At 53.6% G+C, this 115,343-nt stretch carries 107 protein-coding genes, 2 tRNA genes and 1 riboswitch (2 of these 110 cut by a window edge); of the genes, 88 read left to right on the top strand and 21 right to left on the bottom strand.

All coding sequences use genetic code 11. The features are described from left to right. Window positions 1-339, top strand: partial view of a beta-L-arabinofuranosidase domain-containing protein gene (locus ESZ91_RS03115; protein ID WP_129224045.1) — the end only. 1,131 nt of this gene lie to the left of the window's left edge; only the last 339 of its 1,470 coding nucleotides appear in the window; the start codon falls outside the window, past its left edge; its stop codon occupies window positions 337-339. Between the two features lie 93 nt (window positions 340-432). Here ESZ91_RS03115 and ESZ91_RS03110 read toward each other — a convergent pair whose 3' ends face one another. After that, window positions 433-1,488: a hypothetical protein gene (locus ESZ91_RS03110; protein WP_129224043.1), complete on the bottom strand. Its 1,056-nt coding sequence runs from the start codon at window positions 1,486-1,488 to the stop codon at window positions 433-435. Window positions 1,489-1,659: 171 nt separating this feature from the next. On the opposite strand from ESZ91_RS03110, the gene ESZ91_RS03105 reads away from it, so the two are divergent. From ESZ91_RS03105 to ESZ91_RS03095, 3 genes are all read left to right on the top strand, one after another. After that, window positions 1,660-4,854, top strand: a complete 3,195-nt coding sequence (locus ESZ91_RS03105) for a PD-(D/E)XK nuclease family protein (RefSeq protein WP_129224041.1) — start codon at window positions 1,660-1,662, stop codon at window positions 4,852-4,854. Beyond that, window positions 4,851-8,225, top strand: coding sequence for a UvrD-helicase domain-containing protein (locus ESZ91_RS03100; RefSeq protein ID WP_161971025.1), 3,375 nt, complete (start codon window positions 4,851-4,853; stop codon window positions 8,223-8,225). Before ESZ91_RS03105 ends, ESZ91_RS03100 begins: the two co-directional genes overlap by 4 nt. A gap of 90 nt (window positions 8,226-8,315) precedes the next feature. Beyond that, a complete protein-coding gene (locus ESZ91_RS03095; RefSeq protein WP_129224037.1) occupies window positions 8,316-9,017 on the top strand; it encodes a hypothetical protein in 702 nt (233 codons plus the stop codon). 39 nt (window positions 9,018-9,056) lie between these two features. Here ESZ91_RS03095 and ESZ91_RS03090 read toward each other — a convergent pair whose 3' ends face one another. Further along, window positions 9,057-9,737: a hypothetical protein gene (locus ESZ91_RS03090; protein ID WP_129224035.1), complete on the bottom strand. Its 681-nt coding sequence runs from the start codon at window positions 9,735-9,737 to the stop codon at window positions 9,057-9,059. Between the two features lie 150 nt (window positions 9,738-9,887). Between ESZ91_RS03090 and ESZ91_RS03085 the strand changes: the two genes are divergently transcribed. Next, the gene (locus tag ESZ91_RS03085; protein ID WP_161971024.1) at window positions 9,888-10,382 is read left to right on the top strand and encodes a GNAT family N-acetyltransferase; all 495 of its coding nucleotides are present in this window, start codon (window positions 9,888-9,890) and stop codon (window positions 10,380-10,382) included. Between the two features lie 39 nt (window positions 10,383-10,421). Here ESZ91_RS03085 and ESZ91_RS03080 read toward each other — a convergent pair whose 3' ends face one another. After that, entirely contained in the window at window positions 10,422-11,765 is a 1,344-nt protein-coding gene (locus ESZ91_RS03080; RefSeq protein ID WP_129224031.1) for a glycosyltransferase family 2 protein, read from the bottom strand. Window positions 11,766-11,888: 123 nt separating this feature from the next. Next, window positions 11,889-12,095 (bottom strand): helix-turn-helix domain-containing protein, encoded by a 207-nt coding sequence (locus ESZ91_RS03075; RefSeq protein WP_129224029.1) that lies wholly within the window; start codon window positions 12,093-12,095, stop codon window positions 11,889-11,891. Between the two features lie 443 nt (window positions 12,096-12,538). Here ESZ91_RS03075 and ESZ91_RS03070 point away from each other — a divergent pair, with 443 nt between their 5' ends. The 7 genes from ESZ91_RS03070 to ESZ91_RS03040 are packed head-to-tail and all read left to right on the top strand — an operon-like array spanning window position 12,539 to window position 25,734. Then, entirely contained in the window at window positions 12,539-14,644 is a 2,106-nt protein-coding gene (locus ESZ91_RS03070) for a glycoside hydrolase family protein (protein WP_129224026.1), read from the top strand. Window positions 14,645-14,660: 16 nt separating this feature from the next. Beyond that, the gene (locus ESZ91_RS03065) at window positions 14,661-16,388 is read left to right on the top strand and encodes an ABC transporter substrate-binding protein (protein WP_129224023.1); all 1,728 of its coding nucleotides are present in this window, start codon (window positions 14,661-14,663) and stop codon (window positions 16,386-16,388) included. A gap of 9 nt (window positions 16,389-16,397) precedes the next feature. Then, window positions 16,398-18,554: a hypothetical protein gene (locus ESZ91_RS03060; protein WP_129224021.1), complete on the top strand. Its 2,157-nt coding sequence runs from the start codon at window positions 16,398-16,400 to the stop codon at window positions 18,552-18,554. A gap of 22 nt (window positions 18,555-18,576) precedes the next feature. Then, window positions 18,577-21,852 carry a X2-like carbohydrate binding domain-containing protein gene (locus ESZ91_RS03055; RefSeq protein WP_129224019.1) on the top strand — a complete coding sequence of 1,092 codons (3,276 nt, stop codon included), beginning with the start codon at window positions 18,577-18,579 and terminating at the stop codon, window positions 21,850-21,852. Between the two features lie 8 nt (window positions 21,853-21,860). Then, the gene (locus ESZ91_RS03050) at window positions 21,861-23,816 is read left to right on the top strand and encodes an ABC transporter permease subunit (protein ID WP_129224017.1); all 1,956 of its coding nucleotides are present in this window, start codon (window positions 21,861-21,863) and stop codon (window positions 23,814-23,816) included. Window positions 23,817-23,830: 14 nt separating this feature from the next. Then, complete coding sequence (locus ESZ91_RS03045; protein WP_129224015.1) at window positions 23,831-24,706, top strand: carbohydrate ABC transporter permease; 876 nt, start codon at window positions 23,831-23,833, stop codon at window positions 24,704-24,706. Window positions 24,707-24,726: 20 nt separating this feature from the next. Then, window positions 24,727-25,734: a LacI family DNA-binding transcriptional regulator gene (locus tag ESZ91_RS03040; protein ID WP_161971023.1), complete on the top strand. Its 1,008-nt coding sequence runs from the start codon at window positions 24,727-24,729 to the stop codon at window positions 25,732-25,734. A gap of 74 nt (window positions 25,735-25,808) precedes the next feature. On the opposite strand, the gene ESZ91_RS03035 is transcribed toward ESZ91_RS03040, so the two are convergent. Next, window positions 25,809-25,883, bottom strand: a tRNA-Gln gene (locus tag ESZ91_RS03035). Between the two features lie 175 nt (window positions 25,884-26,058). Here ESZ91_RS03035 and ESZ91_RS03030 point away from each other — a divergent pair. The 6 genes from ESZ91_RS03030 to ESZ91_RS03005 all read left to right on the top strand — a co-directional run bounded on the left by ESZ91_RS03030 (window position 26,059) and on the right by ESZ91_RS03005 (window position 30,623). After that, complete coding sequence (locus ESZ91_RS03030; protein ID WP_129224011.1) at window positions 26,059-27,423, top strand: MFS transporter; 1,365 nt, start codon at window positions 26,059-26,061, stop codon at window positions 27,421-27,423. Between the two features lies 1 nt (window position 27,424). Continuing rightward, on the top strand, window positions 27,425-28,021 hold the full coding sequence (locus ESZ91_RS03025) for an epoxyqueuosine reductase QueH (protein WP_129224009.1): 597 nt from the start codon (window positions 27,425-27,427) through the stop codon (window positions 28,019-28,021). A 100-nt stretch (window positions 28,022-28,121) separates the two neighbouring features. Continuing rightward, window positions 28,122-28,562 (top strand): RrF2 family transcriptional regulator, encoded by a 441-nt coding sequence (locus tag ESZ91_RS03020; RefSeq protein ID WP_129224007.1) that lies wholly within the window; start codon window positions 28,122-28,124, stop codon window positions 28,560-28,562. Window positions 28,563-28,566: 4 nt separating this feature from the next. Next, complete coding sequence (locus ESZ91_RS03015) at window positions 28,567-29,760, top strand: cysteine desulfurase family protein (protein WP_129224004.1); 1,194 nt, start codon at window positions 28,567-28,569, stop codon at window positions 29,758-29,760. A 4-nt stretch (window positions 29,761-29,764) separates the two neighbouring features. Beyond that, window positions 29,765-30,145, top strand: coding sequence for a Fe-S cluster assembly scaffold protein NifU (nifU, locus tag ESZ91_RS03010; protein ID WP_129224002.1), 381 nt, complete (start codon window positions 29,765-29,767; stop codon window positions 30,143-30,145). Then, window positions 30,138-30,623, top strand: a complete 486-nt coding sequence (locus tag ESZ91_RS03005; RefSeq protein ID WP_161971022.1) for a pyridoxamine 5'-phosphate oxidase family protein — start codon at window positions 30,138-30,140, stop codon at window positions 30,621-30,623. The genes nifU and ESZ91_RS03005 overlap by 8 nt, the downstream gene beginning before the upstream one ends. Window positions 30,624-30,650: 27 nt before the next feature. Here ESZ91_RS03005 and ESZ91_RS03000 read toward each other — a convergent pair whose 3' ends face one another. From ESZ91_RS03000 to metG, 6 genes are all read right to left on the bottom strand, one after another. Continuing rightward, window positions 30,651-31,877: a cation:proton antiporter gene (locus ESZ91_RS03000; RefSeq protein WP_129226231.1), complete on the bottom strand. Its 1,227-nt coding sequence runs from the start codon at window positions 31,875-31,877 to the stop codon at window positions 30,651-30,653. Window positions 31,878-31,882: 5 nt separating this feature from the next. Continuing rightward, the gene (locus ESZ91_RS02995; RefSeq protein ID WP_129223998.1) at window positions 31,883-32,497 is read right to left on the bottom strand and encodes a TetR/AcrR family transcriptional regulator; all 615 of its coding nucleotides are present in this window, start codon (window positions 32,495-32,497) and stop codon (window positions 31,883-31,885) included. 109 nt (window positions 32,498-32,606) lie between these two features. After that, window positions 32,607-33,449, bottom strand: a complete 843-nt coding sequence (gene rsmA, locus ESZ91_RS02990) for a 16S rRNA (adenine(1518)-N(6)/adenine(1519)-N(6))-dimethyltransferase RsmA (protein ID WP_161971021.1) — start codon at window positions 33,447-33,449, stop codon at window positions 32,607-32,609. A 213-nt stretch (window positions 33,450-33,662) separates the two neighbouring features. Further along, window positions 33,663-34,259 carry a TatD family nuclease-associated radical SAM protein gene (locus tag ESZ91_RS02985; protein ID WP_129223994.1) on the bottom strand — a complete coding sequence of 199 codons (597 nt, stop codon included), beginning with the start codon at window positions 34,257-34,259 and terminating at the stop codon, window positions 33,663-33,665. Window positions 34,260-34,262: 3 nt separating this feature from the next. Then, window positions 34,263-35,042 (bottom strand): TatD family hydrolase, encoded by a 780-nt coding sequence (locus tag ESZ91_RS02980; protein WP_129223992.1) that lies wholly within the window; start codon window positions 35,040-35,042, stop codon window positions 34,263-34,265. A gap of 9 nt (window positions 35,043-35,051) precedes the next feature. Then, entirely contained in the window at window positions 35,052-37,010 is a 1,959-nt protein-coding gene (gene metG, locus ESZ91_RS02975; RefSeq protein WP_129223990.1) for a methionine--tRNA ligase, read from the bottom strand. Window positions 37,011-37,131: 121 nt separating this feature from the next. Here metG and ESZ91_RS02970 point away from each other — a divergent pair, with 121 nt between their 5' ends. After that, window positions 37,132-37,689: a nucleoside recognition domain-containing protein gene (locus ESZ91_RS02970; RefSeq protein WP_129223988.1), complete on the top strand. Its 558-nt coding sequence runs from the start codon at window positions 37,132-37,134 to the stop codon at window positions 37,687-37,689. Then, entirely contained in the window at window positions 37,686-38,198 is a 513-nt protein-coding gene (locus ESZ91_RS02965) for a nucleoside recognition domain-containing protein (RefSeq protein ID WP_129223986.1), read from the top strand. The genes ESZ91_RS02970 and ESZ91_RS02965 overlap by 4 nt, the downstream gene beginning before the upstream one ends. Window positions 38,199-38,593: 395 nt before the next feature. Here the strand turns inward: ESZ91_RS02965 and ESZ91_RS02960 are convergent, their stop codons facing one another. From ESZ91_RS02960 to metF, 3 genes are read right to left on the bottom strand one after another with little or no spacing between them, the layout of a single operon-like run. Then, the gene (locus ESZ91_RS02960; RefSeq protein WP_129223984.1) at window positions 38,594-40,942 is read right to left on the bottom strand and encodes a homocysteine S-methyltransferase family protein; all 2,349 of its coding nucleotides are present in this window, start codon (window positions 40,940-40,942) and stop codon (window positions 38,594-38,596) included. A 3-nt stretch (window positions 40,943-40,945) separates the two neighbouring features. Beyond that, entirely contained in the window at window positions 40,946-41,587 is a 642-nt protein-coding gene (locus ESZ91_RS02955; RefSeq protein WP_129223982.1) for a hypothetical protein, read from the bottom strand. 4 nt (window positions 41,588-41,591) lie between these two features. Next, window positions 41,592-42,467, bottom strand: coding sequence for a methylenetetrahydrofolate reductase [NAD(P)H] (metF, locus tag ESZ91_RS02950; protein WP_129223980.1), 876 nt, complete (start codon window positions 42,465-42,467; stop codon window positions 41,592-41,594). A 146-nt stretch (window positions 42,468-42,613) separates the two neighbouring features. Here metF and ESZ91_RS02945 point away from each other — a divergent pair, with 146 nt between their 5' ends. The 6 genes from ESZ91_RS02945 (at window position 42,614) to glmS (ending at window position 49,755) form a co-directional block, all read left to right on the top strand. Further along, window positions 42,614-43,414 carry a M23 family metallopeptidase gene (locus ESZ91_RS02945; RefSeq protein WP_129223978.1) on the top strand — a complete coding sequence of 267 codons (801 nt, stop codon included), beginning with the start codon at window positions 42,614-42,616 and terminating at the stop codon, window positions 43,412-43,414. Next, window positions 43,402-44,265, top strand: coding sequence for a site-2 protease family protein (locus tag ESZ91_RS02940; protein ID WP_129223976.1), 864 nt, complete (start codon window positions 43,402-43,404; stop codon window positions 44,263-44,265). The genes ESZ91_RS02945 and ESZ91_RS02940 overlap by 13 nt, the downstream gene beginning before the upstream one ends. A gap of 169 nt (window positions 44,266-44,434) precedes the next feature. Then, window positions 44,435-45,901 carry an Rne/Rng family ribonuclease gene (locus tag ESZ91_RS02935; RefSeq protein ID WP_161971020.1) on the top strand — a complete coding sequence of 489 codons (1,467 nt, stop codon included), beginning with the start codon at window positions 44,435-44,437 and terminating at the stop codon, window positions 45,899-45,901. 125 nt (window positions 45,902-46,026) lie between these two features. Further along, window positions 46,027-46,671 (top strand): DapH/DapD/GlmU-related protein, encoded by a 645-nt coding sequence (locus ESZ91_RS02930; RefSeq protein ID WP_161971019.1) that lies wholly within the window; start codon window positions 46,027-46,029, stop codon window positions 46,669-46,671. After that, on the top strand, window positions 46,668-47,972 hold the full coding sequence (locus ESZ91_RS02925; protein ID WP_129223970.1) for a phosphohexomutase domain-containing protein: 1,305 nt from the start codon (window positions 46,668-46,670) through the stop codon (window positions 47,970-47,972). The genes ESZ91_RS02930 and ESZ91_RS02925 overlap by 4 nt, the downstream gene beginning before the upstream one ends. A 4-nt stretch (window positions 47,973-47,976) precedes the next feature. Continuing rightward, on the top strand, window positions 47,977-49,755 hold the full coding sequence (gene glmS, locus ESZ91_RS02920; RefSeq protein ID WP_129223968.1) for a glutamine--fructose-6-phosphate transaminase (isomerizing): 1,779 nt from the start codon (window positions 47,977-47,979) through the stop codon (window positions 49,753-49,755). Between the two features lie 37 nt (window positions 49,756-49,792). Here the strand turns inward: glmS and ESZ91_RS02915 are convergent, their stop codons facing one another. Continuing rightward, the gene (locus ESZ91_RS02915) at window positions 49,793-50,233 is read right to left on the bottom strand and encodes a hypothetical protein (protein WP_129223966.1); all 441 of its coding nucleotides are present in this window, start codon (window positions 50,231-50,233) and stop codon (window positions 49,793-49,795) included. Between the two features lie 201 nt (window positions 50,234-50,434). Here ESZ91_RS02915 and rplU point away from each other — a divergent pair, with 201 nt between their 5' ends. Together rplU and rpmA are read left to right on the top strand one after the other, a co-directional pair. Beyond that, on the top strand, window positions 50,435-50,740 hold the full coding sequence (rplU, locus tag ESZ91_RS02910; RefSeq protein WP_129223964.1) for a 50S ribosomal protein L21: 306 nt from the start codon (window positions 50,435-50,437) through the stop codon (window positions 50,738-50,740). Between the two features lie 23 nt (window positions 50,741-50,763). Further along, a complete protein-coding gene (gene rpmA, locus ESZ91_RS02905) occupies window positions 50,764-51,039 on the top strand; it encodes a 50S ribosomal protein L27 (protein WP_129223962.1) in 276 nt (91 codons plus the stop codon). 39 nt (window positions 51,040-51,078) lie between these two features. On the opposite strand, the gene ESZ91_RS02900 is transcribed toward rpmA, so the two are convergent. Together ESZ91_RS02900 and ESZ91_RS02895 are read right to left on the bottom strand one after the other, a co-directional pair. Then, entirely contained in the window at window positions 51,079-51,642 is a 564-nt protein-coding gene (locus ESZ91_RS02900; RefSeq protein ID WP_129223959.1) for a hypothetical protein, read from the bottom strand. A gap of 105 nt (window positions 51,643-51,747) precedes the next feature. Further along, window positions 51,748-52,128: a hypothetical protein gene (locus tag ESZ91_RS02895; protein ID WP_129223957.1), complete on the bottom strand. Its 381-nt coding sequence runs from the start codon at window positions 52,126-52,128 to the stop codon at window positions 51,748-51,750. A gap of 99 nt (window positions 52,129-52,227) precedes the next feature. On the opposite strand from ESZ91_RS02895, the gene ESZ91_RS02890 reads away from it, so the two are divergent. From ESZ91_RS02890 to ESZ91_RS02865, 6 genes are all read left to right on the top strand, one after another. Continuing rightward, complete coding sequence (locus ESZ91_RS02890; RefSeq protein ID WP_129223955.1) at window positions 52,228-52,440, top strand: helix-turn-helix domain-containing protein; 213 nt, start codon at window positions 52,228-52,230, stop codon at window positions 52,438-52,440. Window positions 52,441-52,539: 99 nt separating this feature from the next. Beyond that, a complete protein-coding gene (locus tag ESZ91_RS02885; protein ID WP_129223953.1) occupies window positions 52,540-53,373 on the top strand; it encodes a DNA glycosylase in 834 nt (277 codons plus the stop codon). Between the two features lie 2 nt (window positions 53,374-53,375). Beyond that, entirely contained in the window at window positions 53,376-53,582 is a 207-nt protein-coding gene (locus tag ESZ91_RS02880; RefSeq protein WP_129223951.1) for a 4Fe-4S dicluster domain-containing protein, read from the top strand. A gap of 32 nt (window positions 53,583-53,614) precedes the next feature. Then, entirely contained in the window at window positions 53,615-54,688 is a 1,074-nt protein-coding gene (locus ESZ91_RS02875; protein WP_129223949.1) for a 3-methyl-2-oxobutanoate dehydrogenase subunit VorB, read from the top strand. Continuing rightward, on the top strand, window positions 54,685-55,431 hold the full coding sequence (locus ESZ91_RS02870; protein WP_129223947.1) for a thiamine pyrophosphate-dependent enzyme: 747 nt from the start codon (window positions 54,685-54,687) through the stop codon (window positions 55,429-55,431). Before ESZ91_RS02875 ends, ESZ91_RS02870 begins: the two co-directional genes overlap by 4 nt. Beyond that, the gene (locus ESZ91_RS02865) at window positions 55,428-55,973 is read left to right on the top strand and encodes a 2-oxoacid:acceptor oxidoreductase family protein (protein WP_129223945.1); all 546 of its coding nucleotides are present in this window, start codon (window positions 55,428-55,430) and stop codon (window positions 55,971-55,973) included. Before ESZ91_RS02870 ends, ESZ91_RS02865 begins: the two co-directional genes overlap by 4 nt. Window positions 55,974-56,045: 72 nt before the next feature. Here ESZ91_RS02865 and ESZ91_RS02860 read toward each other — a convergent pair whose 3' ends face one another. After that, entirely contained in the window at window positions 56,046-56,930 is an 885-nt protein-coding gene (locus ESZ91_RS02860; RefSeq protein WP_129223943.1) for an alpha/beta hydrolase, read from the bottom strand. A gap of 265 nt (window positions 56,931-57,195) precedes the next feature. On the opposite strand from ESZ91_RS02860, the gene ESZ91_RS02855 reads away from it, so the two are divergent. From ESZ91_RS02855 to ESZ91_RS02835, 5 genes are all read left to right on the top strand, one after another. Beyond that, entirely contained in the window at window positions 57,196-57,828 is a 633-nt protein-coding gene (locus ESZ91_RS02855) for a corrinoid protein (RefSeq protein ID WP_129223941.1), read from the top strand. Window positions 57,829-57,890: 62 nt separating this feature from the next. Continuing rightward, window positions 57,891-59,369 carry an ASKHA domain-containing protein gene (locus ESZ91_RS02850; protein WP_129223939.1) on the top strand — a complete coding sequence of 493 codons (1,479 nt, stop codon included), beginning with the start codon at window positions 57,891-57,893 and terminating at the stop codon, window positions 59,367-59,369. Continuing rightward, on the top strand, window positions 59,353-59,886 hold the full coding sequence (locus tag ESZ91_RS02845; protein ID WP_129223937.1) for a DUF2284 domain-containing protein: 534 nt from the start codon (window positions 59,353-59,355) through the stop codon (window positions 59,884-59,886). The genes ESZ91_RS02850 and ESZ91_RS02845 overlap by 17 nt, the downstream gene beginning before the upstream one ends. Then, entirely contained in the window at window positions 59,883-61,145 is a 1,263-nt protein-coding gene (locus ESZ91_RS02840; RefSeq protein WP_129223935.1) for a PocR ligand-binding domain-containing protein, read from the top strand. The genes ESZ91_RS02845 and ESZ91_RS02840 overlap by 4 nt, the downstream gene beginning before the upstream one ends. A 94-nt stretch (window positions 61,146-61,239) precedes the next feature. Continuing rightward, a complete protein-coding gene (locus ESZ91_RS02835) occupies window positions 61,240-62,154 on the top strand; it encodes a carbohydrate kinase family protein (RefSeq protein WP_129223933.1) in 915 nt (304 codons plus the stop codon). Between the two features lie 212 nt (window positions 62,155-62,366). On the opposite strand, the gene ESZ91_RS02830 is transcribed toward ESZ91_RS02835, so the two are convergent. Together ESZ91_RS02830 and ESZ91_RS02825 are read right to left on the bottom strand one after the other, a co-directional pair. Further along, window positions 62,367-63,314: a DUF1848 domain-containing protein gene (locus tag ESZ91_RS02830; RefSeq protein WP_129223931.1), complete on the bottom strand. Its 948-nt coding sequence runs from the start codon at window positions 63,312-63,314 to the stop codon at window positions 62,367-62,369. A gap of 18 nt (window positions 63,315-63,332) precedes the next feature. After that, window positions 63,333-64,385, bottom strand: a complete 1,053-nt coding sequence (locus ESZ91_RS02825) for a GntR family transcriptional regulator (protein WP_161971018.1) — start codon at window positions 64,383-64,385, stop codon at window positions 63,333-63,335. 210 nt (window positions 64,386-64,595) lie between these two features. On the opposite strand from ESZ91_RS02825, the gene ESZ91_RS02820 reads away from it, so the two are divergent. From ESZ91_RS02820 to ESZ91_RS02635, 38 genes are all read left to right on the top strand, one after another. After that, window positions 64,596-66,320, top strand: a complete 1,725-nt coding sequence (locus ESZ91_RS02820; protein ID WP_129223927.1) for a type 2 periplasmic-binding domain-containing protein — start codon at window positions 64,596-64,598, stop codon at window positions 66,318-66,320. Between the two features lie 5 nt (window positions 66,321-66,325). Next, window positions 66,326-69,160, top strand: coding sequence for a discoidin domain-containing protein (locus ESZ91_RS02815; RefSeq protein ID WP_129223925.1), 2,835 nt, complete (start codon window positions 66,326-66,328; stop codon window positions 69,158-69,160). A gap of 4 nt (window positions 69,161-69,164) precedes the next feature. Continuing rightward, entirely contained in the window at window positions 69,165-72,449 is a 3,285-nt protein-coding gene (locus tag ESZ91_RS02810; protein ID WP_129223923.1) for a hypothetical protein, read from the top strand. Window positions 72,450-72,500: 51 nt separating this feature from the next. Next, window positions 72,501-74,090, top strand: coding sequence for a hypothetical protein (locus tag ESZ91_RS02805; protein ID WP_129223921.1), 1,590 nt, complete (start codon window positions 72,501-72,503; stop codon window positions 74,088-74,090). After that, complete coding sequence (locus ESZ91_RS02800) at window positions 74,087-75,031, top strand: ABC transporter permease (protein WP_201270840.1); 945 nt, start codon at window positions 74,087-74,089, stop codon at window positions 75,029-75,031. Before ESZ91_RS02805 ends, ESZ91_RS02800 begins: the two co-directional genes overlap by 4 nt. 12 nt (window positions 75,032-75,043) lie before the next feature. Then, window positions 75,044-75,907, top strand: a complete 864-nt coding sequence (locus ESZ91_RS02795; RefSeq protein WP_129223917.1) for a carbohydrate ABC transporter permease — start codon at window positions 75,044-75,046, stop codon at window positions 75,905-75,907. A 4-nt stretch (window positions 75,908-75,911) separates the two neighbouring features. After that, window positions 75,912-77,645 carry an alpha-L-rhamnosidase-related protein gene (locus tag ESZ91_RS02790; protein WP_129223915.1) on the top strand — a complete coding sequence of 578 codons (1,734 nt, stop codon included), beginning with the start codon at window positions 75,912-75,914 and terminating at the stop codon, window positions 77,643-77,645. 60 nt (window positions 77,646-77,705) lie between these two features. Further along, window positions 77,706-78,788 (top strand): uroporphyrinogen decarboxylase/cobalamine-independent methonine synthase family protein, encoded by a 1,083-nt coding sequence (locus ESZ91_RS02785; protein ID WP_129223913.1) that lies wholly within the window; start codon window positions 77,706-77,708, stop codon window positions 78,786-78,788. A 115-nt stretch (window positions 78,789-78,903) separates the two neighbouring features. Next, window positions 78,904-79,096, top strand: a riboswitch (cobalamin riboswitch). Between the two features lie 149 nt (window positions 79,097-79,245). Continuing rightward, window positions 79,246-80,460 (top strand): ABC transporter substrate-binding protein, encoded by a 1,215-nt coding sequence (locus tag ESZ91_RS02780; RefSeq protein WP_129223910.1) that lies wholly within the window; start codon window positions 79,246-79,248, stop codon window positions 80,458-80,460. 3 nt (window positions 80,461-80,463) lie between these two features. After that, window positions 80,464-81,492 (top strand): FecCD family ABC transporter permease, encoded by a 1,029-nt coding sequence (locus tag ESZ91_RS02775; RefSeq protein ID WP_129223908.1) that lies wholly within the window; start codon window positions 80,464-80,466, stop codon window positions 81,490-81,492. Then, the gene (locus tag ESZ91_RS02770) at window positions 81,489-82,631 is read left to right on the top strand and encodes an ABC transporter ATP-binding protein (protein WP_129223906.1); all 1,143 of its coding nucleotides are present in this window, start codon (window positions 81,489-81,491) and stop codon (window positions 82,629-82,631) included. The genes ESZ91_RS02775 and ESZ91_RS02770 overlap by 4 nt, the downstream gene beginning before the upstream one ends. Further along, window positions 82,621-83,961 carry a cobyrinate a,c-diamide synthase gene (locus ESZ91_RS02765; RefSeq protein WP_129223904.1) on the top strand — a complete coding sequence of 447 codons (1,341 nt, stop codon included), beginning with the start codon at window positions 82,621-82,623 and terminating at the stop codon, window positions 83,959-83,961. Before ESZ91_RS02770 ends, ESZ91_RS02765 begins: the two co-directional genes overlap by 11 nt. Beyond that, the gene (locus ESZ91_RS02760; protein ID WP_129223902.1) at window positions 83,949-84,566 is read left to right on the top strand and encodes a precorrin-8X methylmutase; all 618 of its coding nucleotides are present in this window, start codon (window positions 83,949-83,951) and stop codon (window positions 84,564-84,566) included. Before ESZ91_RS02765 ends, ESZ91_RS02760 begins: the two co-directional genes overlap by 13 nt. Before the next feature lies 1 nt (window position 84,567). After that, a complete protein-coding gene (gene cobK / locus ESZ91_RS02755) occupies window positions 84,568-85,335 on the top strand; it encodes a precorrin-6A reductase (protein ID WP_161971017.1) in 768 nt (255 codons plus the stop codon). Then, on the top strand, window positions 85,325-86,353 hold the full coding sequence (cobT, locus tag ESZ91_RS02750; protein WP_129223898.1) for a nicotinate-nucleotide--dimethylbenzimidazole phosphoribosyltransferase: 1,029 nt from the start codon (window positions 85,325-85,327) through the stop codon (window positions 86,351-86,353). Before cobK ends, cobT begins: the two co-directional genes overlap by 11 nt. After that, window positions 86,350-86,862 (top strand): bifunctional adenosylcobinamide kinase/adenosylcobinamide-phosphate guanylyltransferase, encoded by a 513-nt coding sequence (locus ESZ91_RS02745; protein WP_129223896.1) that lies wholly within the window; start codon window positions 86,350-86,352, stop codon window positions 86,860-86,862. Before cobT ends, ESZ91_RS02745 begins: the two co-directional genes overlap by 4 nt. Next, window positions 86,859-87,623 (top strand): adenosylcobinamide-GDP ribazoletransferase, encoded by a 765-nt coding sequence (locus ESZ91_RS02740; protein ID WP_129223894.1) that lies wholly within the window; start codon window positions 86,859-86,861, stop codon window positions 87,621-87,623. Before ESZ91_RS02745 ends, ESZ91_RS02740 begins: the two co-directional genes overlap by 4 nt. Continuing rightward, window positions 87,617-87,982, top strand: coding sequence for a bifunctional adenosylcobinamide kinase/adenosylcobinamide-phosphate guanylyltransferase (locus ESZ91_RS02735; RefSeq protein ID WP_129223892.1), 366 nt, complete (start codon window positions 87,617-87,619; stop codon window positions 87,980-87,982). The genes ESZ91_RS02740 and ESZ91_RS02735 overlap by 7 nt, the downstream gene beginning before the upstream one ends. Next, window positions 87,979-88,548 carry a histidine phosphatase family protein gene (locus ESZ91_RS02730; protein ID WP_129223890.1) on the top strand — a complete coding sequence of 190 codons (570 nt, stop codon included), beginning with the start codon at window positions 87,979-87,981 and terminating at the stop codon, window positions 88,546-88,548. The genes ESZ91_RS02735 and ESZ91_RS02730 overlap by 4 nt, the downstream gene beginning before the upstream one ends. Beyond that, window positions 88,539-89,525 carry an adenosylcobinamide-phosphate synthase CbiB gene (gene cbiB, locus ESZ91_RS02725; protein WP_129223888.1) on the top strand — a complete coding sequence of 329 codons (987 nt, stop codon included), beginning with the start codon at window positions 88,539-88,541 and terminating at the stop codon, window positions 89,523-89,525. Before ESZ91_RS02730 ends, cbiB begins: the two co-directional genes overlap by 10 nt. Window positions 89,526-89,535: 10 nt before the next feature. After that, on the top strand, window positions 89,536-90,552 hold the full coding sequence (locus tag ESZ91_RS02720) for a pyridoxal phosphate-dependent aminotransferase (RefSeq protein WP_129223886.1): 1,017 nt from the start codon (window positions 89,536-89,538) through the stop codon (window positions 90,550-90,552). Continuing rightward, window positions 90,552-91,991: a cobyric acid synthase gene (locus tag ESZ91_RS02715; RefSeq protein ID WP_129223883.1), complete on the top strand. Its 1,440-nt coding sequence runs from the start codon at window positions 90,552-90,554 to the stop codon at window positions 91,989-91,991. Before ESZ91_RS02720 ends, ESZ91_RS02715 begins: the two co-directional genes overlap by 1 nt. Continuing rightward, a complete protein-coding gene (locus ESZ91_RS02710) occupies window positions 91,981-92,529 on the top strand; it encodes a cob(I)yrinic acid a,c-diamide adenosyltransferase (protein WP_129223881.1) in 549 nt (182 codons plus the stop codon). Before ESZ91_RS02715 ends, ESZ91_RS02710 begins: the two co-directional genes overlap by 11 nt. A 284-nt stretch (window positions 92,530-92,813) precedes the next feature. After that, window positions 92,814-93,053: a hypothetical protein gene (locus tag ESZ91_RS02705; protein WP_129223879.1), complete on the top strand. Its 240-nt coding sequence runs from the start codon at window positions 92,814-92,816 to the stop codon at window positions 93,051-93,053. A 4-nt stretch (window positions 93,054-93,057) separates the two neighbouring features. Beyond that, on the top strand, window positions 93,058-93,852 hold the full coding sequence (locus tag ESZ91_RS02700) for a hypothetical protein (RefSeq protein ID WP_129223877.1): 795 nt from the start codon (window positions 93,058-93,060) through the stop codon (window positions 93,850-93,852). Window positions 93,853-93,871: 19 nt separating this feature from the next. Then, entirely contained in the window at window positions 93,872-95,773 is a 1,902-nt protein-coding gene (locus tag ESZ91_RS02695) for a type II secretion system protein (protein ID WP_161971016.1), read from the top strand. A 95-nt stretch (window positions 95,774-95,868) separates the two neighbouring features. Continuing rightward, window positions 95,869-96,501, top strand: a complete 633-nt coding sequence (locus ESZ91_RS02690) for a type II secretion system protein (protein WP_129223872.1) — start codon at window positions 95,869-95,871, stop codon at window positions 96,499-96,501. Window positions 96,502-96,651: 150 nt separating this feature from the next. Beyond that, window positions 96,652-97,188, top strand: coding sequence for a PulJ/GspJ family protein (locus tag ESZ91_RS02685; protein WP_129223870.1), 537 nt, complete (start codon window positions 96,652-96,654; stop codon window positions 97,186-97,188). A 9-nt stretch (window positions 97,189-97,197) separates the two neighbouring features. Next, on the top strand, window positions 97,198-98,604 hold the full coding sequence (locus tag ESZ91_RS02680; protein ID WP_129223868.1) for a hypothetical protein: 1,407 nt from the start codon (window positions 97,198-97,200) through the stop codon (window positions 98,602-98,604). Further along, a complete protein-coding gene (locus ESZ91_RS02675) occupies window positions 98,604-99,173 on the top strand; it encodes a prepilin-type N-terminal cleavage/methylation domain-containing protein (protein WP_129223866.1) in 570 nt (189 codons plus the stop codon). The genes ESZ91_RS02680 and ESZ91_RS02675 overlap by 1 nt, the downstream gene beginning before the upstream one ends. Before the next feature lies 1 nt (window position 99,174). After that, the gene (locus ESZ91_RS02670) at window positions 99,175-99,537 is read left to right on the top strand and encodes a hypothetical protein (protein WP_129223864.1); all 363 of its coding nucleotides are present in this window, start codon (window positions 99,175-99,177) and stop codon (window positions 99,535-99,537) included. Window position 99,538: 1 nt separating this feature from the next. Continuing rightward, the gene (locus ESZ91_RS02665) at window positions 99,539-100,342 is read left to right on the top strand and encodes a prepilin peptidase (protein WP_129223862.1); all 804 of its coding nucleotides are present in this window, start codon (window positions 99,539-99,541) and stop codon (window positions 100,340-100,342) included. A gap of 13 nt (window positions 100,343-100,355) precedes the next feature. Beyond that, window positions 100,356-101,567, top strand: coding sequence for a type II secretion system F family protein (locus tag ESZ91_RS02660; protein ID WP_129223860.1), 1,212 nt, complete (start codon window positions 100,356-100,358; stop codon window positions 101,565-101,567). A 3-nt stretch (window positions 101,568-101,570) separates the two neighbouring features. Then, the gene (locus tag ESZ91_RS02655; RefSeq protein WP_129223858.1) at window positions 101,571-103,262 is read left to right on the top strand and encodes a GspE/PulE family protein; all 1,692 of its coding nucleotides are present in this window, start codon (window positions 101,571-101,573) and stop codon (window positions 103,260-103,262) included. A gap of 45 nt (window positions 103,263-103,307) precedes the next feature. Next, the gene (locus tag ESZ91_RS02650; protein WP_161971015.1) at window positions 103,308-104,942 is read left to right on the top strand and encodes an McrB family protein; all 1,635 of its coding nucleotides are present in this window, start codon (window positions 103,308-103,310) and stop codon (window positions 104,940-104,942) included. After that, entirely contained in the window at window positions 104,942-106,273 is a 1,332-nt protein-coding gene (locus ESZ91_RS02645; RefSeq protein ID WP_129223854.1) for a DUF2357 domain-containing protein, read from the top strand. Before ESZ91_RS02650 ends, ESZ91_RS02645 begins: the two co-directional genes overlap by 1 nt. Before the next feature lie 499 nt (window positions 106,274-106,772). Then, on the top strand, window positions 106,773-107,447 hold the full coding sequence (locus tag ESZ91_RS02640) for a helix-turn-helix domain-containing protein (protein WP_129223852.1): 675 nt from the start codon (window positions 106,773-106,775) through the stop codon (window positions 107,445-107,447). 58 nt (window positions 107,448-107,505) lie between these two features. Next, window positions 107,506-108,342, top strand: a complete 837-nt coding sequence (locus ESZ91_RS02635) for a hypothetical protein (RefSeq protein ID WP_129223850.1) — start codon at window positions 107,506-107,508, stop codon at window positions 108,340-108,342. 50 nt (window positions 108,343-108,392) lie between these two features. On the opposite strand, the gene ESZ91_RS02630 is transcribed toward ESZ91_RS02635, so the two are convergent. Next, a tRNA-Arg gene (locus ESZ91_RS02630) sits at window positions 108,393-108,469 on the bottom strand. A gap of 483 nt (window positions 108,470-108,952) precedes the next feature. Here ESZ91_RS02630 and ESZ91_RS02625 point away from each other — a divergent pair. From ESZ91_RS02625 to rplB, 11 genes are all read left to right on the top strand, one after another. Continuing rightward, the gene (locus ESZ91_RS02625) at window positions 108,953-109,153 is read left to right on the top strand and encodes a DUF1858 domain-containing protein (protein WP_129223848.1); all 201 of its coding nucleotides are present in this window, start codon (window positions 108,953-108,955) and stop codon (window positions 109,151-109,153) included. Between the two features lie 47 nt (window positions 109,154-109,200). Beyond that, window positions 109,201-109,893, top strand: a complete 693-nt coding sequence (locus ESZ91_RS02620) for a hypothetical protein (RefSeq protein WP_129223846.1) — start codon at window positions 109,201-109,203, stop codon at window positions 109,891-109,893. A gap of 4 nt (window positions 109,894-109,897) precedes the next feature. Further along, entirely contained in the window at window positions 109,898-110,620 is a 723-nt protein-coding gene (locus ESZ91_RS02615) for an NAD-dependent protein deacylase (protein ID WP_129223844.1), read from the top strand. A 146-nt stretch (window positions 110,621-110,766) separates the two neighbouring features. Further along, window positions 110,767-111,309 (top strand): hypothetical protein, encoded by a 543-nt coding sequence (locus ESZ91_RS02610; protein ID WP_129223842.1) that lies wholly within the window; start codon window positions 110,767-110,769, stop codon window positions 111,307-111,309. After that, on the top strand, window positions 111,306-111,980 hold the full coding sequence (locus ESZ91_RS02605) for a hypothetical protein (RefSeq protein ID WP_129223839.1): 675 nt from the start codon (window positions 111,306-111,308) through the stop codon (window positions 111,978-111,980). Before ESZ91_RS02610 ends, ESZ91_RS02605 begins: the two co-directional genes overlap by 4 nt. A gap of 16 nt (window positions 111,981-111,996) precedes the next feature. Then, window positions 111,997-112,440: an HAD domain-containing protein gene (locus ESZ91_RS02600; RefSeq protein ID WP_129223837.1), complete on the top strand. Its 444-nt coding sequence runs from the start codon at window positions 111,997-111,999 to the stop codon at window positions 112,438-112,440. Between the two features lie 443 nt (window positions 112,441-112,883). Further along, the gene (gene rpsJ / locus ESZ91_RS02595; RefSeq protein ID WP_129223835.1) at window positions 112,884-113,183 is read left to right on the top strand and encodes a 30S ribosomal protein S10; all 300 of its coding nucleotides are present in this window, start codon (window positions 112,884-112,886) and stop codon (window positions 113,181-113,183) included. Between the two features lie 93 nt (window positions 113,184-113,276). Continuing rightward, window positions 113,277-113,909 carry a 50S ribosomal protein L3 gene (rplC, locus tag ESZ91_RS02590; protein ID WP_129223833.1) on the top strand — a complete coding sequence of 211 codons (633 nt, stop codon included), beginning with the start codon at window positions 113,277-113,279 and terminating at the stop codon, window positions 113,907-113,909. Between the two features lie 14 nt (window positions 113,910-113,923). Continuing rightward, window positions 113,924-114,550, top strand: coding sequence for a 50S ribosomal protein L4 (rplD, locus tag ESZ91_RS02585; RefSeq protein ID WP_129223831.1), 627 nt, complete (start codon window positions 113,924-113,926; stop codon window positions 114,548-114,550). Beyond that, complete coding sequence (rplW, locus tag ESZ91_RS02580) at window positions 114,550-114,840, top strand: 50S ribosomal protein L23 (protein WP_201270839.1); 291 nt, start codon at window positions 114,550-114,552, stop codon at window positions 114,838-114,840. Before rplD ends, rplW begins: the two co-directional genes overlap by 1 nt. Window positions 114,841-114,865: 25 nt before the next feature. After that, window positions 114,866-115,343: the 5' portion of a 50S ribosomal protein L2 gene (gene rplB / locus ESZ91_RS02575; protein WP_129223827.1), read on the top strand. 350 nt of this gene lie beyond the right edge of the window; only the first 478 of its 828 coding nucleotides appear in the window; the start codon lies at window positions 114,866-114,868; its stop codon lies off the right edge, out of view.

Raw genomic sequence — 115,343 nt, 5'->3', positions numbered from 1 at the left:
TTAAGCGTTACGGAGCATAATGAAGGTCGAATCCTCGACATCAAGCCTCACCATAGAATTTCTCACCTTTGTATTTATGTACCTTCGCATTGTAAGGTTCGTTGTTCGGCGGGAGAATTGAAGAACGGGATGCTCGAATTTGAAAACATTGAGGAAGAAGTACATATCGAAGAACGATTTACGGCTTTTTCCGAACGGCGTCAAAACCGAACGGTGCATATGCTGGGAGACTACCTTTTGTTAAAGCGCGACCGCTCGGATCAAAATTGCGCATTTGTCGCCGATACCTTTACCGTTCCTGACCAAGCTTCCGTAGAGGCGTTAAAACAGTACATTTAAGGTGGATGAATATCACTTATTCTATTTTAATAACGGGTCGAAAACTTTAAAAACCCCCGCCGCAAAACTGCGGCGGGGGTTAAATTTCGTTTTTTATGCGGGGCGGACGGTGGAAACGTTTTTCAAAGAATACACCATTTTTCCCAGCCCGAAAGAGTAGGGTTCTTCGATCTGCAACGGCAGGTTGCGGTAAGTGTTGGAAAGTCCTTCCGCCTTGGTCGCAAGATAAAGTTTGACGGAACTGCCCGATGAATTGCCCTCGCTCAGGCCCATGCTCACTTCTGCGGAAGAAATATCTTCGTTCACTTCCTTGCCGTCCATCGTAAACGCATATTTGCGGGAGGAAACGGAAGAGCAGGAGAATTGCAGTTTCGCCGTCTTATTGGCGTTGGGGACGATGGTGTTCACCGTAAAGGAAGAGTTTTGCGCGAAAGCCATGCCGCGCGCTGCAAAATATAACTGCGCGTTGTCGAAGAAAGAGTAACTATTCTGTAACTTGGAAAAACTCTGATTTTCGACGTCGTTGGCTTTTTCGATGCGCACGTTGTTCTTCCATTCGTCGGGAATGGAAACGTCTAGTTCTCCGCTGCGGTCTTTCTTGCTGTATTTCGCAGCGGAACAGTTATCGTTGTAGTCGATGACGACGTCGTATTTGGCAATACGGACGTCTACCGCGTTCAGGCTGCCCTGTCCCGGCGCGTACACGAGATATTTCGTTTCGCTGTGTACGGGCTGCAGGTTATAGCCTTCGCCGATGCGGTGGAAATAGACGGTGGAAACGACCGAAAGATCGGAAAAAGCGAATACGTCTTTTCCGCTCTTCTGTGCGAATGTGCCTGAAAGGCTGAGGTCGGTTTCCATCTTATACAAATTATTGACCGTTTTTCCGTCCTCGGTGAGATAACTTTCGCCCGCGGAAATTTTCATGACGTACGTGCCCTTGAAATCTTTCATATCGTACACGGTCGTGGTCGCCTCGTCGCCGTTATAGGCAACGTCATAGGTGAGTTCCTCGTAAAAAGCGGGGTCGTATTCGATATCGCGCGTGTGCCAGTTGGCCGTCAATGTCGTGGAGACCATGCCTGTGCAGGCGGATACAACGAGGACCGCCGCAATCAGAATGGAAAGTACCGTCAATTTCTTTTTCATAAAAAAGTGCTCCATAAAGCGTATTGTTGGATTGAACAGATAACAGTATACCATAATTTGTCGCGTTTGTAAAAACAAAATCATGAAATTTCCTTAAAATTCAAAAGAATTTATGGTATAATGGAATAAACATCGCCGCGAGAGAGCGGCCTTTTACGCACGAGGAAGACTATGATCGTCAGAATGATACTCGCGCCCAACGTCCGCGAACTTTTAAACGCCCTTACGGGTGCCGTTTGCGAGGACGGGCGCAACAATCTCATATTTGCGGAGGACAGGCTCACGCTGGAAGCCGAACGCGCCGCGATCGCCCGCACGGGCGGCTCTTTCGCGACCTCCGTCACTACGTTCGCGCGCTTTCTGAAAGGGGAGTACTCGGGGCGGGTGCTCACCAAACAAGGCTCCGTCATCACGGTGGGCGCCATCGCAGCGCGCTGCCGCGACAGACTCCGCTGTTTCAAAAAGAATCCCGCAGGCTGCGCCGAGCGGCTGTACGAGACCATCGCGCAGTTGCGCGCGGCGCTCGTCACGCCCGAAATGCTGGAAGAGGCGATCCCCGAAGCGGACGAGATCTTGGCGGAAAAACTCAAAGATATCGCCCTTGTCTACCGCGAATACCTGGATTTTCTGTCGGGCGGCTATCTCGACGAGAGCGGCGTTCTGGCGCTCTTGCCGTCGGCGATGGAAAAGAGCGAAAAGGTGCGCGGCGCGAACGTGTTTTTCGTCGGTTTTTCCTCCTTTACCAAACAGGCGGCGGCGGGCATCCGCGCGGCGATCGGGAGCGCGGACGCGGTCACGGGTATTTTTATCGGCGGAAACGAACAGATCTACACCAACGAAGCGGCGCTCGCCTTTGAAAAATATTGCGCCGAATGCGGCGCGAAAGTGGAAAAGATCGTGCTTGCGGGCGAAAGTTGCCCTGCGGCGGAAAAACTGCGCGAGTCTTTTTTCGATCCCGAATGTTATAAAAAACCGCGCCTTGCCTGTGACGCCGTGACCGTGTACGAGGCTGCGAACGAGGAGGACGAACTCTCCTTCGTCGCCTCGATGATCAAGAAGGAAGTATACGGCCGCTCCCTCCGTTACCGCGATATTTCCTTGCTGCTTCCCGACGTCGCCGCCTACGCGGTCAAACTGGAAAAGACGTTTTCCGAGTACAAGATCCCGTACTTTGCCGACGTGAAAAAGAGCGTTCTGTTCCATCCGCTCTGCCGTTTCGCGCTCGATTATTGCAAACTCATCTACGACGGTTTTTCCGCAGACGACGCGGAAAGTTTCGTGGGCAACGTGTTTTTCGAAAAGAACGCGTCCCTGCGCGACAAATATAAAAATTATCTTCTGCAATTCGCAAATTACAGGGGCGGTCTGCGCCGTCCCTTAAAGGAAGGCGCCTTATCGAAAGAGGATTTCGCCGCGCTTTCCCCGCTGTACGAGCGCGCTTCGCGCATGCTTTCCTTTACGGCGGCGCGCGCGGAGGGACAGGCGTACTGCGCTGCGATTCGTTCTCTTCTCGCCCTTGCGGACGCGGAAAAGGTGCAGGAAGAAATATCGAAACAACTCGCAGAGGCGGGGTATGCGGAGGATTCGGCATATTTTTCCAAGGGGGCGGAGAGCCTTAACCGCGTTCTCGACGAGGCGGAGATGCTTACGCGCGGCGTGCGGCTTTCCGCCGAAGAGTTTTCTTCCCTCTTGTCCGAAAGCCTGAAAAGTTTGGAAATTTCCCTCATTCCGCAGTTTACAGACGCGGTATTCGTCGGCTCGCTCTCCGAAAGCAAGAAGAGCGCGGGGAAAGTGCTGTTTGCCGCCGCGCTCACCTCGGACGTGCCCGCGTCGGGCGCGGATACCGCCCTCATTTCCGATCGGGATATCGACCGCCTGCGCACGCTGAAAGTGGAGATCCAGCCCAAGATACGCGAAGTGAACGCACGCGCGCGGGAGAGCGCCGCGCTCGCTCTGTGTTCGTTTACCGAGCGGCTGTATCTTACGTATCCTTTATCGCAGGGCGGAAAGGAATGCAAAAAGAGCGAAATTTTCGATACGGTTTTCGCGGCGCTCGCAAGAAAGGGCGGCGCGCCCGTCGCTACGTTTACGCGCGGCAGATTCGAGCGTTGGGAACGGGAAAACGGCGCCGCCTACGCGCGCTATCTCTCGTTTGCCGCCATCGAGCGGGTACCCGCGCTCAAAGAACTTTTGCTGCGCGCCGATCAATACAGGCGGGGCGCGGCGGAGTTCTCCGCGCACAACGGACTGTATTTCGCGCTGAAAAACAAAGGCGAGGACGTCGATTCTCTTTTGAACGCGCAGACGAAAGGGGATTTTATCCCCAACGCCGCGGAAGTTATGTTCCGCGGGCGGCACGAGATCTCGCCCACGCTCATCGAGGGCTATTTTTCCTGTCCTTACAAGAATTTTTCCGAGCGCGGACTGCGCCTCATGCCGCGCATTGAGGGCGCGGTGCGGCCACTGGATACGGGCGATTTCATGCACGCCGTCTTGCAGCGGACGGCGGAGTCTTTCCGCACGTTCGACAGCGAACAGGCGTGCGTTGCGTTCGCCCGCGGGCAGGCGGAAAAATTGCTTTCCGAAGCGCCGTTTTGCTATCTGAAAGACACCAACGCGGGCAAATTCACCGCGGGTGCGCTGGAAAACGAGGCGGGCGTCGTGGCTGCCGAATTATATCGGCAGATCGCCTGTTCCGCGTTTACCGTCTGGGGCGCGGAAAAGAAGTTCGGCGGCCGCGATGCGGATTTTGCGGGCATCACGCTCTTGTCCGGCGAACGCGATCTGCGCCTTTCGGGAAAGATCGACCGTATCGACCGTGGCGGCGACTATGTGCGCGTCGTCGATTATAAGACGGGTTCGCTCATCGAGGCGGACGCGGACAGTTATTATACGGGACGCAGATTGCAGTTGCAACTGTACATGAGCGCGGTGAGCGCCTACGCCAAGCCTGCAGGCGCGTACTATTTCCCCGCGCGCATCTCCTTCGCGCGGCAGGGGGAGGACTATCCCTTCCGCATGCAGGGATTTTCGCTCGCCGACGAAGAGGCTGTGAAAATGAGCGACGTCGCCCTGGAAAAGGGCGGCAAGAGCCGTTTCGTCAACGCCGCGCTCGGAAGAAACAGCGACAAGCAGATGAACGGCGACGATTTTGAGGCGTTTATCGACTATTCCCGCCTAGCGGCGCTCGGCTGCGCGCGGGAGATCGAAAAGGGCTGCATCGCGCCCTCGCCCTACGGCGGGGTGTGCGAATACTGCCCCTACGGCGGTGTATGCGGCGCGGACGCGAAAAAGGCGCGCAAAGAGAGCGCCGTCAAGTGCGCCGAGATCGCGAAGATCGTAAAGAAGAGGAGGGGCGAGTTATGAGCGCAAAAATACTGACGGCCGAACAGCGCGCCGCCGTGGAGGCAGAGGGCGAAACGCTCGTTTCGGCGTCCGCGGGCAGCGGAAAAACTTTCGTGATGATCGAGAAGATCATCTCTCTCATTCTGGAAGGAAAGGCGCAGATCTCGGGCGTGCTCGCCGTCACTTTTACCAACCTTGCCGCCGCCGAAATGAAGGAAAAACTGAAACGCGCGATCGTCGGGCGCATCAACGAGGAGACGGACGAGGGCGTGAAATCGCGCCTCAAATACGAGTTGAGCGAGATCGGCGCGTCGGATATCTGCACGCTGCATTCGTTCTGCGCAAACCTGATCCGCCGTTACTTTTACGTCACCGACGAAAACGGCGATTTTCAGATCGCCGACGACGCGGACGCTTCGGAAATGAAAAACCGCGCGGCGGAGATCGCGACGGACGCGCTTTTGGAACAAAAGAGCGAAAAATTCCAACTGTTATTGCGGCTGTACGCGGGCAGCAAGGGTTTAAAGCGGCTCACGGAATTATTTTTGCCCCTCTACGAAAAGATGCGCGTGCACGCCGATTACCGCGCGCGGCTGGAAAATATGCCCGCGCGCTTTACCGAAGAAACGTTTCATTCGATCGCGGATACCCTCTTTTCGGGGTTGAAAGTCCGTTTAACGCAGTTGCGCGCGCGCGTGCAGTCGCTGGCGGAGGAAACCGAATATTTCGTTTCAGGCAGCGAAATGAGTCCCAAATATCTCTCGTTTCTGGCGGAAATTCAGGCGCTGTGCCTGCAATTGGAAAGAGCGGAAGATCTGTACGCCGCGGCGGCTCTGGCAAAGGAAAGCAAACTTTCCTCCAAGCCCCCCAACGGGCCGCTCAAAAAGGCGGAAAACGCGCCCGCGCTCAGACTCGACGCGCACATCGACGGCGCGAAAAATGCATTCAAAGAGATCCTGATCGAATTGAAGGGGTACGAAAACGAAGGGGAAGACCTCGCGCGATACTTTCGCTCGGGGGAGATCGCGGCGGCGCTGTGCGAACTTCTGCTCGCCTTCGACGACGCGTACGCCGCCGTTAAAAAGCGCGCGGGCAAACTGGACTTTTCCGATCTCGAACACCGCACGCTCGCGCTCTTGTCGCACGAGATGGTGGAAAAAGAGTTGAAATCGCGCTATACGCACGTTTTCGTGGACGAATATCAGGACGTGAATCCCTGTCAGGAAAGCATCTTACGCACCTTGCAGGGGGAAAATATGTTCATGGTCGGCGACGTCAAGCAGTCGATCTACGGGTTCCGCGGTTGCAGCGCCCGCTTTTTCGGGGAAAAGTTCGAACGTCTGTCCGCGTGCGGAAAGGCGCTCGTTTTAAACGGTAATTTCCGCAGCGCGCCGCGCGTTCTGGACGCGGTCAATCTGATCTTTTCCGAAGTCATGACCAAGCGCACGGGCGCCGTCGATTACAAGAATACCTCGGTCATGACCGCGAGCGACCGTTTCCCGAAAAATTCGGGCGAAGTGTGGCTGGATTTCATTCCCGAAGAGGAAGAAAAAGCGCCCGAAGAGCGCGACGTGTATTCGGTCATCGGCCATCTGAACGGCGGCGAGGAAAAGACCGACGCCGAGGGCGCGTATATCGCGAGCGTCATCGCCGCGGAACTGCACAAAAAACACTTCGACGCGGACTCGGGCGAATTCGTGCAGAATGATTATAAAGACATCGTCGTGCTTTCGCGCAGCAAGACGGGGCGCGCGGCGAAGATCATCGCGGAACTCGTCCGCCGCGGCATTCCCGTGGCGAGCGCCGCCGAATACAACATCTGCGAGTACCCCGAGATCAAGCGCCTGATCGAGATTCTGCGCTATCTCGACTGCGCAGAACAGGATATTCCGCTCGCCGCCGCGCTCAAAAGCGCGCTCGGAAAACTGACGGACGAAGAACTTGCGGATATCCGACTGGCGGCGGGGTCGCAAAAAAGTTTCGTCGAAGCCTGCCGCGAATACGCCGAAGCCGCGCAGAATCGGACGGGCGAAAAACTGCGCGCGTTTTATGCGCAGACGCAAAGACTGCGCCTGCTCGCCAACGTGCGGAGCGCGGCGGAACTTCTGGCGGGTATCCTGTCCGAGTCGGGCGAGGAGATCGAACAGTTGCGCGCGGAAAACGGGGAAGAGCGCGTCAAGCGTATCGACCGCTTTTTATCCGAATGCGGCGCGCTGAGCGTGTCCGACGTCTTGCGCCGCCTGAAAAATAACCGTTATCAGGTCGGCTTTTCCGAGGCGGGCGGCGAAAACGCCGTGCGGGTGATGACCATGCACGCCTCCAAGGGGCTCGAATTTCCCGTCGTCATCGTGGCGGGCATGGACAATCGATTCGACGACAGGGATTTCAAGGAAAAAATTCTGACCGACGAAGAGTGGGGCTTTGCACCCCTTTCTTACAACGAACAGAATTTCACCGCCTACGACACGATTTTGCGCGCCCTCTTCCGCGAGCGTATGACCGCGCGGCGCGCGGAGGACGAAATGCGCCTTCTCTACGTGGCGGCGACGCGCGCGCAGTATTGTATGCACTTCATTTTCCGCGAGGAGGGAGAATTCGACTTTGCCCGCGTCGGGCGCGCGTCGAAATTTTCCGACTTCATTCCCTTCGAAAAATTCCGCGACCGCTTTTTGCAGTTGGAATCTGCGGATTTCGTGGCAACGGGGGAGCGGCCGCTCCTTATCTCTTCCACCGACGAGGCAGCCGAACGCGAGATCGCCTTGCGCTACCGCGCGCCTTATCCGTACGCAAGCAGCCTCGAAATTCCCGTCAAGAGTTCCGCAAGCGCCATTTTAAAGCGGCAGGGCGAGCGCTTTTACGCGGAAAAAGAACTATTCCCCGAGGATACGGGCGGCTCGAAGACGGACAAGGAAACGGGCATCGCCTATCACGCCTTTTTAGAACGGGCGAACTTTTTCGCGCCGCCCGAACGGGAGGCGGAACGCATATTCGCCCTCTTTGAAAAGACGCGCCCCGAACTTGCGGCAAAACTGAACAGACAGAAGATGGCGCGCATTCTCGCCTTTCCCCTGTTCGGAAATCTGCGCGGCTTTACCCTGTACCGAGAGCAGGAATTTTTGCTGTCCCTGCCCGCAAACGCGCTCTTTGCAACGGACAGCGAGGACGAAGTGCTCGTACAGGGCGCCATCGACCTTCTTGCCGTCAGGGGGGACGAGGCGCTGATCATCGACTACAAATATTCTACGCACTCCGACGAAAGGCTGGTGCGCGACTACGCCCGCCAGTTGGAAATTTACGCCGCGGCGGTCGGAAAAATTGCGAAAATCGAAAAAATTTCGGCGCATATCGTCAATCTCGATCGTCTTTCGTGCGTTCACGTGCCGCTGCATTGAAAAAGAGACAAGATTCGGCAAATTATTTTGAATTATTTTTAAAAATTTTGGCTATAATTCATCCGTTAGCAAAAAACGGAGTTGAATGTTATGTCTACCGATATTTTAGAGAGGATCGCAGAAATAGCCGCCGAAGCGGGCAAAGGATTTCAGGACGCGTGGGCGCTTTTGCTGCTCGTATCTCCCCTGGCGCTGTTCGCGGGCTACGTGATCGTTTATTTTTCCAACGCCGAAGCGCGCGGCCGCGGCAAGGCGGCGTTTGTCGCCTTTTCCGACGTGTGCGTTTTCACCTTTGCCGCGCTCGCAGTCTGCGCTTACGCGCCCGAAGAAGCCGAACGCGCTATTTTATACGTGGGCGTCGCTTTGGCCGCAAAAGCGGCGTATCTGGTGCTGTACGGCGCGCTGTCGCTGTTTCCCAAAAAGAAGAGCGGACCAAAGCCCGCCGCAAAACCGCGCGTCGCCGAATACGTGGACATGAGCGAACAGTTCCCGCCCGCAGTCGGCGCGCAAAGGGGCTCGGAACTGAAAAAGGTGCGCTGTTTCACCGAACCCGAATACGCGGGCGACGAATACGATTCCTACGCCTCCGACGTGCGGCTCGATCACATCTTTTCCGTCGTCGAACGGCTCAAATGCGTATCTTTGGGCGCGGGGGACAGGCTGGAAGTGCAGAAGTACGAGGATCTTCTGACCGTCTATAAGAGCAAAAACGCCCTCTCCTCCGAAGAGGCGCAGACGCTCAACGACATTTTGGCGTCGCTTTTGAAAATGATGGCGAAATACGATTTATAAAGAAAAGCGGTGCGCAAGAAGATCTTGCGCACCGCTTTTTCAGTCTGCGTTGAGAACGGTCACGGTCAGTTCGAAAAGTTTGTTGTGAAAGATCGCGCTCTTTAAAACTTCGGGCGTGATCACGCTGCCTTTGCGGATGATGACGTTGCCGCGCACGTCGGAAATGTCGCGCGGCACCCGCTTGCCCGTCAGAAGATTGCTGCCCGCCTGCGCGCTCGCCGCAACTTCCTTTTCGCAAGTTTCTTCGCTTTTTCCGACTGTTTCGGGCGTTTCGGATAGGGGAGCCGAAAGCTTTTTCGCGGCGGTCTTTTTGGGCGCATCGCCCAGTATCAGACACTCGCCGACCCCGTGTATCTTTTCGGGCGGGCACGTTTCGCCCGAGGAGAGGAGCACCGATCTCACAATCTTTCCCTCGCACACAAAGTCCTGCACGATCCCCAGTAAGTCGCCCTGTTCGGAAAGAACGCGCATGCCTACGGGCGCGGGAACGGTTTCTTTGGGCGGTTTTCCGCCCAGTCCTCGGATCATCACGCCGCCGTCGCCCGATGCGCGGATCGAGGCCGCAGGCAGTATAAACTCTTCCTCGTCCTCGTCTGCACAGACGAGCGCGCGCACCGCATCCAGTTTTTTGGACAGCCGCGCGCCGATCACATACCCCGCAACTTCCCCGCTGATCAATACGACGGGTTTTCCGATGGTTTCGCTCAAATAAGTTTCCATAAGCCACCTCACTTTTACTTCCTCCATTAACTTATTGTGAGAGCGCGGCGGATAGAAGCGCGAAAAAGCAGAATTTTTGTCGAAGAATACGCCATTTGCGCGTTTGACTTTTTTTTTGCGTTGGTTTATACTGAATTTATGGATACAAAGTTGATTTTAAGAGAAGTGCTTCCCGCAGATTACGCGCGGCTCGCAACGCTCGCCTCGCGCCTGTGGCACGCCGCCTACGATGATATCCCCGAGATCGGCAGCGCGCAGGTCGGATACATGCTGGAAAAATTTCAGAGCGTTCCCGCGCTTACAGAACAGGTATCCGCGCACGGCTATACCTATTATTTTGTGGAATGCGGCGGCAAGATCGCGGGGTATACGGGCGTGAAAGAGGAAGAGGACGCGCTGTTTCTCTCCAAATTGTATCTCGATCCCGCATTCATCGGCAAGGGGATCGGGCAGAAAACGCTGGCTTGCGTGAGAATGATCGCGGAAAATCTGCGCCTTGCACGCATTTATCTCACCGTGAACAAGCACAACAAGAGAGCGATCGCCGCATACGAGCGGTTCGGGTTCGCGCGCACCGAAGAGGCCGCTTCCGATATCGGCGGCGGGTTTGTGATGGACGATTATATTTATACTTACGATCTTTGAAAAAAAGAACGCCCCGCGTCTTGACGCGGGGCGTTTGTATCATTCTTCTTTTTGTTCATCGGCTGTTTCCGACGGGGCGATCTCTGCGGCAGGTTCCGACAAAATTTCTTCCGTCGGCGCCGCGTCCGCGGAAACCACGTTGCGCTTGATCTTTTTCCACTTGGGGCGCGAGAACACGCCGAGGCAGATGGAGATCGCGTAGATGATCATGAACACGGGCGAAAGCAGGATCGCGGGCCACAATTTTTTAAAGGGAACGTCCAGTTTTTTGCGGTCGAGCCCCGCCGCCAGCAAGGATTGCAGCGTAAACGGCAGATAGAACGCGAACAGCAGAATGTAGCCGATCAGTTTTCCGATCTCGATGAGAAAGGCGGTATCCGCCACCACCGCGGCGAAGATTATTTTATAGCCGTAATAAAGGGGGAACCACGTGCACGCCACCACGGCGATGGGGATAAACAGGAGCGTTAAAAACATATCCAGGTATCCGAAACGGAAAGTGGTGAAGAATTTCCCCAGACAGCGGAAGCCGTGGGAAAAGAACAGTTTGAACAGTCCGTTGCCCATGCGCTTGTTGCGGTTCACGGTGTCTTTCAAAGAGGAGGGCTGGTCTTCGTACACCATCGCTTCGGGCACGTAATAGGTGCGCTCGCCTTCGAGCATGGCTTGCAGCGTAAATTCCGCATCGTCGCTCACGCCCATACATTTCCAGCCGTCGTGCCGCTTGATGATCTCCGCGCTTACCATCATGCCCGCGCCCGTCAGCATCTGGTCGGTATGCAGTCCCGAACGCACGTGACAGGCGATGCGGCTGTCGCGGATATAGTAAAGCCCCGAAACGCCCGTCCACATATTCTGTCCGAGGTTTTTGCTGTTTTCATAGCAACGGGCGATCTTCACGCCCGAATCGAGCGCGTCGTTCATGCGCGCGATATAGTCCTCGTTCATGGTATTGTCCGCGTCAAAGTGGATAAACGCGTCGTAATTGTCGTATTCGGCGATGATCTTGCGGAAGCCGTGCTGCAAAGCGTAACTCACGCGCTTATGCTTGGGATCGTCGTCGTTGTGTTCGAAAACGATGGCGCCCGCTTCCCGCGCGCGCTGCGCCGTGTTGTCCGTGCAGTTGTGCGCGACCACGAACACGTCGAACAGTTCCCGCGGATAATTCTGTTTAAAGAGCGTCCGTATGGTATCGCCGATGACTTCCTCTTCGTTTCGGGCGGGGATGATGATGCCGAAACGGTGCTGTTTTTCCGCTTTGGGGTATTTTCTGGGTTTGATCCAGAAAAACAGCACGTATATGATTTGAACAGCAAAGGCGATTCCGCACAATACCAAAAATACGTTATTGATAATGTCGATCACCGTGTTGAAAATGTGCATGTATCTTTTTTCTCCTTGTTTTCTTGCCTTTGTATGGACTTCCGAACAATTATACTATATAAATCATGTAAAGTCAATCGCGGAAACCTAAAAAGCGGCGCTTTTCAAGCGCCGCTTTGTGTATTATATTTCCAAATCTTCCGTCAGTTCGTCCAATCCCACGCCGAGCGCCTTGCTCAGGCGCAATAGATTATAAAGACCCGGCTCCACTTTGTTGCGTTCCCATTCGCTGATGCGCTGTTGCGTCGTGCCTAATTTTTCAGCCAACTCCTGTTGGCTGAACCCGTTTACTTCCCGAAATCTTTTTAAGTTATCACCAAAAGTATTCATGCCAGTATTTTTATATCATTCTCCGTAAAAAGACAAGTGTTACACTTTTTTTAGTGTCGTATTCGGAAAAATTTTCGCCCGAATTACCGTTGATTATTCATCGTATAATACACTTAATATAGTGAATAACTGCCGCTGATCTTCGAGGAATACTATAAAACGAAATAACGTGAATAGGACTAAGAAAAAACCGACCTCTTTTTATAGTCGCCGATCTGCACGTTAGATTTCGCCGCGGAATTTTTTTTTGAAAATTTTTAAAAAACATATTGACAAATGCTTTAATTTATGATTTAATAAAACAGGAAAGTTTCTCGAGAAACCTTTTGAAACGACAAAAGTTATTCGAGAAACTTAATAATTTCAAAAAGGGATATCCCTTTTTTTACTTTGGTCAAAGACCAAAGTAAAAAAATGGACTTCACGGAATGAAAGGAGTGGACATGAAGAGATTCTTGAGTTGTTTTGTGTTATCCGTAACGCTTCTGCTGTTTGCCGGCTGCGGCGGTACGGGCGACGACGGTGGAAACGGCAACAAACCGGAACCGCCGCAACCCGGGCAGACAGAAGTGACGCTTCGCTTTAACGCGGATTCGGGTTGGGTCATCCACAAACCTACGCCGACGAATATCAACGGCGTTTACCGTTACGGGCCCTGCCTTTTGTTAGATGAAAACGGCGGGATCGGCATGTATACGGCGTCCCCTGGCAATTCCTATGCGGAATGGGATTGGGGGCGTTACAGATACTCTGCGGACGGCGGTAAGACCTGGGGCGACGAGGTGGTCGCGGTCAAGCCGACACCCGGGCAAATGGATTCCGTCAGCACGTGCGATCCCGGGGTTTTCAAAATGGGCGACTATTATTATGCCGGATATACTTCCACGTACGAGGCGGGCGGCGTAAGCAACGCGATCTTTATCGCGCGCAGTAAAACGCCGCAAGGACCGTTTATCGAAAAGTGGACGGGAAACGGCTGGAGCGTTTACGAATCGCGTCCCGCGATGGTCTATGACGGCGATCCTACGAAATTCGGGATCGGCGAGCCGAGTTTTGTCGTCAAGGACAATCAGATCTATATGTACTATAACTGGTGGGACGCCGAAGCGGACGGAACGACGATCTCGCAGACCCGCGTGGCCCTTGCCGAAGCAAACAACGAAAACTGGCCCGCGACTTTGCAGGAGCACGGCGTAGCCTTCGATAAGGTCTATTCGGACGAGGACAGTTCGGATATAAAATATGTGGAAGAGCACGATATGTTCATTGCCGTCAACACGGCGAAACGCTTTTCCAAAGACAGTTTTATCGCGTTTTACGAATCAAAGGACGGCCTGACCTTTGAGCACAGCACGGTCATTAAAAAGAACATTGCGCAGTATTGCCATAACATGGGCATTTCGGGCGACGAGCAGGGGCATATCAAAGCGGGCGATCCCATTTATATCGCATACGGCTATGCGACCGGGCCGAACGTCTGGGCAAACTGGTATACGCGCATGCACAAGGTGACGATGACCGCCGTCAAACCCGGCACGGAGGACGCGCAGGACGGATTTTCCAACAGTCTGAAGCCCGATTCGGAAAAGAAGACGCACGGCGGCAGCGCGATCGAAACTATTCATTCCCGCGAACCCGCGCTGTATCTGAACCTGACGGACACTACGCAGAAGATCAGCCTTTTCTCGATCAATAACGATTACCGCGAAGAGGAGATCACGGGCAGTGATAAACTCGAATACACGGTACAGAACGAGGATATCCTCACCGTTACGGCGGGCGGAGTCATTCAGCCGAAAAAGGCGGGCATAACGTATGTCAAAGCCGTGTATGGCGGAAACGAGAGTGCGTACGCGCTGATTCGCATTACCGTATGCGACAATCCTTTCACACGTGCGATCGCCTCTGCGGGGGCTTCGAACCTTTCCGCGATCAACAACGGCGGGACCTTTGCGACGGCGAGCATTGCGGCGGGAAATTCCGACCGATGGTTCGGCGTGGAAGGAAAGAGCGCAAAAATCACGGGCGCGGCGATCTTCCCCAAATACCAGGGGCAGGGTTTCCCGTCGGTATTCGATCTGCAGTACCGCGCGAACGGCGAATGGAAGGACGTTCCCGGCATGACGGGGCTGCGCTTCGTTGTGAATAAAGCGTCTTCGGTAACGCCCGTCGTGCTTCGGTTCAGCGAACCCGTGACAGGCGACGCTTTGCGCATCGTGGATAAAAGCAACGCGGATATGGCGTTTGAGTTGGGCGAGTTTTTACCTTTGACGGGCGATATGGCAAAGACGGAACTTTCCACGCTGAAGAGCGAGTATGTGCTCGATCTGTCGGAGAAACCGCGCGCGCAGATCATGCTCGAAGCGGTCTGGAACATCGGTTTTTGTCAGGAATATTACGGCCCGCAGTTCGTGCGCTATTCGGATTACGATACCTCTGTCATTGCAATCGACGGCAACGGAATGGCGACGGCAAAAAAAGCAGGGGAAACGACGGTCACTTTGGAGTTTTTCGGTCAGAAGATCACCTGCAAAGTGACGGTGCAATAAATAAGGAGATATTTCTATGAAGACTGTTTTGAAAAAAATCGTGTTGATGGTCTTATCATTGATGCTTTTATTCGGCATGGCTGCCTGCGGCGGCGGTTCCGGGAACGGCGACGATAACAATCCGGGCGGAAACACTTCCGCGGAGAAGAGCGGCACGGTCACGGTATCCATTCCCGCCAACGCATCCACGCAATATGCCTGGGAAGCGATGGAATATGCGTACGAAAGTTTGCCCGGCAACGAAAAAGTGGACGTAAAGATCGAAACGAATACCTCTTCCGAGGATTATACGACCAAACTTTTACAGTCGCTGACGGCAGGGGCGCAGAACGTTTCGGCGGATATCGTCGTTGCCAACGAGGCAGGGCAATATCTGAAGACCTGTTTTGCAGACTATATGCCGTATCTCGCCAAAAAAAATCCGTATGCGAATAATCAGATCTGGCGCGATACGCTGGAACAGGCGGCGTACGCCACCTACGGCGCCGACGACGAACTGTATATGCTCTCATTCGATACCACGCAGGTATTCATCGTGTACAGCAAATATGCGTTCGCCAAAGCCGGGATCACGGAAGTTCCGCAGACCTGGAACGAACTGATCGCGGCGTGCGACAAACTTTCCAAGACGGAATCCCCCTCCAAGGGTGAAACATACGTGCCGATGTCTTTCGGCGGCAGTAAATCCTCGATGGGTATGCCGCTGAGTTGGCTGATCCGCATTTATTCCGATCAATATTTCCGCGATTTTGCCGAAATCGCTCATTCCGCAGACGGCGATTATACCTACGATCCCGACGTCGACGCGGATTGGGAATTGAGTTATGCGCTTGAAGACTACGAGGGCACGGACGTCGAAAAGAAACAGGGAGCGATCAACAACGACAATCCATTTGCATACACTTCCAACCCGCTGCGCGCGCTGAACGCGTATTACGAAGGGACCGAATACAATCCCAAGGGCGCGCGCTGGCAGGATATGATCAATAATCTGAATCTGCTTTTGGGAAATCCCGATTATCTGAACGACGATCTGTCGCAGAACTACGCGACGGCGCTGACCAATATGTATACCAACCGCGCGGGAATGTGCGTGGTCGCCTCCGACTTTCTCCTCGCTTATGCCAACCAGATGGGATACACGATGGATCAGGTGCTGGAAGTCTTAGGCATCTTTTACGCGCCCGCGATGACCGCGTTCGACAAGAACGATCCCGAAGCGGCGCCCGCGGCCGATTATACGCGTTCGCTCGGCGGTCCCAACGGATTTTTCGGCGTCGTGAATAAAAACAAGGCGCAGACGGATCTTGCGATGGATTTCATGATGTTCGTATTTTCCAAACAGGGACAGGAAGTCCGCCTGAACAATATCGCGGAAAACAACGGTTCCATCAACGGGCCTCTGCTCGTGAAGGACGTGGAGATCCCCGAGTCGCTGATGGGCCCCCTGAACGCCCTGCACGAAGCGGCGGGCGGCATGTATTATTACGGCGAAAGCGATTATAACCCGTATTTCCTCGTATCCTCGGGATTGAAAGCATACAACGGCATGTACGAGCCGCATGCGGACGACGATATCAAGGAACTGTACTGGAATTTCTTTATCAAAAAAGAGATCAAGACCGCGCAGGACCTCGGCGCGCAGATCTATGAGAAAATGGACGCGTACAAGAAACAATATTTCGAACTTCTGGATTACCGCGACGACTGTCTGTCAACGCCTTCGAAAAATCCTTCCAAGTAAGAGGGCGCTATGATAAAAAGATTGTCAAGATTGATCTTTTGCGCTCTTCTCGTTTGCGCGCTGTCGTTTTCGGCGATCGGGTGCGGGAATACGGGTTCGGGGGACGATAATCCCCCGGATCCTCCCGTCGAAAAACTGACCGACCACGTGTCGCTCAAAATCCTGCCCGATACCGATAAACTGGTGCACAGCCCGAATCCGCGCGTGGTGGAAAATTCCTACCGCTACGGGCCGAGCATGATCCTCGACGAAGAAGGCACGCTGCATATGTGGACTTCTTCTCCGGGCCGCTTTAAGACGCAGTGGGACTGGATCCGTTACCGCAGCAGTGACAACGGCGGCACGTCCTGGTCGGATGAAACGATCGCCCTGACGCCCACGCCCGGCACCGACGACGCGTGGAGCGTGTGCGATCCTGGCGCGGTGAAGATCGGCGAATATTACTATATCGGCTATACGTCGTGTTATAACGTTTACGGGCGGGATAACAACGTGTTCGTTGCCCGTTCGAAAAACGTTTACGGTCCTTTCAACGAAAAGTGGAACGGTCAGGGCTGGAGCACATCTGAGGCGCAACCCGTCGTCTATTTCGACGAGGCCGCGACCGATACCCCCAAATCGGACGCATTCGGCGCGGGTGAACCCACTTTTGTAGTGAAAGACGGCGTGATCTACATGTACTACACCTGGGATAACAATGCCGCGGGGGAGGAAGGGGATAACAGCGTTCGCGTGGCTACGGCTCCTGCGGACGACGAAAACTGGCCCGCCAAACTCGAATACCGCGGCGTCGCCTTTGAACGGGGCGACGGAGAGGCGGAGGACAGCGGCGACGTCGCTTATTTAGAGGCTTACGACCGTTTCATCTTCGTCAACGTGTCGAGGCGGTACATGGATAACTGCCGCATTGCGGTGCGCCAGTCCGCCGACGGTATCACGTGGGACGAAGAGGTCTCTTATACCAGCACGAATTTTACCAAATACGCGCATAACGGCGGCCTTTCCAAACGTAGCGACGGACATATCCGCAAAGGCGATCCCGTCTACTTCGCTTACGCCCATGCCGAAAATTCAAACGCCACCGTGGTAAACTGGGCTACGAGAATCTGCAAAGTCACGTTCAAAGTGAGCGAAAAAGTGGAAACCGACCGCGGTATCACCCGACTGCAGAAAGTGCCTTCGCAAGCTACCACTACGGGCAGCGCGCCCCAGTCGGTATTCGTTTCCGATCCGTACGTGCGTATCCGTATGGGGAAACCCGCGCATCAACTGCGCATCAAACTTCTGGATAACAATATGGAAACGCGCGTTCTGAGCGCGTCGGAGATCGCAAATATCGAGTTTTACGGCTACGATACGTCGATCGTCGATATTTCGGAAAGCGGGCTCGTCACAGCCAAAAAAACGGGCATGACGCACGTTTACATGAAATACGGCGGCGACGACAGGCTGAGCGATAATTTCATCGTGTACGTGGGCGAGGGCGCTTTTACCGAGGCGATCGGCTCGAACGCCGCGGGGCTTGATGCCTTGACCGACAGCGACGTGGATACCGTGTACAACACGCAGGCGAACGGCGAAAAGTGGATGGGGTTGCAGACGGCGGACGGGAAGAACGCGCCGCTCAAAGGCGTTCATCTGTATTCGCAGATCGAGGCGGGCTTTTATCCCGCAACGTTCAAGGTGCAGGTGCGCTCCGCGGGCGGCGAATGGACGGATACGGAGAAATGGTCTTATCATTTTCTGTCCGAGCCTTCCACGTCCACGGCGATCGTGCCCGTGACCATCGTGTTCGACGAAACGATTTCGGCGAACGGCGTACGCATCGTGGGCGCGGGAGCGACCGAAACGACGGCGATCGGACTTTCGGGCATGGAGGCGTTTGCCGACGAAGACGAGATTTCCGTAACTTCCGTACGGGCGATGAGATCCGAAATTCGTCTGCATATCGGCGATACTTCCCAGTTGAAGTTATATGTGCGCTATCGTTTTCAGTTTCAATACGAGATCTATTTCCGCGAGCAGGGCGTGACCTACGGAAATTACGATACTTCTGTGATTTCTGTCGGCGAAAACGGACTTGTTACGGCAAAAGCGAAGGGCGAAACGACGATCACGGCGGATTGGAACGGTACGCAGATACCCGTCCGCGTGATCGTGGATTGAACATTATAATAAGGAGGATTTTATGACTAAAACAAAAAAACTGTGCGCTTTGGTCGTTGCGGCGTTGTTGCTGATCGTGAGCGCAGTGTGCCTGATCGGTTTTACCGCTGTGCGCGGCGAAGCGGTCTGGACGGCAAAGAACGGAACGACTACGATCAGCGGGAATACCATCTCTTCGGGCGAGGGGAACGTATTTGTCGCGGAGTATCAGAACACCCTCGATTTGGCGAACGGCTTCGATCTTCAGTTCAAAGTCAACAAATTCAGCGGTACAACGGGCGAAAACTGGATCAAGGGAGATGAAAACAGCATAGGCTTTGCTCTCAGCGCGCAGCCCGGCAGCGAAACGGCGCAAAAGGCGTACGTGTTCATTTTCAGCAAGAAAGCGGACGGCAATTTTGCCCTGTTCACTTATTACGTAAACAATTTCAAGATCGCGGCAGACGGAACGTTGAGTTACACGACGAACAGTCTGTATTACGATAACACCACGGCGAACTCCGATTTCGATGCTGCCTCCGCATGGACGGACGGCGCGACGCTCTCTTTGAGCGGCGCGGAACTGGACGGCATGCCCATGTTCTGGCTCAACGGCTCCATGGTCAACCCGTTCGGCGGCACGATTTTCGATAAAAATCCCGCTTCGGCCGCGGAGTATGTCAAAGCGCTCGAGGAATGCTACGAGGGATTTGCGATGGATACCTCCGCCATGCACTTATACGCTTTCAGCCGTACCAATCAGCAGGCGGAATTCGAGATTGGCATCGAGTCGATGGCGGAAGAGTACGATGCCGTCAAGGGCGGCTGGTTCGCCACGGATAAGGCTGCGTCGGAAGTGATCGAAAACGGCGTGCATTATTCCGAGATCAAGGGAACGAACGGCATGTCGAGAACGAGATTTATCTACGGCCGCAGTTTCGATCTGACGAAAGAAAACATCGAATTTACGATGTCTATTCCCGAAGGCTTTAAACCCGATAAAAATACGTTTATCAGCGTGCGCGGTTTCGGCATGAATCAATTGACCACTGTAAAATCGGTGGCGAACCGCAATTACGAAGGCTTTTATTTCTCCGGCGGCGCCACGCTCGGACTGTTCGATAACGGAACCCGCGAGCACGCGCAGGCGCAGGGTATCAACGCGCAGCCGGCTCCTACGGCATATGCAAACAAGGATACGGTGGAGAACGGCTGGCTGACCCGTAAGATTTATTTCGGAGATAACGGAAACGGCGGCTATTGCTATAAGGTCAACGGCTCGACCATCGTCAATTATACGGCGGCCGACCTCGCGCCCGTTCTCGGGGATCTTACCCGCGTACAGATCACCGTGATGGCGGACGAAGCGTCTGCGACATATAAAATAAAGGGCGAATACAAACTCAGCAATTTCGCGCAGATGCCTACGACAGACAGTGCGGAGGAAGTTTACGTGAAAGATTCGGGAAATGACGTTACCTTTACCGTCCGCTATCCCGCAAACGTAGAATTCGCCAAAATCGAGGACGCCTCGGGGCGCGCGCTCGCTTCCGCCGATTACACCCTGTCGGAAGGGACGCTGACCCTGAAATCCACGCTTTTGGAAACCTTGAACAACGGTGTGCAAACCTTCAAGATCACGACGAACGTGGGCACGACGCTCGTTCTGCGCGTGAACGTACGCTCGGCGGTCAGTCTGACTCCGCAGACCGCGCTGAAAGCAAAAATCGGACAGTTCGAAGATATTACCGTCAAGGTGGAGTTGGTCGGCGAAGACGCCGTGCGCAGCATACATCTGAACGGCGAAACGCTGACAGACGTTCTGGAAGGCGATATCGTCACCCTTTCCGCCGAAATGCTCAATCGGCTGCACGCGGGCGAGTATGAACTGACCGTCGTCACCGAAAACGGGTCGGCGAGCGTCATCATAACGGTAGAAGCGATCGCGCAGCAGGCTCCCGTTCTCGGCGAAGGGCAGGAAGACGAAATAAGCGTGGATCTGAACGCGGCGGAAGATATCGTCGTGAAGGTCGATCTTAAAGACGGCGCCGATCGTTACGTGCTTTTGAACGGGCGCGAACTTTCGGAAAGCGAAGCGGTATTTGCGGTCGACGACAGCGGCAAGGGTACGGTAACGATCCCCGGATCCGTCGTAAAAACGATGGCGGTCGGAGAGGGCACCGATCATTTGACGGGCGGCAGTTTCGTCAATATTATCGAGATCGCCACGGACGGCGGCACCGCCGTCGTGTACGTGACGGCAGAACTTTCCTTAGGTGATTGGACTGTTTCCAAGGCGCTGGAGCAGGCTCCCGTGCTGAACGAAGACGGCAGCGTTTCCATGAAAGGGTATACGCTCCTCACGAAACAGGAAAACGTCGATCTGTCCGAGGGCTTTACGGTTTCCGTAAAATTCGGCGATATTTTCGACTACTCCGCGCTTACGCCTTCGGATTTCGTTGAATTCGTAATCTATGTCAAACAGGCGGGCGTGCGCATCGAAACGCATATCCGCGCGTACAATACGGGCGACCTCGTTTCCACGGGCAGCCTGGTAACGGTAGAACTGTTCCAGCAGGTGTTCATGCCCGACGGCGGTCAGCCTGTTGCGAACGATACCCCGAAGGGAAGCGTAAAACTGGATAAAGAGCAGGTTTGGTCGATCAAACTTCTGGACGATACAGTATTGACCATGTTCAATCATAAAGAGAGCCGCGAAAACGGACTTATGCTCAGCGACGTCGGCAATTTGACCCGCTTTGACAACGCGACGATCGAGATCGCTTTCGATACCCGTGCGAGCGAAGAACACGTTTCCGATACGACCGGTTCGCTGATCGCTTTCGGCGCCTTTAACGAAGAGAGAAAGGATATCCCCGCATGGGCGAAAGAGTATTTCCTCGACGCGCTGGATGCCCCCGTTCTGAAAGTCGAAGGAAATAAAGTGGTTTGGAACGCCGTGGAAGGCGCAAAGCAGTACATCGTGTACGTGGACGGCGAAGCGGCGGAGATCGTGAGCGCTACGGAATTCGACTTTACCGATTATTTCTCCGACGGGGAAACGCACAGCATTCAGGTGAAAGCGGAGGGCAACGGCACCACGTTCGGTGACAGCGAACTTTCCGCAGCAGTGGAACTCAAACTCTCCGGAAACGGAGGCAATCCCGGCGGCGATGAACCCGGAAATGAAGAAAAACCCGGCGAAGATGAGAAGAAGGGCTGCGGCTCGAGCATTGCCGTAAGTTCGGCAATTTCCGGAGGCATAGTATTGTTAGCCGCGGTTGCTATTACTTTGACATTGCGTAAAAAAGAGGATTAAACGAAAGAATGAAAATTCGGACCAAACGGTTCGGCATAGTAACGGCGGTATCGGTTGCCGTCGTTATTATGCTGATTATGACAATTGTATCCGCCGTCAACTTGAACGACCGTTCGGCCATGACGTTGACAGCGCACGGCTTCACGCCGACGGTGATCGAAACGACGGCGGATAAACAGATCGTCGGTACCCGCGACGGCCGCGTCATCTGTAAAACCTACGAAGATGAAACGCTGTGGGAATACCGCCTGGAATCGGAGGGCGCCCTGCGCGACATCGTGGCGGACGGCGGCGAATTATTGTGTGTGACGGCGGAAACGAAAGAGTTTTTTGTCTTGGACGAAGAGGGTGCTTTTCTCGGAAAAGTCGGCCTTTCCTACGAGCCTGTCGCCATTGCCGCCGATGCGGAACACGCCGTGATCTATACCAAACTGAAGACGAAAAACCAAATGGTCGTATTTTCGCGCAGCGGGAACTCGACCGATTTAGGCAGCGCAAAAAAGAGCGCGAACGATCTGCCGGAATTTTCCAATATAGAAATGACGGATTCGGGCATGGTTTTCGCGCTCGGCGTCGACGCGACGCCTTATCGTTTCGATACCGAAAACGTGTCCGCTTCCCCCGAAGAGATCTTTACCGTTACGAACGAAGAATTGATCTATATGATCGCCTCGGGCGAAAATTATCTCGCCGTTACCAAGGACGGAAAATTCGTGGAATACGACGGAGCGGGAAAGGTTTTATCCCGTGTCGGCGGCGGAGAGCGGTTCGTTTCCGTATCGTCGGACGGCGGACGGATCGTCGCGCTGTCCAACCGCAACGATATTTCCTATTTCGACGGAAACCGCGTTTACAAGGTCGATACGGGCATTCAAGTCTCCAAGATCATGGTCGCGGAACAGGGCGTGTTTCTGATCGACAAATCGGACAATATTTCCGCCTACGATTTCAGCCGTATCGTCGCCAACCATACCTTTAAAATTTTGCTTCCCGTATTCGGCGCGCTTTCGGCGGCGGGTGTCGTGGCGGAACTGATCGCGGTGCTGCTCGCGTTTCCCGCGACCCGCTATAAGACCGAGAATTTTTTCCGCCGTTTGGGCAAAGCGCTGTGGACGTACAAAAAGACCTATCTCTATTTGTGTATCCCCTTCGGTTTGCTGGCGATATTCGGGTTCTTTCCCGTCGTATGGGGCTTTATCCTGGCTTTTACCAAATACGTGCCGGGCGTAAAGACCGAATTCGTGTTTTTCGAAAATTTTCTGTCCGTGTTCCGCAACGCCGCGTTTTTCGCGAGCGCGGGCAATATGCTCGTATTTTTGGTGACGGACCTGATAAAGGCGCTGATCCCTTGCTTTATCCTGGCGGAATTCATGTTTATCCTGCGCATGCAAAAACTCGGTTACGTTGCGCGGGTGCTCACCGTTCTGCCCGGGATTTTGCCCGGCGTGGCGCTCATTTACATATGGACGAGCGGCATTTACGGTTCCAACGGACTGATCAATATGTTTTTGCAGAGCCTGGGCTTTTCTCAGTTTGATTTTAACTGGCTGGGAAACGAGGAAACTGCGCGGAACGCGTTGATTTTTTACGGATTCCCGTTTTTAGGTTCCTATATTCTGCTGTTCAGCGCCTTGCGGGGTATCCCCGATTCACTGATCGAAGCGGCGAAACTGGACGGCTGCAATAAAGTGCGGCGTATGTTCGTGATAGACGTACCGCTTTTGACGCCGCAACTCAAATATATTTTCGTAACGACCTTTATCGCCTCGATCCAGGATTTCGGGCGCAGTTATTTGACCACCGGCGGTGAATACGGAACGATGATCCCCGCGTTGGAAATTTATTATCAGATCAACAAATATTTCGATTACGGCGTCGCCGCGGCTATGAGTTTATTGCTGTTCGTGCTCATATTTATCGTCACGCTTGCCAATATGCGTATCAAGACGGAATCGATCTATTGACGGGGGCGAAAAATATGACTTTAGCGCAATCTTTTAAAAAGGCTTGTAAAAGAAAGGGTTCGGATAGTATAATAGTGCAGAGCCTGATCGTGCTGTATATATTCCTGATGGTCATCATGGCGCTTTTGCCGCTGTTTATGACTTTCGTGTTTTCTTTGAAGACCACGCAGGAATTCCATGGCGATGAATTCTGGACTTTTCCCAAAACGCCCATGTTTTCCAACTACAGTTCGGCGTTTTTTCAGGCGCTGCCGAACATGCTCAACTCTATCGTGATATCCCTGATCATCACGTTTGCCGCGGTGGTGCTCGCAGTTGCGACCTCGTATGTGTTTGCCCGCATAAAATTTCCCGGAACCAACGTATTGTTTGCTCTTTTGATGTCGCTGATGATGGTTCCCATGGTGCTCACAATGACGCCGACCTATCTTACCATCATCAATCTGGGGCTGAAAAATAACTGGCTGGGGCTCATTTTGCCCGCGGTATCGGGGCACCAGGTTGGCACGATCTTACTGTTCCGCACATTTTTGGAGCAGCAGCCGCAGGAACTGTTCGAGAGCGGCCGCATCGACGGCGCAAGCGAATTCCGTATGTGTTTTCAGATCGCTTTTCCGTTAGCGCTGCCCATCATCGGGTTGCATTCCATCAATATTTTCAGTGCGAGTTATAACGATTATATCTGGGGGTTGCTGCTTATAGAAACACAGGAAATCAGTCCGCTGATGCCCGTTTTGAAACAGTTGGTGGGGCGCGCGGTGGAAGCGTCGGGGCAACTCGGCGTGGAGTATGCGCTCTATCTGATGGCAGGCGCGCCTCTGGTCATAACCACGATGGTCGGCTTGAAATATTCGATCGGCGGCGATATGTCCGCGGGGATCAAAATGTAATGAAAACAGGAGGATACGCTATGGGCGGAAGAATGTGTACGAGAAAGGACGTTGCGGAACACGCCGGCGTTTCGGTCACGACCGTATCCAATGTACTCAATCATTCCAAGGAAGCCCGTCCTGAAATCGTCGAACGGGTCAAAAAGGCTGCAAAGGAACTCAATTACCATCCCAATCTCATCGCCAAGGGCCTGAAAATGAATAACAGTATGCAGGTCGGCGTCATCATCAGCGAAATCAACAACCCGTATTTTATCGACGTTTTACAGGGGATCGAAGAAGAAGCCGCGGTGCACGGCTACAATGTGAGCATCTTTTTCATCAAAGGGGATATCTGGCATAAATATAAGGACTTGATGGGGCGTCGCTTTGCGGGCGTGATCAATCTTTCCAATATTCCCTACACGCAGGAATTGCAGACGGCTTTAATGAAACAAGGCGCGCATCTGGTCTGTTTCGATCCGCTCGTCAGTTCTCAGGTCAATTTCGACGCGCGTCCCGCGCTGAAAGAATTGATGCTAAAAGCAAAAGAATACGGTCACCGCAAACTCTCCTATGCCGTGGGTTTTCCCGAAGAGGTGGCCCGGCAGGATGAGCGCGTCAATACATATATGTGCGCGTATGAAGAATTGGGATTCGAAAAGCATCCGTATCAGTTGATCTACGGGGATTTTCCCAAGACGTCCTCGGAGCAGAACGGCGTGAATACGGCGCGTTTTGCGTTGGCGCATCATTGTGAGGCGTCCGCCTATTTTGCCATAAACGATATGTGTGCGCTGGGTATGATGAGCGAATTTTCACGGGCCGGTCTGCACGTTCCCGACGATATTTCGGTGATCGGCTGTGACGGGATCGCAATTTCCGAACTCGTCTACCCGCAGATCGCGACCATCGACGTGCCCCGCAACGAGATCGGCCGCCGAATGATGCTCGAAATACGGAATGCGGTCGCGGGAGGGGAATCTACTTCCGTCACCATGTCGTGCCGCGCGCTGTTCCGCGAATCGTTGGGCAAGGCGAAATCATAACAAATAAACCCCGATGAAAATTTCATCGGGGTTTTAAGTATGTATTAAAAAAACACGGCCGAAACCGTGTTTTTTGGCTGGGGTAGCTGGATTTGAACCAACGAATGATGGAGTCAGAGTCCATTGCCTTACCGCTTGGCTATACCCCAATATAATAGGAGCGCGTCCTTATTACCGAAATATTTTATCAAATATCGTGGGCGAAATCAAGCGTTTTTATGTGGTTTCGGAAAAAAATTTTAATTGCGTATTTATTTGTAAAATCCATTGAAAAGCGCGCCTTTTACTGGTATAATGAAATCAATACTAAGAAAAGGGGAGTTTATGAAACTCAATTACAAATCGACCGTTCTCGTCGGCTTTGCGTTCTTTTCCATCACCCTGTTCTGGCAGGTGTACGACAGCATGATCCCGAAAGTGCTCGAAAACATTTTCAATTTCAACAACACCGAACGCGGCCTCGTCATGGCGGCGGATAACGTCGTGGCGCTCTTTATGCTGCCGCTCTTCGGGCATCTGTCCGATAAGACCAAGACGCGCTGGGGCAGGCGCACGCCGTATATCGTCTGCGGCACCGTCCTTTCCGCGGCTACCATCGTGGCGGTGGGCGTCTGCGCGGATTTTGCCATGCTCGTTCCGTTTATCGTCTGCCTCGGATTCAATCTCGTATTTATGAGCACCTACCGCTCGCCCGCCGTGTCGCTGATGCCCGACATCACCGTCAAACCCTTGCGCAGCAAAGCGAACGCCATCATCAATCTGATGGGCGCGGTCGGCGGGATCATCGCGCTCGGGCTGATGAGCGTTCTCGTCAAGGAAAGCGTTTCTTCGTACATATATTCGTTTATCGCCGCCGCCGTCATCATGATGCTCGCGCTCGTTTTGTTTATCGTGTTCGTGCGTGAAAAGAAACTCGTTGAGCGCCGCGAAGAAGACGAGATCAAACTGGGACTGGAGGACGACAACCGCGGAGAAATGAATACGGTCGGCCGCAAACTCACCAAAGCCGAGAGAAAGAGCATGATTTTTCTTCTCCTTTCGGTGGTGTTCTGGTTTATGGGATATAACGCCGTCACTTCCTCCTTTTCGGTGTATGCCGAAGTGGTCTGGAAGATCGAGGGCGGCGGTTTTTCCATTCCCATGATGGTGGCGAGCGCCGCGGCGATCATTGCCTACGTGCCCGTCGGGATCCTCGCCAATAAGATCGGCCGCAAAAAGACCATTTACGTGGGGCTCGGCTTTATGCTGATCGCCTTTCTGGGCGCGACGGGATTCGGCACCACGTTTTTCGGTTTCCATATGGATTTTTCGGGCGGCAATTATTTCGCCAACGGCGATTTTTATATTTTGTGTTTCTTCTTCGCTCTCTGCGGCATCGGTTGGGCGACGATCAGCGTCAATTCCTATCCCATGGCGGTGGAAATGAGCCGCGCGGGCAACGTGGGCAAATACACGGGGTATTATTATACCGCGTCCATGATTGCGCAGTCCTTCACGCCCTTTATTTCGGGACTTTTGATGGATTTCGGCGGCGGGATATTCAACGACAAGGCCGAGGGAATGATGCTCCTGTTTCCGTATGCGCTCGTATTCATCGTGCTTGCGGGCGTGACAATGTTCTTCGTCCGCCACGGCGACGTGCGTCCCGAACTCGTCAGCAAACTCGAAGCGTTCGATTTCGAGGATTGACATGAACAAAATCGACTATAACAAAATGATGAAAGAGGAGATGTCGCGCGCGGGAACGGGCGCGCGGCTCTTGCTGCACAGTTGTTGCGGCCCGTGCTCGACGCGCTGTCTGGAAACGCTCAAAGACGTTTTCAAGGTCAGCGTGCTCTTTTATAATCCGAATATCACCGATGCGGCCGAATACGAAAAGCGCAAAAGCGAGCAGGAACGGCTTTTGCGCGAAACGGGTTGGGCGGACATTCTGACCGCGGAGTACGAACCCGCCGACTTTTTCGCCGCGGCGTGCGGGTTGGAAAAGGAGCGAGAGGGCGGCGCGCGCTGCCGCGCGTGTTACGCCTTGCGCCTCGGCTACACCGCAAGGCGCGCAAAAGAAGAAAAATTCGATTATTTCTGCACCACGCTCTCGGTATCGCCCCACAAAAACGCCGAATGGATCAACGAACTGGGCGACGAATACGCCGCGCGTTGCGGCGTGCCCTTTCTGCATTCGGATTTTAAAAAAGAAAACGGCTATCTGCGTTCGGTAGAACTTGCCGAAACGTATTCTCTGTACCGCCAGAATTATTGCGGCTGCGTCTTTTCCGATTGGCGAAAATAATTTTATTTCAGCCGTATTTTTTCATTGACATTGCGCATATTTATGGTATATAATAATTGCAACCAAAACGGTTGCAATTTATTTTTTTAGGGAAAAACCGATGAAATTGTCTTCAAAATCGCAATACGGGCTGAAAGCCTGTTATATATTAGCGCTGAATTACGAAAAACGCAGTTTCAGCGCGAGCGCTCTGGAAAAGGAGATCGGCGTATCGGGCAAATATCTCGAACGCATTCTCCGCATGCTTTCGGGCGCGCGGATCGTGGCTGCGGAGCGCGGCGTGAGCGGAGGATACCGTCTCGCGCGGAATCCCGCAAAGATCACCGTGGGCGATATCGTGCGCGTTCTGGAGGACGATCTCGACATCGTGGACTGTATCAACGCGTCGTGCGACAAATGCGCCTCGGGTTCGGTCTGGAAACGGCTGTACGAGGGCATCAACGGCGTGCTCGATTCCATCACGCTCGGTTCGCTCGTCGAAGATTTCGAGGGCGGAGGCGTTTGTAAATGCGCGCATATGAAAAAAGAAAAGGAAGACTGAACATATGAAACGTATCTACTTAGATCACGCGGCGACGACGGGACTGGACGCCGCGGTCCTTTCGAAAATGGCGCCGTATTTTTCGGACATATTCGGCAACGCGAATTCCCAGCATTCCTTCGGCCGCGAGGCGGTCAGAGGCGTGGACGAGGCGCGGGACACCATCGCTTCGCTCATCGGCGCGAAACCCAACGAAATATATTTCACTTCGGGCGGTACCGAGGCTGACAACTGGGCGATCCGCGGGGCGGCGCACGCAAACCGCGCGCGCGGGAATCATCTGATCGTCAGCGCCGTCGAGCACCCCGCCATGCTTACCACCGCCAGAGAACTGGAAAAGGAAGGATTCGAGGTGACGCTCGCTCCCGTGGACGAATTCGGTACGGTGGACGTAGCGAAACTGGAAGAAAGTATACGCCCCGAAACGGTTTTTATCGGCGTGATGGCGGCAAACAACGAGATCGGTACGTTGCAGCCGCTCGCAGAGATCTCCGAGATCGCGCAAAAACATAAAATCCTGTTTTTTACCGACGCGGTGCAGGCGGCGGGGGCGATCCCGCTCGACGTGAACGCGCCGCGCGTCGACATGATGAGCATTTCGGGGCACAAATTTTACGGCCCCAAGGGCGTCGGCGCGCTGTATATCCGTTCGGGCGTGAAAACGGGCAAGATACTGACGGGCGGGCATCAGGAGCGCGGCATGCGCGGCGGCACGACCAACGTGCCCGGCGTCGTCGGCATGGCGGAGGCGCTGCGCCTCGCCGTCGCAAAACTGGATGAAAACGCCGCGTATATCTCTTCTTTGCGCGATCGCTTTATCGCCCGCGTCCAGAAGGAAATACCTTTCGTCAAACTCAACGGGCATCCGAAAAACAGGCTGCCTTCCAACGCCAATTTTTCTTTCCGCTATGTGGAAGGGGAATCGCTTCTGTTCAGCCTCGATCTGGCGGGCATTGCGGTTTCGAGCGGTTCGGCGTGCTCCTCGGGTTCGTTGGAGCCCTCGCACGTGTTGCTCGCAACGGGAATGAGCGAGGGGCTGGCGCACGGCTCTCTCCGCTTTTCCTTCGGCAGGGAGAATACCGCGGAAGACGTGGATTACACGGTGGACAAACTTAAAGAGATCGTGGTGAAACTCAGAAATCTTTCGCCGCTGTTTCCCAAAGATATGAAAAACGAAGTGTTCGAAAAAGGAGAATAACATTATGCAATATACGGATAAAGTCATGAACGCCTTTCAAAACCCCAAAAACGTGGGCGAGATCGAAAACGCCGACGGCAAGGGCATGATCGGCAGCGAGGCGTGCGGCGACATCATGGAGGTTTCCATCAAAGTGGAAAACGGCGTCATTACCGACGCGAAATTCCGCACGTTCGGCTGCGCGGCGGCGATCGCAACCTCATCGACCGCGACGGAAATGATCAAGGGCATGACGGTGGAAGAGGCGCTTTCCGTCACCAACAAAAAAGTCATTGAAACGCTGGGCGGGCTGCCGCCGCAAAAGATACACTGCTCGGTGCTGGCGGAACAGGCGATCAAGGCGGCGATCGAAGATTACCGTTCCAAACAGTCTGTCCGTGCGTAGGGCGGAACGGGCGATCGCGGGCGCGGACGACGTGTTCGAAACGCTCCTCCGCTGCGACGCGCTGAGCCTTGCCCTTTGCGGCGAAGACGCGCCTTACGTCGTGCCCGTAAATTTCGGCGCCGAACGAAAAGACGGGAAAATCGTCTTGTACCTGCACTGCGCCGACGGCGGAAAAAAACTGGAACTTCTGAAAAAAGATCCGCGCGCAAGTATTTGCGCCTTTCGGCAATTCGGCGTGTACGGGGCGGATTCGCCGTGCAGTTATACCGCCGATTACGAGAGCGTCTGCGGCAGCGGCAGGGCGGAGATCGTGACGGACGAGCCCTCGCGTCTGCACGCGCTGCGCGTGCTTTTGTCGCACTACACCGACCGCGTTTTCGAAAACGAAAGTTTCGAACCGCGCGCGCTCGCGCATACGGTCATCATACGCATCGTTCTCGATGCGGTTTCGGGAAAACGGCGCATTGTCCGGAAATGAGAAAGACGCGGAAATATCCGCGTCTTTTTACGTTGTCTTTTTATTGAGTTCGCCCGCCCATTGAAAGGCTTTTTTTGCGACGATCACGGCGATGATCTCGTTGATGATGGCGGCCGCCGCGATGGTGCCCTGAATGAGCGCCGCGCACTCGGGCGCGGGGACCGCGAGCATGGAGGCGGCGATGCCCGTAAACACGAGCGAAACGCCCGAATGCGGCAAGAGCGTCAGTCCCAGGAAATTGCGCACGGTCTTGGGCGAGCGCGTCATGGCGGCGCCCGCAAACGCGCCGAGGTATTTCCCCGCCGCGCGCGCGAGGATATATACGGCGGTAAACACGCCCGCGCCGAGGATCAGACGGAAATCCAGCGGCATGCCCAGATTCAGAATGACCGCGATCATGGAAAATGCCAGAACGGGCGAAAATCCCGCGGTGATCTCGTGCAGTTTTTCTTCGGAAACCATATTGGAGAACACGGCGGAAAACGCCATGCCGATGAGCATATAATTGAGCATGGGGGCGGGCATCAGAAGATAGTCGGCGGCGAACCCCGCGCCCGCCGAAAGGAGCAGGGTACTTATGAGCACGAGCATCAGTCCCGCGCGTTTTTTGGCGGATTTGAATAAAAGCCCCGCCAAAAGGCCGAAAAGCACGCCGATGACGAGCGGGAGTACGACGGAGAGCACGACCGCGTACACGGGCACCGCCGCCGCGGACAGGCGGGAGGACACGACGGAAACGACGGTGAAGAACACGACGACGCCGATCATGTCGTCGAGCGCCGCCATGGGAAGGAGCGTATCCGTAACGGGGCCTGCGGTCTTGAATTCGCGCACGATGGAAATTGCGGGCGCGGGCGCCGTGGCGAGGGCGATCCCGCCGAAAATAAAGCCGAGATACAGGGGCACGTCCGTAAAGAAAAAGATGATATCGAATACCAGCGTCACCAGCAAAAACGTGCCGATCGACTGGGTAAAGGTGGTAATGACCGTCTGCTTTCCCGTCTTTTTTATTTTTTTCCACACAAGTTCTGTGCCGATCAGAAGCCCTACGGCGCATTCGAGAATATGTATCGCGCTCTCGTACCATACGGCGTCCAGTATGGGTGCGTCGACCAGTTTCAGCGCGAACGGCCCCAGCGCCATGCCCGCGATCAGCCAGCCGAGAATGGCGGGCAGTTTTATAAGCGTGACCAGTTTTCCCACGCCGAAAGCGATAACGATGGCGGCGAGAACGCGCAGAACGGATAAAAATATTTCCATTATTGCTCCTTTTCGATCACGCCGTAAAAGAGGATTTCCAGCCACTTTTCCAAAAGTTCTTCGTGCTTTCCCGCAACATTTTCAGGCTCTTCCTCTTTTTGCCGCATGGAAAGATGAAACATCTCCTCGAAAGAAACGAGATACCCCAAAGCATCCTCGCCCGTAACGCCTTTCCGAAGGCGTGCGTTTTGGAGGAGTCTGCCGAAATATTGCACGGTAAAATCGTCCAGAGAGCGCTTTGCTTCTTTCACTTTGTCATAAAGCGCTTTGGGCGGGTTGAGCAGCGTCTGGAAAAACAGCGCCCGTTCGGGCGCGTTCTCGTCGAAAAACGCCCTGCGCGCGCCGGTAAACGCGCGTAATCCCGCTTTCAGGCCCTTATCTTCGGGAAGCGCCGCGCGCAGGCACGCTTCCATTTTCCCGAAACAGCGCCTAAGACACGCGCAGAACAGCGCCTCTTTGCTGCCGAAATAATGGTAGATCAGCCCTTTGCTGATCTTATTTTCCGCGCACATGTCGTTGACGCTGCCGCCGTCGTACCCCTTTTTCCCGAATTCCGCGATCGCCGCCGAAAGAATTTTTTCGCGGCTCAATTCGTTCTTTTCTTTTTGCTGCATTTCTTCGCTCCTTTAAAAGTTGACTACGCGGTCGATTATATCAAAAACAGACCGAACGGTCAACTTTTTGAATATGAAAAAACCGCGGAAAATTTCCGCGGCCGAAAATTTATTTTTTCTGTACGCCGTAATCCGATAGGGCGTCGGCTAAATTGGCAAGTCTTACGGGCGAGAGCGTTTCGCCGCGCGCCATCTCGGGCACGTCCGCGCGCCGCAGGATTTCTTTCGCCTTTTCGCGGGAAAGGGAAAAATAGGAGATCAGATTGTTTTCCAGCGTCTTGCGCCGCGAAAGAAAGGCGCAGCGCACCGCGTCGCGGTACATTTTCCGATCCTTTACGGGAATGCGGTTTTCGCGAAACGTGAGTTTTACGACGGCGCTGTCCACGTTGGGCACGGGATAAAACATTTTCCGCGGCACGTATTTGACGATCTCGGCGTCCGCGCGCAGGGCGATCGCCGCCGTGATCGCGCCGTAATCGGGAGTATCCTCGCGCGCGCAAAAGCGCCGCGCCACGTCGTCCTGCACCATGACGACCAGTTTTTGCACTTTTTCCGCCTCCTCGACAAAGCGCATCACGAGGGGGGAGGTGATGTAGTAGGGCAGATTCGCCACCACCGAATAGGGACCCGTTTCCTTTTCGAAAGACTTTAGGTCCGCGCGCATGAAATCCGCAAAGCGGATCTCTGTATTGTCGCGATCCGCAAGCGTTTCCGCGAGCACGGGCTTTAACTTTTCGTCGATCTCGAACCCGATGACTTTTCCGGCTGCCGCGGCGAGCGCGCGCGTCAGGGTGCCCGCGCCGCAGCCTATTTCCACGACCGTATCCGTTTTGCCGATGCCTGCGAGGGCGACGATGTTTTCCAAAAGATTCGTGTCGGAAATGAAATTCTGTCCGAACTGCTTTTTAAAGGAAAAACCGTGTTTGCGTAGGATTGTTGCGAGATTTTCCAAGGATTCCCTCCCGATTTTGCGCATAGCGGGGCGGTTCGCGCCGCATACTGGTACTGTAAACTCCATAAATCCGAAACGAGCGGTAAGACTTTTTGTCCGAGACGCTATGAATTTTCGGAAAATAAGAGTTTTGCCGAACGGGGACGTATCTCCCCGCACCAATGATAAAGAAAAGCCGAAAAGACATTTTTCGGCTTTTCGTCATATGTTTTTTTAACTGTCCGTGATCATTTCCCGCACGCGGAGAGGAACGCCGCAGGATTCGGCGATCATTCGGCACTTGGCGATCTTTTCTTCGCCGATGCAGTCCACGACGGAAAACCATACGTCGATGCCGTTCTTTTTGCACCCGCGCGCAAAGTCCTGCAAGGCGCCGAACGCGGCTTTCCCGAAAGCGGGTTTGCACAGCGTTTCGTACGAATCCTCGTCCGCTTCGTTGAGGCTCACGTTGATCTTATCCACTTTCCCAGCAAGTTGCGCGGTAATATCGCATTTATGAATGAGATTTCCCTGTCCGTTGGTGTTCAGTCGCGTCACGCCGCCGCGGCCCTTGACGTAATCCGCCACGCGCAGAAGTTCGGCAAGGCGTATGGTCGGTTCCCCGAAACCGCAAAAGACGATCTCGCGGTATTTTTTCACGTCGGGGATCTGCGCTATGACCTCTTCGGCGGTCGGCTCTTTATCCAGCCAGAGTTTGTATCCGTAATAACTCGCCTTTTCGTTCCGCACGCAAAACGCGCAGTCGTTGGTGCATTTGTTGGTCAGATTGACGTACAGATTGCCGTCCAGTTCGTAAGTGTAGGTGTTCATGTTTCAGCCTCGGTTCATTTTATAAAAGAGCGCGTGCGCGTTCCGTTTGATGTCCGCCGCGGTCTTTTCTACGCTTTCGCCGCGCAGTTCCGCCAGTTTTTTCGTCACGAGCGCAACGTTCGCGGGCGTGTTCAGCGTGCCGCGGTAAGGTTCGGGCGCGAGATAGGGGCAGTCTGTTTCCGCCAAGATCCTGTCGGAAGGCACGATTTTCGCCGTTTCCGCCAGTTTCTTCGCGTTTTTGAAGGTGACGGGCCCCGCAAAGGAAATATACAGCCCCAGTTTCAACAGTTCTTTCGCCGTTTCCGCGCTGCCCGAAAAGCAGTGCATGACCGCGCCGTATAAAAGTTTGCCGCGGTTTTGTTTCAAGAGGGAAAGGGTGTCTTCCGCCGCGTCGCGGCTGTGAATGACAAAGGGCAGCCCGTGCGCGTGCGCGATCTCCATCTGCCGCACGAACGCGGCCTTTTGCGCCGCCTCGTCCGTGCCGTCGTAATGGTAATCCAGCCCGATCTCGCCCACGGCGACCGCCTTTTCGTCCGAAAGTAGCGCCTCGACGCCGTCATAGTCGCTCTCCGCCGCTTTCGCGGTATCCGAGGGATGAATGCCCGCGGCGAAATATACGCCCTCGTATCGAGTCGCAACAGCCTTTGCGAGGCGCGACGACGCGAGATCCCAGCCTACTGCGATCACTTCGTCCACGCCCGCGTCGCGGATGTTTTCCATCAGCGCGCGCTCGTCGCCGTATTTGTTTTCGTAATTGAGATGGGCGTGCGTGTCGATATACATAGTTTTTCCTTAAAAAATGCCGCTGCCGTCCTCGATATCCTTTTCGGGAGCGAGAAGCCGCAGTTCTCCCCGCTCGTTTTCGGCGCAGAGGATCATGCCCTCGCTGACGATGCCGCGCAGTTTTGCGGGCTTCAAGTTGGTGATCATCACCACTTTCTTGCCTATCATCTCTTCGGGGGTATAGAATTTCGCGATGCCGCTCACCACCGTGCGCGTTTCCGCGCCGATCTTTACGGTAGATTTTAACAGTTTGTCGGATTTTTCCACCTTTTCGCAGGCGATCACCTCCGCGATCTGCATTTTTACTTTGGCGAAATCGTCGATGGAAATTTCCGCGGGGTATGCGGGTTCGTTCTTTTTCTTTTGTTCGGGCGCGCTCTTTTGCTCGGTTTCGGGGTGCATCGCCGCGTATTTCGCCTCCACGTCCTTATAATCCCGGCGCATGAACAGTTTTTCCGCGTCCGCGATCACTTTCGTGCCGTCGGGCAAAAGCCCGAACGTATCGAGCCTGTCGAAATTGCGCAGGGAACAGCCGAATATTTTGGCGATCTTTTCCGCGGTTTCAGGCAAGAAGGGCGAGAGCAGCGAGGCGGCGATGACGATACATTCGGAAAGATTATATAAAACGGTGGCAAGGCGCGCCTGTTTGCTCTCGTCCTTTGCCAAAACCCAAGGAGCCGTTTCGTCGATGTATTTGTTGCAGCGGCGCAGGAGAGAAAAGATTTCGTCCAGCGCGTCGGAAACCTTGAATTCGTCCATTTTCGCGGCGACTTTTTTGTAGAGGGAAACCGCCGCGCTTTTCAGTTGCTCGTCCAAAGGCTCGCTTTCGCCCGCGTCGTGCAATACGCCGCCGAAATATTTGCCGCTCATTGCCGCCGTGCGGCTGACGAGATTGCCCAGATTGTTGGCGAGGTCGGAATTCACGCGCTCGTTGACGAGTTCCCAGGTGATATTGCCGTCGTTGTCGTAGGGCATATCATTGAGTACGAAATAGCGCACCGCGTCCACGCCGAACACCTTTACGAGTTCGTCGGCGTAAATGACGTTGCCGCGGGATTTGCTCATCTTCAATCCGTCCATCAAAAGCCACGGGTGCCCGAAAACGTGTTTGGGAAGGGGAAGATCGAGCGCCATCAGAAAGATGGGCCAGTAGATGGTGTGAAAGCGGATGATATCCTTGCCGATGATATGCGCGTCGGCGGGCCAGTATTTTTCGAACAGTTCGCCGCTGTTGCCGTCGGCGTCGTAACCGAGTCCCGTGATATAGTTGGTCAGCGCGTCCAGCCAAACGTACACGACGTGGCGGCTGTCGAAGGAAACGGGAATGCCCCAGCGGAAAGTGGAGCGCGAAACGCACAGATCCTGCAAGCCGGGCTTTAAAAAGTTGTTCATCATTTCGTTCTTGCGCGAAGCGGGCTGAATGAAATCGGGGTGGCTCTCGATATATTCGATGAGTTTGGGCGCGTACTTGCTCATTTTGAAGAAATACGCCTCTTCCTTGGCGGGCTTGACTTCGCGCCCGCAGTCGGGGCACTTGCCGTCTACGAGTTGCGAGGGCGTCCAGAAGGATTCGCAGGGCGTGCAGTACAGCCCTTCGTATTCGCTCTTATAAATATCGCCCTGATCGTACAGTTTTTTAAAGATCTTCTGCACCTGCGTTTCATGGTCGACGTCTGTGGTGCGGATAAAGCGGTCGTAGGAAACGTTCATCAGGTCCCAGATCTCGCGGATCTGCCCCGCCACTTTGTCCACGAATTGTTTGGGCGTGACGTTCTGCTCTTTCGCCTTGTCCTCGATCTTCTGTCCGTGCTCGTCCGTGCCCGTCTGAAAGCGCACGTCGTATCCCTCTTTGCGTTTGAAGCGCGCGAGGCAGTCGGTCAGCACGATCTCGTACGTGTTGCCGATGTGCGGCTTGGAGGAGGTGTACGCGATCGCGGTCGTAATATAATAAGGTTTTTTCTCGCTCATAACTGACTCCGTTTTGATTATTCTCCTGTATTATATCGCATTTACGCCGCAAAGTAAAATTTTTTTCGGGCATATCCTCCCGCTTTTGCGCATAAAATTCAATGAGCGGGGTGGTTTTTCCTTGAATATTTTATTTTTAGCGATGTTTATACTTTCTGCCGTCGCCGTGGCGGTCAGATCTCCCGACGCCTTTCTTCCGGCTCTTTTGGAAGGGGCGGGGAACGCGGTCACGCTGTCGGTCGCGCTCGTTTCGGTGTACGCTGTATGGCTCGGCTTTTTGAAGGTGTGCGAGCATTGCGGGATTTTGAACGGCTTTTCCAAATTGGTCAAGCCCGCCATGTCCCGATTGTTCCGCGTGAGCGATGAAACGGCGCTGGGGCTGATCACCGTCAACGTGACGGCAAACATGCTGGGCATGGGCGGCGCTGCCACGCCCGCGGGCGTTTCCGCCATGGAACGGCTGGACGGCATCGGCAGCCCCGCATACTGCAAGTCCATGCTCTTTGTCGTGAATACCGCGAGCATTCAACTTCTGCCCACGACGGTCATCGCCCTGCGCGCGCAGTACAATTCCGCCGCGCCCTATGATATTTTGCTGCCCGTGCTCGTTTCGGGCGCCGCGGCGCTGATCCTCGGGATCCTCGCGGTCAAACTCGTGTACGGGAGAAACAAGACATGAATCTGTTCGTCTATCTGATCCCCGCGCTCTTCGTCGTGGTGTTCATCGTCGCGGCGATCCGCAAAGTGAAGGTGTACGACAGTTTCGCCGAGGGCGTAAAGGGGGCGATCCCGCTCGTCGTGTCGCTGTTTCCGTTCGTCGCCGCAGTATTGATCCTCAGTCAGTTGTTTGAGGCGAGCGGGCTTTCCGACGGACTGCAAAGTCTGCTCGCGCCCGTCTTTCGGCTGGTCGGCGTGCCGGAGGAAATCGGAAAACTCGCGCTGGTCAAGCCGTTTTCGGGCAGCGGCGCCACCGCGCTCCTTTCGGAAATTTTTCAAAAATACGGCGCGGACAGTTATATCGCCCGCTGTGCCTGCGTCGCGTACGGTTCGAGCGAAACGGTCTTTTACGTGGCGGCGGTATACTTTGCTTCGGTCAGGGAAAAAAAACTCGCCGTCCCCATCGCCATCGCCCTATGCGCCAACTTCATCGCGCTCGTGTTCGGCTGTTTCCTATGCCGTTTTTTTTAGCCGGCAGAAAATGTTAATTTGCATAAATATTTCTGTTTCTTATCATTTTTGATAACCGAAAAAACAATTAATAATGTTAAATATAGACAAAAAAGCCATAATATAGAAATATTTGTCGAAAAAATGATTAATTCAAACAAAAAATGTTAATAAAATAAAGAACCGAAAAATTTTAAAAAAAGTTTTTTTTTGCTGGACTTTTTGGGTAAAATCGATTAAAATATACGTGTAATCAAACGAAAGACGGAATGCCTTCCGTGTGGTTACCTTCTATAGCTCATCATTTTCCCCCTTATCATATAATGGGTCGGGCACAGTTTCTGCAAAGAAACTGTGCCCGATTCATTTTATCGCAGAATAAAAGGACCGCGAAGAATTATCCTTCGCGGTCCTTTTCATTTTCCGAACACCTCTTCGGCGATCTTTACGCTCGCGTTGGCGTCCTTGGCGTAAAAGTCGGCGCCGATCTTTTTCGCGTACTCTTCGCTGAGCACCGCGCCGCCGACCATCACCTTACAGCGCGGGCACGCCGCGCGGAGCAGTCGGATCGTTTCTTCCATATTGGGCACGGTCGTCGTCATCAGCGCGGAAAGTCCGCAAAGGCGCACGTTTTGCTTGCGGCAGGTTTCCGCGACCAGTTCGCAGGGCACGTTTTTACCCAGATCGAGAATGGCGTAGCCGTAATTTTCCAAAACCGTCTTGACGATGTTTTTGCCGATGTCGTGCACGTCGCCCTGTACGGTGGCGAGCACGATGGTTCCCCGATTTGCGCTTTCGCCCCCTTTGAAGTGCAGTTTCACCTCTTCGAAACATCCCTTTGCGCTCTCCGCCGCGGCGATGAGTTGGGGCAGGAACAATTTCCCGCTCTCGAACAGATCTCCCACTTTATTGAGCGCGGGGATCAGAAATTCGTTGATGACGGCAAGCGGTTCGCGTTCCTTTAAAAGTTCCGCCGTTGCCGCGCGGGCGCGGGGCAGGCCCTTTTCGATACAGTAAAATATATCCCGCTCCGCCTTGCCGTCCGAAAGGGGCGCGCTCTTTTGCGCGGGTTCGGGAGCGGCTGCGAACATTTGCGTAAAGGCGGCGCAGTTGGTATCCCGTCCCGTCAGCACGTTGAACGCCGCGACCGCCTGCCTGTTTTCGGCGACGTTCGGGTTTAAAATGGGCAGATCCAGCCCCGCGTACAGGGCGGCGAGAAGGAACGCGTGGTTGACGACGGGGCGGGCGGGGAGCCCGAAGGAAATGTTGCTCACCCCCAGCACCGTCTTTACGTTATGGCGGCGCTTGATCTCGGCGATCGCCGCCAGCGTTTCTTTCGCCTGCGCCTGTTCGGCGCTCACGGTCAGGGTAAGACAGTCGATGTACACGTCCTCTTCGGGGATGCCGTATTCTTTGGCGCGCGCGATGATCTTTTCCGCGATGGCGACGCGCTCCGCGCACGTTTTCGGGATCCCTTTTTCGTCTATGGTCAGCCCCACGACGGCGGCGCCGTAGCGCGCGACGTGGGGGAGGATCGCGTCCATCACCTTATCCTCGCCGTTGACGGAGTTTACGATCGCCTTGCCGCAATAATAACGGAGCGCCTTTTCTATGGCGTCCGCCTTGCCGCAATCGATCTGGAGGGGAAGGTCGGTCACCGTCTGCAAATGCCTGACGATTTTGACGAGCGTCTTTGTTTCGTCGATCTCGGGCAGCCCCGCGTTCACGTCCAGAATTTCCGCGCCCGCCTCCGCCTGTTCGAGCGCCTGGCGGGAAATGAAATCCGTGTCGCCCGTAAGTAGCGCCGCTTTCATCGCCTTTTTGCCCGTGGGATTGATGCGCTCTCCGATCACCTTCACGCCGTCGACGACGACGCGCTTTCTCGCCGAACACACCGCGGATACGCGTCTGAACGGCGTCGGCTGCGGTTTGGCAGCGTCCGCGATCTCTCGCAGTTTACGGATATATTCGGGCGTGGTGCCGCAGCAGCCGCCCACGATGCGCACGCCCTTTTCGATAAACCCTTCACACGCGCGCGCAAATTCGTCCGCGCTCACGTTGTAATTTCCCGCCGCGTCGGGAAGTCCCGCGTTTGCCTGCATGATAACGGGCTTGTCGGTAAACTCCAGAATCTTTTCCGCGACGGGCAGAAGTTGTGCGGGACCGAGCGAGCAGTTCACGCCGATCGCGTCCGCGAGCGGCGAGGCGGTCAGCGCGTAGCAAACCGCGTCGCAGCCCATAAAGGTGCGCAGGTTCTGTTCGAAGGTCATCGAGGCGATCACGGGGAGATCGCTGTGCTCCCTCGCCGCCAGAAGGGCGGCTTTCAGTTCGTAAAGATCGGTCATGGTTTCGAGGAGGATCAAATCAGCGCCCTCTTTTCCCGCCTCGACGGCGTGCGCGAAAATATCGTACGCCTCGTCGAAGGTCATGGGACCCGCAGGCTCCATGAGTTTTCCCACGGGGCCTAAATCGAGCGCGACGAACTTGTCCTTCGCAGCCTCGCGCGCCAGTTTCACGCCCGCGCGGATGAGTTTTCCGGAAAGTTCATAACTTCCCGCTTTGTAGGCGTTCGCGCCGAAGGTATCCGCCGAGATCACGTCCGCGCCCGCGGCGGCGTATTGGCGGTGGATCTTTAAAACGAGATCGGGCCTTTCGATATTGACGAGTTCGGGAAGGGTGCCGACGCTCGTTTCTCTTTGCAGCATGGTGCCGAAAGCGCCGTCGAACACGACGATATTCTCTTGTAAAAAATCTTTAAATCGCATGGATCATTCCTTTCTGTAAGCGCAGCCGCCGTGCTTGCAGTTTCCGCACTTATTGCCGCACCCGTGTTTTTTTTCGGGCGCGCTTTGCTTTGTCACGCCGATGAGCGCCGTCACCGATTTCTGCGGGGACAAGAGAAAACTTTCGTCCGAGCACAGGCCGATCTTGGTGTCGGCGGAAAGAAGCCGCAGGATCTTCGGCTGGGCGGAAAGGGGAAAATCCCCGTATCCGCAGGAAAAGCGTTCGGTCAGGGCGAATGTTTCGCCCGCTTGCAGATCCTCGCAGATCTCGTCCGCATAACTTTCTACGGCGCAGGTCGCGGCGCTGTCTAAAAGCAGGGCGTCGTTCGCCTTTCCCGCCGCGAACAGGCGCGAGATTTCCCGCTCCGCGTCCGCGCCTACGGTCGCGGCGAACAGATACAGTTCCGTACAGCCCGCAAGATGCGCGGCGACGTCTTGTCCCTCCAAAGCGAAATCTCCCGCGATGCGCATATCGGGGCCGATTGCGAATTTTTTCACCACGCAGCGCGGCCGCGCGAGTTCCATGCAGCGTTTCGCCGCCTCTTCGAGTTTGTTTTGCAGGGTTTCGTCGAATTCCTGTCCCTTCCAGCCGAGGTAACGGAGAAGTTCGGTTTGCCGTATTTCCATATAATTATTGTTGGTTGAGTTCGCCGAGGATATACCCGATATTCTCGGTTATTTTGCGCGCCACATAGGTATTGTTCATCACGTACAGGTGCACGCCCGCCGCGCCCGAAGTCAAAAGATCGATGATCTGTTCGGTGGCATAGGCGATACCCGCCTCCATCAGCGCTTCGGGTTTGTCGTAAAAGCGGGAGATCATGCGCGAGATCTTCGCGGGGATCTTGCCGCCCGAAAGCGCCACGATGCGGTCGACGTGATTTTTTTTCACGAGCGGCATCACGCCCGCCTGTACTGGCACGTCGATGCCCGCCACGCCGCACAATTCCATAAAGCGGAAAAAGTCCTCGTTGTCGAAAAAGAGTTGCGTATTGAGATGGCTCACGCCCGCGTCCACTTTGATTTTCAAATTGCGGATATCCTCGCGCACGTTTTCGCTCTCGGGATGCCCTTCGGGATAGCACGCCGCCGCGATATCGAACGCATAGCCCTGCGCGCGGATAAAGGAAACGAGATCGCTCGCGTAGCGGAAATCGGGCGAGAGAGGGCGCCCCTCGATGCGGTCGCCGCGCAGAGCGAGTATGTTTTGCACGCCGTTTCGGGAAAGTTCCGCAAGCGCCGCTTCCACGGCGGCTTTGTCCGAATGCAGGCAGGTCACGTGCGCCAGCGGCTCCACGCCGCACTCTTTCACGAGTTTGGCGATGCCCGCCGTGCCCGCGTTGTTCGAGCCGCCCGCCGAGCAGGTTACGGAAATGTAATCGGGCGAAAGGGCGGAAAGTTCGCGTATGGTATTTTGCACGGCGGAAAGTTCCGCCGTAGGCTTGGGCGGAAATATCTCGAAGGAATAGACCGCTTTTTTATTTTGAAACAGTTTCGAAAGGATCATTGTAAAAACTCCCCGTGCGAAAAAAGTCGCACTATATATACATTATACTAAAAAGGTCGAAAACGTGCAAATAGTTTGAAGATTTGTTCTTAATTTATTTTCAGGCGCATACAGTAAAATATATCTTTCGTTCGGGAGGAATTATTATGAGTGAACGGATCGACTATGCGGAAATGCTGGAAATACCCGTCAGCACCGTCAACGTAGTCAGAAAAAAAAGCAAGAAGAAGCGCGCCGAGACGGACGATCTGAAAGACCAGGTCGTCAAAGCCGTCAACGAGCGCGTGAGCGAGGGGGACTTTTCCGAAGAAAAAAGCGAAGAAGTGCTCTCTGAAACGCGGTACGCCGCGAGCGAGGATCTTTCCGAGGAATACGACCTCGAAGAGCCCGACGCCGCGCCCGTCAAAGTTAAGGGCAAATTTTTCGACAGTAAAATTTTGCTCGCGCAGTTCGTCGCCGTGCTGGCGCTCGCCGCGACCATCTTTCTTACCAACATTTTCTGGAAAGAGAGCGCCATCAATACCTTTTTCGCGGGACTTTTGAATCCGACCGACCAATCGCAGTCGGTGGACGACGACCGTATCTATTCGCAGTTGACCATGGGCTCGGTCGTTTCCGACGATGACATCACCTGCACCGTGTCCGATACGGGCGTGCTCTCCTTCACGGGCGAATGCAGCGTCTATACGCCCTGCGACGGCAAGATCGTTTCCGTCACGGAAAAAGACGGTCTGTACACGGTGAAGATCGAGCATACCAAGTCATTCTCCACGGAAATTTCCAATCTTTCCACGGCGTATTTCGCCGCGGGCGACAAGGTGTTTTCCACTATTCCCGTGGGCTATACGAAGGGCGCGTCCCCCGTTTCCGTTTCCATGTTCGACAACGGGAATCTGATCAAATCCTATACGGTCAACGAGGCAAACGATATTATTTGGAACGTGTAAGCCATAAAGAGCGGTTTTATTTCACGATACATCCGCTCTTTCTCCTGTTCGGCGTTTTTTACGCGCTGACCGGACGGTTTTTTCTGTTTCTGACGTACACGCTGACGGCTGTCATGCACGAATTCGCGCACGCCGCCGCCGCGGCACGGGTGGGGTACCGCTTACGCCGCATCGTTTTAATGCCGTACGGCGCGATCATCCGCGGCGATCTGGAAGGCATCTCTTTCAAAGACGAAATTTTCGTCGCGCTCGCGGGTCCGCTCGCCAACGCCGCGGCGGCGCTCGGCTTTATCGCGCTGTGGTGGCTGTTTCCCGACGCCTATCCCTACACGGACACGGCGGCGTTCGCCTCGCTCGGGATTGCGGCCGTCAACGTACTGCCCGCCTATCCCCTCGACGGGGGCAGGGTGCTTTTCTGCGCGCTCGCCAAAAAAAAGGGGGAAACTTTCGCGCGCAAGTTGTGCCGCGCCGTCAGCCTCGTCATCGGCGCCGCCTTTTTGGGGTTGTTCGTGTACGGCTGTTTTATCGAAGTCAATTTTTCTATGCTCTTTTTCGCCTCGTTCATCATAGCGGGCGCGTTCGGCGGCAACGGTTGCCGCTACGACAGGATCCGCTATGACGTCACGCGGACGCTCGCGCGGGGGGCGGAGATCAAACGGGTGGCCGTGTTGGAAAGTTGTCAGGTCAAAAAAATCATCGGATATATGGAACGGGGCAGGGTCCTGGAACTGTGCGTCTATTCGGACGGCGGCGAACTTCTGGAGATCCTCGACGAAAACGAGATCGTGGAACTTCTGGAACGCGCCGACCTCTACGCGCCCCTCTCGGAGTGCCTGAAAAGTCCTGTCTGATCAAAAAAAGCGCCGATTTTTCGCGCTTTTTTTATTTTGCTCTTGCAAAGCGTGTATTTGTGTGTTAAAATAATAGACGGCAATGCTCGATACGGATACGCACCTTTTGTTTTGTTTAATTTTAACGGCGCGCGCGGCGCGCGGGGATTTTTGATAGATGAAGAGGAATATGTACTTTGACTACTTCGGCGACGACTGTTTCGCGGCGCTGACCGAAGGGGACGAACTCGTCGAGTTTCATCTCGATGCGGGGGACCAGAGCGAAATTTCGGGCAACATTTACAAGGGAAGGGTCGTGAACGTGCTCAACGGAATGCAGGCGGCGTTCGTCTGTTTCGGGCAGGCGAAAAACGGCTATCTGTACGCGGGCGATATGCCCGCAGAGGCCGCCGCCGCAAATTCCGACTCGCGTCTGAACGTGAAGATCGGCGACGAAGTGATGGTGCAGGTGACCAAGTCCCCCATGGGGACCAAGGGCGCGCGGCTGAGCATGAACGTATCCTTTGTGGGGAAAAACCTCATTTATCTTCCCGCCACGCCCTTTTTGGGCGTTTCGCGCAAGATCTGCGAGGAAGAGGAGCGCGAACGCCTTCTGGAATGCGCGAAAAAACTCGCTTTCGAGGGCGGCGGGCTGATCATGCGCACCCACTCGCGCGCGGCGAATTTCCGCCAGCTGAAAAACGAAGCGAAATATTTGCGGGAGATCTATCTTTCCGCGCTGGAAACATATAAAAACGCGGAAGTGGGCGACCTCGTTTACCGCGCCGCGGACGCGCATATCAAACTTCTGCGCGACGTAGATGTGGACGGCATCGACAAGATTTATGTAGCGGACGAAGCCTCTTACAAAAAAGTCGAAAGGCTGTTGAAGACGATCAGCCAGAAAAACAAATTGGTGCGCTATACTGGCGCGCGGGAAATGTTTGCGCAGTTCGGGCTGGAAGAGGAGATATATAAACTGGTCAAGAGCCGCGTGGAACTGAAAAGCGGCGCGTACCTGTGTTTCGACAAGACGGAGGCGCTCACCGCGATCGACGTGAACACGGGAAGTTTTACGGGCGAAAACAACCTCGAAGACACGGTGTTCGCCACAAATATATTGGCGGCGCGCGAGATCGCGCGGCAGGTGCGCCTTCGCAATATCGGCGGCATCGTGGTCGTGGATTTTATTGATATGCAGAGCGAGGAGCACCGCGCGGCTGTCATTTCGGAACTGGAAAACGCCCTCAAAGAGGACAGAGCAAAGTGCAACGTTGTGGGCATGAGCGCTTTGGGGCTCGTGCAGTTCACGCGTAAAAAGGAAAAAAAGGACAATTTGTCCCTCATCACGAAACCCTGCCCCTACTGCAAGGGGAGCGGCAGCGTTCTGTCCGACTCCTATCTCGCCTACCGCATCAAGATCGCCATCAAAGATCTGTTCGCGCGCGGCTACGAAAACGCGATCGTCGAACTCAACGCGGGTATTTTTGCCATGATCGTCGGAAAACATTATTTTTCTGGCGCCGTCGCGGGCGAATGGCGTTCGAAACGCATCTACATGATCCCGCACAAGACCTTTCATGAAGAATACTTTACCGTGCGCGGCGACAACAACACCGTTTTGACCTTGCCCGACAACGCGCAACTTTTATATTGAATTGAAAGAAAACCGCATTCCTGCAAAGGAATGCGGTTTTTTTATGTTGCCTGCGCCGCGGAAAAGCAAAAATCCGCCCGTTCGCATAGAATGTAATGATTTTCTTTTTGCGGGAGGGCAGGCATTTGCAAAATAAATTCCCCAACGTTCGGTTTCTCGCGCCCGATCGGGTATTCGTTTCGGAGGAAGCGACGATCGGCGACGGCGCAATCATCTATCCCGATAACTACATATACGGCCGCACGGTCATCGAGGCGGGCGCGGTCCTGCGCCCCGAAAATATATTGGAGGACGCCTTTGTCGGCGCGGGTTCCGAGATCGAAAAGAGCGTGCTGCGCGGCGCGCGCGTCGGCAAAAACTGTACGGTGGGTCCGTTCGCCCACCTCAGAAAGGGCGCAAACGTAGGCGATAACTGCCGCGTGGGAGATTTCGTGGAGATCAAAAATTCCGTCGTGGGCGCGGGTACCAAAGTGAGCCACCTCGCCTACGTGGGCGACGCGGACGTGGGCGAAAACTGCAATATCGGCTGCGGCGTCGTGTTCTGCAATTACGACGGCAAGAACAAACACCGCACGCGCGTCGGCAACAACTGCTTTATAGGCAGCAACGTCAACCTCATCGCGCCCGTGGAGATCGCGGACGGCGCGTTCGTCGCGGCGGGAACCACGGTCACGGAGGGCGCGGGCAAGGGCGATTTCGTGATCGGCCGCGTGCGCCAGCAGATCCGCGCAGGCGGCGCGAAACGTTATTTGGGAGGAGAAGAAAAATGAGCGACAGATTCGGAACGGACGGGATCCGCGGCGTCGTCAACGAAAGTCTGACTTCCCGCACGGCGTTCGCGCTCGGAAACGCGCTTTGCAGACTGTACGCAAAGCCGACCGTTTTTATCGCGCGCGATAACCGCGTTTCCTCGGATATGCTCATGCTCGCCATTGCGGCGGGCGTGACGGTGGGCGGCGGAAACGTCCTCGACGGCGGCGTTCTTCCCACCGCCGCGTGCGCGTATCTCACAAAGCGCCACGCCGCCGATTGCGGCGTGATGATCAGCGCCTCGCACAATCCGCCCGAATTCAACGGCATCAAGGTGTTCGACGGCGCGGGGTGCAAATTCGACGAAAAACTCGAACGCCGCCTGGAAAAATATTTTATCGACCGCCTGTTCGCGCCCTCTCTGTCGGTAGGGCGCTACGAATACGTGCACGAGGCGGGCGAAGAATACCTTCGTCACCTCGGCGGCGCGTGTTCGCGGGGGCTGGAAGGATTGCATTTCGTGCTCGACTGCGCCAACGGCGCGGCTTCCGCCTTTGCGCCCGCCGCGTTCGAGCGGCTGGGCGCAAAAGTGACCGCGTGCAATATCAAGACGGACGGCCTTTCCGTCAACGACAACTGCGGCGCGCTCTATCCCGAACACCTTTCGGAATTGGTCGCGCGCCTCCGCGCCGACGCGGGCTTTTGCTACGACGGCGACGCCGACCGATTGATCGCGGTGGACGAAAAGGGCAACGTTGTGGACGGCGACCGCATCATCTGTATATTTGCCGACAAACTGAAAAAACAGGGGAAACTGACGGGCGGTCTGGCAGTGGGCACGGTGCACACCAATACGGGCGCGGAAGTCTGGCTGGCGGCGCGCGGGATCACGCTCGCGCGCACGGATATCGGCGATAAGTACGTCGCGGAATATATGCGCGCGCACGGCGCGGCGGTGGGCGGCGAGCAGTCGGGACACGTGATCTTATCCGAATACGCCACCACGGGCGACGGCATTTTAACTTCTTTAAAACTTGCCGAACTTCTGACGGATACGCCCCTTTCCGCGCTTTCGGATATTCGGCTATATCCCCAATACAACGTGAGCGTGCGCGTCAAAGACAAGGTGCGCGTGCTCGGCGACGAGGGCGTGAGCAACGTGGTGCGGGAATGCGCCAACCGCCTGAATAAGGGCAGGCTGGTCGTGCGCGCGTCAGGCACCGAGCCCGTCATCCGCATCTTTGCGGAGGCGGAAAACTTGCAGGACGCGAAGGGCGCGGCGGAGCGCGTACGCCGCGCGATCGCGCAGTTGAAGGAGTAAAAATATGTGCGGAATCATCGGATGCGTGCAGCGCGGGGGCGATTGCTGGCCCCGCGTGTACGACGGGCTCAAACGGCTGGAATACCGCGGCTACGACTCCGTGGGCGTGGCGGTACTCGATCAGAACGCCATCGGCATACGCAAGAAAAAGGGCGGTGCGGATGCGCTTGCGGACGCATATCTGAAAGGCGGCGCGGGCATCGGGCACACGCGCTGGGCGACGCACGGCGCGCCGTCGGACGAAAACGCCCATCCGCACGCGGCGGGCAAATTCGCGCTCGTGCATAACGGCATCGTGGAAAACTTCGCCGCGCTGAAAGAAGAATTGGTCGCGGCGGGAGAGGTCTTTCTTTCCGAAACGGACAGCGAAGTGATCGTAAAACTCATTTCGCGCGCCTATACGGGGGATTTTCTGCGCGCGGTGCGCGACGGGTGCGCGCGGCTGGAAGGCTCCTATGCCATCGCCGTTTTATGCGAAGATTTTCCCGATACCGTCGTCTGCGCCAAATGCAAAAGCCCGCTCGTCGCGGGCACGGGCGCGGACGGCGTGTACGTGTGCAGCGATATCCCCGCCCTTTCGGGCGTGTGCGGCTCGATCTGCCCCGCGTCGGACGGGGAACTCATCTGTCTTGTCGGACAGCGCGTGCTGTTTTACGATTTTAACCTGAACGCGGTCGACAAGACGTTCACGCCCTCCGACGGCGGCTCCGCCGTGCGCGAAAGGGGCGCGTTTACAAGTTATATGGAAGAGGAGATCGCGGATATCCCCCGCGCCCTGTCGGATACGTACGCCGCCCTGAAAGGCATGGATTTCACCGCCTGCGCGCGAAAACTCGCGGCGGCGGAGCGCATCTTCGCGGTCGCCTGCGGCACTGCGTTCCACTCCACCCTCTCCTTTCGTTTCGTCGCGGAAAAATGCCTCGGTGTGCCCGTTATCTGCGAACGGGCGAGCGAATTCCGCTATAAGACGCGGCTGATTCAAAAAGACGACGTTCTCGTCGCGGTCAGCCAGAGCGGAGAGACCGCCGATACCGCGGAGGCGGTCAAACGCGCGAAAGCCGCGGGCGCGTACGTCGTTTCGGTCACGAACGTGCGTCATTCGACCATCGCGGCGCTGTCGGATACCAACGTGCCCATGCGCGCCAACGCCGAGATCGCGGTCGCCGCGACAAAAAGTTACAACTGTCAACTCATGTGCCTCTTCACGCTCGCCGCCGAGGCTTGCTGCAAAAAAACGGGCGTATATCCCTCCTTTTATTACGATCTGCCCGCGCTGTCGTTCGCGGCGCGCGAAGCGTTTTCCTGTTTTCCCGAAGTGGACGCGCTCGCGTCGCGGCTCAAAGAAAAATCGGCGATGTATTTTCTGGGGCGCGACGCGGACTTCGTTACCGCCGTCGAGGGCGCCTTGAAGGTCAAAGAGATCGCCTACGTGTTCAGCGAGGGGTATCCCGCGGGCGAACTCAAACACGGCACGCTCGCGCTCGTCGAAAAGGGCTTTCCCGTCATCGCCATCGTCACGCAGAAATCGCTGGCGAAAAAGACGGAAAACGCCGTGGCGGAAGTCATCGCTCGCGGCGGATACGTGGCGCTCTTTTCGCCGTTCGAAAGCGTTTTGAAGGAGAGCGCGGCGCAGTTTTGCTGCAAGATCCCCGCCGTGCGTGAAGAACTCGCGGGCGCCGTTTCCGTCATACCCTTGCAGTATTTTGCCCTCAGAATGTGCCAATTGCGGGGGCACGATCCCGACAAACCGCGCAATCTCGCCAAGAGCGTGACGGTGGAATAAAAAGAGGCGGGCGCAAAAATATGCGCCCGCCTTCCTTTTACAAATATTTTTTAAACTGTTCTTCGTACGATTCTTCCATATGCAGAAGTTCTTTGCACAAGGATCTGACTTCGTCGCTCAGGTTGTCCTTGCTGTCGTTGAGCGAGCGCAGAAGGGCTGTGGTGCCCATTACCGTGCCCTGCGTCATCATTTCCGCAATGTGGCCGCGGGAGTTATCTTTGAAGGTGCTCATCTTGATAGAACTCCACATCATCGCCTTTTTCAAAGGATTGGGTTCTTTGAGTTCCAGATCCTTTTCCTTGGCGAGAAGCGCCGCTTTGCCGGAGATCAGTTCGTATTCGTCGTGCATTTTCTTTAAAAGTTCCTGCATTTTTTCGTCTTCCGTTTCAGGCAGAACGTCCGAAATGGATTGCAGCGCGTAATGCGTGTTGCGATAAATTTCCGCCAGCATTTCGCTGTCGCTCTTGATATCAGCCATAATAAATACCTCCGCCGATTGGTTTACTGTCAGTTTGTGTTCCTTTTCGGGAAATATTCGCCCGCGCAAAACAAAAACGCTTGACAAAAAAACGCGCGTATGATAAATTATATCCTGAGCCGCTCGGAGCGGGCCTTATAAGCGCGCGGGTACGCGCCGCCTTGGCATACGGCGAGACTGGAAAGAGGAGGTAAAAGTATTTTGTACGCAATTATCGAAAACGGAAATAAGCAGTACCGCGTGAGCGAAGGCGAAGTCGTTCGCCTGGAAAAACTGAACGCGAATGTGGGCGACAGCGTGGAGTTCAACGTCGTCATGGTTTCCGACGAGAACGGCGTGAAGTACGGGGCAGACGTTGCGAACGCAAAGGTCAGCGGCACCGTGCAGGCGCAGGACAAGTTCAAAAAGATCATCGTTTTCAAGTATAAGGCGAAGAAGAACGAGCGTAAAAAGCAGGGCCACAGACAGCCTTTCACCGCAGTCAAGATCGAAAAGATCTCGCTGTAACAAAAATTTTGGAGGATAAATAAATGATTTTCATCAATTTATTTGCTCATAAAAAGGGAACGGGCTCCTCTCACAACGGCAGAGACAGCGAGGCAAAACGTCTCGGCGTAAAGCGTTCGGACGGCCAGTCCGTGCTTGCGGGAAATATTCTCGTCCGCCAGAGAGGCACCAAATTCCATCCCGGCAACAACGTCGGTATCGGTAAAGACGATACTTTGTTCGCTTTGACCGACGGCGTCGTGAAGTTCGAGAGATTGGGCAAAGACAAAAAGCAAGTCAGCGTTTACAAAGCGCAGTAACAAACGACCGCCCGCGGCAAATCGCCGCGGGCGGTTTTTTTAACCTGTTTTTGTTTTATCGTTCTTGTGAAAATATTTCATGGTCAGCGAGCGTTCTTCTTCTTTCAGGTCGATATCCTGCAAATTGATCTCGTTGCCCTCGTCGTCTAAAAGGGGCTGGGGGATAAAATGTTTTTTTCCGAATCCGTATTTGCATTTGCGTTCCCACAGATTGGCGAGCACGTTTACGAGAATGCTGAATATCAGCGTCGGCACGGAAACGATGGCCATGATGAGCGAAAATACGTTGGTATTCTGTACGGCGGAGAGGACCATTACGATGGTGATGACGGAAGTGATGAGTTGCGCGGTATATTTTGCGATTTTCAGAAAGTGACGGAAAGGCGAAGGCTTTTCGTTGAGCAGGTTGACGCGGTAACTCAAAAAAGTCGTCACCGCAGAGAGAAAGAGCGCGACGGATATGAGGGTGACGAGCAGGATCCCGAGCAGATTTTTATAACTCGTATAATAGAATATCGCGTACGCGGCATAGGCGGCGTAAAAGCACAGATAAGTGCACGCGATGATGAATTTGGATTTTTTGATTTTTCTTTTAATACTCATAGACAGCATATACTATACACCCAAAACGCCCGCTTGGCAAACAATTTTTTGCCGAATGGGGGAAAAAGACTATGTAAAAATTGGGTGAAGAAATCGTTTTGCCGTCTATAACAATGACATTGCATCGAAACGCGCATTTTGAAAGCGCGCTTTTTTTTCGTTCCATATTTCTTGGGCGACTTGTTTCAGCAGGGGATCTTCGACGGCGGCGATGAAGTCGTCGAGCCACGCGGTCACTTTCTCTTCGTCGTAGCGGATTCGTTCCCAATGGGAAATAAGTTCGTCAAAACGTTTTTCCTCTGCGTTGATCACGGAAAAGAACGGCCCGCGCAGGCTCAAAGCCGTCGTGATGCACAGTAGGCGCACCGCGTCTTCTATCTTCCGTTTTTTAAGGGGAAGATTTAAAAAGTTTCCGTCCTCTTTTTTGCACATTTTTAAAAACAGCACTACCTCTTGTTCGTAGCCTTTTTCCAGATCTAAATTCATAAGAACCTCTCCTTTTTTTAAGTATACTGCATCTAATGGGTGCAAGTCAAGTATTTTGCACCTGTTAGATGATATAATTTTTATAACGGAGGTAGTTTTATGATTACACTTGATCAAGTTCGTGAAAGGATTATTGAGGCGATTCAGCAAAGCGGGTTGACGCAGAGCGAATTGGCTCGGCGAATAGGAGTTAAACATCAACAGATATCTTGTTATGTCAAAGGACAAAAATTGCCTGCATTGGATACGTTCGCAAACCTTTGCGCGGCGTTGGAAGTAGACCCCGCCTATATCCTTTGTCTTTCCGACTGATTTTTGCCAAAAATTTTTTTCTTTATCCGTTTTGTATAAGATATGGAAATTATTTTTCTTTGCCAACGGGCGCAAAAAGTGATATAATATAGGGAAGATATGCAAAAAATCACCTACGAAAGAGAATATTTCGAACCGCAAAGCACCCTCGGCTGCGGTCAGACGTTCCGTTTCCGCCCCTGGCGGGAGGGATATTTCGTCTGCGCGGCGGACAGGGCCTGCTACGTTTACGCCCGCGGGAACGAAACTTTTGTGGAATGCGAAGATGCCGACCGCGACTATTTTCATCATTATTTCGATCTGTCGCGCGATTACGGCGAGATCTGCCGCCGCGCGGAAAGTTACGGCATCGAAACCGTCTGCGCCGCCTACCGAAAAGGGCGGGGACTGCGCATCCTCAACCAGGACGAAGAGGAAACGACTTTTTCCTTTCTCGTGTCGCAAAATAACCACATTCCCCGCATCAAGGGCATCTTGGAGCGCATCGCGGAGCGCGCGGGCGAAGAGAAGATCTTTCTGGGCGAACGCTTTTTTACCTTTCCGAAAGCGTCTGTCCTGGCGGAAAAGGACGAGCGTTTTTTTGCGGATCTCGGCGCGGGCTACCGCGCGAAATATCTTTTTGTGTCCGCGAAAGCGATCGCTGCGGGCGCGCTCCGCGGGGCGCGGGAAAAGCACGGCGACGCCCTTCGCGCGCAACTGACGGCGCTGTGCGGCGTCGGCCCGAAAGTGGCGGACTGCATCGCGCTGTTCGCCTATCACGATACCGGGGCGTTTCCCGTGGATACCTGGGTGGAAAAAGTGTACCGCGAAGATTTTCACGGCGCCTTGAAAGACCGAGGGAAGATCGCGGCGTTCTTTCGCGAACTGTTCGGCGACGTCGGCGGATATATCCAGCAGGTTTTGTTTTACTGTAAACGAGGAGAAAGGAGTTAAATATGGCATTTGTTACCATCAACGAAAAAGTCTGCAAGGGCTGCGGCCTTTGCGTGTTCAGCTGTCCCAAAAAAGTTTTGGAACTCAGCGAACATAAACTCAACGCCAACGGCTATCCCGTGGCGGAAGCCGTCCGCATGGAGGACTGCATCGGCTGCGCGTTCTGCGCGACGATGTGCCCCGATTGCGCCATCGAGGTGGATAAATAGGCGGTACGATTTCAAAAATAAACGGAGGATTCATGGCTAAAATTTTATTACACGGCACCGAGGCGATCTGCGAAGGCGCGATCCGCAACGGCTGCCGCGCGTTTTTCGGTTATCCCATCACGCCGCAGAACGAAGTTCCCGAATATATGTCGGTCAAAATGCCCGAGATCGGGGGCGTGTTCGTACAGGCGGAAAGCGAAATCGCCGCCATCAATATGGTGTACGGCGCCGCAGGCTCGGGCGTGCGCTCGATGACGAGTTCGTCCAGCCCCGGCATCAGTTTGAAACAGGAAGGCATCTCCTACATCGCCTGCGCGAAAATTCCCTGCGTCATCGTCAATATCATGCGCGCGGGTCCCGGGCTGGGCGGCATTCTGCCCGCGCAGGGCGACTATTTTCAGGCGGTCAAGGGCGGCGGCCACGGCGATTATCGCCTCATCGTGCTCGCGCCCGCGTCCGTGCAGGAGGCGTGCGACCTCACCTATCTCGCGTTCGATCTGTCGGACAAGTACCGCGTGCCCGCCATGATCCTCGGCGACGGCATGATCGGCCAGTTGATGGAGCCCGTCGAATTGCCCCCCATGCGCGCACTTTCCGATATTCCCGAAAAAGATTGGGCGACGGACGGCGCGTTCGGCGAAAAGCGCCGCATACTCAATTCCCTTCTGATAGACCCCGACACGCTCGAACCGCACGTGCAGGCTATGCAAAAAACGTATGCCGAGATCGCGCAGAACGAAACGCGCTGCGAAACGTATCTTTGTGAGGACGCGGAAATCGTTCTGACCGCGTACGGCACGGTCGGTCGCATCGCAAAGAGCGCGGTGGACGCGCTGCGAAAAGCGGGCGTCAAGGCAGGACTCATCCGCCCGATCACCCTCTTTCCTTTCCCCGCGGAGGCATACCGCGCCGCGGCAAATACCGCCAAGGCGTTTCTCACGGTGGAACTTTCGCTCGGGCAGATGGTGGAGGACGTGGAACTCGCCGTCGGCGGCAAGAAACCCGTGTATTTCTTCGGGCGGCAGGGCGGCAACGTCATGACGGAAGAGGAGATCGTGGACGCCGCGAAAGAGGCGCTGGAAACGGCGGAAGGAGTGCGTAAATGAAAGTATTCGAAAAGACGAAAATGCTGACCGACGTGCCCTTGCATTACTGTCCCGGCTGTACGCACGGCATCGTGCACAGGCTGGTGGCGGAAAGCCTCGAAGAATTGGGCGTACAGGAACAATGTATCGGCATCGCGCCCGTGGGGTGCGCGGTGTTCGCGTACGACTATTTCAACTGCGATATGCTGGAAGCGGCGCACGGCCGCGCCCCCGCGGTGGCGACGGGCGTCAAGCGCTGCCATCCCGACAAAATGGTGTTCGTGTATCAGGGCGACGGCGACCTTGCGAGCATCGGCATGGCGGAAACGGTCCATGCGGCGGCGCGCGGCGAGCATATCACCATCATCTTTATCAACAACAGTATTTACGGTATGACGGGCGGACAGATGGCGCCCACCACGCTGCTCGGGCAAAAGGCGACTACCTGCCAGAGCGGGCGCGACGCGGCCGTCAACGGGTATCCCATCCGCGTATGCGAACTTTTGGCGACGCTCGACGCGCCCTATTATATCGAGCGCGTTTCCACGCACGACGTAAAGCACGTTCTTGCGGCGAAAAAAGCCATCAAAAAAGCCTTGCAATTCCAGAAGGAAGGCAAGGGCTATTCGTTTGTGGAAGTGCTCGTATCCTGCCCGACGAACTGGCACATGACGCCTGTCGGCGCGTTGGAATTCATGAAAGAACAGACGTCCCGTACTTTCCCGCTCGGCGTATATCGGGATAAGTCGAAGGAGGAAGCATGAAAAAATTTCTCTTTGCGGGCATGGGCGGTCAGGGCATTTTGAGCATGGGACGCTTTTGGACGGAGAGCGGGCTGATTGAGGGCAAGGAAGTTTCTTATCTTCCCGCTTACGGGCCTGAAATGCGCGGCGGTACGGCAAACTGCGCGGTCATCATTTCCCGCACGCCCATTGCCTCGCCCTTATGCACCAAGCCCGACGTGCTCATCGCGATGAACGCGCCCAGCCTGCACCGTTTTGCCAAAAACGTAGTCCCGAACGGGCTGATCCTCATCAACGGCAACCTTTCCGACGGTTTTTCGGGGCGCGACGACATGCGTTCTCTCGTGCTGATGGCAAACGATCTGGCGCACGAGGCGGGCGACGTGCGTTCCGCCAACATGGTAATGACGGGCGCGCTCTGCGCGCTGACAGGCGCGGTTTCCGAGCGCAGTATTCTCGCCTGCCTGCACGAAAAATTTGCCGCAAAGCCGAACCTGATCGGCATCAATGAAAAGGCGTTCCGCCTCGGCCTTGCGGCCGCAGACGAAGGCTTGAAAAAATAAAACGCCCGCCCCGCTTTCGCGGTATAGGCGTGAGGTATGCGAAAGCGCCCGATCTGAGATCGGGCGCTTTTTTCATGCTTTTTCGAAAAAGTCGAGCATTTCCGAGATCGCCTGCTGCGATTCTTCGTAGTGGGGGAACGCCACGTCGAAAACATGGCTGAGTTTCGGATGATCTTTCTTATCGTAAAATTTGAAAACGTACTCCGCGCCGTTTTCTTCCAGCCAATGCGCGAAATCCACGGACAGGGGAGATAGCGCGTCTTTTCCGCAACTGATCAGAAAAATTTTCGGCAGAGGTATCTCCTTCGCGAAGCGGCAGATGCTCATATTTTGTAGGATCTCGGGATCTTTTGAAAAATGTTTTTGCAGCATTCTGAGGTTCGCGCCCATCACGCCGCCGAGTTTTGCGGCAGGATCGGGCACGGGATGCGAAAGCCCGATCGCGCGCACGGAAAAGGGCGGCGCCTGCACGCCGTACAGCGCCTGCAACCGTTCGCTGTGCGCGATCGACCAAAGGAGCGTCGCGAGATGTCCTCCCGCCGAATCGCCCGCGAGGTATGCGCGCGAAAAATCCAACCCGAGTTCTTCCCTCCTTTTATAGGCGTCCGCCATGCAGTCGGAAAGGTCTTTGATTTGCGCTTTCAGATCGGCGCCGTCCGCGAGAAGCCGATATTCGGGGCTGACGACGGCGTATCCGCGCCTGGCGAGATGGGTTATGTACACGTCGTTGAGCGCCTTGTCGCCGTACACCCAGCCGCCCCCGTGAATGTCGAAGATGACGGGAAGCGCCCCTTGCCGCGCGCAGTCGCGGTAAACGTCGTAAAAAACAGGCTCGTTTTCGGTCATGATATCGCGCGCGACGTCCACGCCGTCCAGAGGTTTCTGCGTCTTTTTGCGTTTTTTATCCGAACTCCCGATCAGTTTTCGGGTGCAAGAAATTATGAATTTATCTAACATACGACCATTATAACATAATTTTACTGTTTTTCAACAAGAATTTCACTTTGCTTATTTGGATTTTTATTGTATTATAGAGGCATAACGAAAAGCGGTCGGCGCGACGCGGCGGACGGCAAATCGTCCAATAGCAAGATTTTACTGTTTTTTTCTCGGAAATCGGGGTGAAATCGCAATATATTACTTATTTTCGGCAAAACAATCGCTTATTTTTTGATCGCGCTTGTGCTATAATTCATGTAACCTTTAAAAATTCGGAGGAATTATGGCAAGATTTGAGGAAATGTCCACGCTTTTACAGCGCGGTAAAGCAAAGGACTTGGCGGCTCTCGTAACGGAAGAGTTGGCAAACGGCGTAACGCCCAAAGACATTCTCACCCAGGGTCTGATCGTCGGCATGGGCATCATCGGAGAAAAATTCAAGAATAACGAAGTGTTCGTTCCCGAAGTTCTCATCGCGGCAAGAGCGATGAACGCGGCGCTCACCGTTCTGAAACCCGCTTTGGCGGAAACGGGCGTGGAGCCCGTCGGCACGGCGGTCATCTGCACGGTCAAGGGCGACTTGCACGATATCGGCAAAAACCTCGTCAAGATGATGATCGAGGGCACGGGCCTTCGCGTTATCGACCTCGGCGTGGACTGCGACGCGGAAAAGGTGGTACAGGCCGTCAAAGACAACAATGCGGACATCGTCTGCCTGTCTTCGCTTCTGACGACCACGATGATGTACCAGAAAGACGTCATCGAGGCGCTCAAAGCCGCAGGCATCCGCGATAAGGTAAAAGTGATGGTGGGCGGCGCGCCCGTAACGCAGGCCTTTGCGGACGAGATCGGCGCCGATGCCTATACTCCCGACGCGGCGAGCGCGGCGGAAAAAGCGCGTTCTTATTTCGATTGATCGTTCAATAGCGGAAAAGGCAGTTTTAAAACTGCCTTTTTTCATCTGACGGAGGCAAAAAAATGATCGTAAAAGTTCTCTCGGGCGGCAATACGCGCGAATTGGAGTGCGAAAAAGGGGAAAATCTTCTCGCGCTTTTGCAAAGACACGGCTATCATATCACGGCGCGCTGCGGCGGCCGCGGCAGTTGCGGCAAGTGTAAAGTGAAAGTTTTGCAGGGCGCGTTCGAGAACCAACGGGAAGATTTCGTCCTTTCCTGTCTGGCGACCGTCGGGAACGACTGCGCGGTGGAAGTTTTCGAAACCGAGGGCGGCGGGCTCACCTACGCGCGCGCGGCGCTGTCCGCGGCGGACGGGGAAGAGGGGTTCGGCGTCGCGCTGGACATCGGCACCACGACGATGGCTTTTTCGCTCGTCGATCTGAAAACGGGCGCGGAGATCGAAACTTCGGGCGTTTTGAACAGCCAGGGCGCCTACGGAGCGGACGTCATCAGCCGCATCGTCAGCGCGAATGAGGGCAACGCCGCGGCATTGCAACGGTGCGTCTTGGATCAGACGCGCGATATGCTGCATACATTCATGCAGAAATATTCGTTGCCGACCTTAAAACGGCTCGCCGTGTGCGGCAATACGACCATGCTGCATCTGTTTTTGCAAAAGAGCGTTAAAGGCATCGGGCAGTATCCCTTTACCGCCGAATTTCTCGATATCGTGCGCCTTTCGGGCGCGGAATTGTCCTTACCCGTCGAAGAAATCGTCCTTTTGCCATCTGTTGCGGCGTATCTCGGCGCGGATATCGTTGCGGGCGGGCTCGCGGCAAACCTTTCCGCTGGCAACGATCTTTTGGTGGATATCGGCACGAACGGAGAAATGCTTTTGCACGTTGACGGCAAATTTCTTTCTACCTCCACGGCGGCGGGCCCCTGTTTCGAGGGCGCCAACATCGAATGCGGCACGGGCGGCGTGTCGGGCGCGATCGACAGCGTATGCCGCAAGGACGGAAAACTCGAATACACGACCATCGGCGGCGCGCCCGCCGTCGGTATCTGCGGCGCGGGGCTGGTGGACGCGATCGCTTTGATGCTGCGCGAAAACGTCATAGACGGGACGGGCGCTTTCACGGGCGACGAAGAGCGCTTTTATCTTTCGGAAAACGTGTACATATCGCAGAAAGACGTGCGCAATTTCCAACTCGCAAAGAGCGCGATCTACGCGGGCATCCGCGTTTTGCTGCAACGCGCGGGGTTGGATTTCGAAAAAGTCGACCGCCTGTACATTGCGGGCGGGCTCGGCTTTTATCTCGACCGCGACAACGCCGTCGAAGTGGGGCTTTTGCCCGAAGAATTGAAAGACAAGATCGAAGTGATCGGTAATTCCGCGCTTGCGGGAACGAAAATGTGTCTTTGCGCCGCAAAAAATCTGGAACGCGCGCAGGAACTCGCGCGGGGCGCGGAATACATCGACCTTTCGGCGGACGCGGCGTTTATGGACGAGTATATTTCCAATATGAATTTCGGAGAGAGCGATGCGTACGACGATTGACAAGATCCTGCAAGCGGCAAACGGACGTATCCACCAATGGGCGGTGGTCGAGGTGAAAGATATCGAATTTTCCGAAGAGGTGGTCGCAGCCTGCCGCGCCAATTACTGCGGCAATTATAACAAGTCCTGGATGTGCCCGCCCCACGTGGGCACGCTCGAAGAACTGAAATCCAGATATACGGCGTACCGCTATGCGTTCGTGTTCACGACCAGACACGAGGTGGAGGACAGTTTCGATATCGAGGGAATGTTCGCCGCGCGGCTCGTGCACGACGAAGTCGAGGATCTCATCCGTCCCTGTCTTCCCGAAAATGCGCGCGTTTTAGGCGCGGGCGGGTGCAACGTATGCAAGAAATGCGCCTATCCCGAACCCTGCCGTTTTCCCGAAAAGGCAAAATCTTCTGTGGAAGCGTGCGGAATCAACGTGGTATCCCTTGCCAAAACCGCAAAAATCAATTATACTAATGGCGAGAATACCGTCACGTATTTTTCCGTAGTATTCTTGAATTGCAAATGAATTTAAAAAATGCGAATCTGAAAAATATCCTTAACTTCAAAGAACTTGAAAAACTGTTCCGCAATTATGCGAATACGAGCGGTTTGGACGTCGCTCTTTACGATTTAAACGGTGAAGAGCAACTTTGCGTACGGAAAAACGATTCTATCTGCAATCTCATCAAGGACAACCATTCCTGCCGCGAAAAGATCGTGTACAGCGGCAAAAAAGCGCAGGAACTGGGCAGCGGCTATATCTATGAAACGCCGTGCGGGCTGATCATGTGCATCACCCCCGTGGTGGTGGAGGGAGAAGCGATCGGCTATATCACGTCGGGGCCCGTCATTTTGTGGGAAAACGACGAGTTTTTCGAGGATGAATTCCGCGAAAAGTGCGCGGAACTCGGCGTAAACCTCGATGCGGACTTCGATTTTTCCAAGATCAGACAGGTCGCCTGCGAAAACATGACCAGCGTTTCGGAAATGCTGATGACGCTCGTCAACTACATGGTCATCGAGGAGAAAAAATATCTCGAACAGCGGCTGGAACTTTCGCGCCTCAACCTCGAACGGATGAAGGCGGCGCGCGAAATGCAGATCCGCGAGTCGAGCCAGCCGCGCTATAACAAATATCCCATCGAACTGGAAAAGGAACTCATCGCTTACGTACAGTTGGGGGATCGGAATAAGGCGAAAAACATCATCAACCGCTTTTTAAACGAAATTTTTTCTTTCGCGAGCGGCGATCTGGAGATCATCAAGGCGAAACTGTACGAATTCTGTGCCTTTTTATCGCGCAGCGCCGTCGAGGCGGGCGCTCCCCTTGCCTCGCTGACGGATATCATCAAAAAGAATTCCAAACTTTTGCTGGACAATACGGATTTTCCCGATTTGTGCCGCGGTACGGTGGAAATTCTGGACGATTTTCTCGACGTGGTGTATAAGAGCCGCGGCAAGAAGAATACGAGCGAGCATCTCGCAAAAGCGATCCGCTTTATCAACGCGCATTACGCCGAGGACATCAACCTCGACAGCCTTGCGCAGGAAGTGTTCGTTAGCACCTATTACCTGAGCCATCTGTTCCGCCGCGAAATGGGGGTCACGTTCAGCGATTATCTCGCCAAAGTGCGTGTGGAAAAGGCAAAAGCGCTCTTAATGGAGGGTGTTTCGGTGGAATCCACGTCCGAGCGCGTGGGGTATAACGACAGCAATTATTTCATCAAAATTTTTAAAAAATACGTCGGCGTCACGCCCGCGAAATACAGAAAGAGTTTAAACTGAAAGACCTGCCCGATCTGGACGGGTCTTTTTATCGGGTGACTTTTGCGGGGAAACGTGATATAATATCCGCACAAAACGAGGGAGGAGAAGAAAAATGATCATTTGCGTAGGAGAAATATTGGCGGATCTCATCGGAAGAGAGCATGACGGGATCTTTTCGTACGACAGGTTTGCAGGCGGCGCGCCCTTCAACGTTGCGTGCGGGCTGAAAAAACTGGGCGCCGCATGCGGATTTTACGGCAGCGTGGGCGACGACCTCGTCGGCGATTTCCTCATCTCGTTCGCCGAACGGCAGAATTTCGATTTTCTGGAAATCAGGAAGGACAACGAACGCAACACCACGCTTGCTTTTGTGGAACTGGACAAGGGCGGGGAGCGCCGCTTTTCCTTTTACCGAAAAAACACCGCCGATTATATATTGCAGTCCGCGGCGGCGGAAAAGATCGCGAAAATCGCGGATATCGTGCATATCGGCTCCGTGCCCCTCTCGAAGGAGGAGGGCCGCGCTTTCGCCGACGAACAGATCTTACGCGCCCGCGCGCATGGTAAAAAAGTGAGTTTTGACGTAAATTACCGCGAAGATCTCTTTGCAGGCGCGGCGGAGGCGGCGGATGTTTACCGAAAATATATCGAAAACGCGGATATCGTCAAGTTTTCCGAAGACGAGTTGACGCTCTTTTATCCCGAATCGACGCAGGAAGAGGCGCTTTTAAAAGCGTCCTCCGGCGGAAAGACGGTCTTTTTGACGCTGGGCGGCAAGGGAAGCGCTGCGGCGTTTCGGGGCGGGATCGTGCGCGCGGAAACGCTGCGCGTGCGGCCCGTAGATACAACGGGCGCGGGCGACGCCTTTTTCGCGGGTGTTTTGAGCGCGCTGGACGAGGGCGAAACGGATCTTTCTCGCGTGCTTCGCCGCGGCAACGTATGCGGCGCGCTCACCACGCTCTCCCGCGGCGCCGTCGACGCGTTTCCCGATAAAAAAACGCTGGAAAAAGCGCTCGCCGAAAACTGAATTTTCAACTTCTTTATGAGAGCCGACCCGAACGGGTCGGCTCTTTTTTGTAGGACTTGGCTAAAAAGTAATAATTTTTCGCTGTTTTGTATATAAAAAATAGTAAAGGCACAAATATTTCAATTTATCTGTTACCAAAGGTTACAGATATCAGGTTACGGTAAAAAATGCCGCCCGAGATCGTTCTGCGCGGCGATTTCGAAAGCGCCGCTCTAATCTGATTCGAACAGGGAACTTTGCACGAAGGAGGATTTCAAAAAACTTTTCTGCGCGCCCTGCGTCACCTCGTCCGTGGGCAAAAGATTGCCGAGCAGGAGGGGTGAGCGCGGGTCGTGGCGTTTGAAGTTTTCTCTGACCTTTGCCATATCTTTGTTTGCGTAGCAGTATTTACAGCCGTTGAGACAAGTATCGTAAGCGCCGATATCGCGGCTTTCGATGCAGTGACAACCCTCGCGCAGGCCCTTATGCTTGCGTTCCCGAAATTCGCAGCCGTTGGCGTTTGCGAGAATTTCCAAAGTGGCGCAGCCCGAAGAACGTATGCCGTAGCACGAATAATCTCCGTTGGTACCGCACGTCTGTATGCGGATTCCAAACTTTTTCGCAATGCCGCCCAGTCCCTCGGCGAGCCGTTCCTTGTCGGACTCGGTCAAGGCGATGAGTTCGGGCATATTGACCGTCAGTTTTTTGTACATTTCGACAAAACTGAAAATGCAGCGGTCGATATACGGCGCCAGCGTTTCCGCCATATACGCAAACGTTTCCAGATGCCGCGCGATCGTATATTTTTCCGTCAGCAGTACGGGATCGTACCGCCACGCGATCTTTTTTCTGCCAACGATTTTCGATAGTTCGATCAGTGTTTGCATGCTCGTTCGGATATCGGGCACGTTCGGCTCCACGTCTCTGCCGTAGGCGGTAATGGTATAGTGGAAATACGTTCGGTATGCGTCGGTAATTTCTCTGAGGCGAGTCAGAATAGGCGCATAATTTTTTGAACAGAACAACACCGCGTCTATCTTATCGGGACACAATTCATAGCGCGTGACTTTGTTCGGAAACAGGGGATTTCTCGCCAGAACATAACCCTCACGGAATCTGTTTAAAAGCCATTCGGCATAATAGTTGACGGTGTCCGTCCTCGCGCCCGTATTTAAGATCATGATTTGCCTCCTTCCGATTCATCGTATGAATATCTGCGGTTTCAAAACCACATGGCGGATTTCTTCCGCGGAAGTTTTATTGAAAAAATTATAGGACAAAAGGTCTACGGATTTTTGCGCCAACTGCGAAATATTGTGTTCGATGCTGGAAATTTTTTCTTTGCCTTTCATCTCGGGCGGGGCGTTGAATCCCACTAAAACGATATCTTTTTCCTGCGCGTAACTTTGCAAAATGGCGTGAATGGAGGGATATTCGGCATTGTCGTGCAGGATGATACCGAGCCTTCCCTCGAAATTTTCGATAAAACCGCTGAAATCCTGCTTGAAATTGGAGATATTCACGTTCAGGATCAGATGCGGACTGTTCGGGTAAAATTTTTTCATGCCGTAAATATAACCTTCGCGGCGTTCGCGCACGGCTTCCTGGTCGCAGTACAATGAGGTCACGTGAATGATATTTTTACATTTTCGGTAATATAATTCTCTTACGAGAGAAATACACCCCGCAATATCGTCGTAATATACGGCGTTGCAAAAAATATTATTCGGCGGTTTTCCGATCATGATAAAGGGCATTTTGTTCCGATACAGAATTTCAAAGTTTTTGTATGTATTGTCAAAATATTCACGGTTCGGCGACAGGATCACGGCGTCGAATTTTTCTTTTACGAAAAAATCGAAGGCGTTTTTTTCGCTCTGAATGGAAGTGTTAAAGAAAAATTCCCATTGAAAACCGTTGCTCTTGCATTCGGTCTGCAGAAACGTATATAAACTTTTGAAAAATTCTATCTTATGCGGAAATACGATCCCGATCTTTTTCAAGGCGTCGTTTTGCGGCGATTGATACAAACGTTCGCTGATCGATCCGCTGACGAACCAACCGCACCCTTTTACGGAATAAATATATCCCTGGTCCGTCAGTTTTTTCAAAGAGTTCCGGATCGTGACTCTGCTGATCCCGAATTTCTGCTGCAATCTGGTTTCCGAAGGTAATTTGTCGCCCGCCTTATATACGCGGTTCCGTATCTCCGAAAGCAGATATTCTTCCAGTTGTTCCGATTTGCTTTTCATCGCACCCATGTCGACAGTATATCATATCGGAATTGTACTGTCAAGCCTGTATTATTATAATACAAATTTGAGAAAATTTATTGTTTTGACCGCCTTGAAATAGGCGCGCGGGCATGCTATATTTTTAATGGAATAACGATAACGGAATTTTAAAATGCAGCGAATGATTTCTGCATTTAAAATAGAAAGATTATGATTTGGAGGTAAATCGTGAAAAAAATTGTGATTTTGCTGACGGCGTTGCTTTTGGCTTTATCGGGAATGGTCGGATGCGGCGAAAACAAGAATCCCGGCGTGGACGACGACGTGACGTCCTATTTTCATAAGTATTCCGAACCGCTTACGATGAACGTCGGACAATGGGTTTCCGACGAAAAACAGTTCCCCGTCGGGCAGACGCCTTCGGACAACGAAATGTACGATCTGGTCGCGGAATTTACGAACATTCGGCTCAAACCCACTTTTACGACCGCCTATGGGCAATCGTTTTTCGACAAAGTGGCGATGTTGCAGGCGAGCGACGAACTGCCCGACGTGACTGCGATGGACGCGACCTGTTTCGACAGCGCAGTCGAGGCGGGACAACTCGCGGATCTGACCGAAGTTTACGAAAAGTTGGCGTCGCCGACCTTAAAACGGCTGATCGAATCTAACGACGGACTGTATAAAAATCTCGGAACGGTGGACGGGAAACTATATGGGATCCCCGAGCCAAAATCGGATATCGAAGGTATCCCCATTCTGTGGATCCGAAAAGACTGGGTGGAAATTTGCGGCTGGACGAACGCAGAGGGCGGCTTGCAGCCGCAGACGTACGAAGAATTGGAAGATCTTCTCTATTCTTTTAAAGAAAATCAGTCGAAGATCGAACAGCAGACGGGCGTCAAAGGCACCTATCCGCTCGCGCTGTACAAGGAATTTTCGGGAGCGAGCCCCTATCGCGGGATCATGAACGCGCACGGCGCCTATCCCGGCATTTATCTGAAAAATCAGGACGGCAGCCTGCGCTACGGCAGTCTGGATAAAGAGATGAAGGACGGTGTGACAACGTTGAACAAATATCAGGCGGACGGCATTCTGCGCCGCGACTGGGCGACGCAGGACAGCGCTTCGATCGCCGCGGAAGGCGGACAGGGAAAATACGGCGTGTTCATCGACGCGTATTGGGCGCCGCTCGCCACCCAGATTCAGGGCGTGATCGGGCTCAAGGAGGGCGGCACGAATCCGGGGCTTTCCGAAGCCGACTGGATCGCCTGCCCGATCCCGAGCGTAGACGGCGTGGAAATATCACCCATCAATGACGCGGCGCCCGAGCGCTACTATGTAGTCAACGTGAACTATCCGAATCCCGAAGCGATGATCATTTTGATGAATTATCTGGTCGAAGGTTCCAATCTGGAATCGAGCGAAGAAGAAGGAACGGGATATTATCACCCTTACAGCGTCGCGTACAGACAACTGAGCGAGAGTGAAAAGTACGCGTCGCGCATGATCTACAACTGGCTCCCCGTCATTTTGGACGATCCGACGAAAAATGCGACCATGGCGACGAAAATCACGGCGGCGTTAGAGGATGCGTCCAAGGTGTCGGAACTCGTAGGGCAGGAAAAGTATTATTACGATCTGATCACCAAAAAGGCCGAAACGCAGACGGATCGGCTCAACAGTTGGGTGTGGCGCATGATCTACGGGCCCGAAGGCGGCGTGCTTGCCTGTAAAGAGTACAAGTCGACCACGGTAAACGCGTTCATGAGTGCGCCGACGGAATCTATGGTCCTGTTCAATAACATTCTGAATTTGCAGATCGAAAACGTGGCGATGACGAAGATGATCTGCGAATACGACCTTTCGCAGATCGACCAGGCGTTTACGAAATTCACCTCCGACTGGCACAAGAACGGCGGGGATAAAATTCTGAAGGAGATCAACGGGTAAGGGAAATGAGAAAAAAGACGATATTCATTTTATTGCTGCTGTTTCTGGCGACGTTCGGATTTTCCGCCTGTACCGCGCTGTACGAGGATCGGGACAAAATCGTGGAGGATGAGATGGATAAATACAACGTGCAGATCGCCGCATATGACAGACTGGAAAAGAACTTCGATTATACCGATTCCGTGCGCGCGGTCGAGAGCAGGAACGGGCATAACCGCGGAACGCGTTTCTCTTCGAACGACGATCCCGACAATACGCTGTTTCATCTCAACGATCTTGACGAAAGCACCGTCTATCAGTCTTCGGCGTACGCCGACGCGGCGCAAAAGGTCATAGTTACGGCGGATATGCAGAAGAGCAAGTTCATCGACCGTATCCAGATTTCCCCCGCAAAGGACAAAGACGGCGGTACGACGGGCTTTCCCAAATCGTTCTACATAGAGTTGTCCAACGATATGAGCAACTGGACGATCGTCGCAGCGAGAAGCGATTATCCCGTCCCTGCGGAAACTGCGGTGTTCCGCATCGCGGCGCAGTCGGCGCGCTATATCCGTCTGGTCGCGACCGAACTGGGGGCGGCGGAGCATAAATTCAGCCTGTGTCTTTCGGAAATGGACGCGTATTTCGACGATTATCACAATCAGGGCTACGAACGTGCCCGGGCGGTCAAGTATTACGTGAGTTCCTCTTCGGGCGACGACGCGAACGACGGGCTGTCCCCCGAAACGGCGTGGAAAACGCTCAACCGCGCGAACCGCATGCAATTCGTGGCGGGGAGCGAACTGCTGTTGAAACGCGGCGATACCTGGACGGGCGAATCTCTGCAGCCCGTGGGCGACGGAACCAAGGAAAAACCGATCCTCATTTCCTCTTACGGGGAAGGGGAACTGCCCGTCATCAACGCGGGTTTGGGAGCGGGTTACGGCATCAAGATTTACAACAACGACTATTATAAAATCGCGGACGTTGCGTTCGCGCATTCCGTCGCGGGGATCTACGTGGTTTCCGATCTGCGGAATATCGATATGCAGACCTACCGTTTCGACGCATTGAAGGGCATTTACGTGCAGAACTGCGTCTTTACCGACATTCAGGCGCCCGAAGTGACTTCGCAGAGCGGGCTGATCAAGTATCCCGACATGAGTTTCGGCGCGGGCATACATTTTACCGCCTACGGTTTCAATCTCGTGAAGGGGGGACAGAAATACGGCACGTGGGGCACGCGCGCGGACGGCAAAAATATCCAGTCGCCCTATGCAGGGGAAGGCGATACGCTGAATACGTATATCGAAGATATCCGCATTTCCGACTGCGAATTTACGCGCTGCGATACGGGCATCGACAACGCGCTCGTAGATCTCGGCGACGTTTCCAAGGGTTTGCACGCACAGGCGGGATTCTTTAACCAGACCAACGCCAACAGCGGGCATTTAGACGTGTTCCATACGCGCTCGCTCAGTGCGGTCACGGTGAAAAACGTAAAGATCGCAGACAGCATCCGAAGCGGCGGCATCATGATGTACGGCGCGTACGACGGCCTTATCGACAACGCCGTGATCACGGGCACGGGCGTCAAAGGAATGTACTGGGGCGTCGCGGCGTGCCAACTCTCCATGTGCGAAGAATTCGTCGTGCAGAACAGCGAATTTTCGGGGACTTTACTCAACGGCGGTCCCGACGGAGAGGGATTCGATTTCGAATCGGGCAATATCAACGTCACTTTGAAAGACAGTTACATACACGATAACGAAGGCCCCGCCATTCTGTTTTACGGCGGAAACAACGGCTGGGGCGGCGTCAACCGCGGCTGCGTGGTGGATAACGTCGTCATGGAAAACAACGGGATCTTCAGTAAGGAAACGCTGACGGGAAAGGGACTGTATAACGACCATTCCAAGGCGATCAAAGATTATCCTACGCCGAACATCGTCGCGGGCGGCGACGGAAACGTCTATGTGCAGGCGAATTTCGGCGTCATCAGAAACAGCAAATTCGTCGAAAGTTACGACGGGCAGGGCTTTCTGACGGGGTACGAGGTCGCGGGCGACAAGAGCATGATGAACGGACACAAGGTCGGCACGTACGACACGGCGCGCGACGTCACGTATTACGGTATCGTCATGGACATGGACAGCAATCGGATATACGCCCCCGACGGTACGACGCTCAAAGCGGGCAAAGACGCGGATCCTGCCGCGAACGGCGTGGAATCGTACGGCAAAGAGTGGCAGATCGGGAAAATGGACGGCGGGAATTTCGTAAAGAGCGATGAACTGGTCAGCGAAAGCGGCGGCAACAGCGCGAAATATCTGGCGGACGGAGAACTTTCCGCCATGTACGATTACCACCGCGGTTTTTCCACGATCGATTTGGCTTCATCGTCGGTCGATCTCGCCTTTCAGGTCGATCTGGGCGCGGTGACCACGCTTACGGCAGTGCGCATGTACGGCGTGCAGAATCTCAGTTTCGATGCGAGTGTGTGGAACAACGCCGAATACGGATATCTTCTCCCGAAATCCTTTACCGTGTATACGTCGGAAGACGGAGAAACGTGGACGCAGCGCAAGATACGCGCGCTCAGCAGCGAGGGCGGCTATGTGCGCGGCGGCGTGGATAAGATCATAGATTTCAAGCCGACGACCGCCCGCGCGACCAACGATTTCGTCTTTGCGGATATCGAGGTGAACGCGCGGTACGTGCGAATCGTCGTGGACGGCGCCAACGCGGTCGCGGGCACGAGCGGTGTCTGGCGGGTAGAGATCGGCGAACTGCAGGTGATCAGCAGTTTCGATACCAATGTAGATTACGTCTATCCCGAAACGGGAAGAAAGGGGGACTGAGCGCATGACGATCCGCATGAAAAAAACGGGAATATTCCTGCTCGGCTGTCTGTTGGCAATATCCTTATTGCTGTGCGGCGTGCTGCCCTTATTCGAGGCGCACGCGAAGGACGGGGCGCTTACGGAAAACGAACCGTTCCCCGCAGGTTTTCTGGAGGGTACGGCTGAACTCACCTTAAGTTATTCGGCGGGAAAGGGCTTTGCTTTGAACGGCAAAGAGTTTACTTCGCTGTACGAGGGCGCGTTCGAAGTACTGCCGGGCAATGCGTATATCGCGCTGCACGTATTTACGGGCAGCGGAGCGGCTGCGGGGGTGGAGATCACCTCCGTGACCGAGAGCGGTCGGAAAGCCGACCTCGGAAACTGGACCAACTACGCTGGCGAGGCGGGCGTCATTACATCCGACAGCGTAAAATTGAGCGGCGTGAATCTCGCGGACGCGACGATCGTTTCCGCCGCGCTCTCCTACGACGATCTCTCCGTTACGCTGAAAGTTACGGGCGACGCTTCGAACCTGACTAAATTTTCCATTCAGTACGGCACCGCGGGCTCGCTGTATTATGCGAATTTTCAGACGAGCGGGGATGAGCAGGGCATTTATATCAGCGGCGCGATCCCCGAGGAGCCTGCCGTGCCGAGAGATGATTTCGACCCTACGGGCATATTCAGCAACTATGCAACCGAAAAACTCGTGATGCGCGGGCAGCCGTACGGCGTTCTCATCGGCAACAAAGCGGGCGTCAACGCCGTCTGGAGCGATACGATCGGCTATAATACGCCCGTTCAGATGAATTCGTTCCGTCTGAAAGCGGACGTCGTCGGCGGCAGCGAATGGAACAACAACAGAAATATCGTGTTACAGGCGGTGGGCGGCGATCTGGTGATCCGCGAATTCGGCAACGGCTGGGGGCAGATCCTGTTTCAGGATAAAAATATCTCCGCAGGCGGCGGAAACGTGTGGGTGACTTCGCCCGACCAGAGCGAACTGGATATTTCTGTTCTCATCGACGGGGATACCGTGACCGTAAAGAACAATACGAACGACACCGTGCTCGCCGAATCGACAGAGATCAGATTTTCGACTGCAAGCGACGGCAGCGTCAACGATTATTCGAATCTGTTCTTCAAGTTCGAAAACGTCACGGTAACCGACCGCACGATGGGGCTTTTGGTCAAGGAGATCAACGGCGAAGTCTTTCAGGGCGACGAGATCGATGCGGATATTTCCGAATGGGATTACTGGGACGAAACGAAAGAGCCCGATTACGAACTGTACTGGCGCAACGAGGGCGCGGTGCCGACCTGCGTCAAGGGCGGCGTCGCGGTGCGCGGCGCCGATAAGGGCTGGCAGAAATATATCTATTCTGATTACGGAAAAAGCACCTTACAGGGCTTTGACAGCATTTCCGATCTTCGCGTCGAACTGCACGCCGTCACGCCCGATAAGATCGACGGGGTCGACTTTGTGCTGAAAGCCGCGGGCGGGCAGATGCTGGCGGTCCGCATCACAGATTTCGGTTCGCTCACCACGTACGGCGCGACCGTGTACAGTTATACCGATAACGGTTTCCCTGTGCTCGGCTCGGTTTCCGACGTGCCCGTCGACGTCAGGAACAGGGGACTGTACGTTCTGGAATGGGATTATGACGCGACGCGCACTCTGAAGATCAACGGAGTGGAGATCCCCGTGCAGTCGTCGGCGATCTATCCAAACGGTTATAAAGATTTTACGCATTTTAAGAGTTCCAACGCGCAGATCGCGTTCGGTATTTTCGAGGATGCGCAACAGTACGAAAACAGTATGGTCGTGCTCACGTCCGTCAACGGCAAAGAACTGCCCGCGTATACGGCGGCGCCCAACGTGGACTATTCTGAAAACTGGAGGTCCGACGCCGCGGAAATTTCGAACGCCGCGGACGGGTTGCGGATCGCAGCGACGAAAGAGGGCGAACTGCAGTACGCGGTCTACGGCAACGCCGCCGACCTCTCTATCAATACCGTAAAGCATAACGTCAAAGATTTCAGAATTTCGCTCCGCATGGAGGAAAATGCGACGTCGGCGGCCGTGCGGCTGAGCGGGCAGACGGAAGATAAACGCGATCTGACGATCCTTTTGCGGCTTACCGCCGAATCGGACGGAATGCTCTTTGAAGTTTTGAACGCCGAACAGGCAGTGCTCGCCCGTACGAAAGTTGCCAAAGCGGCGGACGGCGTGTATGAGATCGCCTTTTCCGCAAACGAAAAACATGCGTCTTGCAACGGCGCCGCGGCGGAAGGCGATCTAAAGAGCGCGGCGTTTCGGTTCTTGAACGCAAAACTTTCCGTGGGGCTTGCGGGCGGCGCAGGCACTTATATCACGGTCACGGCGCTGGGCGGAGAAGATTTGAAATATTACATCGCGGTGCCCAATTACGAGCGTGAGTATGCCGAAGGCGAGACCATCGTCGACGACTTTCAGTTGGACGAATGGATGAGCGCGGGCGTCAGCGTCGCGGCGTCCGAAAAATCCGTGGATTTCACCTTCCGCAGCACCGAAGCGGGTATGTGGTACGAGATTCCGATGTCGTACACCGCCAGCGCGCTCAATCAGAACTCTTCGAAAAGTTATCTGAGTCTATATTTTTCCTGTAACGAAAACATTACCAAGGACGGCGGCGTCCGAATCTCTCTCGCGACGCGCGCGGGAAACCTGCCGGGCGGCGCGATCACTTCCGCTTTGTCGATCCGTATAACGGACGGCGGCTCCACCGTTTCCGTCTACAACGCGGCATGGAATTCGCTCTCCGCCGCGCCGACCACGATCATCGGCAAATTTGCCGCCGACGGCGGATTCCTGATCGAATTCGACAACGCGACCAAGACGTTATACGTCAACGGAACGCAGATCGCGGGATCGTTCTCCTCTTTCAATTTCCCCGATAACGGTACGTTTGTCGGTATATTCGGCACGGGCAGCGAGAGCGCGCCGGGCGTGCTTTCTTTGAAAAAGGTCAACGGCGCAGATCTGATTTTAGGGGCGGATAATCCGATGATCGAATTCGGCGATCCCGACGAGCAGCGCGTACAGGATCAGATCCGGTGGGTGGAGAAAAACGGCGATCCGACGATGGATTATCAGCAGGAGTTGACCCATTCCACGGAGAAAGTGCAAAAAACGATCACCGAACGCGTATACGTCGGTCAAAAACTCACTGCGTTGGGCGTCGTACTGATCGTGGTCGGCTGCGCGGCGGTTCTCGGCGCGGGCGTCGCCGTCGTGCTGATCGTGCGCAAAAAGAAGAAAAATTGACGTTTTAACGTGCGGGATCGGGAGACCGATCCCGCAAACACGGAGGTGGATATGAAATTCGGCTTGCAGAATTCCGTTATGGGATGGGACGATCCATGGTATCCCGATGCGTCCCGAACGCTCATGCGTACGGGAGAGGGGCAGTTTTTCGCCTCGCAGGATCCCGCCCCGACGAAACAGGCGTTCATAAGACTGTTGCAGGAAACGTTCGGCGTGGATTTTCTCATGCAGCACGCAATGCCGCAGGACGAACTTACGGAAGATTTCGTGCGGGATATGGAGAAATGCGGCTTGCAATATATGCTCGGCAACGAGTTCGGAAACATCAACGGCCCGCATTGCGAGGGGACCAACCGCTACGACGTGCCGCAAAAACTCGTGCGGCGCGCGAAGCGGTCGGAAAACTTTCTCGGCTTGCTGTACGACGAAACGGAGCACTTGCAACTGCATCCTTCCGTCTACCGCAAGGACGCCCGCCTGCACCAGTGGCTGACGACACCCTGCAAGACGGAAGAGGAGTGCGAGGAGGCGATTGTAAACAATGTAAAGCGACTCGTCGACGGATACGGTACGGACGTGTACGGCGAATGCGTCTTTCCCTCGATGATGCACCTTCTGGCGCGAGGCGGCATGCATTTATCCCCCAAAGCGCTGAAAGAAGAGTATCAGAGCGTCATGTTCGCGGTCGCCATGGGCGCGTGCAAACAATATAAGAGAAAGATGTGCGTCACCGTCGATCTGTGGGGATTCGACGTGGGAGAATGGTTCACGAGGCTCTGGGGGTTTCCCGCGCACGGCGTGCAAGAATTTTACAACGCTTTGGTTCTCTCGTGGTATATGTCGCCCGAACTCCTGTTCGTGGAAAACTGCGACCCGCTGGCGATCTCCCGCGGCGATTCGTTCGAGATTACGCCGTTCGGCGAGGCTTACAGCCTCTTTTTAGAGCGCTATCGGGGGAAAACGCCTCCCTATTCGCACAGCGACGTACAGTGCGAGATCGCCGTGATCCACGCGGACGACGGCGTCTTTTCCGCAAACGGCACTTTCGACGGCGCGGGGAGTTACGGTTTTTCCGAATTCCCCATGAACGAAAGAAAGAACAGTTTTTTTCAGGTCATGCACGCTTTGTCGCACGGCGCGGTTTCTCCTGCGGGCACGACTTTCTGGAATACCGAATTTCAGTCGTTCCCGACGGCGGCTTATTCGCGCAACGAAAAGACGTGCGGTACTCTGCCACTCGCCGAGGGCGTGGGAAAAGAAAAGCAAACGTCTTTCCATAAACTGTTTTATCCCATGCACAGCGTTCTCGTCTTTGACGATCTCGTGCAGAGAGAAACGCTCGGCGAGCCCTCGCTCATCATCGTGTGCGGAGAGCGGTGCCGCGGCGAAACGCTGCGCCTCGTCGGCGAATACGCAAAAAAGGGGACGCGCGTCGTCGTGCCCGCATGGCTGGGCGAAAACTGCGCCGAGGAATGCGTGCGGATCTCTGATTTTTGTTCCCGCCGCTTTTACGAGGCGATCGGCGGATTTTTGGGGGATGCGGACGAATGGACGGTTTCTTTCAAAAATCATCGTCTGAAAATTACGAACCCCGCAGGAGACGGGAATACTTTGAATTTCGTTTTGGAGGAGAAAAAGTGAAAAGAGTAGCGAGCGAAGGCGCCCAAAAGAGAGGCTGGGCGACAGAATTGCGTCGCGGTTTCAAAAAAAGTTATCAACTGCACCTGATCGCGCTCCTTCCCATGGTAATGGTGCTCGTATTTGCCTACATACCTATGGGCGGCATCGTGCTCGCATGGAAAAAATATATCGCCACGAAGGGGATCTACGGTTCGCCCTGGCTGGGCTGGCAGAATTTCGAGAATATGTTTTCCCTGCCCATGTTCTGGCCCGCGTTCTGGAATACCTTTAAAATCGCCGTTTTAAAGATACTCATCGGGTTTCCCTTTCCCATCGTTGTCGCGCTGCTTTTAAACGAAGTGCGCGCCGTTCCCTTTAAAAAGTCGGTGCAGACCATCATCTATCTGCCTTACTTTTTGAGTTGGGCGGTCCTCGGCGGTATCTTTCTCGATCTGTTCAGCGCGGACGGCGCCGTCAACAATATTCTCAACGCCGTCGGCATTTCCGACGTCAAGTGGCTGGAAGACGGAGGGGCGTTCGTGACCATGCTGGTGGGAACGGACGTGTGGAAGAATTTCGGTTACAATACCATCGTTTTTCTCGCCGCTTTGACGGGCGTCGATAAAAATTTATACGAGGCGGCGGAAGTGGACGGCGCGAACCGCTGGAAACAGACGATACACATTACGCTGCCTGCGATCCTGCCCATGGTCATCTTAATGGGCGTGCTCAATCTCGGTTCTATCCTGAACGCGGGGTTCGATCAGATATTCATGATGATCAACAATCTTGTGCGGGACGACGCGGAGATCATCGATACGCTCGTGTACGATATAACCTTCGGGAGCAGACAGTACGGTATCGCCACCGCGCTGGGGCTTTTCAAGTCGCTCATTTCGGGGGCGTTTATCGTGACGGGCTGGTTCCTGGCGCATAAGTGCTCGGGTTATCGCGTGTTTTAAAGGAGCGAAATTATGAGGATCACCAAGGGACAGCGCATTTTCGCTGTGTTCAACTATATCTTTTTGACGCTTCTGGCGCTCAGTTGTATCCTTCCCATACTGCATCTGCTCGCCGTTTCGCTCAGTTCCAAAGTCGCCTCCGATAATAATATGGTCGGGTTGATCCCTGTCGGCTTCAATACGGACAGTTATAAATATCTCATCCAGGGCAATACGTTTTTTCGTTCGTTCGGCGTCAGCGTGTACAGGGCGGTGCTGGGCACTGCCATCAATATCCTTCTGATCGTGCTGCTCGCTTATCCGCTCTCCAAAAACAAAGAGGAATTTACGGGGCGGCCCGTCTATATCGGATTGCTCCTGTTCGTCATGATCTTTTCCGCTGGCATGGTGCCGTATTATCTGTTCATCAACGACCTCAACCTATTCGATACCATCTGGGCGCTCGTCCTTCCGACGTCGGTTCCCATTTTCAGCGTCATACTGATGATGAATTTCATGCGTTCCCTCCCCCGAGAGATCGAAGAGGCCGCCAAGGTTGACGGGGCGAATTATCTGCAATGCCTTGTGCGCATCGTATTGCCCGTCTGTCTGCCTTCCATCGCAACCGTCACGCTGCTCGCTTTCGTAACGCATTGGAATTCCTGGTTCGACGGCCTTTTGTACAACAACGATATCGCAAACTATCCGTTGCAGACTTATCTGCAGGTCATTCTCACGAATAAAGCGCCCTCGAATATCGACGAAAGCATGGTCAATATCGGGAGAAACATGAAATCCGCGCAGATCTTCGTCACGATGCTGCCGCTGCTCCTGGTATACCCGTTTCTCCAAAAATATTTCGTCACCGGCATGGTCATCGGCTCGGTAAAGGGTTAAAAGTATGAAAATTATTCGCAAGACAGAAGATCAGGCGCTTTTCGATCTGGAACAACTCGGAAACGGCGTGCTCACGTTCACCTATCCCGCGTCGGCGGGCGCTTCGGTTTCGTGCGCATACGGGCCGTATCCCGATTTTATCAACTTTCGTTGTAAATGCGATATGAGTATTTTCGAAGGCAAAGCGATCTGCCGATCGAAAAAACTGGTCACGGCGCGCTACCTTCTCGTAACCGCGCACGGTGTGCCGCTCGAAAGCGTCGATCTTTCTTTTCAAGACAAGATGTTGCCTCTCGAAAAATACGGCGATTTTTCCTGTGATTCAAAACTGTTCGAAAAAATGTTTTCCGTGTGCGAACACACGCTGCGCTGTTGCGTATTTCCGCACACGCAGGGCAATTCGACCTTTGACTTGCAGGGAGAGAAGAACCGTGAATTCGCCCTGAACTGGCACGGAAAGTATTCCGATTACGTCATCGTCGACGGCGCGCGGCGCGACCGCGAGGTCTGGGTGGGGGATCTGTATCCCGAAATACGCAACGTATGGGCGTTGTTTCGCAATAAAGAGGTGATCCGCAATACGTTCGACGTGATTTTGGACCAGATCCGAGAAGACGGATTTATTCCCGCGAGCAGTATTTCCATGCAGGTGTTTTACGAGTACAACTGCTGGTTTCTGATCGTGTTGGAAGACTATCTCAAAGTCAGCGGCGATACGGATTTTTATTTGGAACATCTGGAAAAAGTGCGCGCGATCCTCCGATTTATCCTCACGATCTTAGAGGACGGCTGCCTGGATCTGGGGAAAATGCAGACTTGGGCATGGACTTCCAGCCGTCACGGTAAGATCACGAGCAGCAACTGCGTTTTATATGCCGCACTCAAGGCGGCGGCGCGTATGGAAAAGAATTTGGGTAAGGATCTTGCGTCTGCGCAGAATTGCGAGGCTTTGGCGGCGCGGCTGAAAAATAAGATCAACGAAGAGTCGTTCGATCGGAAAAAGAAGTTATATTACGATATCATGGGAACCCCCGGGCGCTTTTCTTCGGACGCGGCGGCGCTTGCCGTGCTGTTCGGCGTGTGCGAGCAACAGGACCGCAAAAAAGTTTTGTCGGCGCTTTGCGAAAAATTCAAGACGCCGTACGGTATGCTGCTGTATTACCCGAAAGAAGAGCCCGACGGGCAGAATTTCGTTCATAACGACCACGTGTGGCCCTTCGTTAACACGCTGGTGCTCGAAGCGCTTTTGAAAAACGGCCAAACCGAACAAGCGTTGCCGCTGCTGCAAAGCGTCTGGGGCACCATGCTGCAAAACGGCGCCGATACTTTCTGGGAGATCATCGACGGGAACTTTGGAACATTTATGCGCACGCGCCTGAACGACCCGCCCGACGACAGGGATACCTGGAACAGCGAATGTCACGGTTGGAGCGCGGGGCTGCCGTATCTGTTCTTTACTTACTTCGCGGGCGTCCGTCCCGTAGAATACGGCTATCAAAGCATCGAATTTTCTCCCGTATGTGCGGGGCTGAACGACGTTCGGGCAGTCGTTCCCGCCGCGAACGGGGAAATTCGCGTCAGTATTTACAAAGATGCGGACGGTGTTCGCAGGGCGGAACTCGTCTGTCCCGAATCGACGCAGGTCGGCTGGAAGAGGAACGTCGCGCATCTCGATACGGCGCCTGCCCGCGAAAACGGATATACGGTCTATTCTTTTTTGTTGAAGGAACAGGTATAACGGAACATAAAATAATATAAAAAACGGTCTGACGTGAGCGGGCCGAAACAGGAGAATTATATGATAGATTTCAGCGACGCGCAGTGGGAAAATGTAAAGACAAATTACAGGCGCTGGTGGAAAGGGGAATTGGGAAGACCGATTTTGCCGTGCGTATTTTGGGGGCGGGACGCGGGGCGCGAAATGCCGAAAAATCCGCTGCTTTCCTTTGCCAACTGCAACGATCTTCGCATCACGCCCAAACAGATCGTCGACAGATACGATTACGAACTGAGCGGTTACGAATACGTCGGGGACAGTTTTCCCCTGATGCAGACCATGCAGTTCGGTCCCGGTATCGTCGCGGCGTTTCTGGGTGCGGATCTTCTGAACGATTCTCAGACGGTATGGTTCAGACCCAAAGAAGTAAAGCCTTTAAACGAAATGCATTTTGAGTACGACGCCGACAATATCTGGCTGGACCGTATCCGTGAAATTTTTATCGAGGGCATGAAACGCTGGCAGGGCAACGTCGTGATCGGGTTCCCTGATCTGGGCGGGATCATGGATATTTTAGCGTCTTTCCGCCAGTCCGACAATCTTTTATACGATCTGTACGACGAGCCCGAGCAAGTCAAACGTCTCGTAAACGAAATTGCAGACCTTTGGCACCGCTTTTATCTCGAACTTTGCGAACTTTTGAAGGGCTCGCAAGGGTACAGCGATTGGAGTTCCATATATTACGAAAAGCCGTCGTATATGTTGCAGAGCGATTTTTCCTTTATGATCGGGAACGACATGTTCGACGAATTCGTAAAGCCCGAACTTGAAAAGACTTCCGCCCGCCTTTCGAACGCCTGGTATCATCTGGACGGGATCGGCGAACTGAAACATCTGGACAGTCTGCTGACCGTCGATACCATCAAAGGAATACAATGGGTCCCCGGCGAGGGGGAACCGCGCACCCGCGATTGGAGCGAAGTTTATGCGAAGATCTCGAAGGCGAAAAGAAAGATCCAGGCGTATTACGATCTGGACTTTCATCTCGACGAAATTTTGCAAGTCATCGAACGGCCCGACGATCTCGTCAAAATGCAGTTCGGTTATTCCATCGACAGGAAAAACGAGATCGTAGCTCGCCTGCGCAAATACGGCGCGGAATAAAAATGTAGCACGATTTTGCTAAAAAAGAGAGTTGATTTGTCATCATTCGCGGCTTTCGGTTTTTCTTAAAAAATTGACTTGACGGGCGGGGGAAAAAGTATTAAACTATACCCGTAAATAAACAAGCGCGTTGAGTGCCTTGCGAGAGCAAGGGTAAAAGGGAAATCGGTGAAAGACCGATGCAACAGCCATTACTGTGAACGGTGAAACGCTGCGCATACGCCATTGAACGGAATCGTTTGAGAAGGCGCGCACATCTTTGAAAAAAGACCGCAAGCCAGGAAACCTGCTTAAAGCGTTACGGGAAACATTCTTGGGCAAATGAAGAATGCGGCCGACATATCTTTCTCAAATCTCGATCGGGAAAGTCTGCGTCCGCATACCGTTTTTGCGGGCGCATTTTTGTTGCCATCTTCTCGGTTTATTTATAAAAATATCCTTTTAAGGAGAGGTAGAAATGAAGAGAAGTCTGGCACTTGTGCTCCTCGCCGTTCTGGCAATGAGCACGCTCCTTTTTGCCGCGTGCGACAAAAAGGAGAACGAACAGCAGGGTATCACGGTCGCGTATTCGCAACTTACGAGTACGGGTAAGGAAGAAAACACTTTTGCGGAACTGTTTTCCATCGAGCACTTGAAGGACGAAAACGAAAAAGCGTATTCGAAAATAGAAGTGTTCGATAAGGAAAAGAAATTGGATACTTCCTGGCTGCTCCTTCCCGAGGGTGTGGACAAGGTTTCGGGCGCGCCCGCGGGCGTCAATATCATGACCTTTCGGGACAGGCAGAACATTATGGTCTCCTCCGCGAGCACGATGGCGCTCATCAACGCCATGGATGCGCTTTCGAAAGTCCCGATGACGACCGCCGATACGACGTGGCGGATCCAGGAGATCAAAGACGCGATCGATAAAGGCACCGTAAAGGAAGTCGGCAAATACAGCAAGCCCGACTACGAGCAGATCATTTCCATCGGCGCGGAAAAACACGTAACGTTCGCGGTTTTTTCGACGATGCTCGATTCCGTTCCCGACGTGTACGACCAACTGACAAAGACTTGCAATCTGCGCATCATGCGCGACCAGTCTTCTTACGAGAGCCACCCGCTCGGACGTACAGAATGGATCAAGATCTACGGAGAGATTTTCGATATGCGCGATAAATCCGACGCTGTTTTCAACGGACAGGTCGAGATCCTCAACGAAACGACTTCGAAAATCAACGTGCCCGAAGCGGAGCGTAAAACGGTGCTTATCTTCTATACGACTTCGACGAAAGACACCTTCTACGTGCGGAACGCCGCCGATTACGTGACGGAATTGGTCAATCTGGGCGGAGGAAAGCAGGTCGCGGAGATCGGCCCCGGAAAGTCGGGCAATACGAAAATGACGCAGGAATGGTTTATCCAAGAGTGTTCGCAGGCGGATTACGTTCTGTATAACTGGACGAGCGGCGCTTCGGGCGTAAAGGACGAAAGTCTGCAGGGGCTGATCGACGCGCGTCTCGGCGATTGGTTCAAGGATTTCAAGGCGTATAAAGAGGGGAACGTGTGGCGTACCTCCAACGATTTCTATCAGAAGATGGACAAGATGGGCGAGATGGTCGCCGATATTTACAAAATGCTGTACGGGGAAAACGTGTCCGATACGCTTACGTACGTGAACAGGCTGAAATAAAAAATGAAGGAAAAAAGCAAAAAATTGCTGCGGACGGAGATATGTTTTGCCGCGCTGGGCATCGCCCTGTTTCTCGCCGTCATACTCAACGTATGGATCGGCAGCGCGAATATCTCCGTCGGCGACGTTTTTAAAATTTTATTTACGAATCAATTCGCGGGGCAGGGGGCGCACACCATCGTGTGGAGCGTCCGACTCCCGCGCCTGTGCGCCGCCGCGCTTTTGGGCGGCGCGCTCGGCGTTTCGGGGTATTTGATCCAGACGTATTTCCACAACCCCATCTGCAGCCCGTTCGAACTCGGCATCTCCTCGGGCGCAAAGATGGTGCTCGCTTTTTTTACCGTCGTCGCCACTAACTTTATCGGCGGTCTTACGGGCGTGGGCATGGTCGCGGTTTCGTTCGTCGGTTCGCTCGTATCCATGGGCGTCGTGCTCCTGTGCGCGGGCAAGACCAAAAACATGGCGGTTTTGCTCATCATCGGCATCATGATCGGTTACGCCTGCTCGGCGGTCACCGACCTTATCATCACCTTCGCGCAGGAAGAAGAGATCGTAAACCTCACGTTCTGGTCGATGGGCAGTTTTTCGGGCAAAGATTGGAGCGACGTGCTCGTCATTGCCTGCTTTGTGCTCGCGTGTTTCGCGGGTACGCTGCTGCTCGTCAAACCCATCACCGCCTTTCAGTTGGGGGAGGGTTACGCGCAGAGCATGGGCATGAACGTCAAACTGTTCCGCCTGCTCATTATCCTGCTTTCCAGCCTGTTGTCGGCGTGCGTGGTCGCGTTCGCGGGACCCGTTTCGTTCGTCGGCATCGCGGTGCCGCACCTGACGAAACTGCTCTTTAATTCCTCGAAGCCCGCCGTCGTTTTGCCCGGAACGTTCCTGCTCGGCGCCGTGTTCTGCCTCGTGTGCGATCTCATCGCGCGTACGATTTTCGCGCCGACGGAACTCGCCATCGGAACGGTTACGGCAATATTCGGCGCGCCCGTCGTCATCGCCATGCTCCTAAAGAGCAGGAGGAAGAGCGTATGAACCGCCTTTCCACCCGAAATCTGTGCGTAGGATACAACAAAAAGGTATTGATCGGCGGTATCTGTATCGAGATCGGCGCGGGCGAGGTCGTTTCTCTCATCGGACCCAACGGCGCGGGCAAATCCACCGTTTTAAAGAGTATCACCCGCCAACTGGAAAGTTTGGGCGGCGCGGTGTACGTGGACGGCGAAGACTCCGCCGCGCTTTCCCCTAAAAGTTTTGCGACCCGTTTTTCCGTCGTTCTCACCGAACGGTTAAAAACGGACCGCATGACCTGCGGCGAGATCGTGGAGGCGGGGCGTTATCCGTATACGGGTTTTTTCGGCAAACTTACCGAAGAGGACAAGCGCATCGTGCGCGAGAGCCTCGCGCTGGTCGGCGGGGAACCGATCGCGGAGCTTCCCTTCGACGCGATCTCCGACGGACAGCGCCAGCGCATTCTGCTCGCGCGCGCCATCTGTCAGCAGCCGCAGATCATGGTGCTCGACGAGCCGACTTCCTTTTTGGATATCCGCTATAAGATCGAATTGTTGAGCATTTTGCGCAGACTTTCCGCCGAGCGCGGCATGAGCGTGCTTTTATCCCTGCACGAGATCGACCTTGCCGCCAAAATTTCCGACAAGATCGTGTGCGTGGACGGGGACAAGATCTCCGCCGTCGGCACGCCCGAGGAAATTTTCCGCGGCGATACCGTGCGCGATTTGTACGATATCTCTCGAGGCGATTATAATCTCTTGTTCGGCAGCGTGGAACTGGAAAAGCCGACGGGCGCGCCCCGCGTGTTCGTGCTCGCGGGCGGCGGCAGCGGCATTCCCGTGTTCCGCGCCCTGCAAAGGAAGAATATTCCCTTTTCCGCAGGGATATTATGCGAAAACGACGTGGACTTTCAGATCGCCCGCTCCCTCGCCGCGGAAATCGTGTCCGCGCCCGCGTTTTCCGTTCTGACGGAATCGGACGCGGCCCGCGCCGCGCAGGTCATGCTCCGTGCGGGCGCGCTCCTTGTCGTCTGCGAGCAATTCGGCGCGGCGAACGATGCGGCGAAAGCGCTGATTTCCATTGCGAAAGAGAAAAATATTCCCGTCTATACGGAAGTTTCGCAAGTTCCCTTAACGGGCTCGGAGGCGCAAAATGAAGGGTGATTTTCCGCGCCTGCTGCTTTCGGGCACCAACAGCGGCTGCGGCAAAACGACGATTTTTTGCGCGCTGTTGCAGGCGCTTAAAGACCGCGGCGAAAACGTTGCGGCGTTCAAATGCGGTCCCGATTATATCGACCCCATGTTCCACCGCGCCGTTATCGGCGCCGAAAGCGGAAATCTGGACAGTTATTTCTGCGGAGAATATCTTTCCGCGGTGTTTGCCGATTCCGCGCGGGATCTCAACTTGATCGAGGGGGCGATGGGCTATTACGACGGCCTGGGCTTTACCGACGAACACAGCGCGTACGACGTCGGCAGACGCTTGCACGCTCCCGCCGTGCTCGTCGCGGACGGCAGGGGCAGTTCTCTTTCCATCGCCGCGCAGATGCAGGGCTTTCTGCGTTTTCGCAAGGACAGCAACGTCAGGGGCTTTATTCTCAACCGCGTTTCGCGCGGTGTATACGAGGGAATAAAAAAAATCTGGAACGAGGAGTGCGGCGCGAAACTGTACGGCTACTTTCCCGTATTGCCCGAAGAACTCGCATTCAAGAGCCGCCATCTGGGATTGGTCACGGCGGCAGAAGTTGAAAATCTGCGCGAAATGCAGATGAAACTTGCAAAAATCGCACAGGATTCCGTGGATATAGAGGGGCTTACGGCTCTCGCGGCGTCGGCGCCCGCGCTCGAATACGATCCGCCTGTCCTGCCGCGTTTCCCCAAAATCCATATCGCCGTCGCAAAGGACGCCGCGTTTTGCTTTTATTATTCCGAAAACCTCGGGCTTTTCGAAAAAATGGGCGCGGAACTGTCGTTTTTCTCCCCTTTGGAGGACGCCGCGCCGCCCGCGGAAGCCGACTGCCTGTATTTCGGCGGCGGTTATCCCGAGTTGTACGCGGAAAAACTTTCCGCCAATGCGTCCATGCGCGAAAGCGTGCGCGCGGCGCACGCGCGCGGCGTGCCGATCTTTGCCGAGTGCGGCGGTTTTCTGTATCTGAACCGCCTGCTGGACGGATATGCGATGGCGGGCGTGTTGCACGGCGAGAGCGTAAACAAACATAAGCCCGTACGATTCGGCTACGTCGAGTTGGAGGCGAACGAGGACTGCCTCATCGCGAAAAAGGGCGCGCGCCTGCGCGGTCACGAGTTCCATTATTACGATTGCACCGAAAACGGCGAAGCGTTTACCGCACGCCGCAAGGGGAGCGAATACCGTTGCACGGCAGCGGCAAAAACGATCGCCGCAGGCTTTGCGCACGTTCATTTTTACAGCAATTTGGAGTGTGCGGCGACGTTTTACGAAAATTGTCTGGAGGCAAAGAAATGCAGGAAATGAAGCCGATGGAGATCGAGCGCAAAAGTTTCGAGATCATCGCAAGCGAACTGACCGTACCTTTGGCGGCGGGAACGGAGGATATCGTCAAGCGCGTCATCCACGCCACCGCCGATTTCGACTATGCGGAAAACCTCGTCTTTTCCGAGAACGCCGTAAAGTGCGCGCGGGACGCGATTTCGGGCGGGTGCGATATCGTCACCGATACCGAAATGGCAAAATCGGGCATCAATAAGAAAATTTTGGCTTCGTTCGGCGGGAATGTACACTGCTTTGTCGGAAACGAGACGGTCGCGCGCGAGGCGGAAAGGCGGGGCGTCACCCGTTCGAAAGTCGCCATGGAACACGCGGCGGGGCTTGAAAAGCCGTGCATTTTCGTCATCGGCAACGCGCCTACCGCGCTCATGTCGCTTTTGGATCTCGCCGAAGCGGGCAAAGTAAGCCCCGCGCTCGTCGTGGGCGCTCCCGTCGGGTTCGTGCACGTCGTGGAAAGCAAGGAGCGCCTGCTCGCATCGGGGCTTCCCTATATCGTCGCAAGGGGCAGAAAAGGCGGCTCGAACGTCGCCGCAGCCATCGTCAATGCGCTCGTTTACGCGATCAGGAGATAGAATGAAGAAAATATGTCTGTTTTCGGGCACGAGCGAGGGAAGAGAACTCGCGTTCTCGCTCGCGCGGTACGAGGCGGAACTGATTGTATGCACGGCGACCGGATACGGCGGAAGTCTGAGCGCTTCCCCGCGTGCGCGCGTCTGTGCCGGCGAGATGGATTGCTCCGAAATGGAGCGCTTTTTCGAAAGAGAAAAGTTTGACTGCGTGATCGACGCGACCCATCCGCACGCCCGCGCGGTCACGCAAAATATCCGCGACGCCGCGTCCGCGGCGAACGTGAAATGTTTCCGCGTACTGCGCGGTTTGCCCGCGCCCGACAGCGACGCCGTTTGCGTGCGCAGCGCGTCGGAAGCGGCGGCATACCTTTCCGCGCGAAACGGGCGTATTTTTCTCACGACGGGCAGCCGTTCGCTCGCCGCGTTCGCAGAATTGGCGGATCGGATCGTCGCGCGCGTGCTGCCGCGGTCGGAATCTTTGCGGGAATGCGAGGCGATCGGGCTGACGCCCGCGCAGATCATTGCCATGCAGGGGCCTTTCAACGAAAAAGAGAACGATTTTTTGATGGAGCGTTATCCGTGCGAATGGCTCGTGACAAAACAGGCGGGACAGCGGGGCGGTACGGATGCGAAGATCGCGTCCGCCAAGCGCCGCGGTATGGGCGTCGTTCTGATCTTATCGCCTGAAACGGAAGGGGAATCTCCGTCCGCCGTCCTTCAAAAAGTGGTGCGGGAATATAAATTGGCAAGGAGAGAACAAAATGGAATTTAAAACGGCAGTATATAGCGAAGAGGCGCGCAGCCGCGCGTATAAGCGTTGGGATTCCATCGCCAAGCCGCTCAAAGGTATGGGAATGTTTGAAGATACGATCGCGCAGATCGAGGGTATGCCCGCGGCGCATATCGGCAACAAGCGCTGCGTGCTCGTGTTCTGCGCGGATAACGGCGTGGTCGAGGAGGGCGTTACGCAGACGGGCAGCGAGGTGACCGCGGCCGTTGCGGGAAATATGGCGTCGGGCAACGCCACGGTGTGCAAGATGGCGAAAGTCGCGCGCGCGGACGTGTTCCCCGTCGATATCGGAATGCTCCGCCCCGTCGAGGGCGTGCGCGACGTGCACGTTTTGCGCGGAACGGGCAATTTTTACCGCACGCGCGCCATGTCGCGCGAGGATTGCGAAAAGGCGATCATGACGGGCGCTTCGCTCGTGAAAGAACTGCACGCGAAGGGCTATTCGATGATCGCCACGGGCGAAATGGGCATCGGCAACACCACCACGGCGAGCGCGGTGGCTTGCGCCCTGCTCGGCGCCGAGCCCCGTTATCTCACGGGCAAGGGCGCGGGGCTGTCCGACGCGGGCTTACGGAGGAAGATCGAGGTCATCGAGCAGTCGCTCGCGCGCCTGAACCCCGATAGCGGCGACGCGGTCGACGTGCTGTCCAAAGTCGGCGGGCTGGATATCGCGGGCATGTGCGGCGCGTTCATCGGCGGCGCCGAAGCGGGGATCCCCGTCTTGATCGACGGCGTCATCTCGGCGGTCGCGGCGCTGTGCGCGGCGAATATCTGCCCCGCGAGCAAAGATTATATGATCGCGAGCCATATGTCGGGCGAGCCCGCGGCAAAATTCGTGTTCGAAAAACTGGGCATACGGGCGCCCATCTGCGCGAATATGGCGCTCGGCGAAGGCACGGGCGCGGTCGCGCTCATGCCGCTTCTGGATATGGCGTATGCCGTCTACGGCGGTATGCTCGCCTTTTCCGACGCGGGCATCGAGGAGTACAAGCCGCTGTGATCGCGCTGTTTACGGGCGGGAGCGGCAGCGGCAAGTCTGAAATGGCGGAAGCGTTCGCCTGCCGCCGCGCCGAGGGCGGAAAACTGTATTACTTCGCCACCATGCGCGTGTGGGGGGAAGAGGGCAGGGCGCGCGTCGAAAAGCACCGCCGCCAGCGCGAGGGCAAGGGCTTTGAAACGATCGAGTGTCCCGACCGCCTGCCGCGCGGGATCGCGGGCGGCGTCATCCTGCTCGAATGCCTTTCCAACCGACTCGCAAACGCCATGTTCGGAGAAAACGAACCCGACCCCGTCGGCGTGATTTTATCGGAGATAGACGCGCTCGCGCGCGAGAACGATCTCGTCGTCGTTACGAACGAGATTTTCTCCGACGGCGCGCAATACGACGCGGAAACGGCGAAATATATTGAAAATCTGGGGATTCTGAATCAAGAACTCGCACGGCGGGCGCAGATATTTGCGGAGAGCGTGTATTCTCTGCCCGTCGTGCACAAGGGAGCGCTGGAATGAGATCGATCTTGAACGGGCTGCTCATCGCCCTGTCCATGTATTCCAAAATACCCGTGCCGCAGGCGGAATGGAACGAGCGCAATATGCGCTATGCGTTTTGCTTTTTTCCGCTCGTCGGCGCATTGATCGGCGGGATCGGCTACGGTCTGTACTATCTTTTCGACTTTCTCGCCTTTCCGCCCCTGCTCGTTGCGGCGTGCGTCACTGTATTGCCCGTGCTCGTTACGGGCGGCATCCATCTGGACGGATTCTGCGACACGTTGGACGCCGTCTCTTCCCGTCAGCCGCGCGAGAGGAAACTGGAAATATTGAAGGATTCGCACGCGGGCGCTTTCGCGATCATCTGGTGCGTCGTCTATTTCGTCGCGTACTTTGCGGCGGCGGGCACGCTCACGCTCCAAACGTATGCGGTTTTTGCGCTCGCCTATCCGTTAGAACGGGCTTTGAGCGCTCTTTCCATCATGAATTTCCGTTCGGCAAAGGAAGGGCTTGCCTCCACGTTTAAAAATTCGGGCAGCCGCGCGGCGGTGAGCGTCGTGTGCGCTTTATGGCTGGTCGCCGCGGCGGCGGGCTGTATCCTGCTTTCTCCCGTGCTCGGCGCGATCGTGATCGGGTGCGGCATCGCGGCGTATCTTCTGTGCATCGCCGTCATTTTCAAAACGTTCGGCGGTATGTCGGGCGACCTCGCGGGCTGGCTTTTGCAAGTCATCGAACTGGTCATGCTTCTCGCCGCCGCGATAGGAGGGTTTTATCTATGCTGACGCTTGTCATCGGCGGCAGGTCGCAGGGGAAAATTGAATTTATCCGAACACAATTCGGTCTGTCGGACGCGGAAATCGTTTCCGCCTCGCAAATTGACGCGTATCCTTCCGCGCGCGCGCTCGTGCATCTGGAAGAACTCGTCAGAGAGCGCGGCGGCGCGGCGCTCTCCGCTTTGGAAGAATGGCTCGCGTCGGAGGATCGGATCGTATGCTGCGACGAAGTGGGGCTGGGCGTCGTGCCCGTCGATCGCGCCGAGCGGGAATACCGCGACGAGGTGGGCAAAACGTTGTGCGCGCTTGCCGCGCGTGCGGAACGGGTGTACCGCGTCATCGCGGGCATAGGGCAGAGGATCAAATGAACGACCTGTATTTTATCCGCCACGGCAAAACGGCAGGCAACGAACAAAAACGTTATATCGGCCGCACCGACGAACCGCTCTCCGCGCTCGGACGGGCGGAACTTGCGGAAAAAGACGCGCCTTTCGCGGAAATCGTCGCCGTATCGCCGCTTGTCCGCTGCGTTGAAAGTGCGAAAATTTTATACCCGCACGCAAAGCAATTCGTCGTCAACGGTTTTCGCGAATGCGATTTCGGGGATTTCGAGGGGAAAAATTACGCGGAACTTTCGGACAATGCCGACTATCAGGAATGGATAGACTCGAACGGAACGCTTCCTTTTCCGCACGGAGAGCAACCGCTCGCCTTCCGCGCGCGCTGCGTCGAGGCTTTCGGCGATTTCGCGAACACTCTCCGCAACGGGCAGAGCGCCGCGCTCGTCGTGCACGGCGGCACGATCATGGCGATCCTTTCCGCCCTCGCTTTGCCGAAAAAAGATTTTTACGATTGGCATATCGGAAACGGACAGGGAGTCGCCGCCGTCTGGAACGGCAGAACGCTCGCCGTCGGGGGCGCGTTATGGCAGTAACTTTATTGCGGTTTACTTTTTATTCGGTTCTGATAGGCTTTGTCATCGATCTTTTCGTCGGCGATCCGCGCCGCTTTCCGCACCCGATCATCGCCATCGGCAAGTTCATTTCCCTTTGCGAACGCGCTTTTCGGAAAATTTTCCCCAAAACGCCCGCAGGCGAAACCGCGGGCGGCGCGTGCATGGTCGTTTGCGTGTGCATCGTTTCGGCGGGCGTGCCTGCGGGACTTTCGGCGCTGTGCTTTTGGCTCAGCCCCTATGCCTATCTTGCTCTCTCCTCACTGTTTTGCTGGCTCGTCCTTGCGGCGCACAGCCTGCGTAAGGAGAGCATGAAAGTGTACAAAAAATTCAAGGAAGGGGACGTGGAGGGCGCGCGCTTTGCCGTTTCGATGATCGTAGGCAGAGATACGGGCACGCTCGACGAAAAGGGGATCGCCCGCGCGGCGGTGGAAACGGTCGCGGAAAACACGTCCGACGGCGTCGTCGCGCCGCTGCTGTTCCTGTTTCTGGGCGGCGCGGTCGGCGGATTTCTGTATAAGGCGGTCAATACGATGGACTCGATGGTCGGCTATAAAGAGAACGGCTATCTGTATTTCGGAAAGGCCGCGGCCCGCACCGACGACGTGTTCAACTATATCCCCGCGCGCCTTTCGGCGCTGTTCATGCTTTTGGCGTCGGTCGTCTTACGGTATCGCCCCCGCAACGCGTGGAAAATCTGGCGGAGGGACAGGCGTAAGCACGCGTCGCCCAACTCCGCGCAGACGGAATCGGTGTGCGCGGGCGCTTTGGGGCTTCGGCTGGCGGGGGACGCCGTCTATCACGGCGTTCTGCACGAAAAACCGTACATCGGCGACGCGCTGCGCGAGATCGAACCCTTCGACATCGTGCGCGCCAACCGTTTGATGTACTGTACGGCGTTTGCCGCGCTCGTCGTCTTTGCGGCGATCGCCGCGCCCGTTCTGTTTTTAGCGATTTAGGAGTACGTATATGCGCTTTTTGCAAGATAAACACGGCGGAGATCCGCAGGCGGAAATTGATTTTTCCGTGAATATCAGCCCGCTCGGCATGAGCGGGACAGTGTTCGACGCCTGCGTTTCCGCCCTGCGGCGCGCCGACCGCTATCCCGACCCGTACTGCGCGGCGCTTCGCGCCGCTCTCTCCGTAAAAGAGTCCGTCCCCGCAGAAAATATTCTCGCCGGTAACGGCGCGGCGGAACTTATCTACGCCTATGCGGCGTCGCATGCGGGCGAACGGGCAGCGGTTTTGGCCCCCACGTTTTCCGAATATGCCAACGCCGTGCGCGCGTTCGGCGGAGAGGTCGGTTATGTTTTCGACTTTGCGGCGGCGGAACGGGCGGTTTGCGGCGGCGCAAAGACTGTGTTCGTATGCGCGCCGAACAATCCCGACGGCGCCATGCCCTCGCGCGGTGAGGTATTTTCCCTCGCAGACGCGTGCGCGGCGAGCGGCGCACGGCTGTTTCTGGACGCCTGTTTTTACGATTTCGTGGATGACCCCGAATTTTCTTTGACGGAATTATTTGCACTGCCAAACGTACTTGTTTTGCAGGCGCTCACCAAAAGTTGCGCGCTCGCCGGCGTGCGGTTGGGGTATCTGATGGGGGCGTCGGAAGAACTGCAACGAATTTCCGAAAAATCACAGCCCTGGAACGTGTCCTCGCTCGCGCAGGCGGCGGGCGCCGCGGCGGCTGTGGATCGGCGGTATTTCGGATTGCTGCGCGAAACGGTGCGTACCGAGCGCGCGTTTCTGGAAGACGCGCTGCGCCGCGCGGGATACGCGCCCTTCCCCTCGCGGGCAAATTTTCTTTTGTTCGAGGGAGAGGAGGATCTCGCCGCGCGGCTGAAAGAGCGCGGCATTGCCATACGCGACTGCGGCGATTTTGCGGGGCTGACGCCCGCGGCGGGAAAACGATACTATCGCATCGGCGTGCGGACGCACGCGGAAAACGAGGCGCTGCGCCGAGCGCTTTTGAAGGAGAAAGAGTGATGAAAGCCAAACCTATCATGATCCAGGGCACTATGTCCAACGCGGGCAAGAGCCTTACGGCGGCGGCGCTTTGCAGAGTGCTGAAACAGGAGGGACTGCGCGTCGCTCCTTTCAAGTCGCAGAACATGGCGCTCAATTCTTTCGTCACGAAAGAAGGATTCGAGATGGGCCGCGCGCAGGTCGTGCAGGCGGAAGCGGCGGGCAAAGAGGCGGACGTGCGCATGAATCCCGTTCTGTTAAAGCCGACGACGGACGTAGGCTCACAGGTCGTCGTACTCGGCAAGTCCGTCGGAAATATGTCCGCGCGCGACTATTTTGCGTATAAAAAAACGCTGATGCCCGCCGTTATGGAGGCATACGAGGGACTTGCGGCGGAAAACGACGTCATCGTCATCGAGGGCGCGGGCAGTCCCGTCGAACTCAATTTAAACGACAACGATATCGTGAATATGGGGCTCGCTTCGCGTTTGAACGCACCCGTGCTGTTGGTGGGGGATATCGACCGCGGCGGCATCTTTGCCCAACTTTGCGGCACGGTTTCGCTGCTGTCCGATCGGGAACGCGCGCTTGTCAAAGGACTTCTCGTCAACAAATTCCGCGGCGACGTTACCCTCTTTTCGGAGGGCGCGAAACTGCTTGAAACGTTATCCTCAAAACCCGTTCTGGGCGTAGTGCCTTACTTTTCATTGGACATCGACGACGAAGACAGCCTTTCCGAACGCTTGCAGGCAAAGGGGAAGGGCGAGGGGATCGACGTTGCCGTCCTGCGCCTCCCGAAACTTTCAAACTTTACCGATTTTGCGCCGTTTGAGCGATCGAAAGGGTGTTCGGTCCGCTATGTTTCCCGCGTTTGCGAGTTCGGCGCGCCCGATCTGGTCGTTCTCCCCGGCACAAAGAGCACCATAGAGGATCTGCGGTTTTTAAAATCGAGCGGACTTGCGGAGCAAGTCGTAGCGGCGGCGCACCGAGGCGTGCCCGTGTTCGGCGTATGCGGCGGATTTCAGATGCTGGGCAAAAAAGTCGCCGACCCTTTCGGCTGCGAATGCGGCGGCGAGGAGGAGGGACTTGGGCTTCTTCCCCTGGAAACGGTGTTCGGCCGCGAAAAGTGCCTGCGCGAAACGAAAGGCGTGATCGGCGGGCTTTCGGGCGTGTTTTCCTGCCTGAACGGGCAAAATTATACGGGCTACGAGATCCATATGGGGCAGTCGGGCGAACACGCGGCAATCGTAAACAGCGGCTGCGTGTACGGCACTTATGTGCACGGCATTTTCGACGAAGCGGGAACCGCCGCGAAAATTGTACAGGCTCTGGGCGGTGCGCCCGTCGAGGACGAAGACGCGCGGGCGGTCAAGGAAAAAAATTACGACGAACTGGCTCGGCTGTTCCGCGGGAGCGTGGATATGAAAAAGGTAATGGAGATCATCGAACATGGCGTCTGATAAAACTATTTCGGAAACGGGACTCGTACACGTTTACTGCGGCGACGGAAAAGGCAAGACGACGGCTGCGATCGGGCTGTGCGCGCGCGCCGCGGGCAGCGGAAAAAAGGTACTGTTCGTACAGTTTTTCAAGGACGGTAGTTCTGCGGAAAACGTATCTTTGCGTTCTCTTGCGAACGTGGAAACCATGCACGAGCCGCGCTATTTCGGCCGCGTTGTCAATATGGGGCAGGCAGAATTTTCTCTGTGCCGCAGCGCGTATTCCGCCCTGTTCGAAAGAGCGCTGCGCCGCGCAGCGGAGGAGAACTTTGATCTACTGGTGCTGGACGAGGCGGTTTCCGCCTGCAATCACGGCGCGATCGACGAAAAGCAACTTCTGGGTTTTCTGAAAGCCCGCCCTGCGGGGCTGGAAGTCGTGCTCACGGGAAGAGACCCCTCCCAAGCGCTCATGGAAGCGGCGGATTACGTCACGGAAATGAAAAAATTCAAACACCCTTTCGAATCGGGGATCGCTGCACGCCGCGGCATCGAGTTTTGAACGGAAATCTGCAATATATTCGACAAATTTCTGAGAAAAAAGCGAAAATATTTTATAGAATTATTGACTTTGTATCAGATTTATGATAAGATTGTGATATCTGAAATTGTAAAAAATTGGTAATATTTATTCCATATATACGCCATATACACATTTTGCGGAAAGAAAAGGGCGCCCTTTTCTGCGTTTTTCTATGAAAAACGCAGAAATCATATTTATAAGCCTCACGCGGAAAATAAAAATTGAAAATTGTATAAAACGAAATAAAAAACGGAGGGTGGTTTATGGAAGTTTTGATCGTCGTGATCTGTACTTTGTTCGTCGCGGGCATCGCCGCCGCGCTCGTTTACAAAGCGGTGACGATGGCAAAGGAGATGAAAAAGTACAGGCAGGAACTCGAAAAAATCCGTGATAACGACAAATATCTTCTCGATATCGTGCAGGAAGGCAAGACTGTCCGCATCGAGTGCAAGGACGTCAACACCGAAAACGTGGAACTGATCGCAGAGGATAAGGAGGGGTAAATTTATGAATATGGATTTATTTTACGTCGTTATCAGTTGCATTTTTGTGTTCCTGCTCATCGTGGGAGTGATCATGATGGCGATCGATTCGCGCATGGACTATAAGCGGAAAAGGGCGATCGCGCAGAAAATAGAGGACGGCCGCGGTATGCGGCTGGAAAGCGACGACCTCGTTTTGAAAGTGGTAGACGGAAAAGTGGAGATCCTCGAAGACGTGCCGTATTCCGAATTGGCCGCCGCGGCGTCGCCCGCGTCGGATACGGAAACCGCGCCCGTCGTGCCTGTGTCGGAAACCGAGGAAGTGCTGGAAGAACTCGTCAGCCGTTACGGTGAGATCACGGAAAACAGCATCATTTTCCAAAAGAGCAAAAACCTCACCTTTGCGGATAAGTACAACGCGCTCGAAGAAAACGCGCGCGCCCGTTACGACGAGTTTATGGCGTATATCCTCTCCAAACCCGATTGCCGCAAGAGCGAATCTTCCGTCGGGGTCACAGTGAAGAACAAAACGGACAAAATGCTTTCGGTAACGATCAAACGCGGCGTCGTGGAACTGAATTTCATGCTGACGAACAGCGAACTCAATCGTCTGGTGCGCGCGGAGGGGATCAAGGATATCAAGATAAAACCCGTGGTCATCCGTCTGGAGGACGATACCGATCTGCGGCTCGCCAAGCAGACGGCGGATATCACGTTGGAACATCTTGCGGAGGAACAGCAGTACCGCAAGGAAAAGAAAAAGGAATTGCGCCGCAAACGCAACCAAGAAATGCGTGCCGCGGCAAACAAAACATTATAAAAGACAAGGAGAAATGTTTATGGAAAACAATCGTTTCGGAAAGTCCGGCGTGAAAAACAAAACGCGCCGCGCTTTCACCATCACGGAACTTGTCATCGTGATCGCCGTTATCGCGATCCTTGCGGCAGTCCTGATTCCCACGTTTTCAAGTGTGATCAAGAACAGCAAGAAATCGCATGACGAACAGTATGTCAAGGAAATCAACGTCGCGCTTTCCGCATACAAAGGCGAAACGGGCATGGCTCCCGAAGATTACGAGGGTCTTATGCTCGTTCTGAAAGATTACGGTCTGACGGATGAAAGCAATCCCTTCCTGCTCGCCACGGCGCTCAAACAGGAAAACGCTTACATAGTGTGGTATCCCAACGCCAACTCGGTCATGCTTATTTCGGAAGATACCGACAATCTTATGGTCACGTTCACGTCCTCCATCGGTTTGGGCAACGGTGTTTTCGTGCTCGACAGCCTGGGTAACACGTCCACGCTCGGCTACGCCCTCTGCACGAACGGCGAGTATAACTACGTGGCGCAGTTATATTATGACTTTTACGTGACCTGCGGCGGCGATATTACAGAATTTATCACTTCCGGCTCGTACGACGCTGCGGACATCAAGCAGAATATCGGCAATCAGGCGTGGGCAAACAGCATTATCGCCTCGCTCAAAAACCAGCAGCAAGGTTACAGCCACTCGGCGAAAATAGAGGCGAGCATCACCGAACAGTTGAAGACCTCCAACTCCGCGACGATCGATATCGGCGAGATCACGTCGGGCGCCACCGATTCCGTCAAGGTGCAGCAGGCCGTCCGCTCATCGCTGGCGACGCTCGCGACCATGGCAAACGCGGACGACCAGGCGGAAAAACTCGCCAAAAAGACGGTCAAATTTGCCGACGTGGAAGACGTCGAAGTCGATATGTCGGGCGTACAGACGACGGCGATCGGCCTTACGTACCGCAAAGAGATCAAGGAAGCGTCCATCGCCAACAACACGCCCTCTTCGTTTTCGACCGATTTCGGCGGCATGACCATCAAAAATTTCGAAGTGAAGGAAAACGACTTCGTTGCGTCGGGTTCCGAATGGCAGACTGCGGCGGATAACGGATATTCCGGTCCTGCCTACTGCTTTACGTACGGCCTGTTCGGCACGCTCTATGCGAAACCCGGCGAAACGGTCACCGTATCCAACCTCACCGTAAAGGACGTCAATGTGAACCTCAACGGCGCGACCGAAACGATCGGCGGACAGAAAGTCGCTGCCATTTCCGATATGGCGGGCATCATCGCGGGCTATACGCAGGGCAACGTGACCTTTAAAAATATCACGGTGGACGGCTCCTCTGTGGAAGGCGAAAAAGGTTCGTTCTCCGGCTACGACGGCGTTGCCGCCATCGTCGGCAGATGCTACGGCGCTACGCAGAATGCGTCGGATAACAATACCGTTCTCATTGAGGACTGCCATATTTCCGATATTTCCATTTACGGCCAGCGCAGGGCTTCGGCGTTCGTCGGCTACTTCGGTGTGGGCGCGAATATTTCCATCAAAGACAGTTCCGTGAAAAACGTGGATATCACGGTAGAGAGAAGAGACGGCGGCGCTCTGTACACTGGGCTTTTCGCACACTCGCCCGCAGGAAACCACACTCTTACCGTGGACGGCGTTACGGCGGAAAACGTGACGACTTCGGTTAAATTTTACGATACAAACAGTAATCTGGTAGATTTGGAAGATCTCGCGTCAGGGAGCAATCTCGCCCGATATTATTATGTGGAAGAAAACGGTGCGAAAGTCCTGTTGATGTGCTCTTCTGCCACGGATAAAAACGACTTGCGCGAAACGGGCAACGGTTTTACTTTGAACGGCAAAAAAGTAAACATCGGAGCGGTCAACAAACCCGGCGAAGTTTCTTTCGCCGCATAACAAGCCATAAAGCCGCCGCACCGTTGCTGCGCGGCGGAAAAACGGCTGTTTTTGCGGTGAACGGCCATATAAAAACAATTTAAGGAGAAAAGGATATGTTAAAAAAAATGAAAAAGGCATTTACGATCACAGAACTCGTGATCGTGATCGCAGTCATCGCGATCCTCGCCGCGGTACTGATCCCCACGTTTACGCACGTTGTCAATAACGCAAAAGTTTCCTCGGCGATGCAGACGTGCAGAAACGCACTCACCGATTATCTCGCGCTCGTCGGCGGCGACGATGATCCCGATAACGACGACGCCACGGGCATGGTCTTCGTGTCCGACGGCTATGCGTTCGTGTATCTCAACAGCGCTTTGCAGCAGATCGGCGATGTTGATAATCTCGCGGTCATTAAAAACGATACTGGAGATATTTCGAAGTTGAAAGCGACTGTAGGCATTACTTTTACAGGTACTTTCGAATCGACGATTACCATTCAATTCGGCGACTCGGACGAAGGAAATAAAACAATCACGAAGACTATGTTTGATGCGGAAGAGGGAAAACATAATGCGCAGAATCTGTATTTTTACGCAATTACTCTCAACAATACGCGTTATTCCGGTTATTTCACGTATGAGGCGGGGGAATCTCCAGTTCTGCAGTTACAGGGCGCAACGTATTCGTATACCTGTGGCTATATCAGTCAACAAGGCGGCGATTTGAAGGTTACGGCCGCTTAACAAAGTCATAAGACTTTTGGGAAGCACCGCGCTCAAAAAGTCGGAAACGGTCTTTGAATGAAAGAGGGACTCTGAATAAGACGTCCCTCTTTTGGTAAATTCGGCGCGTCCGATTTTTTTATGAACGGGGACATTACGGGAAAATGCGATATGAGATCGTTATCAAAAAAATATTCGCGGGCGTTTACGCTGTACGAACTGGTCATTTCTATCGTACTGTTCGCGCTGGTCGCGTCGCTCGTCATAACTTTCATCACGTATATGTCGGCGTTCAGCGAGAAAAACAGCGCCTCCACCCAGCGGGTGCGCGAACAACTCGCTCTGCGCAAGGAGATCGATTTTTGGTTTTCCGCGTTCGATGCCGAAAATTATACGCTTTCTCTCGAACGCGACGGGAACAGGCTGCTGCTCGCGTCGGATCGTGAAACGGGCGAATCGTACTCCGTGACGGAAGAAGTTTCCGACGACGGCATAAAAACTTTCGTCTTTACCTACCCGTCTGTCACGGTCGTCGGGGAAGATGTGATAACCGGCCGCGTGAAATGTTCGCATATCTCCGCCGTCTATTTCACCGTGTATCCCGAAATGCCTGTATTCACGCTTGGCGAGGGCGAAAAGTCGCTCCGCTTTACCATAAATACGATCGTCAAGCCCGCGATGTATGCTTGCGACATCGTCTATTCATAAGGTGATACCATGAAAATTTCTTTAACGGATTTTTCTTTGTCGGACCTGAAACAGAAGCCGCCCTCCAAGCGCGCGCTGCATATCGTGGTGGGGTTCGACTGCGTGTATAAACAGGTGCGTATCCTGCGCCTTTTCGGTCTGGATTTTCAAAACGCCGTCGTGCAGGAATTTCCCTATGCGAGCCATTTTTTATCGGAAGAGTTTCTGACGGAGTTCAAAAGTATTTTCGAAGAATATTTCAAGACGCTGCCCACTTCCCGCCAACTGATGTGTTACCTCGTCCTGCCCGATAACGCCGTGGCTATGGACGACGTTTCGCTGCCCTCCATGAAACAATCGAAACTGCTCGCCGCGCTCACGGCGCATTTGCAGAACGAATACAAAAATTACAAGGATCTGCAGTTCAATCATTACCTTGCGGGCGGAAACCGCCAATACGTCACGTTCTTTCTCACGATCGTCCGCAAAAATTATCTGACGAATCTTTTCCGCTGCATGGCGATCAACCGCTTGTATTCCAAAACGGTTTCGTATTCGGCGAACTGTATGCTCAATTCGGTCATGCAGTTCAGGCCGAATTTCCGCAAGCGTTCCTTTATCCTGTTGGACATCAAGGCGGAATATACACGCGTGGCGATCTGCGTCAAAGGCAAAACCGCGGGTTATGCGCATTTCATGCTCGGCCTCGTGCATCTGAAAGACGACAAGGTATTGCAGGAAAATATGCAGTACGACCACGACGTGGCAGATCTTGCCATCATCAACGCGAAGGAACGCGCGAAAATGAAGTCGCTTACCGTGGACGAGATCCCGGAAGATCTGGCGGACGTTGCGGACAGCGTCACCGAACAACTGATCGCGGGCATGAATCTGAACGAAACGGACGCAGCCGTTTCCGAAGTGCTGGCCGAAACGGCGGGATCGAGGCCGCAGGTGAATCCGCTCGCCTCCGCAGTGGAAAGCATCGTCGCCGAAAAGGAAGAAGAGGCGGACGAGTTCGACGAGGAACAGGCCGAGGAAGAACGGCGCGAACGGCTGATGAAAGAAATGCTCGAAGCGCGGAAGAAAAAGGTGTTCGCGCGCAAAATGCCCAAGCGTCTGCCGAAATTCATGCTGCGCCCCGTACCCGAAGAACCCGAGGGGATCATGTACGAAAATTTCCGTATGTTTATCAAATGGGCGCTTTTGTATAACGCGCAGTTAAAGCGGCAGGAATATCTGCCGAAAATGGAGTGCGTGGCGGTCAATCTTCCCGCAGAGTATGCTTTTCTGATCGACAGGGCGAACGCGGAGGAGGAAAAGAGCGAACTTCCGTTCGAGTACCTCGGCGATCTCGGCAACGAAAACGTCGGCGGCAACCTCGATCTCGTGGGCGCGCTCTATACTGGCATATATAACAAGAGGCAGAATTTTTAATGGATATGCGTCGGAAAAAAGGGTATTCTCTCACGGAGGTCATCGTGTCGATGGCGCTCATCGTGCTGGTGTCCGTCACGGCGTTTATGGTGTGCTACGTGGGCATAAATGCCGAAAATAATTCGGATACGAATATGCAGATCTTTTCTTCGGCGGAAACTTTCCGCAAGTGTTTCGAACATACTTTAAGACAGTTCGGCAAAGGGGAAAACGAGGAAGAAAAGGACGCGTTTTTGGAAGGCTTCAACGATGCGGTGTCCTTTTCTTTCGGCGCGGATATTTCGGAGCCGTTCGCGAACGAAACGCTTCTCGGGGGCGAATGGAAGATCTCTGCGCCCGCGGCGAATACGGGGTTCCGCGACGACGGCACGCCGAAAAACGGCCTCAGCGCCTATTATTACGGCGCGGACCGCGCGGGCGCCACGTACGCCTTCGAATACGAGGCGTTCGCCGCTCTCTCGCGCGTGCTGTGCAGGATAAATCTGCGCTCGAACGTGTATTACGTCACGATCGAGGGTTATCTCGCCGGTTCCGAAAAGGCGGCGTATCTTTATACGGAGCAATATTGAAATGATAGGCGGCAAAAGGGGACTGACGATAGAATACGTGCTCGTGATGATGGCGCTCGTGGCGGCGTTCATCGTGCTCGTGCTCACAACGGTTTCGCTCACGTCCGAGAGGGCGGGCGCGTACCGCGAATATATTGAGCGCAAAGCGCTGCTCGACGACATCGGGCAGAGTTTTATCGACGCCCGCCTCGCGGGCGAAACGCCCGATCTCGACGCGTTTTCCGATAACGAAGAAAATTTTCAATGGATCGTCAGCGGCGACTCGCTGATCGTAAAGTCGCTGAAAAAGATAGAACTGGTGGTGGAGTTGGCGCGTGTAGACGGCGCGCTCAAAGTGGTCGTCTACCGCTACGGCGTGCTGTGATATGGAAAGGTTTTATTTCTGGGTGACGTTTGTCCTTTTTGCGGTGCTCGGTCTGATGATCGGAAGTTTTCTGAACGTGGTCGTCTACCGCCTGCCGCGGGGCATGAATCTGGCAAAACCCGCCTCGCATTGCACGTCTTGCGGACATAAACTCGCCTGGTACGACAATATTCCCGTATTTTCCTATCTCTTTCTGAGAGGAAAGTGCCGATACTGCGGCGCGGCCGTATCTCCCCGCTATATTCTGGTGGAAACGGCGAACTGCGCGCTGTGGTGCGCCGCCGCGCTGGTGTTTTATCCGCGGGGCGTCGCGTATACGGCGTCGTGCGCGCTGGCGCTCTCCGTATTGCTTTCGGCGGCGTGTTGCGACGGGGAAAATATGTTCATTCCCGACAGCCTGCAAGTCGCGCTCGCGCTGTGCGCCCTTGCGGCGCTCTTTGCCGACCCCGTAACGGACTGGCGGGATAAACTGATCGGCGCGGCGGTGAGCGGAGGATTTTTTCTGTTTTTTTATCTGATCTCTTTCCCTATGTTCGGGCGCGAAGGGCTGGGATTCGGAGACGTCAAGTTGATGGCGGGCGCGGGGCTGCTGCTCGGATGGAAAAATTCTTTCGTTGCCATCGGTTTCGGCGTGCTTTGCGCGCTTGTCGCGATCGGGGCGAAAAAGTTCGTTTTCCGCAGGGCGTGTTCTCTCTATGACGGCGCGGAGGAATTCGCGTTCGCGCCTTATCTCGTCGCGGGCGTTGCGTTCGCTCTGTTTGCGGGCGACGCTGTCCTGAACCTGTATTTGTCACTCTTTTTGTAAAGGAAGGTCATTCTTGAAAAAGTATAAATATACGGCGATCAATCTGGATAAGAAAAAATTTACGGGAGTGTTCCTCGCAGAGGACGAACAGCAACTCGCCCGCCGTCTTGCGGAGCAGAGCCTGTATCTCGTCAAGGCGTCCCCGATCAAAAAAACGACCGCAAGCACCTTTTTTTCCGCGAGCGGTAAGGTCAGCGCGAACGAACTTGCCACGTTTTGCCGTCAGTTCGCCATTATGGTGACGACGGGCATTCCCATCGTGGATGCGCTGGGGATATTGAAGGCGCAGTCCTATTCGGGGCTGTTGAAAAAAACGCTGGAATTCGTATTCGAGGACGTAAAGAGCGGCTTGCTCTTGTCGCAGTCGCTCGAAAAACACAAAAAGATATTTCCGCAGTTTCTGCGGTCCATGATCTATGTGGGCGAAATATCGGGCGCGCTCGATAAAATACTCGTCACGCTTGCGGACTATTTCGAAACGGACGCCCGCATCAAAAAAAAGACGAAAAGCGCCATGATCTATCCGATCATACTCATTTTTATGGCGGTCGGCATCATCGTGCTCATGGTCGCATTCATCATACCGACTTTTATGGACGCGCTTTCCTCGCTGGATATAGAGATGCCCGCGCTCACGATGGCGCTGTATAATATGAGCGTCGCGTTTCAGGAGAACTGGAAAAAGATCGTGTTGATCGTATTGGGCGCCGTGCTGACCATATTTTTGCTGCTGCGCACGAAAAAAGGCAAAGACGTTTTCGATACGTTCAAACTGAAAGCGCCCGTCATCGGCAAGATCACGACCGACCTCGTCACCGCGCGTTTCGCGCGCGCGTTCGGTCTGCTCATCGACGGAGGCATGGACGTTGTGGAATCGATGGAAACGGTTCAGATCGTTCTCGGGAACAGATACGTCGAAAAGCGGTTCAAAGCGGCGATAGAGGACGTGCGCCAGGGCATGAGCCTGACGGTGGCACTCGATTCCTACAAATTATTCCCGCCCCTTATCATACAGATGATCGCCGTAGGCGAGCGCACAGGCTCGCTTGCCGAGGTGCTGATCCGTTCCTGTCCGTTCTTTGACAACCAGGCGGAAACGGCGCTTTCCTCCATCATGACCGTATTGCAGCCGATCATCCTCGTCATCATAGGCGGCGCGGTCGGCGTGCTGTTTTATGCCATCTATTCGCCTTTGCTACAAGTCATGCAGGGTTTCGGAGTGTGATTTATGGACATCAATTATGAACTTTTACAGTATTACGCCTACAAAAAGATCATCAAGCGCAAGCAGATCAAGTCCATTTACGACGAATGCACCCGTTTAGGCGTGCCGATCGAAAGTTATATGCAGGCAAAGGCCTATTGCACCGAGGTAGAGGCGCTGCCCGTACTGGGGGAATTCTACTGCCTGCCCTATACGGAAGTGGATATGCTCGACATCGATAAATCGCTCATCGAAAAATTCGAGTATTCTTTCATGAAAAAACATAAATTTCTGCCCGTGTCGCTCAACCGCAACGGCGTGTTGCTCCTGGCGGTCGGCCGTCCGCTCGACACGCACGCGCAATCTGTCATCGCGGTGGAGTTCACCTGTGACATGGATTTTATCCTCGTGCCGCCCACGCAGATAGATATCTATATCGACTCTATCGTGGCGGTCATCTCCACCACGAAAGCGCTGGGAGATTTGCAGGACGCGGGCGACCGCGACGTGATCGACCGCGTGATGACCGGCGGTATAACCGTAGTGGACAGCGTGGACGACGTCATCAACAATCCGTCCGTGCGGTTGGTCGATTCGATCATACGGGAAGCCATTCCCTTCAAGGCGTCGGATATCCATATAGAGCCTTTCGAGCGCACGGTCAAAGTGCGCTACCGTATCGACGGCGATCTGCAACTCCGCGTGGAGTTCCCGATAGAATCGTATTCGGCCATCTGCGCGCGGCTCAAGATCATGTCGGGCATCAATATCGCGGAGAGGCGTATCCCGCAGGACGGCCGTATCGGCATGAGTATCAACGGCACGGAATACGACTTCCGCGTATCCACGCTGCCCACCGTCTACGGCGAAAAGTTCGTTATCCGTATTCTCGACAAAACGTCGTTCAACTTCACGCGCACCGAACTCGGATTCACGAACGAGGAAAACGTCGTCATCGATAAAATTCTGGCGCATTCCTACGGCATCGTCCTGCTGACGGGGCCGACGGGATGCGGAAAATCGACGACGCTGTATTCGTTTTTAAAAGAGATAAATAAACCGACGGTCAACGTCATCACCATAGAAGATCCCGTGGAATATACCATGCACGGGGTGAACCAGGTGCAGGTCAACGCCAAGGCGAATTTAACTTTCGCCTCCACGCTGCGCAGTATTCTCCGACAGGATCCCGATATCATCATGGTCGGGGAGATCCGCGACGAGGACACGGCGGAGATCGCCGTCCGCGCCGCGATCACGGGGCATCTGGTCTTTTCCACGTTGCACACCAACGACGCGCCCGGCGCCATCATCCGCCTGGAAGATATGAAAGTGACCGATTACCTCGTGGCGGACGCGCTGGTGGGCGTCATCGCGCAGCGGCTTGTGAAAAGGCTTTGCCCCGCCTGCAAAAAGCGAGGCAAGACCAACGAGACCGAAATGAAGATTTTAGGGATAGAGGAGCCCGTTTCCGTCTTCCGCCCGCAGGGATGCCAGTTCTGCGCGGGCACGGGCTATAAAGGGCGCGTCGCCGTGCACGAGATCATGTATATGAGCGAACGGCTCAGATCTGCCGTGACTGCGGGCAAGCCGCTCGAACAACTGAGGAAGATCTCCGAAGAAGAGGGCATGGTCGGGCTTTGGGACAGTTGTAAAAAACTCGTACTCAAAGGCGTTACGGATATCGCCGAACTTATGGGATTATACGACGATTGATCGCAAATATCGCCGAATAAATAAATGCAGCAAGGAGGATCGATTATGAAAAAAATCTCCAAAACGACCTGTGAACAGGGTCTTAAATCGATGATATTCATCGCTATTTCATGTTTTGTGCTCTTTTTACTGAGCGTTTTCGAGGTGCTCGAAGTGCAGCGCGCTACCTGGTATCTCATACTGCTTCTCGCCGTGCTGACTGCGGTGCAATGGGCGGCGGCCGTCCTCGTCCTGAATTTCCGTTCGGACGAAATCGGCGAAAATACCGATATGCGGAAAAAAGACTGGCTTTTCACGTTTATACCCGCGGCGGCGGGTTTGGCGTTGCTGATCGTACTGTACGCGTCGCTCCGCGGGGTACCCTTTTTCACGATAGAGGGGAAAAACGTCCTTCTGTCGCTGCTCGTTCTGCTCGGCGGCACGGGGCTTTGTTACCTCTTTGATTACGCCTATATCACGGCTACGAAAAAGCACGTCGTGCAGACGACGACGGTGAAGATCGTCAAAAAGGAAAAGGCGGAAAACCCTAAAAAACAGGCGAGCAAAGAGGATAAAAGGGAAGCCGGAAAACTCGACCCCGAAACGGCGGTGTTCCCCGACCTCGTCTCCATCGACAAAAGATTTTTGCTCGAACCGTATGCTCCCGCGCCCTCGGCGGAGGTGAAACTGCACGAACTCTGTTCGGGTTTCAACGCCTATCTCGAAAGCAAGGGAATGTTTTATACCATGGAAACGCTGCGCGCTTTTGTCGGCGGACTGGCGTGTTCGCGCTTTATGATTTTAGAAGGGCTTTCGGGTACGGGCAAGACTTCGCTGCCCAAATATTTTGCGGAATACTGCGGCGCCAACGTCTGCTTTACGTCCGTGCAGGCCTCATGGAAAGACCGCAGCGACGTGTTCGGGTATTATAACGACTTCGTGGGAAAGTTTAAAGAAACGCCCTTTCTCCGCGCGCTGTACGAGGCGAATTACCAAACGGACGAGATCCATCTCATGGTGCTCGACGAGATGAACCTTTCGCGCATAGAATATTATTTTGCGGATTTCCTGTCCGTGCTGGAACTCGATGAAAGTCAATGGAAGATAGAACTTATGCCTGTTTCCACGGGCGGCGCGCTGCCCAAAAAACTGGTGGACGGCTGTTCGGTCGCCATTCCGCAAAACGTGTGGTTCGTGGGTACGGCGAACAAGGACGATTCCACCTTTACCGTGACCGATAAGGTATACGACCGCGCGATCGTCATCGACTTTTCGCAGAGAAAGGAAGCGAACGTTTTAAAACGCCGCGTGCCGCAGATCCACCTCGGCGCGGATAAATTGCAAGCGCTGTTCGCGGAGGCGTTCGCCGACCCCGCCTATAATTTAAAGCGCGCGGAATATGAAAAGTTTTCCGTCCTCACCGATTTCGTGCTGGATGCTTTCGACATCAATTTCGGCAACCGTATACTGAACCAGATCGTCCGGTTCGTACCCGTGTACGTTGCGTGCGGAGGCACGTCGGCCAAGGCGCTCGATCTGATGTTTTCGCGCAAAGTTTTGAGAAAACTCGAAGGCAAATTCGACGACGGTATCAAGGCAAATCTCGTCAAACTGGAAAAACTCGTGCTCGACGAATACGGCAAAACGGAATTTTCTTCCACGCTCGAAACGATCGCACGTCTTAAAAGGAAATTGATCTGATGTCTTTCGTTGCGCTTGAAAAGTTCAATAAACAATTCGAAAACGGCGGCAAGAGGACGGTGAGCGAACTTTTGCGGCTGGAAAAAGAGGGGCGTTTTGCCTTTTATATGCCCGATGCGGACGACGTCGACGCGGATATGCTCGCCGACAGGGTGGGGAAATGTCTGCCGAATATCTGCGAGATCGTTTCCTCCCCCTATGTGGTGCTGAAAAGCGAATATAAACAGGTCCGCACCGAGTTGGCGGCGGGGCTCACTCCGCACGGGATACGCTCTACGGTGAAGGATCCTAAACTATGGAAAAAAAAGGACGGCAGGCTCCGCCCCGAATTCGTTTACGCCAAGACCAACGAGGACGAATACGACATTTATGAAAACAGAATGGTAAAATCGCTGATCGACCGCGTGGTGCGTTTTCTCGACGCGCCGATGGAACGTGCGAAAAGCGGGGTGAAAAATCTCTATCAGTCGTATTTCCAAAGCGCCGCGTTGAGTAAGATCGACCTCGTGAAACTGATGGATAAAGACCTTTTTACAACGAGCGACGGCCGTTCTTTCGAGGATTACAAAAAACTTTACTATCTTCGTGCGAAATTTTCCCAACTGCGCAGCAGCGCTTTTTATAAGATCATGTCGGGCTGTCCCGCGTTTGCGGGACAGCCCGAGGCGACGAATCTTTTCGTGCATAATAAAAATTACAACGCCTGTTTTTGTCTTTGGCGTTTTTTGGACGAATGCGGCGCGGGCAGTCTGCTTTCCGAAGATCAGATCAAATCGGTCTATGCGGCGTTCATATCGCTCGCAATGATCGGCATTTATGTACGTTTCGGTTTTCAGATCGTAAATGACGTCGGTATCGGACGCATAGACGAGGATTTTTCGCTGCAAGGTTACGAGTTGGAAAACGATCTTTTCAAAGTGATCGTTTCCGCTTCCGTAAAAAAGGCGGAGATCGTCGTGCAATGTAAAAAGACCAGAACGCAGCAGACTACGGCGATAAATTTTCATACCGACGTTTCTCAGCCGCCCTCTGAGGAGGAACACTTTACCGTCAGTCTGTATCGCACCGATTACAGCGATTGCGCCGCCTGCGTGGTGCCTGGCAATAAAAATTCCCTCAAAGACCTTGAATCCATCGTGCGCTGTACGGTATTCACTTTTGAAACGGAACCCGGGATCTACGACAGGATGTGCCTTGTCTGCGGGAGTCCCATGGTCGAAAATAAAAAATATTTTTATCAGTGCGAGGACTGCGGCGCCGTATATTCGTTCATTGAAAAAAATCTCGTATGGCTCAACCGTTTCAGCGTGCTCGGCAAAAAAGATATTTAAAGTAAAAGCGGTCAAAATCGATTGATTTTGACCGCTTTTTGCGCACCGCAAGCCCTGTTGCTTTACTTCATAAAATCGATGTCAACGTTACCGTTGTTGCAATTCACGGTCAACGTTTTATCGCCGCCGTCTTTGTTTACTAAATTGCTTTCTCCTTTTTTGATCGTAACTTTAATCGTATAATCATCACAACCGCCTGCACAGGGATACTTCAATGGAGATATAAAATCCAGATATTTCTACAAGACAACTGAAAACAGGTTGATATTTGCATTGATTAAAATAGAATGTCCTTTATATTTGCGCAAATTCTCTAAATAATAAGTAAATCCGAACCAATCACTTTTGATGAGTAAAAAGTTCGGATTATACTTTTTTGGCGCAAATACTTGTCTATGCCAAGCACACGCCACGGTGCCAAAAGGTTGTTTTCCCTCTGAAATATTTGGAAAAATTATCGTATTGTAGTATAATAACAAAAAAACATACTCGGAGAAAAATGATGGCAACTGACACGAATAATAAAACTGAAACACTTTATACGTTATATATATTGACTTGTATCGCAAACAATAAACGATATATAGGTATCACAGATAAAGATCCTCAATTGCGCTGGAAGGGTGGTGATGGATATAGAACTAATTTTGAATTATATACAGATATTCGTAAATATGGATGGGAAGAAGGTTTCAAACATGAAATAGTTTCTACAAATCTTACATTAGAAGAAGCTAAAGAAGCAGAGAAAGTTTTTGTTAAAACATATGATACTCAAAATCAAGAGAAAGGCTATAACCATAGGGGCGGAGGAATTTGCTATGGTGGAAATAGACCTCGCGGAAGTATCGGTGAAAAATTAAAGTTATTGCGTAAAAATAAGCATTATACACAAGAAAAGGTTGCGGAAGACTTAGGATTAGTGCGAGCAACAATATCAAATTATGAAGTTGGACGCAGGGTTCCGAGTATGCCAGATTTACAATTGTTTGCTCAATATTATGGTGTCGATTTTGGATATTTTGGAGTAAGCGCAACAGATCCTGACTTTGAATTAAATACAAGAATTATTGAATATTTCAAAAATGAAGCCATAAGTATTGAAGAAAAAATTGCATTATTTAATGATATTATTTTGGCATATACCAAATATATAATAGAAGACGAGGAATAATAGCAAATGATATTTATTAAACAAACAGGACGTGAATTGGCGATATTTGTGAGGCGATATGAAACAATCGGATGGCGTTATTCTTTGTAAAAATTTTATCAATGATTTTATAGACGAATATCTAAAAGGCAATATTTATGCCTTTTATGACTTTGACTTTGCTTCTCTACGCCAAGACAAACGATTTGGTTGTAATAGTCGCGGTTTTGATTGTGATGATACAAACTTAACACGAGCAATATGTTTTATACTATGGGGTGAGATATTTCCTGATTTGACTGTGTCCGACATTGGTACAGGACAAAAGTATCGAGGTGATACGTTAAATACATTTAATACGGTTTTTGGTTCTTATTTTCCAGAGCAACACTCCTGTGTTGGAATAGAAAGAAGCAATGCTTCTGAAAGTTTACGTGTATTGGCAAATAAATTTCATGCCGCCTATCACTCAATAGGAAACTTTATTCTTTTGCCCAATATTGCTGAAACGGATAAAAAGCGGGCTTATACGCTGAATACTTATCGAGGAATAGCTTATAAGGATTATTTTGATTTATTTTTGAGCCGCTTAGGTACCTGCTTGACTTCTACCAATGGCGATAAACATTTGATTGCGTTAATCGACCGAAACGAATTTTTCTTTTCTTGGCTGCAAACAAACGGCGGGTTAAAGTATCTTAGTGAGTTATGTTGGTTAGAAGATTATTTTGCCGATGATAGGCCACAAGATATTTTTTCGCCGTATGTGTATTGTTTAAGGAAAAAACAGGAATGGACAGATTTTGAAAAACTGTATTACATAGAATACGTTGAAAAATATTTGATTACGGCAATGTCTATCATTAAAAATCGTGCAGCGAAAATGATAGAGCAACTCTCTATAAAATGCCGATAGATAACAATAATAAAAAGAACGTAAGTCGAATATTTGACTTACGTTCTTTTTGGCGCACCTTAAGGAGTTCGAATCCCTAGCCTTCGGTTCCGTAGACCGACGCTCTATCCAGTTGAGCTAAAGGTGCATAAGATTTTGAATACCATATAATTATATCAAAATAAAAAAATTTGTCAATGGTTTTTCCGATATCTTACTAAAAATGCTAAAAATTTTCAAGGGTTATGAACAGATGTTTGGGTTATTGTTGATAACGTTTTCGATTTGGTCCGTTGAAAATACAATAATCGGGGCGTAATTTGTAAAAATATGGATAAAATGTGGACTGGTGTGTAGAAATTGTGGATAACTTTTTCGATCGCTGTGATTTTAATCACGACCTTTTCATTGACAAGACTTTTTAATGGTGGATAAGTGTGGATAAACAGCAGTTTTCCACACTTATCCACAAGGTTATGCACAGCGCTTTGTAAAAAATATGGCTTAATCGTTCGGGAACAAGACGGTTTTTCGGAAATGTGGATAAAATGAATTGTAAAACCGCAAATTTGGTGTTATAATATAAGAGGAAGAACATTCCGAATCAATCGAAAAATAAGGAGATAGAAAGATGGCTAAAATCACGGAAAATACCTTGATCGCGGATTGCATCAATATCAATCCCGAATCTCCGCGCATCCTCATGTCCTACGGTATGCATTGTCTGGGCTGCGCGATGGCGCACGGCGAAACGATCGGCGAGGCGGTCAGCGTGCACGGACAGGACCTTCAGGAACTTTTGGAAAAATTGAACGAAGGCGTCGAAGAATAATCGAACGGAAAGCGCGATATCATCGCGCTTTTTTGTTGGGGGGGACGATGCGATTTCATAAAAACATGGCGTTGCTCGCGCTCGAACAGTCTGCGGGCATGGCGGCACTGTATGCGGCGTATTTCGTCGGACTGTACTTTCCGCGCTGGCTGAATATTACGCTTGCGGTCCTTTTGGGTGCGTGCGCCTTTATCGGCTGTCTGGTCTGTTCGGAAAAGGGTAGGGAAGACGGCTTATTTCTCTTTCCCGTAATCTTTTCGCTGGCGGCGGGCCTTTCGGTCGCCGCATATTTCTGCCGCGTCGGAAACAACTTTTTCGGCAACTATCCGATCCTGCTCTTTTGTCTGGGCGCTATATTGCTCAACGGCGCGTTCCTTTTTGCCGATTGGGGGAACGGTAAGGCATTTATCGTGCAGAATGTTCTCTCTTCGCTCGTCGGTTTGTGCGTGCTCGCTTTTGCTGTCTATTGCTTTTGTAATTGGAACGCTTCCTCGCATGCGTTGATGTTCCGCGAGGGCGCGTTCGCGATGCTCTTTCTTTTTATCGTCATGGCGGGCGAGGGCTTATATTTATGGACGGGCGGCGATTTCCGCCATAAAATGAACCTGTCCTTCTGCGCGGCGTTTTTCGTCGTTCTGTTCGTGGTCCTTTTAATCATTACGGAAGGCGACGCGGCGGACGCTCTGGACGGTTTTGTTCCCGAAGGCGTCGGAAAAAATAAATTGAACAAATACAGGTGATAAAATGCACGAGATCCGTCAGGAAGACGTTTTGAAACTGAAAAAAATTTTCGAAAGTTCCAGGCGCGCGGTATTTTTCGGCGGCGCGGGAGTGAGTACGGAGAGCGGGATCCCCGATTTCCGCTCTGAGGACGGACTGTACAGACAAAAGTTCAAGTATCCGCCCGAAACGATCTTGTCGCATACCTTTTTTCTGCGGCATACAGAAGAATTTTTCGATTTTTATCGGGAAAAGATGTTGTTTTTGGACGCGCGGCCCAACGCGGCGCACTATAAGATTGCGGCGCTCGAAAGCGAGGGGAAACTTGCGGGCGTCATCACCCAAAATATCGACGGGCTGCACCAAAAAGCGGGCAGCAAAACCGTGCTCGAATTGCACGGAAGCGTGCACCGCAACCATTGCGAGGCGTGCGGCATGGGATATCCCGTTCAGAAGATCGTAAAGAGCAAAGGCGTGCCGCGCTGCGTCTGCGGCGGCGTTATCAAGCCCGATGTGGTGCTCTACGAGGAGCCTCTCGACTCCCGCACGACGGAGCGCGCCGTCGGTCTTATCCGCGCGGCGGACAATCTGATCATCGGCGGCACTTCGCTCAACGTGTATCCCGCGGCGGGACTCGTGCAGTATTTCCGCGGCGAGAATATCGTGGTCGTGAACCGCGGCGAGATCCCCGTGCGGGGCGCGGTTTTCATTGACGCGCCCATCGCGCAGTTGTTTTACCAATGTTAAAATAAAAATGAAAAGGGACGGCGTTGCTGTCCCTTTTCATGTATAGGCTCGTTTAAGCAAGATTTTTCAGATAAATATAATTAAATTAAAAAAACAGTTGACAAATAATATTTTACGAGTATAATAATATTTAAGGAGGTGCGCAATTGGATTTGACCAATATTGTTTTGGAAATGCAGGAGAGGATCATTAAACTCGAAAAAGAAGTTGCTTGGCTGAATGAACAGATTTCATCGAAATCATTGGGTATTGATGATTTTATTTTGAAAAGAGAAGAATCTTCGGATAAATCGGAGGGAAACAAGGATACAGTTAACAAGGTGAGAATGCGGGATAAAACCCGTTATTTGTACGACGACTCGGTCTATTTGAAAAATCACTTAGTTTTAGCGATCGTTCGTGATTATGTGAATAGAAATTCTCCGCTTACGCGAGAAGAGTTAATGCAAGCATTTCCGAAGCGTTTACAGGGTTCTATAGGCGTTGTCGTCAATATCGAAAAAGCAAAAATTCGCGGGGATTATAATTTACGATTTTTTACGGATGAAACCGAGATTCTTCACCTCTGTGACGGAGAAATGGTCGTCTGTTCGCAGTGGGGTATTGTTAATATACCATATTTTATTGAACAGGCGCGTCTTCTTGGTTATAAAATTACAGAAATTAAACAAAAAGGAGAAAATAAATGACAAACAAAAAAGCATGGGAAATTTTCGATGAATTACGAATTGAAAACGGCGAACCTTTTGAAACGCAAAAGATAGGAGAAACTGTTTGCGTTGTTCGACAAGGTATGAGGGACAATATAAAAATTTTGCTTGATGCTGAAAAAGGACTGTTTTACTTGGGCAGCGGCAAGCAAGGAGAATGGAAACAATTCAATTTTGATATCAGCGATGAAGAAGATTTTATAACTTGTGCTGAAAAAGTAATTGCTGAAACAGTAAAGCAGTTGAACAAAAAAGGAGTTATTCATCGTGGCGACGTGTTTACCGTTTCTACGAATGCACAACTTTTGAATTTGTTGCTAGGTAAAAATATGCGCGGATATATGAAATGTATATATGGTCTTACAGACTCTTATGCGCTTTTAATGCATACTTTCAATCAGGTAACGCAAGCAGGTTGGCTCAATCGGGAACTGGAAGACGGGACCGTCATTGAACAGTTTGTAGGGAATAAAAAAATTTTTAAAGCGCACGAAGGTCTGCCCGATAATCGTTACAGGGCATTATTTGAAAAACGTAGGGAAAAAGGGGTTTTCATTTTTAGGGGAGTATATAGGCTTTCGGATAAGAGTACCTCTAACAGACGTGTTTGGACTAAGGTTTGCGATCAAACAAATTTATTTGATTTTTGACATTACGGAGTAAAACATGAAAGCGTTATTTTTAGATATAGACGGAGTAGTTTGTTTACATAACGAGGCGACAGGACTGAATTGGGGTAAAGGCAATGACGATTTTTTCGATGCAGATTGTTGTCGGAGGTTGAAAGAAATTATTGATATCACAGGATGTAAAATCGTGCTTTCCAGTTCTTGGAGATTGTTTCCTGAAAGCATACGTTTAATGTTTAAACAATTTAAGCCTTACGGGATAACCCGCGAAGATTTTCTCGGCAAAACTCCTTCGCTGCAAGATCGGGGTGATGAAATTTTGGCGTATATTAAAAAACATCCGCAAATAGAAAAATTTGTGGCCTTGGACGATGAAGAATATAACAGTTATGCGTTTCCGTATGGTCGGTTGCTTTTGACCAAAGAAGAGAGCGGGATAACAGAAATGATTAAAAATAAATGTATACAAATGTTGATTTAAGGTATCTTAAATCTTTGCTTAAAAAAGAAAGTGCGGGGCGCGGTTTTCATCGCCGCGCCCATCGCGCAACTCTTTTCCATGTGCTAAGCGATAAAAAACAGGGAGAAACAGGCATAAAAGCCCGTTTTTTCCCTGTTTTTCTTAAAAACATATGAAATTTTGATTGACATATCTTGACGGATATGGTATTATAGTTAAGCTGTGTAATAGGGTAGAGACGTAAAGTTACTTTAATTGATTTAAGGTCGCGAGGATAAAAACAGCACAATCGCGCCTTTTTTCAAAGATAATTTACGTTGACAAATGTGAGGGTATAACCCTTGCGACTAACCGGAGGACAGCCATTCAATATTTTATATCGAATGGTTTTTTATTTTTTGAATTACTTCGACACACACGGCGCAGTTGATACAAAGTTAGTATAAAAACGGAGGAAATCAAACATGGCAGGACAAAAAATCAGAATCAAACTCGCAGCATACGACCACGAACTCGTCGATTTGGCGGCGCAGCGTATCGTGGACACGATGAGCAAGAGCGGCGCGAAGATCAGCGGACCCATTCCGCTGCCCACGGAAAAAGAAGTGGTTACCATTCTCCGCTCGCCCCATAAGTACAAGGACAGCCGCGAGCAGTTCGAGATCCGCACCCATAAGAGAATCATCGACATTTATACCCCCAACGCAAGGCTCTTGGACAGCGTCCATCTCCCCGCGGGCGTAGACATCAAGATCAAACTGTAATCTCTTACATTATTATATATATAGGACAACCCGGCAAATAATACTTTGAAGAAAGGTATTGAGATAAAAAATTTTAAGGAGTGAACTTTATCAATGAATAAAGCAATCATCGGTCGTAAGGTAGGGATGACCCAGATATTTACCGCCGAAGGAAAAGTGATTCCCGTGACGGTAGTAGAGGCTGGCCCGTGCCCCGTAGTGCAGATCAAAACGGTGGAAAAGGACGGCTATGCCGCTTTGAAACTGGGCTTTGACGAGACGAGCGAAAAGAGGGTGAACAAACCCGAGCTCGGACAGTTCAAGAAAGCGGGTGTGAAACCGCAGAAAGTGTTGAAAGAATTCCGTTTGAACGACTTGTCCTCGTATGAGGTCGGCAAGGAAGTTACGGTCGAAGTTTTCAAAAACGGCGACAGGGTCGACGTTGCGGGCACCTCCAAGGGCCACGGATTTACGGGCGTCATCAAGAGATGGAACCAGCACCGCTTAAAGGAAACGCACGGCGTAGGCCCCGTTCACAGAGAGGTCGGTTCTTTAGGTTCGATCAATCCCGCCAGAGTGTTCAAACTCATGCATATGCCCGGCCAGTACGGTCACGAAAGAGTCACGGTGCAGAACCTTGAGATCGTCAAGGTAGACGCCGCGAGAAACGCACTTTTGATCAAAGGCGCGATTCCGGGGGCTAAGGGCAGCGTCGTAACCGTTTGCGACAGCGTCAAAGCCAAATAAGGAGAGAGAAAAACATGCCTAGCGTAAAGATATATAAAATGGACGGCTCGGTTGCGGGCGAAATGCAGTTAAGCGACAAAGTATTCAACGCGGAGTACAACGAGCCTTTGATTCATCAGGCGGTCGTTGCCCGCCTTGCGAACGAAAGACAGGGCACGAAGAGCACGCTCACGAGGACGGAAGTCCGCGGCGGCGGCGCGAAACCCTGGAGACAGAAAGGAACGGGCAGAGCGCGTCAGGGCTCCATCCGCGCGCCGCAGTGGATCAAGGGCGGCGTCGTGTTCGCTCCCAAGAGCCGCGATTTCTCCAAAAAGATGAACGTGGAAGCCAGACGCGGCGCACTGTTCTCCGCGCTTTCCAAAAAAGTGGCGGACGGCGAACTCATCGTCGTGGACGAATTCACCGTCAGCGCTCCCAAGACCAAAGAAGTTGCGAAATTCCTCGACGCTCTCAAATTGGACAAACGTACCCTCGTGGTCATGGATACAAACGATGCGAACGCGATCCTCGCGAGCCGCAACATCGCAAAATTGAGCACCCTGCCCGTCGCGCAGATCAATACGTACGACGTGGTCGCGAACGCGAAAGTCGTTCTGACCAAGGGCGCCGTAGAGAAAATTGAGGAGGTTTACGGAGCATAATGAACGCCGAAGAAATCATCATTAAGCCCATACTCACCGAGAAAGGTTACGACGGCATCGCCGATAAGAAATATACCTTCAAGGTCGCGAAAGGCGCGAACAAGACCGAGATCAAAATGGCGGTCGAAAAGTTGTTCGGAGTCAAAGTAGAAAGCGTAAACACAGCCAACGTAAGCGGAAAGTTAAAGAGAATGGGAAGAAGTCAGGGAATGACCTCCGCCTATAAGAAAGCGATCGTACAGCTTACCAAGGACAGCAAACCCATCGAGTATTTCAGTTCGCTGTCGTAACCAATCAATTCGGAGGAAATTCAAAATGGCTATAAAGAGATATAAACCGACGTCTTCCGCGCGCCGTTTCATGACGGTGTCGTCCTACGAAGAGATTACCGAGGTCAAGCCCGAGAGAAGCCTTGTCGAGGACATGAGAAAGACGGGCGGCCGCAACAACACCGGTAAGATCACGGTAAGACATATCGGCGGCGGCAACAGAAGAAAGTACCGCATCATCGATTTCAAGAGAAATAAAGACGATATTCCCGCAAAGGTCAAGAGCATTCAGTACGACCCCAACCGCAGCGCGAACATCGCTCTCCTGCAATACGCCGACGGCGAAAAGAGATACATTCTCGCGCCCGTTGGTCTCAACGTGGGGGACGAAGTGGTGAGCGGCGCGGGCGCGGACATCAAGGCCGGCAACTGCCTGCCTTTCGAGAACATTCCCGTCGGCACCATGGTGCACAACATCGAACTGAAACCCGGCCGCGGCGGCCAGGTGGCGAGAGCCGCAGGTA

The organism is Candidatus Borkfalkia ceftriaxoniphila (assembly GCF_004134775.1).
GTDB classification, from domain to species: Bacteria; Bacillota; Clostridia; order Christensenellales; family Borkfalkiaceae; genus Borkfalkia; species Borkfalkia ceftriaxoniphila.
The sequence above is the reverse complement of the archived record's forward strand: the minus strand, read 5'-3'. Positions and strand labels throughout refer to the sequence as shown.

Bases quoted from the DNA above. Each gene is read 5' to 3' on its own strand.
- ESZ91_RS03110 (WP_129224043.1), bottom strand. From the start codon at position 1,488: ATGAAAAAGAAATTGACGGTACTTTCCATTCTGATTGCGGCGGTCCTC.
- ESZ91_RS03105 (WP_129224041.1), top strand. From the start codon at position 1,660: ATGATCGTCAGAATGATACTCGCGCCCAACGTCCGCGAACTTTTAAAC.
- ESZ91_RS03100 (WP_161971025.1), top strand. From the start codon at position 4,851: ATGAGCGCAAAAATACTGACGGCCGAACAGCGCGCCGCCGTGGAGGCA.
- ESZ91_RS03095 (WP_129224037.1), top strand. From the start codon at position 8,316: ATGTCTACCGATATTTTAGAGAGGATCGCAGAAATAGCCGCCGAAGCG.
- ESZ91_RS03090 (WP_129224035.1), bottom strand. From the start codon at position 9,737: ATGGAAACTTATTTGAGCGAAACCATCGGAAAACCCGTCGTATTGATC.
- ESZ91_RS03080 (WP_129224031.1), bottom strand. From the start codon at position 11,765: ATGCACATTTTCAACACGGTGATCGACATTATCAATAACGTATTTTTG.
- ESZ91_RS03075 (WP_129224029.1), bottom strand. From the start codon at position 12,095: ATGAATACTTTTGGTGATAACTTAAAAAGATTTCGGGAAGTAAACGGG.
- ESZ91_RS03070 (WP_129224026.1), top strand. From the start codon at position 12,539: ATGAAGAGATTCTTGAGTTGTTTTGTGTTATCCGTAACGCTTCTGCTG.
- ESZ91_RS03065 (WP_129224023.1), top strand. From the start codon at position 14,661: ATGAAGACTGTTTTGAAAAAAATCGTGTTGATGGTCTTATCATTGATG.
- ESZ91_RS03060 (WP_129224021.1), top strand. From the start codon at position 16,398: ATGATAAAAAGATTGTCAAGATTGATCTTTTGCGCTCTTCTCGTTTGC.
- ESZ91_RS03055 (WP_129224019.1), top strand. From the start codon at position 18,577: ATGACTAAAACAAAAAAACTGTGCGCTTTGGTCGTTGCGGCGTTGTTG.
- ESZ91_RS03050 (WP_129224017.1), top strand. From the start codon at position 21,861: ATGAAAATTCGGACCAAACGGTTCGGCATAGTAACGGCGGTATCGGTT.
- ESZ91_RS03045 (WP_129224015.1), top strand. From the start codon at position 23,831: ATGACTTTAGCGCAATCTTTTAAAAAGGCTTGTAAAAGAAAGGGTTCG.
- ESZ91_RS03040 (WP_161971023.1), top strand. From the start codon at position 24,727: ATGGGCGGAAGAATGTGTACGAGAAAGGACGTTGCGGAACACGCCGGC.
- ESZ91_RS03030 (WP_129224011.1), top strand. From the start codon at position 26,059: ATGAAACTCAATTACAAATCGACCGTTCTCGTCGGCTTTGCGTTCTTT.
- ESZ91_RS03025 (WP_129224009.1), top strand. From the start codon at position 27,425: ATGAACAAAATCGACTATAACAAAATGATGAAAGAGGAGATGTCGCGC.
- ESZ91_RS03020 (WP_129224007.1), top strand. From the start codon at position 28,122: ATGAAATTGTCTTCAAAATCGCAATACGGGCTGAAAGCCTGTTATATA.
- ESZ91_RS03015 (WP_129224004.1), top strand. From the start codon at position 28,567: ATGAAACGTATCTACTTAGATCACGCGGCGACGACGGGACTGGACGCC.
- nifU (WP_129224002.1), top strand. From the start codon at position 29,765: ATGCAATATACGGATAAAGTCATGAACGCCTTTCAAAACCCCAAAAAC.
- ESZ91_RS02995 (WP_129223998.1), bottom strand. From the start codon at position 32,497: ATGCAGCAAAAAGAAAAGAACGAATTGAGCCGCGAAAAAATTCTTTCG.
- ESZ91_RS02985 (WP_129223994.1), bottom strand. From the start codon at position 34,259: ATGAACACCTACACTTACGAACTGGACGGCAATCTGTACGTCAATCTG.
- ESZ91_RS02980 (WP_129223992.1), bottom strand. From the start codon at position 35,042: ATGTATATCGACACGCACGCCCATCTCAATTACGAAAACAAATACGGC.
- metG (WP_129223990.1), bottom strand. From the start codon at position 37,010: ATGAGCGAGAAAAAACCTTATTATATTACGACCGCGATCGCGTACACC.
- ESZ91_RS02965 (WP_129223986.1), top strand. From the start codon at position 37,686: ATGAATCTGTTCGTCTATCTGATCCCCGCGCTCTTCGTCGTGGTGTTC.
- ESZ91_RS02960 (WP_129223984.1), bottom strand. From the start codon at position 40,942: ATGCGATTTAAAGATTTTTTACAAGAGAATATCGTCGTGTTCGACGGC.
- ESZ91_RS02955 (WP_129223982.1), bottom strand. From the start codon at position 41,587: ATGGAAATACGGCAAACCGAACTTCTCCGTTACCTCGGCTGGAAGGGA.
- metF (WP_129223980.1), bottom strand. From the start codon at position 42,467: ATGATCCTTTCGAAACTGTTTCAAAATAAAAAAGCGGTCTATTCCTTC.
- ESZ91_RS02945 (WP_129223978.1), top strand. From the start codon at position 42,614: ATGAGTGAACGGATCGACTATGCGGAAATGCTGGAAATACCCGTCAGC.
- ESZ91_RS02935 (WP_161971020.1), top strand. From the start codon at position 44,435: ATGTACTTTGACTACTTCGGCGACGACTGTTTCGCGGCGCTGACCGAA.
- ESZ91_RS02925 (WP_129223970.1), top strand. From the start codon at position 46,668: ATGAGCGACAGATTCGGAACGGACGGGATCCGCGGCGTCGTCAACGAA.
- glmS (WP_129223968.1), top strand. From the start codon at position 47,977: ATGTGCGGAATCATCGGATGCGTGCAGCGCGGGGGCGATTGCTGGCCC.
- ESZ91_RS02915 (WP_129223966.1), bottom strand. From the start codon at position 50,233: ATGGCTGATATCAAGAGCGACAGCGAAATGCTGGCGGAAATTTATCGC.
- rpmA (WP_129223962.1), top strand. From the start codon at position 50,764: ATGATTTTCATCAATTTATTTGCTCATAAAAAGGGAACGGGCTCCTCT.
- ESZ91_RS02900 (WP_129223959.1), bottom strand. From the start codon at position 51,642: ATGAGTATTAAAAGAAAAATCAAAAAATCCAAATTCATCATCGCGTGC.
- ESZ91_RS02895 (WP_129223957.1), bottom strand. From the start codon at position 52,128: ATGAATTTAGATCTGGAAAAAGGCTACGAACAAGAGGTAGTGCTGTTT.
- ESZ91_RS02890 (WP_129223955.1), top strand. From the start codon at position 52,228: ATGATTACACTTGATCAAGTTCGTGAAAGGATTATTGAGGCGATTCAG.
- ESZ91_RS02885 (WP_129223953.1), top strand. From the start codon at position 52,540: ATGCAAAAAATCACCTACGAAAGAGAATATTTCGAACCGCAAAGCACC.
- ESZ91_RS02880 (WP_129223951.1), top strand. From the start codon at position 53,376: ATGGCATTTGTTACCATCAACGAAAAAGTCTGCAAGGGCTGCGGCCTT.
- ESZ91_RS02875 (WP_129223949.1), top strand. From the start codon at position 53,615: ATGGCTAAAATTTTATTACACGGCACCGAGGCGATCTGCGAAGGCGCG.
- ESZ91_RS02870 (WP_129223947.1), top strand. From the start codon at position 54,685: ATGAAAGTATTCGAAAAGACGAAAATGCTGACCGACGTGCCCTTGCAT.
- ESZ91_RS02865 (WP_129223945.1), top strand. From the start codon at position 55,428: ATGAAAAAATTTCTCTTTGCGGGCATGGGCGGTCAGGGCATTTTGAGC.
- ESZ91_RS02860 (WP_129223943.1), bottom strand. From the start codon at position 56,930: ATGTTAGATAAATTCATAATTTCTTGCACCCGAAAACTGATCGGGAGT.
- ESZ91_RS02855 (WP_129223941.1), top strand. From the start codon at position 57,196: ATGGCAAGATTTGAGGAAATGTCCACGCTTTTACAGCGCGGTAAAGCA.
- ESZ91_RS02850 (WP_129223939.1), top strand. From the start codon at position 57,891: ATGATCGTAAAAGTTCTCTCGGGCGGCAATACGCGCGAATTGGAGTGC.
- ESZ91_RS02845 (WP_129223937.1), top strand. From the start codon at position 59,353: ATGCGTACGACGATTGACAAGATCCTGCAAGCGGCAAACGGACGTATC.
- ESZ91_RS02840 (WP_129223935.1), top strand. From the start codon at position 59,883: ATGAATTTAAAAAATGCGAATCTGAAAAATATCCTTAACTTCAAAGAA.
- ESZ91_RS02835 (WP_129223933.1), top strand. From the start codon at position 61,240: ATGATCATTTGCGTAGGAGAAATATTGGCGGATCTCATCGGAAGAGAG.
- ESZ91_RS02830 (WP_129223931.1), bottom strand. From the start codon at position 63,314: ATGATCTTAAATACGGGCGCGAGGACGGACACCGTCAACTATTATGCC.
- ESZ91_RS02825 (WP_161971018.1), bottom strand. From the start codon at position 64,385: ATGAAAAGCAAATCGGAACAACTGGAAGAATATCTGCTTTCGGAGATA.
- ESZ91_RS02815 (WP_129223925.1), top strand. From the start codon at position 66,326: ATGAGAAAAAAGACGATATTCATTTTATTGCTGCTGTTTCTGGCGACG.
- ESZ91_RS02810 (WP_129223923.1), top strand. From the start codon at position 69,165: ATGACGATCCGCATGAAAAAAACGGGAATATTCCTGCTCGGCTGTCTG.
- ESZ91_RS02805 (WP_129223921.1), top strand. From the start codon at position 72,501: ATGAAATTCGGCTTGCAGAATTCCGTTATGGGATGGGACGATCCATGG.
- ESZ91_RS02795 (WP_129223917.1), top strand. From the start codon at position 75,044: ATGAGGATCACCAAGGGACAGCGCATTTTCGCTGTGTTCAACTATATC.
- ESZ91_RS02790 (WP_129223915.1), top strand. From the start codon at position 75,912: ATGAAAATTATTCGCAAGACAGAAGATCAGGCGCTTTTCGATCTGGAA.
- ESZ91_RS02785 (WP_129223913.1), top strand. From the start codon at position 77,706: ATGATAGATTTCAGCGACGCGCAGTGGGAAAATGTAAAGACAAATTAC.
- ESZ91_RS02780 (WP_129223910.1), top strand. From the start codon at position 79,246: ATGAAGAGAAGTCTGGCACTTGTGCTCCTCGCCGTTCTGGCAATGAGC.
- ESZ91_RS02775 (WP_129223908.1), top strand. From the start codon at position 80,464: ATGAAGGAAAAAAGCAAAAAATTGCTGCGGACGGAGATATGTTTTGCC.
- ESZ91_RS02770 (WP_129223906.1), top strand. From the start codon at position 81,489: ATGAACCGCCTTTCCACCCGAAATCTGTGCGTAGGATACAACAAAAAG.
- ESZ91_RS02765 (WP_129223904.1), top strand. From the start codon at position 82,621: ATGAAGGGTGATTTTCCGCGCCTGCTGCTTTCGGGCACCAACAGCGGC.
- ESZ91_RS02760 (WP_129223902.1), top strand. From the start codon at position 83,949: ATGCAGGAAATGAAGCCGATGGAGATCGAGCGCAAAAGTTTCGAGATC.
- cobK (WP_161971017.1), top strand. From the start codon at position 84,568: ATGAAGAAAATATGTCTGTTTTCGGGCACGAGCGAGGGAAGAGAACTC.
- cobT (WP_129223898.1), top strand. From the start codon at position 85,325: ATGGAATTTAAAACGGCAGTATATAGCGAAGAGGCGCGCAGCCGCGCG.
- ESZ91_RS02740 (WP_129223894.1), top strand. From the start codon at position 86,859: ATGAGATCGATCTTGAACGGGCTGCTCATCGCCCTGTCCATGTATTCC.
- ESZ91_RS02735 (WP_129223892.1), top strand. From the start codon at position 87,617: ATGCTGACGCTTGTCATCGGCGGCAGGTCGCAGGGGAAAATTGAATTT.
- ESZ91_RS02730 (WP_129223890.1), top strand. From the start codon at position 87,979: ATGAACGACCTGTATTTTATCCGCCACGGCAAAACGGCAGGCAACGAA.
- cbiB (WP_129223888.1), top strand. From the start codon at position 88,539: ATGGCAGTAACTTTATTGCGGTTTACTTTTTATTCGGTTCTGATAGGC.
- ESZ91_RS02720 (WP_129223886.1), top strand. From the start codon at position 89,536: ATGCGCTTTTTGCAAGATAAACACGGCGGAGATCCGCAGGCGGAAATT.
- ESZ91_RS02715 (WP_129223883.1), top strand. From the start codon at position 90,552: ATGAAAGCCAAACCTATCATGATCCAGGGCACTATGTCCAACGCGGGC.
- ESZ91_RS02710 (WP_129223881.1), top strand. From the start codon at position 91,981: ATGGCGTCTGATAAAACTATTTCGGAAACGGGACTCGTACACGTTTAC.
- ESZ91_RS02705 (WP_129223879.1), top strand. From the start codon at position 92,814: ATGGAAGTTTTGATCGTCGTGATCTGTACTTTGTTCGTCGCGGGCATC.
- ESZ91_RS02700 (WP_129223877.1), top strand. From the start codon at position 93,058: ATGAATATGGATTTATTTTACGTCGTTATCAGTTGCATTTTTGTGTTC.
- ESZ91_RS02695 (WP_161971016.1), top strand. From the start codon at position 93,872: ATGGAAAACAATCGTTTCGGAAAGTCCGGCGTGAAAAACAAAACGCGC.
- ESZ91_RS02690 (WP_129223872.1), top strand. From the start codon at position 95,869: ATGTTAAAAAAAATGAAAAAGGCATTTACGATCACAGAACTCGTGATC.
- ESZ91_RS02685 (WP_129223870.1), top strand. From the start codon at position 96,652: ATGAGATCGTTATCAAAAAAATATTCGCGGGCGTTTACGCTGTACGAA.
- ESZ91_RS02680 (WP_129223868.1), top strand. From the start codon at position 97,198: ATGAAAATTTCTTTAACGGATTTTTCTTTGTCGGACCTGAAACAGAAG.
- ESZ91_RS02675 (WP_129223866.1), top strand. From the start codon at position 98,604: ATGGATATGCGTCGGAAAAAAGGGTATTCTCTCACGGAGGTCATCGTG.
- ESZ91_RS02670 (WP_129223864.1), top strand. From the start codon at position 99,175: ATGATAGGCGGCAAAAGGGGACTGACGATAGAATACGTGCTCGTGATG.
- ESZ91_RS02665 (WP_129223862.1), top strand. From the start codon at position 99,539: ATGGAAAGGTTTTATTTCTGGGTGACGTTTGTCCTTTTTGCGGTGCTC.
- ESZ91_RS02655 (WP_129223858.1), top strand. From the start codon at position 101,571: ATGGACATCAATTATGAACTTTTACAGTATTACGCCTACAAAAAGATC.
- ESZ91_RS02650 (WP_161971015.1), top strand. From the start codon at position 103,308: ATGAAAAAAATCTCCAAAACGACCTGTGAACAGGGTCTTAAATCGATG.
- ESZ91_RS02645 (WP_129223854.1), top strand. From the start codon at position 104,942: ATGTCTTTCGTTGCGCTTGAAAAGTTCAATAAACAATTCGAAAACGGC.
- ESZ91_RS02640 (WP_129223852.1), top strand. From the start codon at position 106,773: ATGATGGCAACTGACACGAATAATAAAACTGAAACACTTTATACGTTA.
- ESZ91_RS02635 (WP_129223850.1), top strand. From the start codon at position 107,506: ATGAAACAATCGGATGGCGTTATTCTTTGTAAAAATTTTATCAATGAT.
- ESZ91_RS02625 (WP_129223848.1), top strand. From the start codon at position 108,953: ATGGCTAAAATCACGGAAAATACCTTGATCGCGGATTGCATCAATATC.
- ESZ91_RS02620 (WP_129223846.1), top strand. From the start codon at position 109,201: ATGCGATTTCATAAAAACATGGCGTTGCTCGCGCTCGAACAGTCTGCG.
- ESZ91_RS02615 (WP_129223844.1), top strand. From the start codon at position 109,898: ATGCACGAGATCCGTCAGGAAGACGTTTTGAAACTGAAAAAAATTTTC.
- ESZ91_RS02605 (WP_129223839.1), top strand. From the start codon at position 111,306: ATGACAAACAAAAAAGCATGGGAAATTTTCGATGAATTACGAATTGAA.
- ESZ91_RS02600 (WP_129223837.1), top strand. From the start codon at position 111,997: ATGAAAGCGTTATTTTTAGATATAGACGGAGTAGTTTGTTTACATAAC.
- rpsJ (WP_129223835.1), top strand. From the start codon at position 112,884: ATGGCAGGACAAAAAATCAGAATCAAACTCGCAGCATACGACCACGAA.
- rplC (WP_129223833.1), top strand. From the start codon at position 113,277: ATGAATAAAGCAATCATCGGTCGTAAGGTAGGGATGACCCAGATATTT.
- rplD (WP_129223831.1), top strand. From the start codon at position 113,924: ATGCCTAGCGTAAAGATATATAAAATGGACGGCTCGGTTGCGGGCGAA.
- rplW (WP_201270839.1), top strand. From the start codon at position 114,550: ATGAACGCCGAAGAAATCATCATTAAGCCCATACTCACCGAGAAAGGT.